A 101284-nucleotide genomic window follows, 5' to 3' on the forward strand; every position below is an offset into this window, starting at 1 on the left:
TTAATCAATCGATCTATGAATAAGTGCCGAATCAGTGTGATGAATCAACTAAGAACTTCAGATAACGAAGACATGAAAAAGTACCGTCGATTGAAGCGTTACTGGAAGCTAATTCTCAAAAAGAAATCGGCTCTCTCTAGCGTTGAATACAAATATTATTCGCTATTCGGACAACGTCTTGAAACAAGCATCGTTGAAGAAATTTTAGCGTATGATCCAGTGCTAAAAGCGAATTATGAGCTTTATCAAGCCCTTTTGAAAGCAATGGAAGAGAAGGACTTTAAAATGTTAGAATCTTGTTTAATAAATCCTGTTCATCCTTTAATCTCTAGCTATATGAAGACTAGTATAAAAACGTTGAAAGAGCATCTTCCGTATATACATAACAGCTTTAATTATCCTTATAACAACGGCAAAATTGAAGGGATTAACAATAAAATTAAAGTATTAAATCGTGTAGCTTATGGATATAGAAATTTTATGAATTACAAAAAGCGAATTATTTTACACTTCAAACTCAAAACAACAGAACAAAAACAACCACGCTCCCAAACAGCCTAAAGCTAGTTAAGAGCATGGTAATAATCGATTAATATCCTTCACCAACGTTATTTGACAAAGAACCTTTTTAATTTATAAAAATAAAAAGTATAATATCTTTAAATAATGTCTAGCGCAAGCCCAAGTCACCCACCTCCTCAAGGTCGCGGTCTACCCTTAGTCGAAAGTTAAAAAAATGCTTTCGATTGAGGGACATCCGTCGCACAAGGATGTGCAGGTGGCGACAATGCCACTCGATATGGCGTTTTTGTCGGCGAGTGCTTGAGGCCCACACGACGAGAGTTATGCATTTGACGATTCGCTTTCGATGCAGATAAATTTTAGACGTTGCTAGAGGACGTGGTGTTCTCGCCGACGCGGTGCTAAGCAAAAGCCTTTTTTCAAACGAGTAACCTCATGAGCAGGGCGCTTGTTCTTTTCTTAGTATGATTGACATAAGTGAACGTAAACAATAAGTTTATAAAGAGGTGAATTTATGGAATGGTTTAATGTAGGCAGAATCGTTAATACTCATGGTATTCGCGGAGAAGTTCGCGTATTATCCTCAACTGACTTTGAAGAAGTCCGGTTTGCACCAGGAAGCAAATTAGCGGTATTCAAGAAAGATGATAAAAAACCAATTTGGGTAACTGTAGAAAGTGTACGTCGACATAAAAACTTCATTTTATTAACATTCGAAGGATACAATAACATTAATTTAGTTGAATCATTTAAGGAAGGCTTATTAAAAGTAACAAAAGATCAATTAGCTGATGACGAGCTTGAAGAAAATGAATATTATCATTTTGAAATCATCGGATGTGAAGTGTTCTCTGAAGAAGGCGAAAAAATTGGTACAGTTACGGAGATTTTAGAAACCGGTGCAAATGATGTTTGGGAAATCAAGGCTACTAACGGAAAGAAACATTATATCCCGTATATTGAGGATGTAGTAAAAGAAATCGACGTAGAAGAAAAGAAAATTATTATTCACGTTATGGAAGGATTATTGTAATGAATATCCATGTCTTAAGTCTATTTCCTGATATGTTTACAGGTGTATTTGGCTCTTCTATCTTAAAAAAGGCTCAAGAAAAAGAGGCAGTATCATTAACAGTTTCAGATATACGAGAATATAGCGACAATAAACATAAACAAGTTGATGATTATCCTTACGGCGGCGGTGCTGGAATGGTGCTAAAACCTGAACCAATGTTTCAAGCAGTCGAAACAATTGCAGAGGGTAGACAACCGAGAATCATTCTAATGTGCCCTCAAGGTGAACGCTTTACTCAAAAAAAAGCAGAGGAGCTTTCAAAAGAACAGGACCTTGTATTTTTATGTGGACACTATGAAGGATATGATGAACGCATTCGACAATATCTTGTAACGGATGAAATTTCAATAGGAGACTTTGTTTTAACTGGTGGTGAATTGCCAGCAATGACTGTTATTGATGCAGTGGTAAGACTTTTACCTGGTGTTTTAGGACAAGAAGATTCACATATACATGATTCGTTTTCAACAGGCTTGCTTGAGCATCCACATTATACTCGTCCAGCTGAATTCCGTGGAATGAAAGTACCAGATGTATTATTATCGGGAAATCATGCGAAAATTGATAAATGGCGTGAGGAACAATCGTTAAAACGAACTTTCGAAAGACGCCCTGACCTGCTGGAGGAAATGCAATTAACACCAGAGCAAATCTCATATATTGAAAAGTTAAAGAACGAAAAATAATAGTTAAACGACTTGCAAAAATAAATAAAAATGTGGTATTATTCATTTTGTGCTTCTATGTGAAGTACTGAATTACGGTGTTCCGCTGTGGCCAACAGAGGACTGCATGAGCATCTGTCTAAGGAGAGAAAACTATGTCAAACATTATTGCAGAAATTACAAAAGAACAGCTTCGCACTGATCTTCCTACTTTCCGTCCTGGTGACACTGTACGTGTACACGTGAAAGTAATCGAGGGTACTCGTGAACGTATCCAAGTGTTTGAAGGTGTTGTAATTAAACGTCGTGGTGGCGGAATTAGCGAAACTTTCACAGTTCGCAAAATTTCTTACGGTGTTGGTGTTGAACGTACATTCCCTGTACACACTCCAAAAATCGCTAAATTAGAAGTTATCCGTCGTGGTAAAGTACGTCGTGCTAAACTTTACTATTTACGTAACCTACGTGGTAAAGCAGCTCGTATTAAAGAAATTCGATAATTTATTTAGAATGGGGGCTTGGTTGGCAAGCTCCCTTTCTTTTTGCTTGTACAACATTATTCATTTGCTATAAAATAGTAATAGATGGGGGGACATCTCTCGTGGAAAAAACTAAAAAAGAAAAAAATGAAATTTGGGAATGGGCAAAAGCACTTATAATAGCCTTTGCAATTGCAGTACTTATTCGGTACTTTTTATTTACACCAATTGTAGTTGATGGTGAATCTATGATGCCGACTCTTGAAGATGGCGACCGGATGATAGTAAATAAAATGGGAGAGCTTGATCGTTTCGATATCGTTGTATTCCATGCCCCAGAAGGAAAAGATTATATTAAACGTGTAATTGGGCTGCCGGGCGACTATATTGAGTATAAAGACGATCAATTATATATAAACGGAGAACCGATTGATGAGCCGTATTTAGATGAATATAAATCCCAGCTAACAGAAGGCACATTGACTCAGGATTTTACATTACAAGACATTGATCCAACACTTGAAGTTATTCCAGAAGGCTATGTTTTTGTAATGGGTGATAATCGTCGATATAGTAAAGATAGCCGACATATTGGCATCGTTAGTGAAGAAAAAATTATTGGAAAAACAAATATTGTATTTTGGCCATTAAATGAAATTCAGATAGTAGATTAATACGTATGTTACTAAAAGGAGGTTCACTTGAAATCTCCTTTTCTTTTTGGCAATTAGGGAAAAATAGTTATTGTAAATCACATAATAAAAACATTAACTTGTACAAATTTCGTTCAAGCAATACATATAGGAGGATGACAACATGACAATTCAATGGTTTCCAGGGCATATGGCAAAAGCAAGACGTGAAGTATCTGAAAAATTAAAGCTTGTAGATATTGTTTTTGAATTAATTGATGCACGCTTGCCTCTATCTTCAAGAAATCCAATGATTGATCAAGTAATTAATCAGAAACCACGTCTACTAATTTTAAATAAAGCTGATATGGCAGACGATTCACAAACACATAAATGGGTACAATACTTTGCAGACCGTGGACATATGGCTGTTGCTATTAATTCATTAGATGGTAAAGGTCTACAGCGTGTAACAAAAGCTGCCCAAGAAATACTAGCTGATAAATGGGCACGTATGAAAGCAAAAGGCATGAAACCAAGAGCTATACGTGCGATGATTGTAGGGATACCGAATGTTGGGAAATCTACATTAATTAATCGTTTAGCTAAAAAGAATATCGCAAAAACGGGAAATACACCTGGGGTAACAAAGGCGCAGCAATGGATTAAGGTTGGCAAAGATTTGGAACTTTTAGATACGCCAGGGATTTTATGGCCGAAATTTGAAGATCAAGAAGTAGGATTAAAACTAGCTTTAACAGGAGCGATAAAAGATACCATTATAAACATGGAGGATTTAGCGGTATATGGATTGCGTTTTCTTTCAATCCATTATCCTAACCGAATGGAAGAACGCTACGGAATAACATTTGTACATGAAGATTTAGTTGAAACATTCGACCATATTGGAAAGCTAAGAAAAGTGTTTGGACCAGGCGGCGAAATTGATTATGATCAAGTATCTGAAATTATTGTACGAGACATTCGTAATCAAAATCTAGGAAATTTAACATTTGATATTGTTGAGGAACAACTGGAGAAAGAGGCATCGACAGAAGAGTAACTTGAATTTGACAAACACTTTTATAGTACATTGTAATAATTGGGAGCTTGCAGTTAGAGTAAAATGTCTGGCAAGAGGTTTAAAAAAGTCTAACTAGCTAGAAATAACAGGGTATAGATAAGTCAATTAAGACTTTCTATACCCTTTTAATTTTAAATGCCATTCGTACGTTGGGTACTGATTACGCAAGGGGTGAATGGCAGATTTTTTTAGTAATTTGATGATGTTTTTTTATGCAGGGATTTCTGTTGGAGTTGGTTCTGCATAACCTTCTGCGTATTTTGAATCGATTGCCTCGCGAATTTCTTTTAACGTTTTCCCTTCCTTATACATTTGAACAGATTCAACTGCAATTTCTAAACAAACAAGACACCTTGTACCGTGGTCATCCCAAACTATTGAACCATCGTCCCGGGATTCAGCAATAAAACAGTTTAAATTACTTCGATGTCCTGCAGTTTCACCACATCCGCAATAACAAGGTATCCATTTTAAAATGTCTGTTGCTTGTCCAGCAACTTCATAAACTAAACGAATATCCTCCGGTTGTGAATCTAAAAATTCTGGTAGTTCGTGTGCAGATGCAGTTAATTCTTGAAGATCTCCTGATAAATGATTATGTGAAATAGTTGATGATTCCATTCCTTCCTCAGCATCTAAATGCTCTTCTTTACTATGTGTGTTTTCTGAAGAACTGCTGCATGCAGAGAGAATAAGTACTAGTGCAGCAAAGAGAGGGAGTATTTTTTTCATAGGTTTCTCCTCCAAAAATTATAGTCTTTTTAATTATATTCTTATTGATTGATCGAATACAGTGACAGCTATGTTACATTAAAAGTAGTACATATAATGAAAGCTAAAATTTTTACTTTTATGAACAAGTAAAGATGCCGATAAAATAGTATAGAGACTGTAGGGAAGTGTAGTGTTATGGGGAAAACAATAAAAGAAATAACAATCGCATTAAATGAAGCGAAGCAATATGAGCAATGGATGGATGAAATTCAGCAAGATGAGCGAATAGGTGTACAAAAGGTGTGGAAACAATGGGAAAACCGGATGAAAAAACAGCAACTAATAGTTGATGAGCATGAACGGAAAGTTCGTTTCGATGCTTCATTTATGCCTTTTGAAAATGCGTATATAGCAGGAATTGATGAAGCAGGTAGAGGCCCCTTGGCTGGTCCAGTTGTGACAGCGGCTGTCATTTTACCATATAACTGTGAGCGTTTTATAGGGATTAATGATTCAAAACAGCTTTCAAAAAAAGCTAGAGAGGATTTTGCACAAATCATTAAAGAGCACGCATTAGCATACTCTATTCATTTTCAAAGTGTTGATATGATAGACCAATTAAATATATATGAAGCAACAAAACATTCAATGAAAGAAAGCGTCGAGAATCTAACAATTTGTCCACATTTCTGTATTGTAGATGCTATGACATTGCCGATATCAATACCCCAAAAATCGGTCGTAAAAGGGGATGCCAAAAGCTTAGCAATTGCGGCAGCTTCAATTCTAGCGAAAAATGCACGTGATGAATATATGGAGAAGCTGCACGAAAAATATCCGGCCTATGGATTTGATCAGAATGCAGGCTATGGAACGAAACAACATTTAGAAGCGCTTGAACAGTTTGGGCCAACAATTGAGCACCGAAAAAGTTTTGAACCGATTAAATCAATGGTTGAAAGTAAGGAGCGATTATTTTTATGACATCCGCATCATTTAACCCAATTCAAATTGACAGGGCGGCAATTCAGCAAAGCCAATCCCTGTCATTAAAACAAGGACAAGTTTTTCACGGGACTATTAAAAAGCTTTACCCCGACCAGATGGCAGAGATACAAATTGGCAACCAAAAACTTTTTGCGAAGCTAGAAACGCCGTTAAAAGCAGGAGATTCTCATTTTTTTCAGGTAACAAGTATAAACCCCGAAGCACAACTAAAGGTAGTTACAGGGCCAATGCAGCCTTCTCAGACAATGGCACAGCAAATGACGCAATTGCTTGACTCAATGAACCTGCCAAAAACAGCAGAACTGCAGCAAATACTAGCCCACTTTATAAAAAATCAACTACCAATATCAAAAGATCAACTAATTCAGGCAGAAAACTGGTTAAATAATTTACCTGAAGGGACATTGAAAAATGAGGCTATCCAAGTAATACACAGAATGATTGAATTAAAGCTTCCTTTTACTGACGAAATTTTCAAAGGATTGTTATATGGGGCTAAAACAACAGGGATAGCAGAGGCAATTGAAAACTTTGCAAACGTTTTGTCAAAAGAAAATAATAATGTATCTCAACAAATAAAGCTGAATTTGCTTCAACAATTACAAGCCATTTCAAAACCATTTGCAGTAGAAACTGGCGGCATTCTATTATCAAAAGCTGTGCAAACCTTACTTAGTTCAGAAACTTCCGCCAATAATCTACAGGCATTAAATTTTTTGAAAGAAGCAGAGATTCTACCTAAAAATTCGACGATTCCAAATTGGTTATCACAAAGCTTTCAACAAATTACATCAAAGTTATTACCAAATACCGAGATACAGAATTCATCAGCTGGCCAGCTAGTTCAAACAATTGCAGCTGCAAATGCAGCAGATGTACAAAATATGATCGCTCAAGTGAAAGAATGGTTAACGAATCAACAATTATTAACTTCAGAACAAAAGTCGCAGCTTCAACAACTTATTATTCGATTTGAAGCTTTACCCAAAAATGCACAAACAATTGAATTGTTAGCAAAGCAGCTGCACGAACAGCTTATAAAGTCATTTTCAGAAAATGCAATAAGTCGTTTATTCACGCAAGATGAAAATGGTGACTCTGCTAAAAATCAATTATTATCATTGATGAAATACGACGCTACTAACAACTCGCAAGCAATATTTTCCAATATTTTAAAAGTTGCTAATGATTCAGCTGATCCGTTTATACAAAATGCTGTTACACAAGCGGATGCGCAAGTCCTTGCTTCAATTGACAGCAGAGCGATGGAACAAGCATTAAAAACAATTTTTAAATCTCTAGGAATGAGCTACGAAGCATCTTTAAATAGTAAGGGTGGTGATATTTCAGAAATCGCACAATCGCTAAAACCGCAACTTATATCTTTACTGCAAGATGCTCAAACATCACAGCCGTTAAAAGAGAGTGCTGATATTATTTTATCAAGGTTAAATGGAATGCAATTATTCTCTGGAGAAAGTGGTCCACAGCATCAACTTATCATGCAAGTTCCTTTACAATTTTTGGGGAAACATGCCGATGCAACAATTCAATGGAATGGCCGAATGAAAGAAAACGGTAAAATCGATGCTAATTATGCAAGGGTTTTATTTTATCTAAATATGGAGGCATTGCAAGAAACGGTAGTCGATATGCAAGTGCAAAATCGAATTATTACTATTCACCTTTATAATGATCACCCTCATCTTGAAATACTCGCAGAACCGTTAAAACAATCTCTTAAAACAGGATTGTTAGAAAAAGATTATCAGCTTTCTGGATTATTCATAAAAAAATTTGAGAATACGAAATCTCAAATAATCAATGAAAATGTAATTCAAAAAAATGATTCAAAGTTTCAAAATGGGGTAGATATAAGAATATGAACGACAAAAAGTTAATAAGAAAAGAAGCGATTGCCCTTTCATATAATCCGGATAACGGCAATAGTCCAACAGTTGTTGCAAAGGGAAAGGGAAAAATTGCAGATAATATATTAGAACAAGCTTCTATCCATAATGTCCCAATTTATGAGGATCCAAATCTTGTTGAATTGCTAGGCAAGCTAGATTTAAATGATTCAATACCAGAACAGCTCTATCAGGCAGTAGCAGAAGTTTTTGCATTTATTTACCGATTAGATCGAAATTATGACTCGTTAACAAAGGGAAAATAGTATAGTAAAACAATATGAAGCCAATTGTTTGTTAGATTGATATAGAAAATTGTGTAATAAGACATTGAAAAATATACAAATAATACAATAATAGACTTTGTCAGAATATTTGTATAGAATAGAATATGTTAAGAAAATAATTTTCAAAAGGCTGATTGGAGGATGTATCATGAATATCCATGAATACCAAGGGAAAGAAATCCTGAGAAAATATGGTGTGGCTGTACCAAACGGTAAAGTTGCATTTTCACCAGAAGAGGCAGTGAAGGTTGCAAAAGAACTTGGTTCCAATGTAATCGTTGTAAAAGCACAAATTCACGCTGGTGGTCGTGGAAAAGCTGGGGGTGTAAAAATCGCGAAGAACTTGGATGAAGTCCGTACTTACGCGAAAGAATTATTAGGAAAAATTTTAGTAACACATCAAACAGGTCCAGAGGGTAAAGAAGTAAAACGACTTTACATCGAAGAAGGATCTGATATAAAAAAAGAATATTATTTAAGCTTCGTTTTAGATAGATCAACTTCTAGAGTTACTCTAATGGGTTCTGAAGAGGGTGGAATGGACATCGAAGAGGTAGCTGAGGAAACCCCTGAAAAAATCTTTAAAGAAGTCATCGATCCTGTAACAGGTCTATTACCTTTTCAGGCGCGCCGTATGGCATTTAATATGAATATTCCGCCGAAGCTCGTTAATAAAGCTGCTAAGTTGATGTTGGGCTTATATGATGCATTTGTTGATAAAGACGCATCAATCCTTGAAATTAATCCCCTTGTCGTAACAGGTGGAGACGAAGTAATGGCACTTGATGCAAAATTTAATTTTGATTCAAATGCACTTTACCGACATAAGGATATTGTCGAGTTAAGAGATTTTGATGAAGAAAATCCAAAGGAAATTGAAGCATCAAAATATGATTTAAGCTATATCTCGCTCGATGGTAATATCGGCTGTATGGTTAATGGTGCGGGCCTCGCGATGGCAACGATGGATACTATTAGCTACTACGGCGGTCAACCTGCCAATTTCCTTGATGTTGGTGGTGGTGCAACAACTGAAAAAGTAACTGAGGCATTTAAAATTATTTTGTCAGATCCTAACGTAAAAGGCATTTTTGTTAATATTTTTGGCGGTATTATGAAATGTGACATAATAGCTGAAGGTGTTATTGCTGCTGCTAAGCAATTAGGGTTAAAAGTGCCGTTAGTAGTTCGATTAGAAGGGACAAATGTCGAACGAGGCAAAGAATTATTAAATGCATCTGGATTGAACATTGTTGCAGCAGATTCTATGGCTGACGGCGCAGAAAAAATTGTAGAGCTTGTAGGTTAATGGGAGGCAGGGAGATTTCATGAGTGTTTATATTAATGCAGATACAAAGGTAATTGTTCAAGGTATTACAGGGGAAACAGCCCTTTTCCATACGAAACAAATGCTGGAATATGGTACAAAAATTGTAGCAGGGGTAACGCCTGGTAAAGGTGGGCAAGTAATAGAAGGAGTACCTGTATTTGATACTGTTCAGGAAGCAGTGAAACAAACAGGTGCAAATGTTTCAGTAATTTATGTACCAGCTCCATTTGCAGCAGATGCTATAATGGAGGCAGTAGACGCTGAATTAGATTTAACGATTTGCATTACGGAACATATTCCTGTGTTGGATATGGTGAAAGTAAAACGTTATATGGAAGGAAAGAAAACACGTTTAGTAGGTCCAAACTGTCCAGGTGTTATTAGTGCTGATGAATGTAAAATCGGAATTATGCCAGGCTACATTCATAAAAAAGGTCACGTTGGTGTCGTTTCTCGCTCAGGCACACTTACTTATGAAGCAGTGCATCAACTAACACAGGCTGGAATTGGTCAATCAACAGCTGTTGGTATCGGAGGAGACCCGGTAAATGGCACTAACTTTATCGATGTTCTATCTGAATTTAATAATGACCCAGAAACATATGCGGTTGTTATGATTGGTGAAATCGGCGGAACTGCAGAAGAAGAAGCTGCTGCATGGATTAAAGAAAATATGACAAAACCTGTTGTAGGCTTCATTGGTGGTCAAACTGCACCTCCTGGGAAACGCATGGGACATGCAGGAGCAATTATTTCTGGCGGCAAAGGGACGGCTAAAGAAAAAATTAAGGCAATGAATGAGGCTGGGATAGAAGTAGCTGCAACGCCATCTGTTATAGGGGAAACATTGATTAAAGTAATAAAAGAAAAAGGTCTATACGAAAAATGTAAAACACATTAAAATAAAAGGTGTAGCCAATGAGCTACACCTTCTTTTTTTGCGGTCACGTCTTCTTTCATCAGATTATTTATCTAAAAGAGGAGTGATTTTATTGAATTCTTTACACGATCTTATTGCTCTACACTACGTTTATCCTCTCACTTTAAATAAACTCCAAAAACTATTAGAATCTAGTCTCTCAATTCAAAATATAAAAAATTTGTCGTCCTCTAATTTCTCTAAAATCCTATCAATTTCGACAAAAAACGCTGATAATATTTTACTAAATTACCATCGAATGTTAAAAATAAATTTATTAGATGCATATAATTCTGCTAATATAAATGTTATTCCTTTTAATAGTGAATATTATCCCGGGAAATTGATGGAGTTAGTTGATCCGCCAACAATCCTTTATGCAAAAGGGGATATTTCACTATTAAAAAATCCTAATAAAATAGCTATTGTTGGTTCAAGAAAAGCAACGAATTATTCTGAGTTGGCCATGGAAATGATTGTACCGCCCCTTATTCAGGGGAATTTTATTATCGTAAGTGGACTAGCTAAAGGCGTTGACAGTTTAGCACACAGTGCAGCCATTAAATATGGTGGAAAAACTATTGCTGTTTTAGGTCACGGATTATTTCATCTATATCCAAAAGAAAATAAAAAACTTGCAGATGAATTGGAAGGAAATCATTTACTATTAACAGAATATCCTCCATATGTTGGGGTTCAGAAATGGCATTTTCCGATGAGAAATCGTATTATAAGCGGTATTAGCAATGCAATAGTCGTAACAGAAGCAGCATTAAAGAGCGGTTCCCTTATTACAACTGAACACGCACTCGAGCATGGAAAAGATGTATTTGTAGTACCAGGACCTATAGACTCTGAACAGTCAAAAGGAACGAATAGTTTATTAAGAGAAGGGGCAATTCCTATATGGAGCGGCCACCAAATATTAGAGGAATTAAAATTGTTTTTAAGGTAAATATTGAAAAAAAGTTGCATTATCATAAAAACTGTTATACATTTTGCAACAGGTATTCATTTTAACTTTGCTTCAAGGGAGAGCTTCCTGGAAAAAAGAAGAAAGTTGAACACCGCTGTAATGATGCGATTTAGGTAATGGATGTGTATTATTTAAGTCCTAAAAAATTAATCGTCAAATTACATGGTGGATTTGATTAATAACAATTTACCTCTACAAGGGGGAAGTATAGATGGCAGATTATTTAGTGATTGTAGAATCACCAGCAAAAGCAAAAACAATTGAAAGATACTTAGGCAAAAAATATAAAGTAAAGGCTTCCATTGGTCATGTTATTGATTTGCCAAAAAGCCAAACAGGTATTGATACGGAAAATAATTATAAACCGAAATACATTACCATTCGAGGAAAAGGCCCAGTACTCCAGGAATTAAAGTCAGCAGCGAAAAAAGCAAAAAAAGTTTATCTCGCAGCCGACCCTGACCGCGAAGGGGAAGCAATTGCATGGCATTTAGCATCAGCTCTTAATATTGATATGAATTCGGAGTGTCGCGTTGTTTTCAACGAAATTACAAAAGATGCAATTTTAGACTCTTTTAAACATCCCCGTGCTATTAACATGGATTTAGTTGATGCTCAGCAAGCTAGACGTATTTTAGATCGTCTAGTTGGATATAACATTAGTCCAATCCTTTGGAAAAAAGTTAAAAAGGGATTATCAGCAGGACGTGTTCAATCTGTTGCACTTCGATTAATAATTGATCGAGAAGAAGAGATTAAGAATTTTGTTCCAGAAGAATACTGGACTATTGAAGGTAATTTCGAAAAAGGAAAAAAACAGTTTGACGCACTTTACTATGGCAATGAAAAAGTAAGAATTAAGCTTACAAACGAGGAACAAGTCAAGGCTGTTTTAAGTGGTTTAAAAGGCGATGAATTCCGAGTAACAAATGTCGTTAAGAAAGAACGAAAACGTAATGCAGCACCTGCCTTCACGACATCATCTTTACAACAAGAAGCAGCGAGAAAGCTAAATTTCCGAGCGAAGAAAACAATGATGTTGGCTCAGCAACTATACGAAGGTATTGATATAGGCAAAAAAGAAGGTACTGTCGGGTTAATTACATACATGAGAACTGACTCAACAAGAATTTCAGACAGTGCTAAAGCTGAAGCTACGAATTTTATAAACGAAAAATATGGCAAAGATTATATTATCGGAGAGCAGAAACAAGCAAAAAAATCTTCCAATGCTCAAGATGCCCATGAAGCAATCCGTCCAACTAGTGTAATGAGAACACCTGAAGAATTGAAGGAAGTATTAAGTCGGGATCAATTGCGTCTTTATCGACTTATTTGGGAACGTTTTATTGCAAGTCAAATGGCACCGGCGATTTTAGACACAGTAACTGTTGATTTAGTTAATCAAGATGTACAATTCCGTGCAAACGGTTCCCATGTGAAATTTCCTGGTTTTATGAAACTTTATATTGAAGGAACTGATGATAATTCTGAAGAAACAACAAAGCTGCTGCCTGAAATGGAAGTTGGCGATACAGTAAAATCGTTAGAAATTGAGCCAAAGCAGCACTTTACACAACCACCACCACGTTTTACCGAGGCACGTCTTGTAAAAGAACTTGAAGAGCTTGGAATCGGACGTCCTTCGACATATGCACCTACGTTAGATGTAATTCAAAAGCGCGGCTATGTTCAGTTAGATGCTAAACGATTTGTACCTACAGAACTTGGTGAAATTGTCCATCAGTTTATGATAGAATTTTTCCCTGAAATTATTAATATCGAGTTTACTGCGAAAATGGAAGAAGACCTCGATAAAATTGAAGAAGGGCAAACAAACTGGGTAAAAATTATTGATGAATTTTATAAAGACTTTGAGAAAAATGTCAAGCATGCAGATGAAGTGATGGAAAAAATCGAAATAAAAGATGAGCCAGCTGGGGAAGATTGTGAAAACTGTGGTTCGCCTATGGTCTATAAATTAGGGCGATATGGAAAATTTATGGCTTGTTCAAATTTCCCAGAATGTAGAAATACTAAGGCGATTATCAAGCCTATTGGAGTGAAATGTCCAAATTGTGATACTGGAGAAATTGTAGAAAGAAAAAGTAAAACAAAACGTCTATTCTACGGTTGCAACACGTATCCAGAATGTGATTTTGTCTCCTGGGATAAGCCAATTAGTAGACCTTGCCCGAAATGTAGTTCATTGTTAGTTGAGAAGAAAATAAAAAAAGGTATTCAAATTCAATGTACAAAATGTGACTACGAAGAAGAACCGACTCAATAGTTATGATATTTCTAAATTTTATGAATTATCAAACAATATAATTGCTTTATGCCTCATTAAATTGTTATAATTTATGAGGCATTTTCTTTTGCTTGTGTTCTGTGCCTCCAGCTTAGTTCTTATCAAAAGGTCTTAAAGTTGTAAGGATTAGACTTGAGAACCATGTTGGCTTAGACATTCTAAGGCATTATAGATGTCATAGCGCAATCGGGGTGCTTTAAGACAATAAAAATCGGTTATTTTATTACTAAATTGTTAATGCTTCACTCAAAATTTACAATTTTTATTTACTTAATACTTGATATATTTCCAATATAGGTATAGTGTCATTATGGATGTTTTTAAATGAAATAAAATTTTAGTTATAGCGCCACAATCATTAATGCAATCTTCTGTAAAATCTTACAAATACGATGCGAGACTTGAGTGAAAATAGTTGGAAGGGAGGTTTCTTGAATTGGGTATCGAATCGAAAGATGCATTGGATCAATTTCTCCGTTATATTCAATTGGAAAAAAACTTCTCAGTACATACTGTTAGGGAATATGAGATTGATTTAAAGGACTTTCTGGCCTTTTTACAATCCGAAGGTGTCACTCAGCTAAATGATGTTGAATACTTGCATGCTAGAATTTATGTTACAAAGTTATACGACGAAAAAAAAGCAAGAACATCAATATCTCGTAAAATTTCATCTATTCGATCATTTTTTAAATTTTTAAATCGAGAATATGATTTAGATGATGCACCATTTCGTTCACTTTATCATCCTAAAAAAGAAAAGCGCTTACCAAACTTCTTTTATGAAGAGGAACTTTCACAATTATTCGAACGCAACTACGGTACAGATCCCAAGTCTCTACGTAATATTGCTTTGCTTGAATTGCTTTATGCAACAGGTATTCGAGTCAGCGAATGTACTTCAATAGATCTTGAGGATATAGATTTTCATTATTCAATTATTCGAGTAATGGGGAAGGGGCGTAAGGAAAGAATAATTCCATTCGGACAGTATGCCCACGAAGCTTTAGTTAAATATATTGAAGAAGTTCGTCCGGTTCTTATGAAAAAGACAAAACATAATCGACTTTTTGTAAATATGCGTGGAGAAGAACTTACTCCGCGTGGTGTACGTTATATATTAGAGGAAATGATTAAAAATGCTTCAATGCATACTAAAATTTATCCACATATGTTAAGGCATTCATTTGCGACACATTTATTAAATCATGGTGCGGATTTAAGAACAGTTCAAGAATTATTAGGCCATGCCAATCTATCATCAACTCAAGTATATACGCATGTAACGAAAGAACATCTTCGAAAAACTTATATGAGTACGCATCCACGAGCATAATGTGAGGAGGAAGATAAATGGAACAATTTCACGCAACAACCATTTTTGCAATCCATCATAATGGTGGCTGTGCAATGGCTGGGGATGGGCAAGTAACACTAGGTAATTCAGTTGTAATGAAACATACTGCCAAAAAAGTAAGAAGACTATTTAACGGTAAAGTATTAGCTGGGTTTGCCGGGTCTGTTGCTGATGCATTCACTTTATTTGAAATGTTTGAAGCAAAGCTTAATGAATATGGAGGCAACTTACAGCGTGCAGCGGTAGAGGTTGCAAAACAATGGCGCGGTGATAAAATGCTTCGTCAACTAGAAGCGCTGCTTTTAGTAATGGACAATTCGACATTGCTTCTTATTTCAGGTACTGGTGAAGTTATTGAACCGGATGATGGTATTTTAGCGATTGGATCTGGAGGAAATTATGCATTAGCTGCTGGACGTGCGCTAAAGCAAAATGCCAGCAATTTATCTGCTAAAGAAATTGCGAAGGCAGCATTAACGATCGCTGCGGATATTTGTGTTTATACAAACCATAACATTATCGTGGAGGCGCTGGAAGAATGACACAACAAAATTTAACGCCAAGACAAATTACAGAACAGCTAAACCGTTATATTGTTGGGCAAAATAATGCAAAGCGCGCTGTTGCCATAGCCCTTCGAAATAGATATCGCCGATCATTATTAAATGAGGATTTAAAAAATGAAATTATTCCAAAAAACATTTTAATGATTGGGCCTACTGGTGTAGGGAAAACAGAAATTGCTCGAAGAATTGCAAAGCTTACAAATGCACCCTTTATAAAAGTTGAGGCAACGAAATTTACGGAAGTAGGTTATGTTGGACGCGATGTAGAATCGATGGTACGTGATTTGGTTGAAGCTTCAAGAAGGCTTGTTAAAGATGAAATGATGGAAAATGTAAAAGATCTGGCAGAACAAAATGCAAATGAAGCAATTGCTAAATTGTTAGTACCATCAAAATTAAAAGCGAAGATGGCTCAAAACCCATTAGAAATGCTTTTTGGACAGAAAACTGAAAAGCCTGTTGAGGATACGAGCGTCGAGGAAGTTGAAATCCGCTCGAAACGCTCGCAAGTTTTAGAAGACTTAAAAGCGGGCAAATTAGAAGAAGAATGGGTAACTGTTGAGGTAACTGAACAAAATACTCCATTTTTCGAATTAATGCCTGGAATGGGAATGGACATGGGTTCGTCAGGAATGCAGGACATGCTATCAAATTTGATGCCAAAAAAAGTTAAAAAGCGTAAGATGATGGTCAAAGATGCTAGACGCGTTTTAATTATTGAAGAGGCGAATAAATTAATTGATAGTGATGAATTAGCAGGGGAATCGATACGACGAGCAGAGCAATCTGGAATTATTTTTATTGACGAAATTGATAAAATTGCAAGTCGCGGATCTTCTTCAGCAGATGTATCTCGAGAAGGTGTACAGCGTGACATATTACCGATTGTTGAGGGCTCGACTGTAACAACAAAATATGGACCAGTAAAAACTGACTTTATGTTGTTTATTGCAGCTGGTGCTTTCCATATGTCTAAGCCAAGTGATTTGATCCCCGAATTGCAAGGCCGATTCCCGATTCGTGTTGAACTTGATAAGTTAACTAAGGAAGATTTTATTCGCATTTTAAAAGAACCAGATCAATCCCTTATATTGCAGTATAAAGCTCTTTTGGAAACAGAAGGTGTAACAATTAGTTTTACAGACGAAGCGATAGATAGAATTGCTGAGATCGCAACAGAGGTTAACCAAGAAACGGATAATATTGGGGCGAGAAGACTTCACACGATTATGGAACGATTATTAGAAGAATTATCATTTGAAGCATCTGAAATAGCACCAGCACATATTGAAATTACCCCTTCATATGTCGATAAAAAGCTCGAGAAAATATCTAAAAACAAAGATTTGTCACAATTTATCTTATAATTCGAGTTTAATTAGTTACAATAAATTTTATAAACCTTTAGAATATTAAGTGAATTATTAAATGTAAACCTTTAGGAGGATTTATTTAAATGAATTTATTAGAAAAAACACGTAAAATCAATTCAATGCTGCAAGCGTCAGCCGGCAAACCTGTTAACTTTAAAGAGATGGCAGAAACACTTGGTGATATTATAGATAGCAATGTATTTATTGTAAGCCGAAAAGGGAAGCTTTTAGGTATTTCAATTCACCAATTAATTGAGAATGAAAGAATGAAAAAAATGTTTGAAGCTCGTCAATTCCCTGAAGACTATACACAGCATTTATTTGAAATAACAGAGACTTCTCCTAACATTGACATTGACAGTGAACATACTGTTTTCCCAATAGAAAATCGCGATTTATTCAAAAACGGGTTAACAACAATTGTTCCTATTATTGGTGGGGGAGAACGTCTAGGTACTTTAATTTTAGGACGCCTGACTGAAAGCTTTGAAGACGATGATTTAATATTAGCTGAGTATGGTGCTACTGTAGTTGGAATGGAAATTTTACGAGAAAAATCAGAAGAGATTGAAGAAGAGGCACGTAGTAAAGCGGTTGTACAAATGGCAATCAACTCATTATCATACAGTGAATTGGAAGCTATTGAACATATTTTTGAAGAACTTGACGGTAATGAAGGTTTACTTGTAGCTTCAAAAATTGCAGATCGTGTAGGAATTACTCGTTCTGTAATCGTAAATGCATTACGTAAATTAGAATCTGCTGGTGTTATTGAATCTCGTTCTTTAGGAATGAAAGGTACGTATATAAAAGTATTGAATGATAAGTTTTTAATTGCATTAGCTGAAATTAAAATGAAATAATTGAAATATGTTTCATCTGCTAAAGGTGAAACCACATCAGAGTGTAGATAAAGTTAATTATGACTTTGTCTACACTCTTTTATTATTTTATAAAAACATTTTAACAACCTGCCAACGCTTGTCAGACAGGATATTCTTGATCAAAAGTACAGCTATAAGTACAACCAGTATAAAAGCGTTTTCAATCGTTTGAAAATTTTTCTGTTATAGATAAAAGGCTATTTATTATGTTGTACATTTTTACCATAGTCCTTTTTTCTTAATGGTTGATTTTGTGTGAGGTTTATCCTTATAATCTCTATCACTTCATGTCGAATTCAGTATTAAATGTGCAAATTGTGAATTCTATAAATAGAAATTCCTTGAAAATTAGTACGTATAGCCTATTAAAAATCGACAAAATGCGATAGACACTTTGTCGTAACATACTTTAAAATTAAGTTATTGATTTGAAACAAAATGTTAAATAAATTTAATATATTGAGGTGAATGGTTTGAACTTGTTTGGTGGAACTATAAGTAGCCTAGAGTATGGACTTAATTATGCATCTTTGAAAAATAAAACTATTGCTCAAAACATTGCGAATGTCGATACACCGAATTATAAAGCGAAAGATGTCAGTTTTAAGAAAATGCTGTCAGATGCCCAAAATTCAACAATAGAAGCAAATCGAACAGATGTTAGACATTTTGATTTTAAAATTAAACAATCAACTCCAGGAGTTTTTAGCTATGAAAATTACAAGTATCGCAGCAATGGAAATGGTGTTGATATGGATGCAGAACAAGCGAGTTTAGCAGAAAACACTATTTACTATAATGCTTTAGTTGAGCGGATTTCTGGTAAATTTAATACGTTGAATACTGTCATCAAAGGAGGTAAATAAAGATGTCCATATTTGCTAGTATGAATTCAACTGCGTCTGCTCTTACTGCTCAACGTTTAAGAATGGATGTTATTTCTTCAAATATCGCAAATGTTGATACAACACGTGCGAGACAAGTAAATGGAGAATGGGAGCCATATAGAAGAAAGTCAGTTACATTGGCTGAGAATCAGGGGCAATTTTCTAATTTTTTAAATGCTGCAATAGGTGGAAAGGATTATTCTGGAAATGGTGTTAAAGTAGTATCAATTAATGAAGACAATGAGAAACCTTTTAAATTAGTTTATAACCCAACACATCCTGATGCGAACGAGGAAGGGTATGTTGAAATGCCTAATGTTGATTTATTAACAGAGATGGTTGATTTAATTTCTGCAACTCGTTCTTATGAAGCGAATGTTACGGTTTTTAATGCAAGTAAGTCGATGCTAACAAAAGCGCTGGAAATAGGAAAGTAAAAGGGAAAGGATGAATCAACTTGGCGATAAATTCAGTATCATCAATGCTGCCAACTCAATCAGCAACTGAAACGAAATTAACTCCGACGACGCCATATGAGGCCCAACAGTCTTTCGCAAACACATTAAAAGATGCAATCAAATCAGTAAACGAGCAACAGATTACGTCTGATAAATTAACTGAAAGATTAATAAATGGAGAAGATGTAGACCTGCATGAAGTAATGATAGCTTCTCAAAAGGCGGGCGTTACATTAAATGCAACAATTGAAGTAAGAAATAAGGCAATTGAAGCCTACCAAGAAATTATGCGAATGTCTGTTTAATTAATTTTATAACAATAAACGACGATAAATTGTTGGTGTATTCACTATAATCGGAGGACACACAATGAATGAACGATTGACAAGAGTGAAAACTGACTCCTCTAGATTTTGGAAGAGTCGAACGAAAAATCAGAAGGGTGCGATAATAGGAACTTTAATTGGTGTTATTGCATTAGCTGGTATTATTACATATTTTTCTACTAGAACAACTATGGTGCCGCTTTTTACTGAATTATCTACTACCGAAGCTGGTGAAATTGCAGAAGTATTAAGTGCACAAGGTATTACATATGAAATCGCCCCAGGGGGTACAAATATTTTAGTTCCAGAGGATCAAGTGGATACATTAAAAGTATCACTTGCATCCCAAGGTTATCCTAATTCAGGTGAAATCAATAATTCATTTTTCACTTCTAATGCCGGATTTGGGATGACGGATAATGAATTTAATGTAATCAAGCTTGCTGCCACTCAAACTGAGTTGGCAAACCTAATTAAAACAATTGACGGTGTTAAAGATGCCAATGTCATGATTACAATGCCTGAACAAGGGGTATTTTTAAATGATGCTAGTCAACAAGCAAGTGCATCAATTGTTTTGGATACAGAACCAGGACATCAATTTAGCAATGAGCAAATTGAAACACTATACAATTTGGTATCTAAAAGTATTCCAAATTTAAGTACTGATAATATTGTTATTACAAATCAATATTCTGAGTATTTCGATTTAGAATCAGCAACAAATGGTTCTAATTCAATCGATTCAATTGAAGGTCAAATGCAAGTGAAAAAGACCATTGAACGTGATCTTCAACGTCAAGTTCAACAAATGCTAGGAACGTTGATGGGGAATGATAAAGTGGTTGTCTCTGTAACGACTGACATCGATTTTAAACAAGAAAATCGCCAAGAAAATCTTGTCGAACCTGTAGATGAAGAGAATATGGCAGGTATTGAAGTCAGTGCCCAACGTATAACAGAAACATATACAGGCGGCAATGCTGCAATAGGTACTCCTGAAGCTGAAAATGTTACTGATAATTTTATTGATTATCAAGCGGGTGCTTATGGAGATGGAGACTATGAACGTGTCGAAGAAACCATCAATAATGATGTGAATCGAATTACAAGAGATATTCAAGAAAGTCCATATAAAATTCGCGACATTGGTATTCAAGTTATGCTCGAACCACCAGTGGCAAATGACACAGCATCTTTACCAGAAGAGGTAAGAGCAGACGTTGAACAAATTTTGTCGACGATTGTTCGAACAACAATTGATAAAGAGGCAGCGGGACAACTTACTGACGAACAGGTCGATGAAAAAATTGTAGTATCTGTTCAACAGTTCCATGGAAATGAAGCTGCTGCAGCTGAAGAAACGCCGACAATTCCTTGGTGGATTTGGGTAATAGGTGGAATATTACTAGCTGTTATCTTACTTCTTGTATTCTTTATCTTGCGTTCGAAAAAACAAAAACAAAAAGAAGAAGAGTTAAATATTATCAATGAACAAGAAGATTTATTTGTTGATGATATTAATGATGAAAAAGAAACAGAGAGTACAATTCGACGTAAACAACTTGAAAAAATGGCGAAAGAAAAACCGGAAGACTTTGCAAAGCTTTTGCGAAGTTGGATTACTGAAGATTAATGGGGGGACGTGCTGTGTCCAAGAAAGATAAAGAATTAACAGGGAAACAAAAAGCTGCTTTACTGTTGATTTCTCTAGGACCTGAAGTTTCTGCTTCTGTTTATAAGCATTTAAATGAAGAAGAAATCGAACGTCTTACGTTGGAAATTTCAAGCGTGAAAAAAGTTGAACCAGGTATTAAAGAAGAAATAATTGAAGAATTTCATAATATCGCATTAGCGCAAGATTACATTTCTCAAGGAGGGATTGGCTACGCAAAAACTGTTTTAGAAAAGGCGTTAGGTCAAGATCAGGCGCAAGCAATAATTAATCGACTTACTTCTTCACTACAAGTTCGACCTTTTGATTTTGCTAGAAAAGCTGATCCTGGACAAATTTTCAACTTTATTCAAAATGAGCATCCGCAAACAATTGCCCTCATTTTGTCATATTTAGATCCAGGACAGGCAGGGGTCATCTTATCATCACTGCCACAAGAGGTTCAGGCTGATATTGCAAAGCGTATAGCAGTAATGGATTCAACTTCGCCAGAGGTTATTAGTGAAATTGAATCAGTATTAGAAAGAAAACTGTCCTCAACTGTTACGCAGGATTATACTGAAACAGGTGGCGTAGACGCAGTTGTTGAAGTATTGAATGGTGTAGATAGACAGACGGAAAAAACAATTCTCGATGCGCTTGAAATTCAAGATCCAGAGCTTGCTGAAGAAATTAAAAAGCGCATGTTTGTATTCGAGGATATTGTTACGTTGGACAACCGTTCGATTCAACGAGTTATTCGCGACTGTGAAAATGAAGATTTATTACTTTCTATGAAGGTAAGTAGCGAGGAAGTAAAAGATATTATCTTCCGCAATATGTCACAGCGTATGGCTGATTCATTTAAAGAAGAAATGGAAATTATGGGACCTGTTCGTCTTCGTGATGTAGAGGAAGCTCAATCAAGAATAGTAGCAGTTATCCGTCGCTTAGAGGATGCAGGAGAGATTATTATTGCACGCGGTGGAGGAGATGACGTCATTGTCTAGAATCATCCGTTCAGCCAACGCAATGCAAAAAAAAGAAAAAAAAGTAGAGATCCAGCTTCGCAACTTGTTTACTGAAAACTTTGATCAAGACGATTTAGAACAAGAACCTAAGCTATCTGTCGCAGAAATAACAGCAATACGTGACCAATTGCTTTCAGATGCACAATATCAAATAGACTTACAAAAAGAAGAATTCGAAAAGTATCGTCATAAACAACTTGAAGCTATAGAGCAGTTAAAGCATATGTGGGAAGAAGAAAAACTCATTCTAGAGCAGCAGGCGTATGATCAAGGCTTTCAGCAAGGTTATGAAGAGGGAATAAATAAAGCGAGTGCAGATATGGCAGAGGCTTTAAAAGTAGCGAACGAAACAATCGAAACTGCTCGCTTAAATGCACAAAAATATATTGAAGACCAAGAACAGGTAATTCTAGATATAGCTTTAGCTTCAGCTGAACGCATTATCGGAAGTTCATTGGATCGTGATGATGAAATATATCTTTCAATTATTAAACGAGGGTTAAAAGAAGCTCGTGAAATGAAAGAAATTAAAATTTATGTATCACCTCTTTACCATAAAATCGTTTCAGATAATCGTGATGAATTAGCTGAAATGTTTCCGACAGATGTACCATTACTGATTTTTGTTAATGAAGACCTGACCGATACTGAAAGCTATATCGAAACAAACCATGGCCGAATTGTTGTATCAATTGATGAACAATTACATGAACTTAGATTGAAGCTTAATGAAATTTTAAGTAGTAAGGACTGATAGGATGAAAGCGGCTCAATTAATAGAGAAAATCCCTAATATTAATACATTTAAAAAATTTGGGAAAGTAAATCGTGTAGTCGGATTAATGATTGAGTCACAGGGACCTGAAAGTTCAATCGGTGATGTTTGCAAAATTCATGTAAACTCACCGAAAAATGGTCATCAAATTATTTTAGCAGAGGTTGTTGGGTTTAATAATGAGTATGTTGTTCTTATGCCATATACGTCTGTTCGTGAAATCTCAATTGGTTGTTTAGTAGAAGGTACTGGGAAACCTCTTGAAATAAAGGTGGGCCCTGAGCTTATTGGAAAAGTGTTAGATTCAATGGGGAATCCTTTTGATGGATCTTCGCTTCCTAAAGGATTGGTAACTGTTCCAACAGATAAAGAACCACCGAATCCTTTAAAACGGCCTCCAATCAATAAACAGTTGGAAGTTGGGGTGAAAGCCATTGATGGCATGCTAACAGTTGGCAGTGGACAACGTGTTGGTATATTTGCAGGTTCTGGTGTAGGGAAAAGTACATTGCTCGGTATGATTGCACGTAATACACAAGCAGACTTAAACGTCATTGCTTTAATAGGTGAACGTGGTCGAGAAGTGAGGGAATTCATAGAACGTGATTTAGGTGAAGAAGGATTAAGCCGTTCTATTGTCGTTGCTGCAACAGGCGATCAACCAGCACTTATGCGGATAAAAGGAGCTTTCACAGCAACTGCCATAGCAGAATACTTTAGAGATCGAGGATTAAATGTCATGTTAATGATGGATTCCGTCACTCGTGTTGCAATGGCACAGCGGGAAATAGGGCTTGCAACTGGTGAACCACCTGCTCAAAAAGGTTATACCCCGTCAGTTTTCTCGATATTACCAAAGCTATTAGAACGTACAGGAACAAACTTGAAAGGTACTATTACAGCTTTCTATACAGTTTTAGTAGATGGTGATGATATGAATGAACCGATTGCAGATACAGTCCGTGGTATATTAGATGGTCATATTGTATTGGACCGCACTTTAGCAAACAAGGGGCAATATCCAGCCATTAATGTATTAAAAAGTGTCAGCCGTTTGATGAATCATATATCGAGCCCGGAACACGTTAAAGCAGCTGAAAGACTAAGAGAGCTTTACTATACGTATTCGAAATCAGAAGATTTAATTAATATCGGTGCTTATAAAAGGGGCACATCGAAAGAAATAGATGATGCGATTCATTATGAACCGCTTATTACATCATTTTTAAAACAAGGTTATAAAGAAAAAGTAACATTGGAACATACAATAAATGAGCTTGTCGCATTATCAAATGGTGGTGGAAAATAATGCTTCAATATACATATCGATTCGAAAAAGTACTATCGATTCGTGAGCAAGAAAAGCAACAATCAGAAATTGCTTATAAAGAATCTGTACGATCATTTGAAGAAGTGGCTACAAAATTATATGAATTTTTGAAGAAAAAAGAAGATTTAATAACATATCAAAATGAGCGATTAAAAACAGGTGCTACTATTGATGAAATTCACCATTTCACAACATTCATTGATAGCCTAGAGCATACAATCGCTGACTTACAAAACAAAGTTATGCAAGCACGTGCAAAAATGAATTGGCATGAACAAAAATTATTAGAAAAAAACTTGGAAGTACGTAAGTTTGAGAAAATGAGAGAAATGGATTACGAATCTTTTAAAAAGCAGCAAGATCATATAGAAATGCTGCAACTGGACGAGCTCTCCTCGCTTATGTATTACAAGAAGGAAATCAGGTGATTTCATGGCTAAAGGGAAAGTACAAAATGCAAATAGTATAGACCAAATTGAAGAGGAAAAATCCCCAGGTATTTTTCAAAAATTATTTTATTTAGTCTTGATTCCATTACTATTTGTCATAGCGGTTTTATTAGTTATTGCTACAGTCACAGACTTTAATGTTTTTGAAAAGGCCTCTAAATTAACAGGTTTTTCCTCTGAGGAATCAGCTGAAGAATCTTCAGTCGATTATAATAAAAAAATTGTTGAGCTTGAGGCACAGGTAAAAGAAAAAGAAGCTGAAATTGCGCAGCTGCAATCTAAATTGGATAGTGCATTGGCAGAAAATAAAGACAATGTTGCTATTCAGGAACAATTACAAAGCAAAATTGAAAGTTTACAACAAACCGAAAATGAAGCAAAGAAAGAGTTTGAAGATATTTTATCTACATTTGAACAAATGTCAGCAAAAAGTGCTGCTCCGATCATTGCTGAGATGAGTGATGAAGAAGCATTAAAAATATTATCCAATATGCAGCCTGAAACATTGTCTGCCATATTCGAAAAAATGGATCCGGCTGAAGCAGCAAGATATTCTGAACTTCTATCACAGTAGAAACATTTATATGGTTGATTGGAAGGAGGTGAAATAATGAATATCGGTATAATGCAACTTGGCAATTTCAATACTATATCGGCAAAACAGTCTGTAAAAGCGCCAACTAATACTATGAATACAAAGGGTAATAATTTTGGCGACGTATTTAGCAATGTTGTTTCATCTTCAACAAAAGACAATGATATTAACAATGAAGCTGCTAAAGAAGGGTTGACGGATTTAGAAGAGTTGACTGAACTATTAAATTCAGATTCAATCGAAGAAATTCTTGATTTATTAGGAATTTCACATGATGAAGGGCTATTAATGGTTGGCACTGACAATGGACAGGCTGTAGCAATTGATGAATTAATGAATTTAGAGGATTTGCTATCAGTACTTAATATTGACCAAGAACAATTATTAGAAACTGTTCAGCAGCTTCTAGGTGATGACAGCATTGAAGTAAACAATATTTGGGATTTTATACAAATCGTAAATGAGCAAGCGTCAACATTAATCCCTCAAATTACTACTGCACTTCAAGGAGAGCATAAAGCAACACCAAAAGAAGTGGAGCAATTATTGCAATTTTTAAAGCTGGCATATTCAACTGGCAAAAATTCTGATTTGTTGAATGAACAAGCAGCTAAATTAACACAGCTGCAAGAATCTTTGCAAGCAGTATCAAAACAGCTGGAAGCAAATTATCAAGGTGCTCAATCTAAAACTGTCGAAACTTCTTCCTCAGTGAAAGTATCACTGCAAGGATTTCAACAATTAGTTGAACAAACCATCAAGAAGAGCGAGACGAATGAACCATCTTCAACACTTGGAACTGCAACTACTACAGTCTCTACTAAAACAGTGACAATTACTTTGCCAACTGAAAAGCCAGCACAGTCAGAGGCGTTGCTAAAAGAAATTCAAAACTTGCTTAATCGCAGTCAATTGTCCGGTAATCAAGGTTCAATGAAATTATTATTGAAGCTTTATCCTGAAAATCTTGGTTCTATTCGAATTGAGTTAATGCAGCAAGATGGTGTATTAACTGCTAGATTACTAACATCAACTTCTTTAGGAAAAGAACTGTTAGATAGCCAACTTCAACAATTGAAAGCTGCATTTGCACAGCAAAACATCCAAATAGATCGGATTGATATTGCGCAAACGCTGCAGGAAACTGATCGCAATATGCGAGACCAAAATCCATTTAGCAACTTATTCAAGCAGCAACAATCAGAACAAGAGGATGACAATGATCAAACTGACGAAGAGGAAGAGAAGATTTCCTTTAGTGAGTATTTGATAAATGAGGGGGTGTAGTAAATGGCTAGTACATCTGGAATATCAAAAGATTTTTATTTACCATCTGCCAACACACCGAAATATGCAAAAGAAGGTGACAATAGCAGTTTAGGTAAAGATGCTTTTTTACAAATCTTAATTACACAATTGCAAAATCAAGACCCGACTGACCCTATGGATGATAAAGAGTTTATTGCACAAATGGCGCAGTTTTCTTCATTAGAGCAAATGCAAAATATGACTACAGCGATGGAAAACTTACTTATATCACAACAAGAAAGCCAATTAATGAATTATACGATGTTCGTTGGGAAAGAAGTTAAATGGGTTGAGATAACAGAAGAACTGGATGAAGAAGGAAAAAACATCATCAAAGAGGGTACAGGTGTTATAAAAGAAATGAAATTTGTTGATGGCGCACCTGTATTCATCTTGGAAGATGGAAAGGAAATTTCTCCAGGCAATATTTCATCGGTTTTAAGTGGAACGTCATCATCTAATAGCCCGACTGAGGAAAATCCACTTGTAGCTGCAAGTCAATTAATTGGACAAACGGTGCAGTATGAATCTAACGGAGAAATGGTTCAAGCAGTTATAGAGGCAGTTTCAACAAATAATAAAATAATTGAATATATTTTATCCAATGGTACCCGTTTACAGAAAGATCAATTTGAGTTAGTGAATGAATAAGGTTGGTGAAAACACATGCATCGATTTGGAATACAGCGCGTGCCGTTGCAACCGACCATTCAATCAAACTCACAATTAAAATCTAAAACAATAGCCAGGACAGAGCAATCTTTCCGTGACCATTTGCGAAGTGCAGCGACCGATAGTCAAGAATTAAAAATTAGCAAACATGCAAATGAGCGTATACAAGAACGTAATATTCATATATCCGATCAAGAATGGCAAGTTGTGACGGATAAAGTGTTTGAAGCTCGTTCGAAAGGTGTCAACCAACCGCTCGTTTTGATGGACCAAGCAGCTTTAATTGTAAGTGCTAAAAATGCAACAGTGATAACTGCGATGGAACGCACTGAAGCAAAAAATCAATTATTTACAAATATTGATGGCACGATTGTGTTATAAGGTAGGACCTATAAAATTATTCAGTAGGCTTAGCCTATAAATAATTTTAAGCCTTTTGGTGAAGGGCAGTAATTTTGTAGTAGATTTATCGCTCAAGAACGATTAATAATTTTGACGCAATTTCATCAAGGCAAATTTGATTAGGATACCTCGTGTTGTTGATCGATTGATGCAACACAAAATATAAGTAAATTTGAAAAATGAAGGGAGAACGATAACGATGTTACGTTCCATGTATTCAGGTATTTCCGGGTTGAAAAACCATCAAACAAAACTAGACGTTATTGGTAATAATATTGCAAACGTAAATACTTACGGATTTAAGAAAAGTCGTGTTGTATTTAAAGATTTAATTTCACAATCAGTATCAGGTGCTTCAGGATTCACTGCTACTAGAGGTGGTGTTAATCCAATGCAAGTTGGATTAGGTACCCAAATGGCAGCAATTGACGTAATTCATGGTACCGGTTCATTGCAAACAACTGGAAGAACTCTTGATTTAGCGATTTCCGGAGATGGATTCTTTATGGTTGGAGATTCAACGGTTGCACCGGATGAGGACGGAATTATTGAGGCAGATTCTGGATTTAGCAATGTTGTTTATACTCGTGCAGGTAATTTCTATATGGATGAGAACGGTTATTTAGTTAATTCAGAGGGTAAATACTTAGTAGGTGTTGCGAATGATACATTATACGAAGACGTTGTTGAGGATCCGGTAAGTAATGCGGATGCAGAGAAAGGGGAGGCAGCAACTGCTATTGGTACTGATAGCCTTTACGTAGATGGTGCGATTGATGTAGAAGGCTATGGCCCTATCAAAATCCCAACAAATGCACAATCTATGAATATTGGACAAGATGGGTCAATAACTTATGTCGATGTTAATGGACAACTACAATTTGCTGGTCAACTATTACTTGCAAAATTCCCTAACCCAGGTGGTCTAGAGAAAAACGGCAATAACTATTACCAAGTAACATCGAACTCAGGAGATCCAACAGTACAAGTGGCAACACAACAAGGTATCGGGAAAGTTGTACCAGGTACTTTAGAAATGTCGAACGTTGACCTTTCAGAGGAATTTACGGAAATGATCGTAGCACAACGTGGTTTCCAAGCAAACTCTCGTATTATTACAACATCAGATGAAATTTTACAAGAGCTTGTTAATTTAAAACGTTAATCTATTAGTAACATAATATTTTCATAGATTCATTGCAAAGGAGGGTCGGGCCGGCTCTCGCCAATGCGACCCGGCCCTATTTCAATGATTGAACTTACACGTTTAAATGGTAAACCATTTTCATTAAACGCTATATACATAGAGTCAGTCGAAGCCTTTCCAGATACAACGATAACGCTGACGACTGGGCGGAAATTTATCGTTCTTGAAAGTGAAGAAGAGGTTCGTAATCGAGTAGCTCTCTTTTATAGAAGTATACAAATATTATCAAACCCGCATCTACGAGGTGATGAAAATGAAGAAGAATAAATTATTAACGATTATGCTCATCATTTTAATTACGATAACACTGATTGGTGTCGTCATCTTCGTGTTATTGACACAATTTAACAAGCAGCAAGCAGCTCCTCCAGAACCAACTATCGATGAAATATTAGAAGCATCTGTTGATGTGCCGGAGCTAACAACGAATCTAGCAGATAACAGTATTGTTCGTTTAACGCTTAAGTTACAAACTGACAGTAAAGAGGCTGCAGAAGAATTAGTAAAGCGTGATTTCCAAACTAACAATATCATCATTGAAGAGCTTGCTGAAATGACGAAAAAAGATTTAGACGGAAAACAAGGAAAAGTAATGTTTGAATCAACAATCAAATCGAAAATAAATGAATTGATGCAAGAGGGTGAGGTACAACAAGTTTATATAACCTCCTACATCATTCAGTAAATGAAACATCTTGAAATGGAGGTGGGCAAATGGCAGGAGATGTATTATCCCAATCCGAAATTGATGCGCTGCTTTCGGCGATATCAACGGGGGAAATGTCAGCAGATGACATGAAAAAAGAAGAAGAAACAAAAAAGATAAAAGTTTATGACTTTAAACGTGCTCTTCGTTTTTCGAAGGATCAAATCCGAAGTTTGACCCGTATACATGAAAACTTTGCGCGGTTACTGACAACTTTCTTCTCAGCACAGTTACGAACTTATGTTCAAATTACTGTTGCTTCTGTCGATCAAATTCCGTTTGAGGAATTTGTACGATCAATACCGAATATGACATTAATAAATGTATTTGAAGTACCACCTTTAGATGGTAATATCTTAATGGAGATTAATCCAAATATCGCCTACTCCATGTTGGACCGTTTAATGGGAGGTAGCGGTGCAAGCTATAGTAATGTAGACAACTTAACGGAAATTGAACAAAAAATAATGACAAATTTATTCGAAAGGTCATTCGATAATTTACGTGAAGCATGGGATTCTGTCGCAGAAATCGATCCAATGCTTGTAGAGCTGGAAGTAAACCCTCAATTTTTACAAATGATTTCACCAAATGAAACAGTTGTTGTTATCTCGTTAAATACAATAATTGGTGAGACAACAGGTATGATAAATATTTGTATACCCCATGTCGTGTTGGAACCAATCATTCACAATTTATCTGTTCAGTATTGGATGCAATCTAATACGAAGGAAGCAACTCCGGAACAGGCTGATATGTTAGAAAAACGAGTAAAACAAGCAGAATTACCTTTAATAGCTGAACTTGGTACGACAGATATAACGATTGAAGATTTTCTATATATGAATGTTGGAGATGTTATTCAGTTGGATCAAAAAATTGATAACCCGCTTATTTTAAAGGTTGGTGGTTTACCAAAATTCACAGTACAGCCAGGTAAACGTAATAAAAAAATGGCAGTCCAGATTATCGACCCTTTGAAAGGAGGAGACGAAAATGAGTAATGAAATGCTCTCCCAAGAAGAAATTGAAGCTCTATTAAGGGGCGAAACGTTAGCAGAAAAAAACAACGAGTTAGAAACTAATAATGATGGAAAAACACTTCGTGTAGAAGATTACCTTAGTTCAATGGAACAGGATGCTTTAGGTGAAGTAGGAAATATTTCATTTGGAAGTTCAGCAACTGCGTTATCCGCTCTTTTAGGACAAAAGGTGGACATTACAACTCCAGTAGTCTCATTGATTGATCGCCAACGGTTAGAAGAGGAATTTCCTCATCCGTATGTTGCGATACAAGTGGAATATACAACTGGTTTAAGTGGAATGAACCTATTAGTGATTGAACAATCAGATGCTGTAATTATTGCTGATCTAATGCTAGGTGGAGACGGATTAAACCCAAATCCAGATTTAGGCGAAATCCAATTAAGTGCAGTACAAGAAGCAATGAATCAAATGATGGGTTCAGCTGCAACATCCATGTCTACTGTATTTAATAAAAAGGTAGATATTTCACCACCTTCAATTGATTTGTTAAATTTCTCAAAAAATGAAGGTAAAGAAAGTATACCGGATGAAGATTTATTAGTGAAAGTTTCATTCAGATTAAAAATTGGTGAATTAATAGATTCAAATTTAATGCAATTATTACCATTAGATTTTGGAAAGAAAATAGTTAAATCACTGCTTGGGGAAGACGAAGCACCTGTTCAGCAGGAGCCGGTTGTACAACAACCTATGCAAACACCACCTGCTGCTCCGGCGCAGCCTGCAGTTCCACAGCAGCAGGTTCAGCCAAACCCGACTCCACAGCAACAAGTTTATCAGCAGCAGGCAGCGACAATGTATGCAGAGCCACCAGCTTATGCAATGCCGCAATATCAAGCACCTGTCCAACCAGTAAATGTACAGCAGGCTCAATTTGCGACATTTGAAAATGCAAATATTTCAAAGGATGAAGCTCGCAACTTAAATATGTTACTAGACATTCCTTTGCAAGTAACCGTTGAGCTTGGTCGTACGAAGCATAGTGTAAAGGAAATTTTACAGCTTGCATCTGGCTCTATTATTGAATTGGACAAGCTTGCAGGAGAACCTGTCGATATTTTAGTAAATAGCCGTCTTATTGCAAAAGGAGAAGTCGTTGTAATCGATGAGAACTTTGGTGTTCGTATTACAGATATTTTAAGTCAAGCAGATCGTTTAAATAATCTAAAATAGTGTTTATTGGAGGAATTCTAAATGTCAAAAAAAATATTAATAGTTGACGATGCTGCATTTATGCGCATGATGATAAAGGATATTTTAACAAAAAATGGATTTGAAGTAGTTGGAGAAGCAGCTGATGGCCTACAGGCTGTAGAAAAGTATAATGAATTACGTCCAGATCTAGTAACAATGGATATTACGATGCCAGAGATGGATGGAATTGCTGCATTAAAAGCAATCAAATCTACAGATCCAAGCGCTACTATTATTATGTGTTCAGCAATGGGGCAACAAGCGATGGTAATTGATGCAATTCAAGCTGGTGCAAAAGATTTTATTGTAAAACCATTCCAAGCAGATCGCGTTATTGAAGCAATTCAAAAAGCACTAGGGTAATAAAATGAAGTTTAAACTATTTGTAACAATTCGGCTTGTCATTGCGTTATTATTTACATTTTTAATGATGACACCTACAGATACAACGTTAGCAAGTCAGAAAAGTCCAATGGTTTCGGATGAATGTTTGAAAAATCCAGATTCATGTCCGGAAACTCTACCAGCTGCCGACCAAGAGAAATCTGATTCGGCAGCTGTAGGATTAGGACCATGGGATTATATTAAAATGTTATTTGCCCTTATTTTTGTGCTAGCTTTGTTGTTGTTTGTTTTAAAATTTATTAATAAAAAAAGTATGAATTATCAACAAAATAGTCTAGTACGAAATATTGGCGGAATATCTGTTGGCGCTCAAAAATCAATCCAATTGCTTCATATTGGGGATAAATTATATATCGTGGGCGTTGGAGATAATGTGCAATTAATTAAAGAAATTAATGATCCGGATGAAGTTCAACAATTAGTAGCTTTTTACAATGAAAAGCAATCATTCGGTGCAACAACTCCTTATATTTTAGAACTATTAAAGAAATTAAAGCCAAATCAAATAGAATCTGAGAGTAAACAAGATGATTCAAATTTTGGCGATATATTTAATAAGAGGTTGTTGGATATAAAAAAAGAGAGACAGCACGAGCTGGAAAAATGGAAAGAAAAGGAGAAGGATAAATAATGGAAGATTTTATCTCATTCTTTTCTGAAAGTGATCCTACAAACGTTTCAACATCTGTAAAGTTATTGCTTGTATTAACAGTGCTTTCACTAGCACCAAGTATTTTAATATTAATGACCTCTTTTGCTCGGATAGTGATTGTTCTTTCTTTTACTCGTACAGCACTTGCTACTTCAACAATACCACCTAATCAGGTAATTATTGGACTGGCTTTATTTTTAACGTTTTTTATAATGGCACCAACGTTTCAAGAAGTAAACGAACAGGCATTACAGCCATTGTTTAATGAAGAGATTGGAATAGAGGAAGCATATGACCGTGCAACAACTCCTTTTAAAGAGTTTATGTCAAAGCATACAAGGCAAAAAGATTTAGAATTATTTATTAACTACAATCAAGCAGAACGTCCACAATCGGTTGAAGAAATTCCTTTGTCGATTTTAGTGCCTGCTTTTGTATTAAGTGAATTAAAAACTGCCTTTCAAATTGGATTTATGATTTTTATTCCTTTTTTAGTAATTGATATGGTTGTGGCAAGCGTACTCATGTCCATGGGTATGATGATGCTCCCTCCGGTGATGATTTCACTACCATTTAAAATCTTGCTATTTATTTTAGTTGATGGATGGTATTTAGTCATCAAATCTCTACTTCAAAGTTTTTAGGGGATGATACTATATGACAGAAGAAATGGTCATTGCAATTGCAGAAAGAGCTGTATGGATTGTCCTCATTGTTTCAGGACCCTTATTACTGATAGCACTCGTAACAGGGTTGATTGTTAGTATATTCCAGGCGACAACATCCATTCAAGAACAAACGATGTCTTTCGTACCGAAAATCGTTGCTGTATTAGTTGCGCTTATATTTTTTGGACCATGGATGATTTCTCAAATGACAGATTATTTTTACGATATTCTTAATAACTTAACTCGGTATATCGGGTGATTAAATGACAGAAATTATTCCAAAATTATCGGTCTTGCTTTTAATAATTGTTAGAGTTTCTGCTTTCTTTGTATCAGTCCCTTTTTTTTCATATCGTACAATTCCTGCACAATTGAAAATAGCTTTAGCAGTATTATTTTCTTGGATGATTTATTATACGATGAATATTGAAGCTATTCCAATTGATGGAGATTACATATTACTAGTTTTAAAAGAAGCAATTATTGGTTTAGTACTTGGTTTAACGGCATATCTGATTACAACTGCTGTACAAATGGCAGGTGGATTTATTGATTTTGAAATGGGCTTTGCTATGGCGAATGTAATTGATCCACAAACCGGAGTAAATACTCCATTAATGGGGCAATTCTTTAATTTTTTACTATTGTTTGTTTTGCTTGCAATAAACGGTCATCATCTCATTTTAGACGGCATTTATTATAGCTATCAATTTATGCCGATTAATCAACTATTCCCCAACTTTGGAGATGTTGATTTTGCTGAGTTTGTAATGAAATTGATAGTTACTGTCTTTGCAATTGCATTCCAAATGTCAGCCCCAATAGTTGCAACTTTATTTTTAGTCACTATTGCATTAGGTATAACGGCGAAAACAGTTCCCCAGCTTAATATTTTTGTAATTGGGTTTGCTGTTAAAATTGCAGTAGGTTTGCTTGTATTAATCGTATCGATGGGTGTCTTGATTGAAGTGATGGAAAAATTAATTGAAATTATGATACTATCCATGCGTGATTTAATGCGATTATTAGGTGGTGCTTAATTTGAAGTTGCTGCTCACATTAGATTTACAATTTTTTGCTGGGGAAAAGACGGAAAAAGCAACGCCAAAAAAGAGACAGGATGCAAGGAAAAAAGGTCAAATTTTAAAAAGCCAAGATGTAACTGCAGCCTTTGTACTGCTAATTCTCTTTTTATTCTTGTATATAACAGCTCCAAAAATGCTGGAAAGTCTGTTTTCTTTTTTACATCAAGCTTTTGAAAAAAATATGCTCATTGAATCGTTAACGGCCGATACAGTAATGAAAATTTACGTAGATACATTAAAGGAAATGGCAATGGTTCTATTACCTTTTATGGTTATCGCACTAGTTGCAGGTATTGGATCTAACTATTTACAATTTGGATTTCTTTTTACAATGGAAACAATGAAATTTGATTTAAAAAAAATAGATCCAATTAAAGGTATTAAGAGAATCATTTCCGTCCGTGCCATTGTAAATTTATTGAAATCGCTATTAAAAATTTCATTTATCGGAGCAGTTACTTCAATTATTATTTGGATAAACCTTGAAGAAGTACTTTCGTTATCATTCCAAAGCACTTGGGATACTTTAACAACTGTCGCCAAGTTAACTGGGATGATGGGAATTGCTGCTTCAATTACGCTAGTGTTTATCGCGTTATTAGATTACATATATGAAAAATACGAGTACGAAAAACAATTGAAAATGTCAAAACAAGACATTAAAGATGAATATAAAAATGCTGAAGGGGACCCTAAGATCAAAGCAAAAATAAAGCAACGCCAGCGTGAAATGGCGATGCGGCGCATGATGCAGGAAATACCTCAAGCAGATGTAGTTATTACAAACCCAACTCACTATGCTATCGCATTAAAATACGATGAAAGTATGGACGCACCAACAGTGGTCGCTAAGGGTACCGACTTTGTAGCACAAAAAATTAAATTAATTGCTAAAGAAAATGATGTAGTTATGGTTGAAAATCGTCCGTTAGCACGTGCAATGTATGACCAAGTAGAAATCGGACAACAAGTGCCAGAAGAGTTTTTTAAAGCAGTAGCAGAAATACTAGCATATGTTTATCGAATTAAACGTAAAATTTAGACCATTTTGTAGGAGGGACAAACATGAAATTTCGCGACTTAGGGGTTTTAGCTGCAGTTGTTTTAATAGTAGCGATGCTCGTCATCCCTCTACCGACATGGTTATTGAGCTTTTTAATCATCATTAACATCACGCTTTCTTTACTTATATTATTAACAGCGATGAATATGAAAGAAGCGTTGGATTTTGCAATCTTTCCTTCAATCATATTATTACTAACGTTATTCCGACTGGGTTTGAGTGTATCAACAACCCGTGCAATTTTAGCAAATGGTGATGCTGGAGATGTAGTAGAGACATTTGGTGAATTTGTAACTGGTGGTAATATACTAGTCGGTTTAGTAATTTTCATGTTATTGGTGATTATTAACTTTATTGTTATTACTAAGGGGTCTGAACGTGTAGCTGAAGTAGCAGCTCGCTTTACATTAGACGCGATGCCTGGTAAACAAATGAGCATCGATGCTGATTTAAATGCAGGCATTATCTCAGAAAAAGAAGCCAGAGAACGTCGTGAGAAAGTATCAAGAGAATCGGATTTTTATGGTGCGATGGATGGTGCAACCAAATTTGTTAAAGGTGACGCTATCGCTTCTATTATAATGGTTTTTATTAACTTAATATTCGGGATTATAATCGGGATGCTACAGCTTGATTATGAATTGGCAGATGCGGCTTCGCATTTTTCTAAGTTAACTGTCGGTGATGGACTTGTAGCTCAAATACCAGCATTACTAATTTCAACAGCTACTGGTATTGTTGTAACACGTGCAGCATCAGATGGCAATTTAGGAGAAGATATTACAAAGCAATTATTCGCTCAATCAAAGCTGTTATATATTGCTGGCGGTACAATTTTCTTAATGGGACTTTTCACGCCGATTCCCGAGTGGATTACAATTCCGATTGCGATTATTCTGATCGTCGGCGCATATTTGATTGATCATAAGAAACCAGAGGATCCTGAAGAGTTATTAGAAATTGAGGAAGAAGTGGCTGCTGATACAATGAAAAGCCCTGAAAACGTAGTGAATCTATTAAATGTCGATCCAATAGAATTCGAGTTTGGCTATGGCTTAATTCCATTAGTTGATGCTGCTCAAGGCGGAGATTTATTAGATAGGGTAGTAATGATTCGTCGACAGCTTGCTTTAGAGTTAGGGATTGTTATACCGATTGTCCGAATACGAGATAATATCCAGCTTCAACCAAATGAATACAGAATTAAAATCAAAGGGAATGAAATGGCCCGTGGTGAACTCCTTCTTGATCATTATTTAGCTATGAGTCCTGGAGATGATAATTCTATTGATGGTATCGACACAATTGAGCCTTCATTTGGCTTACCTGCTAAGTGGATTACAGAAAAAACAAAAGAGGAAGCAGAAATGCTTGGTTATACTGTGGTTGACCCACCTAGCGTCGTTTCAACACATTTAACAGAAATGATTCGTGCAAATGCTCATGAATTACTTGGTCGTCAAGAAACAAAACAACTAATTGATCATTTACACGAAAGTTACCCAATCTTAGTTGATGAACTTACACCAACACCTTTATCAATAGGAGAAATTCAAAAGGTTTTAGCGAAGTTATTAAGAGAAAATGTATCGATTCGAAACTTGCCAATCATATTTGAAACATTGGCAGATTATTCAAAGTTAACTAGCGACCCAGATATACTTACAGAATATGTACGTCAATCACTAGCTAGACAAATTACTGCTCAATATGTTTCTGCTGGACAAGATTCATTAAAAGTAATTACGATACCTGGAAAATTGGAAAAATTAATTGCAGATAGTATACAACAAACAGACCATGGCAATTATTTAGCAATGAATCCGCAAGAATCACAGCAAGTACTTGAGGCAATTGCAAAAGAAGTAGAGAGGGTTTCATTTATGGAACAGTCACCAATTATTCTCTGCTCACCTGGCATTCGAATGTATTTAAGACAATTAACGGAGCGCTATTTCCCGCAAATACCAATTTTATCCTACAATGAATTGGACGCAAATGTTGAAATCCAAAGTGTTGGGGTGGTGAATGTAGAATGAAAATGAAAAAATATACTGCACCTTCAATTGCAGAAGCGATGAAATTAGTCCGTAGCGAGCTTGGAGATGATGCAGTTATCATCAATTCCAAAGTAGTCGTGACCAAAAAATTATTTGGTTTAGTAAGACATAAAAACTTTGAAGTGCTTGCAGGGGTGGACCGTGTAGATGCGAAGCCTACTCCGCGTTTCCCTGACCTGCAAATAAATGCTGAGTCAATCATGAAACCAACAGAAATACCTCAACAAACGAAAGTACATATAGACGATTCGTTTACACATGAGTTAAAAAGCGAAATTTCGGATTTAAAATTAATGCTGCAGTCTATGCAAAGAGATGCAAGACTATCCGAATTGCCAGAGGAAATATTGCCTTTTATTGATTTTTTAAAACGTCAAGAGCTTGACGATGAGCTCATCACCGTAATTAGTGATGAGCTTTTTGTACATCATCAAAATTCAGAGTCCCCATTGAATAACCAAACGATGAAAAAAATTGCAAAGGGAGTTATGAGAAAAAAGTTGGCAGAACTTCCTTTGGGCGGACTTTCATATAGAAAAAAGTATATTAATGTACTCGGACCTACTGGGGTTGGTAAGACAACTACTATAGCTAAAATGGCAGCTCGTTGTGTGTTAGAAAAAAAGAAGAAAATTGGGTTTATTACAACTGACACATATAGAATTGCGGCTATCGAGCAATTAAAAACATATGCAAATCTTTTACAGGCACCTGTTGAAATTGTCTATAATGCCAGTGACTACCAACAGGCAATTGAAAAATTTGCAAATCTTGATTTAGTTTTTATTGATACTGCTGGTAGAAATTATAAAGAAGCAAAATATGTTAATGATTTGAAAAAAATTATTGATTTTAATGAAGAGGTAGAATCCTTTCTAGTTTTATCCTTAACTTCTAAAGAAAGTGATATGGAAGCGATAATAAGACAATTCGATGGATTTCAAATAGGAAAATTTATCTTTACTAAGGTAGATGAAACAAATTCTATTGGCACTATGTATAATTTAATGATTAAATATAATAAAGGACTTGCTTACTATACGAATGGACAAGAAGTACCAGAAGATATCGAAGAAGCAAACCTAGATAGTTTGCTTGAATTGTTCTTTCAAGGAGAATTCAAATGAGAGATCAAGCTGAAAAATTAAGAATGAAAGTGCTAGAAAGTCAAGGAGCATTGGGTAGGTCTATTGCAGTAGTTAGCGGTAAAGGTGGAGTAGGAAAAAGCAATTTTTCAACTAACTTTGCAATTGAGTTAGCTAAGCTAGGAAAAAAGGTTGTAGTACTTGACATGGATATCGGTATGGGAAATGTCCATATTTTAATAGGTAAAACGGCCCGATTTAGCTTAATGGATTATCTTGAAGGTAGCGTTTCTTTGGAAGAAGCGATGTATGAGGGACCTTACAACTTGCAGTATATTTCAGGTGGCTCAGGCTTGTCCTCAGTTGTAGAATGGTCGAAAGAAATGTTCGATTTATTGATTGATGCATTTGAAGAGCTTCAAAAATCATATGATTATGTTCTGTTTGATATGGGGGCAGGAGCTGCGAATTGGTCGATTGATCTATTGACTTCTATTGATGAAATTATTGTTATATCAACTGCTGAACCAACTTCTATTACAGATGCCTACTCAATGATGAAATATATTCATTTAAAGGATCAATATAAAACATTTTATTTATTATGTAATAGAGCTTACTCAAAAGAAGAGGGGCAAGAAACGTTAATTCGCTTGAAAAATACGATGCAACGATTTTTATCAAAGAATGTGAATTTATTAGGATCTTTACCTGAAGATCCGGTAGTAAGAAAAGCTGTTCGAGAACAAGTGCCTTTTTCAATATCCTATCCTAATGCATCTATTTCTAAAACATTACATGAGATTGTAAATCACTTTGTTCTTCATCAAACAAAAGAAATTCATGCTCGAAATACATTTTTATCTAAACTAAAAAGTATTTTTTCGAAAGGGAGTGATTAATTGGAATTTTCGAATAAAAGCAAGCTATTAATTGTTGATGATTCTGCTTTTATGAGAAAGCTAATTAGTGACTTTTTTGAAGGGAATTCAAAGGTTGAAGTCATCGGTATAGCTCGCAATGGCAAAGATGCCATAAAGAAAATACAACAATTAAAGCCTGATGTTGTAACAATGGATGTTGAAATGCCTGAAATGAATGGTCTTGATGCATTAAAAGAGATTATGGAAGTTTCCCCAGTCCCTGTGATTATGTTATCAAGTACAACAGTAAGTGGGGCAGAAAATACTTTAAGTGCAATTGAAAATGGTGCAGTCGATTTTGTAGCAAAACCTAGTGGGACAATTTCCCTTGATCTTCACAAGATAAAAGAAGAACTTGTACATAAAGTGGAGCAAGCAGCTCATGTTCCAGTTGCAAAGTTGAAAAAACCTATTGGAAACAAAAAAACAGTTTTAGATGTTGCCAGTACAAACAATAAAAGTGAGTCTACTCCTTTAAACAAAACAATATTACAGCAAAGAACTAACAAAGGAACTGCAAATATAATTAAACAAAAAAGTACGTGGAGCAATACTTCTAAAAAAATTGTATTAATTGGGACATCGACTGGTGGACCAAGGGCCTTGCAAGAAGTGATTACAAAATTGCCTGAAACAATAAATGCTCCAATTTTAATTGTTCAACATATGCCAGCAGGATTTACAAAATCTTTAGCGGAAAGGTTAAATAACCTTAGCAAAATAACAGTAAAAGAGGCTGAGCATGGAGACAGATTGCAAAATGGTGTAGCTTATATTGCTCCAGGCGGATGGCATTTAAAGCTTCAAAAAATTGGGACAAATTTTGAAATACAATTAGATCAACAAGAACCGCCTCGTTACGGACATCGACCTGCTGTAGATGTAATGTTCGAAAATGTTAGTAAATTTAATGACTTTGATAAGATTGCTGTCATTATGACTGGTATGGGGTATGACGGTTCCAAAGGACTAATTGATTTAAAACAAAATGGTAATGTAACTGCAATTGCCGAGTCAGCTGATACATGTATTGTTTATGGAATGCCGAAAGCTGCTGTTGAAACTCAACTAGTAGACGAAGTAGTAGCTGTTGACGAGATTGCGCAAATGATTATGAAATATTTGCCATAAAAGGAGTGTTATCGTATGGAAGTCAATCAATATTTAGAAATGTTCATTGAAGAAAGTAAAGAACATTTACAATCTTGTAGCGATAATTTGTTAGAGCTTGAAAAAAATCCTGATGACTTAGCGATTGTAAATGAAATATTCCGTTCCGCTCATACTTTAAAAGGTATGTCTGCGACAATGGGATATGAAGATTTGGCAGATTTAACACATAAAATGGAAAATGTTTTAGATGCAATTCGCAATGAAAAAATTCATGTAACACCAGAAATTCTTGATGTTGTTTTTGAATCAGTTGATCATCTTGAAGAAATGGTAATGGATATTGCAAATGGCGGTGATGGAAAACGAAATGTTTCTGATACGGTTGCAAAACTAAAACGTATTGAATCAGGTGAAACGAGTGATACAACTAGTGAATCGCCTGCAAGTGTTGCTGATGCTGCATTAGCTGAGGTGGCTGCAACAGCAGCTGCAGAAACATCTCCAAAATTAGACTATGATGATTTTGAAAAAACAATAATACTGCAATCAACTGACCAGGGCTTCAATGCATTTGAAATTTCTGTTGCTTTACGTGAAGACTGCTTATTAAAAGCAGCCCGAGTTTATATGGTATTTGATATTTTAGAGAAAAATGGAGATGTGGTTAAATCATCACCAACTGTTGATAAATTAGAAGAGGAACAATTTGATCAACATTTCCAAGTAGCATTTATTTCTAAAAATTCAGCTGAAGAATTAAAAAGCAAAATTATGAAAGTATCAGAGGTTGACACTGTTACGGTGACTCCACTTTCTAAAGAGTTCTTTATACAATCTACTACTGAAGAAACGTTTAAAGCTGCAGTGCAAAATGAATCTCCTGCAATTATTGTACCAAAAACACCGGAGGCTAATAATAATCAGAGGTCACAGGCTCCTGCTAAAAATGGTCATGCTGCAAGTAAAACAATTCGAGTTAGTATTGAACGTTTAGATATTTTAATGAACTTATTTGAAGAGCTAGTAATTGATAGAGGGCGACTACAATCAATAGCTACAGAAGTAAATCATTCAGAATTAAATGAAACGGTTGAAAGAATGAGCCGCACAATGGGTGATTTGCAAAATATCGTATTAACGATGCGTATGATTCCAATCGATACAGTATTTAATCGATTCCCTAAAATGGTTCGTACATTGTCGCGTGATTTAAAGAAAAAAATTAATCTTGAAATTCTTGGGGCAGAAACTGAGCTTGATAGAACGGTTATCGATGAAATTGGTGATCCACTAGTTCACCTTATTCGAAACTCAGTTGATCATGGTATAGAAAGTCCTGAGGTACGTCGTGCAAAAGGAAAACCGGAAGAAGGTAATGTTGTTTTAAGAGCATATCATAGTGGAAACTATGTTTTTATCGAAATAGAAGACGATGGTGCTGGTATAAACCGAGAAAAAGTATTATCAAAGGCTATTTCAAAAGGAATTATAACAAAAGAAGCTGCACTTAACTTATCGGATAAACAAATTAATGAATTAATTTTAGCTTCTGGGTTCTCTACTGCAGATGTAGTTTCTGATATTTCAGGACGCGGTGTTGGTCTAGATGTTGTTAAAACAACAATTGAATCTTTAGGCGGCAGTATTTCTATTGAATCAACAGAAAACGTTGGATCCATTTTCTCTATTCAATTACCATTAACTTTAACAATTATTTCAGTTATGTTAGTAGAAATTGAACAAGAGATTTATGCTATTCCTTTATCATCAATTATAGAAACTTCTATTATTAAAAATTCAGATATTTTAAATGCGCATAATCAAAAAGTTATTGATTTCCGTGGGAAAGTAGTTCCGCTTATCTTCTTAGAAGAAATTTTTGAGGTTCCAAGAAAAGAACAAAGAGCAGATGAATATCACTCTGTTGTAATTGTTCGAAAAGGTGAAAAACTAGCTGGTTTAGTAGTAGATTCATTTATTGGACAACAAGAAATTGTTCTTAAATCTTTAGGTAACTACTTAACTAATATTTTTGCTATTTCTGGCGCAACAATTTTAGGAAACGGTAAAGTTGCATTAATTATAGATTGTAATGCATTAATGAAGTAACTAACGAAGATAAATGAGAGGTGTAGCAGATGAATGCTCTTGAACAGGAATATTTAAAAGTTATAGTTTTTCAGTTAGCGGATAAAGAGTATGCTATTCCAGTATCGAATGTTCAAGGAATAGAAAAGCTAATGCATATTACTCGTGTTCCAAAAACTGCGAAATATGTAAAAGGTGTTATTAATTTGCGCGGGGTAGTAACGCCAATTATAGATTTACGTGAACGCTTTAACATACCTGCAACTGACAGTGAAGATACAGCTAGAATTATTATTATTACACTTGATGAAATGGAAGTTGGTTTTGTCGTTGATTCAGCAAATGATGTAATTGATATACCGGTTAGCTCAATTGAGCAACAACCGGAAGTTGTTGGTTCACATGAGGAAGAGTTTATATCAGGTGTAGCGAAAATTGAAAATCGCTTACTAATTTTATTACATTTAGATAAAGTTTTAAATCCAGTAGACTAAAATTTTCGATCGATTAGCATATCTTTTGCTAATCGATTGGGAATGATTGAAGTGGGGATAAACATATGAACCATAGTCAAAAAATAACTTCAATGCATTTAGATGTTCTTAAGGAAATAGGGAATATTGGTGCAGCACATGCAGCAACAGCATTATCTGATTTATTAGGCAAAAAAATTGATATGCGTGTACCGAAAGTTGAAATGGTAACTTTTAATGACATGATGGAGCTGGCTGGGGGAGCCGAGAAGGTTGTCGTTGGAATTTTTCTTCGTATTGAAGGGGATGTAGAGGGCAGCATGTTTTTTATCTTGCCAATTCAACAAGCCAATCGCTTTATTCAGCATTTAATTAATGATAAGAATTTTGATTTTAGTAGTAACCCAATCCCAGAACTAGGACTATCTGCGATGCAGGAAATGGGCAATATTTTATCCGGGTCTTATTTATCTGCACTTTCAGATTTTACTAGGTTGAAGATTTATCCTACAGTTCCAGGCTTAAGTGTAGATATGTTTGGTGCAATTATAAGCATCGGACTTATTGAAATTTCAGAAGTTAGTGATAATGTTATTGTCATTAATACATCCATTTTTGAAGAAGGTTTCGACAATTCTAAAGAAGTCCGTGGGCATTTTTTCTTGTTACCTGATCCAGAGTCATTTGAGTCTATTTTTAAAGCTTTAGGAGTATCCTAGAAATGATTTCTTCTAGTAGCAGTCAAGTTATTAAAGTTGGAATTGCCCAAATGGATGTCGTAAAAATACCAAATACAATAAGAACTTCAGGATTAGGATCATGTGTAGGTGTTGTGTTATATGATGAAACAAAAAAAATAGCTGGATTGGTACATATTATGTTGCCTGAGTCAAGTCTAGGCAGAACGGAAACAATAAATGTCGCAAAGTTTGCTGATTCAGGAATCCAAGCACTTATCGCAATGTTAAAATTGGAAGGTGTGCAGCCATTTCGTTTGAAGGCTAAAATAGCTGGTGGAGCTCAAATGTTTAAATTCACCTCTGATAAAGATACGATGCGCATTGGTCCCCGTAATGTTGAGGCAGTAAAAAGGGAGCTTAAGAAAAATGGCATTCCTATTGTTGCTGAAGATACGGGTGGCAATAGTGGAAGAACTATTGAGTTCAACCCGGCTACTTGCATGCTGAGCATAAGGACAGTGAATCAAGGAGTGAGTGAAATATAATGTACGGTTCGATATTTTACAATTGTTGGGCTGCTTTATTAGCTTTTACGATTTACTTTTTTATAACATTATCTCAATCACAAGCACCTGCTCAAATTTTAATTGGTTCCTTTGTCACTGCCGCTGTTGCATTTTTCGTTACCTTTGCTGTCCGTTACTTGTTGGCATATGTGCTGTATACACCTGATCAACAACTGTTTGAGGAAGTTGCAGAGCAAAATGAGACAGATATAGAAACGTTAAATCACGATCCATATCTAGATAAAGAAATGCCTACAACATCAAATTATTCTACTGTTGAATATAATGATGAAAGCCCAGAGGAAATAGCACAAGTGGTGCGTACAATGCTAAGTCAAGATGACACCGCTACAAATAATTCTTAAAGGATTAAGAACAGGAAAGAGTCTTAGTTTTTGCTTCTTGCGTTGTTATGCCTTCCTTTAAAAAGAACTTTCTCCTTAATGGAAAGTTAGTGCTTCGAATCGGTGGAACTTTAATAAATTCAATATAAGTTATATTAACTAATTTAAGCGAAAAGAGTCGAAAAACGGCTCTTTTTTCATATGATCATTCCAAAAAATATAGTTGCTAAGTAATATAATAGTCTTATAGAAGCGTGTGTTTTTTTACTATGATTTGATATAATTGTTAGTAGAAAATAAACGTCTAAATGTGAGGTGGATACGGGTGGTACAACTAACGCTAGATAATGAACAAAAACTTTGGAATAGCTGGATAAATAATCGAGATCCTCATGCGGGTGATTTACTCTTAAAAAAGTATAAACCACTAGTCTCTTATCATGTTCAACGTATTGGCGCTGGTGTGCCTAAAAATGTTTCAAGGGATGATTTAATGAGTCTTGGCATGATGGGACTTTTTGATGCATTAAATAAATTTGACATAAATAGGGATTTGAAATTTGATACATATGCTTCTTTCAGGGTGCGTGGTGCTATAATTGACGGATTAAGAAAAGAAGATTGGCTGCCCCGCTCTGCAAGGGAAAAAGCAAAGAAAATGGAAGCACAAATTGAAAAATTGGAACAAAAGCTTATGAGGCATGCAACACCTGAGGAACTTGCCGAATATATGGATTTGCCTGTCGAGGAAGTATATCAGACTGTTCAAGAACATTTCTTTTCTAATGTACTTTCCATAAATGATCAGCAGGATCAAGATGATGCAGAAGGAAAAGCTTTTGCCATTCGAGACGATTATACAAAAACGCCTGAGCAAGAAGTTGTTTTTTCAGAGTTGATTTCTGATCTCGAGGAAAATATTAAAAAGCTAAATGAAAAGGAACAGCTAGTGCTAAGCTTGTTCTACACAGAAGAAATGACACTCACAGAAATTGGTGAATTACTAGAACTTTCAACATCTCGTATATCACAAATCCATTCAAAGGCTTTATTCAAGCTTAGGAAACTTCTTTCTACTGAAATGCTTAATTTATAGGGAGGAATTTTATGAGTCTACGAAATATAGAACTTCAGATTGCAATTCCGAAAACATATGAAGCAGGTAAAGCAGTAGAACAGCATCAACAAAATGTAATTCAACAACAAATAAATGCGCATGAAGCACTAAAAAAGGATATTGAAAAAAAGCAGTTTACAGTTATGGATACAGAAAAAACAGACAAAGTTTCTGAAGATGAAGATAACAGTAGTAATGAACAGAATATGTCTAAGAGAGAAAAACAGCAAAAGAAGAAACAACAAGAAGCACAGCATCCTTTTAAAGGGAATTTTATAGATTTTAGTGGATAGGAGAACATAATGGTCTCAGTTTTAATCGTTATACTAATCGTTTCACAACTGATTTGTTTTTACTTTATTCTTCTTTTAAATACGAAACTATCTAAATTTAAAGATTTAGAAATACGCCAAGATAAACTTATTCGTGAAATGGACGATGCAATAAGCGTATATTTATTGGAAATGCGTGAAGAAAACGATCGTTTAATAAAAGAGTTGTCTAATGTTAAAACGGCAGAAGTAAATAAAGGGGCAATAGATAAAAAAAATGAGGCAATGATAGAAACAGCTTCTTCTTTAATTCAAAAAGAAAGCAATACAGAAGATTTTGTAATAGAATCAAAGCCAGTTGTTCCTAAAAATATAGTGAAGAACGCGTACAGTCAACATAAAAATATAAATAGTGCTTCAACTCTGAATGTCCAAAAGGAGCCTATTGAAAAAACTGAACTGCCGACTTTTGAACAACAAGTATTAAAGCTGCATCAACAGGGAAAATCTATTGATGAAATAGCAAAAATTACTCAAAAGGGAAAAACGGAAATTGAGTTATTCATTAAGTTTCATGCATAAAATGTTGCAGTACGAAATCTAGTGTGATATATTATCAATTGGTGTTATTATTACACACGCATTTTGATGTAGTAAGTGGTGCTTTTTGAATAAAAAGTTGCTTGGTGCAAATGAAAAATGCGGAGGAACAAAACCAAAATTTAGGAGGAAAATATTTATGTCAGTAATTTCAATGAAACAATTACTTGAAGCTGGTGTACATTTCGGACACCAAACACGCCGTTGGAACCCAAAAATGAAAAAATACATTTTTGTAGAACGTAACGGTATTTATATTATCGATTTACAAAAAACAGTTAAAAAATTAGAAGAAGCTTACGACTTCATGCGTCAAGTTGGCCAAGACGGTGGTAAAGTACTTTTCGTTGGTACTAAAAAACAAGCGCAAGAAGCGATTAAAGAAGAAGCTGAACGTTCAGGTAACTACTACATCAACCAACGTTGGTTAGGTGGTACTTTAACAAACTTCGGTACAATTCAAAAACGTGTTGCTCGTATGAAAGCTATCGAAAAAATGGAAGAAGACGGTACTTTTGACGTGCTTCCTAAAAAAGAAGTTATCCAACTTAAAAAAGAACACGAACGTCTTGTGAAATTCTTAGGCGGTATTCGTGATATGGCAGATATTCCAGATGTAATGTTCGTGGTTGATCCACGTAAAGAGCGTATTGCTGTTGCAGAAGCTCGTAAATTAAATATTCCTATCGTAGGTATTGTTGATACAAACTGTGATCCAGATGAAATCGACTACGTAATCCCTGCAAACGACGATGCTATCCGCGCTGTTAAATTATTAACTGCAAAAATGGCTGATGCTCTAATTGAGTCAAAACAAGGTGAATCTGAAGCTCCAGCTGAAGAAGTAGTAGTTGCTGAGTAATTCACTGTTAGAATACTTGGCTTATCGCCACTCTATCTAGTGATGAGCCTTAGTTGCACTTAAGCAGCTAAGGAAGTGCTGCACTTCTAGCTGCCTACAAAAGGTGATAAGTGGATGAAACCTCTTATCACCTTTTTTTAGAAAGAAAAGTGGAGGCGGTTCGCTAAAGCTCCAACTTTAATGAGCTAACCGCTGGAACGGGACATTTTTGTAAAGTGTCACTTTGTTTCATATATAAGAACTTATAAAAAATTTAATATTTATATAACTCAAGGAGGAAACTTCAAATGGCAATTACTGCACAATTAGTAAAAGAACTTCGTGAAAAAACTGGCGCAGGTATGATGGACTGCAAAAAAGCACTAGTAGAAACTGATGGTAACATTGAAGCTGCTATCGACTTCTTACGTGAAAAAGGTCTTTCATCTGCTGCAAAAAAAGCAGACCGCATTGCTGCAGAAGGAACTACTTATATTTTAGCTGAAGGCAATGAAGCTGTTATTTTAGAAGTAAACGCAGAAACTGACTTTGTAGCTAAAAATGAAAAATTCCAAGTATTAGTAGCTGAATTAGCGAAACAAATTTTAGCTGAAAAACCTGAATCAGTAGAAGCTGCTTTAGAAGTTACAAATGCAGAAGGTGTTAAAATTGCTGATCAAATCTCAACTGCAGTAGCTACTATTGGTGAAAAAATCACTCTTCGTCGTTTTGAAGTTAAAACAAAAACTGATAGCGATGCTTTCGGTTCTTACTTACACATGGGTGGACGCATTGGTGTATTAGTAGTGCTTGAAGGTTCTACTGATGAAGATGCTGCTAAAGATGTTGCTATGCACATTGCTGCTATTAACCCAAAATATGTATCTCGTGATGAAGTTTCTGAGGAAGAAGTTGCTCATGAACGTAAAATTTTAACAGAACAAGCACTAAACGAAGGTAAACCTGAAAATATCGTTGCAAAAATGGTTGAAGGTCGTCTTGGAAAATACTTCGAAGAAATCTGTTTATTAGACCAAACTTTTGTTAAAAATTCAGACCAAAAAGTTCGTGACTTTGTAAAAGCTACAGGTGGAAATGTAACATCATTTGTACGTTTTGCAGTTGGTGAAGGTATTGAAAAACGTGAAGATAACTTCGCTGAAGAAGTAATGAACCAAGTTAAAGGTAACTAATCAATTCAAATAATAAATTGTGTGATGAACACAATTGATGGAAGATAGGGAGCACAATTTGCGTGTTCCCTATTTTTCAAGATATTGCATATATAGATGGTTGAATTTTAATAATGAGTAACGGAGGTTTACTATGAGTGTGCCACAATATAAACGAGTAGTAATAAAATTAAGCGGCGAAGCGTTGGCAGGTGAGGCAGGTTTCGGTTTATCACCAAAAATCATCAAATCTGTTGCTGAAGATATTAAAGAAGTAGTAGAGCTTGGTGTTGAGGTAGCGGTAGTTGTTGGCGGTGGAAACATTTGGCGTGGAAAAGTCGGCAGTGAAATGGGAATGGATCGCGCCTCAGCAGACTACATGGGAATGCTAGCAACAGTGATGAACTCGTTAGCTTTACAAGATGCGTTAGAAAAATTAGAAATTGAAACTCGTGTACAATCTTCAATTGTGATGACACAAGTGGCGGAGCCTTACATACGTCGAAAAGCAGTTCGTCATCTCGAGAAAAAACGTGTTGTTATTTTTGCAGCAGGTACAGGGAATCCATTTTTCTCAACAGATACAACAGCTGCATTACGGGCTGCTGAAATTGATGCAGATGCAATTTTAATGGCAAAAAATAATGTTGATGGTGTATATTCTGCAGATCCAAAAGTTGATGAAAATGCAGTAAAATATGACACACTCACATATTTAGAGGTAATTCAACAAGGATTGCAAGTTATGGATTCGACAGCTTCCACTTTATGTATGGACAACGACATACCATTAATAGTATTCTCTATAATGGATAAAGGAAATATTAAACGCGCCGTACTCGGTGATAAAATTGGAACAGTCGTTAGGAGGAATGTTTAATGCCTAAGCAAGTATTAGAACAAGCAAAAGACAAAATGAATAAAACAATTTCTGCATTTACACGAGAACTAGCTTCAATTCGTGCAGGACGTGCCAACGCATCACTGTTGGATAGAATTACAGTTGATTACTATGGTGCACCTACTCCAATCAACCAACTAGCAGGTGTTTCAGTACCAGAAGCACGATTGCTTGTGATTACACCTTATGATAAAACGATTTTAGGTGAAATTGAAAAAGCAATTATGAAATCTGATATTGGGATTACACCAACAAATGATGGAAATGTTATTCGTTTAACAATTCCTGCTTTAACAGAAGAACGTCGTAAAGATCTTGTTAAAGTTGTGAAGAAAGAAGCGGAGGATGCAAAGATTGCAATCCGTAATGTACGCCGTGATGCCAACGATGATTTGAAAAAATTAGAGAAAAATGGCGATATTACTGAAGACGATCTACGTGGTTATAGTGACGATATTCAAAAACTAACTGATGAATATATTGTCAAAGTAGATGAAGTTGCAAAAGATAAAGAAAAAGAAATTTTATCTATTTAAAAAGGCGTTTGCAGTTAGAGAATGATAAATACAGTTTTTAAGGCAAGGGACGCCGGAACTTTTAAAAATTTATAGTGAACAAAAAGTGGATTAGGACGTCCTTTTTAATAGGACGTCTTTTTCTCTTAATAAGAGAGGAAAAACTTTTGATATGAATAGCTGCAACCTTGTCCACTACGGCTCGGCTAAAGCGCTGCACTTTTCTTAAAAGAGATAGGTTTTTTATACATAAAAACAAATAAGTGGCTTAATATGAAAATGTTTATAAAGAAAAAAAGGACACAAACATTCGTTTTTGATATGATAATTAAGAATACGTCCAAAATGTTGTCAGGTGGAGGAATAAGATGTTCAAAGGAATATTTGGAAAGTCAAAAAAAGAAAAGAAATCGTTGGTGGAAAATGGTAATCTTTCAATCAATGACTATATACCTTCCCATATTGCAATCATTATGGACGGCAACGGACGGTGGGCTAAAAAAAGAGCAATGCCAAGAATAGCTGGTCATCATGAAGGAATGAAAACGGTTCGAAAAATTGCACGTATTGCAGATGATTTAGGGATAAATGTATTAACACTGTATGCATTTTCAACCGAAAATTGGAAAAGACCGAAAACTGAGGTAGATTATTTAATGGGTTTACCTGAAAAGTTTTTAAATTCCTTTTTGCCAGAGATTATGGAACGCAATATTCGAGTGCAAATGATAGGTGATAAAGACGCTTTACCAGCTAATACGCAGACTGCATTAGAGGAAGCAATGGAAAAAACAAAAAATAATACTGGATTGATATTAAATTTTGCTATGAATTATGGAAGTCGGTCTGAAATTGTTAAAGCATTCAAGGATATAATGATAGAAGTAAGTAATGGCAATTTAACAATCGACTCAATCGATGAAAATACAGTGAATCAATATTTAATGACATCGCAGCTACCAGAACCAGATCTACTCATACGCACTAGTGGAGAAGTTCGTTTAAGTAATTTTATGTTGTGGCAACTCGCCTATACGGAGTTTTGGTTTACTGATACGCTTTGGCCTGATTTTGATGAACAAATATTTATGGAAGCTATTCAGGCTTATCAAAAGCGGAATCGGCGCTACGGTGGGTTGAAAGGGGAAGAAATTCGTTGAAGCAAAGAATTATTACGGGGGTAATTGCTGCTGCATTATTTATCCCATTTGTTTTAATTGGCGACCTGCCATTTACACTTTTGGTATATCTAGTAGCAGCAATTGGGTTGTTTGAAATCCTCCGAATGAAAGGTATATCAATTTTTTCTATACCGGGATTAATTGGTGCCTTGACAGTGTTCGCGCTTTTAATTCCGAATTTATGGGCGGACAAAATTATTGAAAGGTTTAATTATACAAAATTAGAGTTCGTTATTATTGCTATCATCCTATTATTAGTTTATTCCGTTATTGTAAAAAATCGATTTACTTTCGATCATGTAGCATTTGTATTGTTAAGCTCATTTTATGTTGGCATTGGCTTCCACTATTTAATTGAAACGCGTGAAGCCGGATTACAATTCATTATTTATGCTTTACTTGTTGTTTGGGCTACGGACTCAGGTGCCTATTTTACAGGAAGGAAAATAGGGAAAAATAAACTTTGGCCTGAAATTTCACCAAATAAAACAGTAGAAGGCTTTATTGGTGGTATTGTAATTGCTGTTACATTCGCATGTTTAATGCAAGTTATTTATCCATTTAATATTTCCTGGGCTGCGTTAATCATCATCACAATTGTATGTTCAATTTTTGGCCAAATGGGAGATTTAGTTGAATCAGCCATTAAAAGACATTATGATGTAAAAGATTCAGGAACAATTTTACCAGGGCATGGTGGAATACTGGATCGTTTTGATAGTTTATTATTTGTATTACCATTATTAAATTTACTGCATTTTGTAGGATAACAGGACAAGCTTCACAAGTTTAAAAAGGATAAACGTGATGCAGGAAATTTGTTATTTGAAGGGAAGTAATTTTTTGAAAAAAATAAGTTTATTAGGGGCAACTGGTTCTATTGGATGGCAAACGGTTGACATTTTGTTAAACCATCCTGAAAGCTTTAAGCTTGTTGCTTTTTCAGTAGGTAAAAATATTGAAAAAACTCGTGAAATTATTGACCATCTACAGCCAGAGCTTGTATCAGTTCAAGATGAGAGCGATGCATTGGCATTGCAAAAGGATTACCCCCATGTCCAATTTGCCTTTGGTGCTCAGGGGTTAATCGATGTTGCTACTCATCCAGAATCAACGGTTCTAGTAAATGCTGTACTAGGTAGTGTAGGTTTAGAATCAACACTCGCAGCTATTCGTATGGGCAAAACGATTGCCATTGCGAACAAGGAGACATTGGTAACTGCCGGACATTTAGTAATGTCTGAGGCAAAAAAATATAATGTACCTATTTTACCTGTTGATAGTGAGCATTCTGCTATTTTTCAATCAATGAATGGTGAAAATCCGAAGCAAATAGAGAGACTTATTTTAACTGCATCAGGTGGATCGTTCCGTGATAAAACACGTGAACAATTAAAAAATGTAACAGTAAAAGATGCTTTGAATCACCCGAATTGGTCAATGGGAGCAAAGATTACAATTGACTCAGCTACAATGATGAATAAAGGTTTAGAAGTGATTGAAGCGCACGTTTTGTTTAATATGCCTTATGAAAAAATTGATGTTTTATTGCATAGAGAAAGTATTATTCACTCATTAGTTGAGTATCATGATACAAGTGTCATTGCTCAGTTAGGTACACCTGATATGCGTGTGCCAATCCAATACGCACTAAGTTATCCAGATCGATTGCCACTTAAAGGCGGTCAACGCTTAAATTTAGCACAAATTGGACAACTTCATTTTAAAGAAGTAGACTTTGACCGCTATCGTGCTCTCAAGCTTGCTTATGATGCAGGAAGAGCAGGAGGTACGATTTTAACGGCAATGAATGCAGCAAACGAAGCAGCAGTTGCACTATTTTTACAAGAAAAAATTACATTTTTACAAATCGAAGAAATTATTGAACAAGTAATGATAAATCATAACAATACTTTAATACCAGATTTAGAAACAATACTACATGTAGATAAAGAAACAAGAAAAACAGTAGTAAGCATGGTAAAATAGATAGAGTGAGCATAGACTAACAAAACTTGCTCTTAAAGGTGGGATTTTATGCAAACTGTTCTTGCGTTTATTATTGTTTTCGGTTCCCTTGTGTTTTTCCATGAACTTGGACATTTTATTTTTGCTAAGCGTGCAGGGATTCTAGTTCGCGAATTCGCAATTGGTATGGGTCCGAAAATTTTCGGAATGACAAAAGGTGAAACGTTATATACAATCCGATTATTACCACTTGGTGGATATGTCCGTATGGCTGGAGAAGATACTGACACGGTTGAATTACAGCCTGGGTATAGAGTCGGACTAATTTTAAACAGAGATAACGTCGCCGAAAAAATTTATTTAAACCAAAAAGTCCAAAATCCAAATGTACTTTTTATGGAGGTTGAGCGTGCCGACCTAGAAAAAGGGTTATGGATTGAAGGATATGATGAAGATGATCAATTTGTCCGAATTAAAGTATCTAGAAAAGCTACAATAGTTGAAAACGGAAATGAAACAATTATTGCACCATTTGATCGACAATTTAATTCGAAAAAAGTTGGTCAACGTGCTATGACTATTTTTGCGGGTCCGTTATTTAATTTTATTTTAGCATTCGTTGTTTTTGTTTTTATCGCTTTAATGCAAGGAGTGCCAACTAATGAACCGGTTATTTATGATGTGGTTGATGATGGTCCAGCTCAAGCAGCAGGGATGGAAGCAGGAGACCTTGTAAAGGAAATTGATGGAGTTGCTATTGAAGATTGGAATTCACTATCAGGCACTGTGCAAGAGAACCCTGGACAACCATTAAAATTCTTAGTTGAACGAGATGGACAAGAACTAGAATTAACGTTAACCCCTCAATCAGTTGAAAAAAGCGGAAAAGAAGTTGGACAAATTGGTGTTATGTATCAAAGTCCTGTTGAAAAAAATCCTTTAAAAGCAGTTGTCTTTGGTGCTCAGCAAACATGGGATTATACGGTGCTAATTCTTGATCTATTGGGCAAGCTTGTTACAGGTCAATTTACAATCGATGTACTTTCTGGTCCAGTAGGAATTTATAAAGCAACAGAAACTGTTGCACAATATGGTGTTTATAATTTAATGAATTGGGCAGCAGTGTTAAGTATTAACCTAGGTATCATGAACTTATTGCCGCTACCAGCTTTAGATGGTGGACGACTATTATTCTTCGGAATTGAGGCATTGCGAGGAAAGCCAGTCGATCGGCAAAAAGAAGGGTTGGTTCATTTTGTAGGAATAGTCCTTTTAATGATTTTAATGGTCGTGGTTACTTGGAACGATATCCAAAGATTTTTCTTTTAATATGAAAAGGGAAAGCGACCTGCTTAGCCTTTCTAAATTAAAGAAAACATATCCTTTTAATATATGATTGAATTTTTAGTTAACCTTATTCGTTTATGGTAAAATCCAAAATGAATAAGGTTAAATCTTTTTTTGCTCCATTTACTGTAAAAAATTGCTTATACGCATATAGAAGATTAGTATGCTATGCTAAACTTAGTAAGTTTTGAAAAGAAAAGGTGAGCACTTATGAAACAAAGTTTAACTTTAATTCCAACAATGCGTGAAGTGCCTTCTGAAGTTGAAGCTCGCTCTCATAAAATGCTGCTTCGTGCCGGTTTTATACGACAAAGTACAAGTGGTGTTTATTCATATTTACCATTAGCAAAACGTGTATTAACAAAAATAGAAAAAATGATTCAACAAGAAATGGAATCGTTAGGCGCAATTGAAATTTATTTACCTATTATTCAACCTGTTGAAATATGGGAACAATCTAATCGATATGAAAATTTCGGTAAAGAATTAATGCATTTTAATGATCGAAGCGGTCGACATTTGCTGCTTTCTCCAGCACATGAGGAAGCTGTAACGATGTTAGTCCAAGAGGGAATCAAATCTTATAAAAAACTGCCTCTAATATTATTTCAAATTCAGACGAAGTTTCGCGACGAAATCCGACCTCGCTATGGCCTACTCCGTAGTCGGGAATTTATAATGAAGGATGCTTATTCTTTTCATGCGAATAATGAGTGCTTAGAGAATACATATAATAAGATGGTTCAGGCCTATTCCTCCATTTTATATCGTGTCGGAATAAATTACCGAATTGTTCAAGCGGATTCAGGTATAATAGGAGGGGCTTCTGCAGAGGAATTCATCGTCCCTTCAGAAGAAGGAGAAGCAATTATTGCGTTTTCAGATCAATCCAACTATGCAGCAAATATTGAAGTTGCAGAAGTGGTAGATCAAGGTGTTATCTCTGATGAACATTTAAAGTCTTTAGAAAAAATTGCTACTCCAGATGTCGAAACAATGGAAGACGTATGTGCATTTTTAAACATGCAACCTTCAAACTGCATTAAATCACTATTATTTAAAGCTGATGATAAGTATGTAGTTGTATTGGTTCGTGGTAATCATAAAATCAATGAAATAAAATTAAGAAAAGTATTGCATGCAAAATCTCTTTGTTTAGCAAATGAAAAAGAGATTCAGCAGCTGTTAGGGTGCTCTGCTGGATCGATTGGTCCGATTAAGCTTCCAGTAGACGTTAAAGTTATCGCTGATTTAGCGATTCAATCAGTACGCAACAGTGTTGCAGGAGCAAATGAGGATGGATATCATTATATTCATGTTAACCCTGAAAGGGACTTTGCTATCAATTCGTATGAAGACATTCGCTATATTCAAGAGGGTGATCCTTCACCTGATGGAAACGGATCTATTCGCTTTGAAAAGGGAATTGAAGTAGGGCATATTTTTAAGCAAGGTACAACATTTTCAGAAACATTTAATGCAAACTTTGTTGATGACAATGGTGAATCAAAACCTATCATAATGGGAAGCTACGGTTTTGGCATTACGAGATTATTAGCAGTAGTTGCAGATAAGTATCAAGATGAACATGGTTTTATTTGGCCAAAACAATTAGCCCCTTATGATATTCATTTAATGCCTACTAATTCTGATGATGATGTTCAATTAAGTCTAGCAAATGAGCTTTATAATATTTTAACGTTCTATCGCTTTGAAGTATTGTTTGATGACCGAAATGAAAGTGCTGGAGTTAAATTTGCTGATGCAGATCTAATTGGCTTGCCTGTTCGTGTAACGATAGGGAAAAAAGCAAGTGAAGGAATTGTTGAAGTAAAAATACGAAGTACAGGTGAAACTTTCGAATGGGCAAAAGAAGAGCTTGTCGATCATTTAAATGAGTTTTTTAGAAGTAATTAATAAATTTCTATATAAAGGTTGTCCAAAAAATTTCTTCTTGAGATAATAAGTACGAGTAAGAATTTAAGAAATTTATTTTAGGCATATACTTGTTGGTTTTCGTTTTAGGCTGCGCTCCGGGGAAAGCTTCCGCATGCCCCCTACGATACTCGTCACAAATACATTTGGAGCGGAAATCAACAATTTAGAAAGTACAACTCAGTATAAAGTTGAGTTGTACTCCTTTTACTTTTCGGACAACATTATAAAAATAAATTAAGTAGGTGGTGAGTTGAATGTTAGACAATCAAGAAGCAAGAGAAAGATTTTTAACCTTATTACAACAATTGCAATTGACTGAAGATGTCTACATGTCATTTTTTGAACAAGGAGAACTCACACGGCTGACAGTTCATAAGAAAAATCGTGTATGGTGTTTTGCAATTAAATTAAAAAATATTTTGCCTTTTCAAGTCTATCAACTGTTTCGTACTAGAATGGCTGAACAGTTTAATCATATTGCACAAGCTACATTTACCATTGAGGCAAGCAATCCAGAAGTAACAGAACAACTTGTGACAGATTATTGGTTAACAGCTGTTGAACAATTAGATGCTTCTCCACCATTGAAAAATAGATTAATCAATCAAATGCCAAAGTGGAATGGGAATAAATTAACAGCTTGTTGTATGTCAGAAATTGAACAGTTAACATTAAAATCTAAATATGCACAAAAAATCGTAGAAGCTTACGGCTCATTAGGTTTTCCGCCATTTTCAGTAGATTTTCAGCTACTTGAAGAAACGGATGAAATGAGAGAGGCACAGCTTTTATATATAGAACAGCGTCAAATGGAGGAAGCTGAACTTGCTAGACAAGCAATGGAAGATTTCCAAAAACGTGAAAAGGCTAAAAGTGAAAATCCAGCAGCAGTTGCGAACAGCGGTCCTTTCCAACTGGGAGTTCAAATTAAAGAGACAGAAACGATGGAAATTCGCCGTATTTTAGAGGAAGAACGCCGCATCGTAATTGAAGGATACGTATTTGCAGTTGACATTAAAGAGCTGAAAAGTGGGCGTTCTTTATTAGAGTTGAAAATTACTGACTATACGGACTCAATCTTAGTAAAAATGTTCTCTCGAGACAAAGAAGATGCGGAAATGATGACCCAATTGAAAAAAGGAATGTGGGTGAAAGTTCGCGGTTCTGTTCAAAACGATACATTCGTTCGAGACTTAGTTGTTATGGCTCAAGATATTAATGAGGTATATAAAGAGCCGCGAAAGGATACAGCACCTGAGGGGGAAAAACGAGTAGAACTCCACCTTCACACGCCAATGAGTCAGATGGATGCCGTGACACCAATTGATCAGTTAGTCGCACAAGCAGCAAAATGGGGGCATCCTGCGATTGCCATTACAGACCATGCAGTTGCACAAGCTTTTCCAGAGGCATATGCTGCAGGGAAAAAGCATGGAATAAAAATTATATATGGAGTTGAAGCAAACATAGTAGATGATGGCTCCCCGATTGCATATGCAGAGCAGCATATTGCTTTAGATGATGCAACATTTGTTGTATTTGACGTGGAAACAACGGGTCTTTCTACTGCTTACGATACTATTATTGAACTTGCCGCTGTAAAAATTAAAGAAGGTAAGGTAATCGATAAATTCGAACGGTTTGCAAATCCGCATAAGCCTTTAACTGCAAAAATTATCGAGTTAACTCATATTACTGATGATATGCTGCAGGATGCACCTGAAGTCGACCAAGTAGTGTCAGAGTTCAAGGAGTTTATTGGAGATGCCATTGTAGTAGCACATAATGCTTCATTCGATATTGGCTTCCTTTATACTGCCTATGAAAAAGCTGGGATACACGGAGTAATACATCCTGTTATTGATACATTGGAATTATCACGTTTCTTAAACCCGACGTTAAAAAGCCATCGTTTAAATACGCTATGTAAACGATATGGTATTGAATTAACACAGCATCACCGTGCGATTTATGATACAGAGGCAACAGGAGAATTAATGCTTCATCTATTAAAAGAAGCGAAGGAGCAAGGCATCAATTATCATGATGAATTTAATAAGTATATAGACAAAAATGAAAGCTATAAGCAATCTCGCCCATATCACTGTACAATTTTAGCAATTGATAATGAAGGGCTAAAAAATTTATTTAAACTTATTTCGATTGCCCATACACAAACCTTTTACCGAGTTCCTCGAATACGCCGTTCTGACTTAGTAAAATTGCGCAAAGGTTTATTAGTTGGCTCTGGATGCAGTAAAGGCGAGTTGTTTGAAACGATGATGAACAAATCGACTGAGGAAGCCGAAAAGGTTGCCAAGTTTTATGATTATATTGAAGTTCAACCAAAACCAGTCTATTCACAACTAATTGAAGATGGTGCAATTCATGATGAGTGGAATCTAGAGGATATTATCCGCAAGCTTGTAAAACTAGGGAAGAGATTAGATAAGCCAGTTGTTGCAACAGGAAACGTTCATTACCTCCATCAAACAGATGCTATATTTAGACAGATTTTAGTTGGTTCTCAAGGGGGAGCAAACCCATTAAACCGCTACAAATTGCCTGAGGTTCATTTCCGTACTACAAATGAAATGCTTGAGGAGTTTGATTTCTTAGGTCCAGATTTAGCTAAAGAGATTGTAGTAACAAATTCTCAGAAAGTAGCAGATATGATTGGTGATGTTAAACCGATTAAGGATGAATTGTATACACCTAAAATTGAAGGCTCTGACGATGAGGTAACAAATTTAACATATGAAATGGCGCATAAAATTTATGGTGAGGACTTGCCCGAGATAGTAAAGGCGCGTATTGAGAAAGAATTAAAATCGATTTTAGGGAACGGATTCGGCGTTATTTACTTAATCTCTGCTAAGCTTGTTAAAAAATCACTATCTGACGGTTATTTAGTTGGTTCGCGTGGTTCTGTTGGATCATCGCTTGTTGCGACTTTTATGGAAATAACAGAGGTTAATCCATTGCCGCCGCACTATGTTTGCCCGAACTGTAAAAATGTTGAATTCTTTGATGACGGTTCTGTAGGTAGTGGTTTTGACTTGCCGAATAAAGACTGTCCGAAATGCGGAACACGTTATAAAAAAGATGGACAGGATATCCCGTTTGAAACGTTTCTTGGCTTTAAAGGAGACAAAGTACCCGATATCGACTTAAACTTCTCTGGAGAATATCAGCCACACGCACACAATTATACGAAAGTGCTTTTTGGAGAAGACTATGTTTACCGTGCAGGAACGATCGGTACTGTTGCTGAAAAAACTGCATACGGCTATGTAAGGGGTTATTCAAATGACCATAATATAACCTTCCGTGGGGCAGAAGTTGATCGTCTTGTACAAGGATGTACAGGGGTAAAAAGAACAACTGGCCAGCACCCAGGCGGGATTATTGTTGTACCTGATTATATGGATATATACGATTTTACGCCTGTTCAATACCCTGCTGATGCCCAAGATGCAGAATGGAGAACGACGCATTTTGACTTCCACTCCATACATGATAATGTTCTGAAGCTCGATATACTAGGGCACGATGATCCGACAGTAATTCGGATGCTGCAAGATTTATCTGGGATCGATCCGAAAACAATTCCAACCGATGATCCGGTAGTTATGAAAATATTTTCAAGTCCAGAATCACTTGGTGTTACAGAAGAACAAATTGGCTGTAAAACAGGTACACTTGGTATTCCTGAATTCGGAACACGTTTTGTTCGTCAAATGTTAGAGGATACGAAACCTTCAACATTTAGTGAACTTGTTCAAATCTCAGGATTATCACATGGAACTGACGTATGGTTAGGAAATGCACAAGAGCTTATTCAAAACGGTACATGTGTCCTGTCAGAAGTAATTGGTTGTCGTGATGATATTATGGTTTATTTAATCTATCAAGGGTTAGAGCCAAGTTTTGCTTTTAAAATTATGGAGTCTGTTCGTAAAGGAAAAGGTTTAACTGAAGAAATGGAAGCAGAAATGCGCGCACAAAATGTACCGGAATGGTATATCGATTCTTGTAAAAAAATAAAATATATGTTCCCTAAAGCCCATGCAGCTGCATATGTTTTAATGGCTGTGCGTATAGCATGGTTTAAAGTGCATCATCCTATCTTATATTACGCTGCTTACTTTACAGTACGTGCAAGTGATTTCGATTTAATAGCGATGACGCAAGGGTCTGCAATGATCCGCACACGAATCGATGAAATTAATGCAAAAGGTTTAGATGCATCTAAAAAGGAAAAAGATTTATTAACGGTTCTTGAATTGGCGTTAGAAATGTGTGAACGCGGCATGAGTTTCAAAAAAGTTGACTTATATCGTTCACAAGCAAGTGAATTTGTCATTGATGGCAATTCTTTAATACCTCCTTTTGATGCGATTCCTGGTCTTGGAACAAACGTTGCGAAAGCAATTGTTGCTGCACGAGAAGAAGGAGAATTCTTATCAAAAGAAGATTTGCAACAACGTGGACGTGTTTCAAAAACGTTAATTGAGTATATGGATAGCCTCGGCTGTCTAGATGGGCTGCCAGATGCCAACCAGCTTTCATTATTCTAGAAATGCAAATTCTAATTACCATTAGAGTGACACATTTACGTAAATTTGCATTAAGTAAGATTTTGTGCTATTGTAAAGGTAATAATTTGTTGATAGTTTTGCAGCAAAAGAGTGGGGCCTTCCCGCTCTTTTCTGTTGTTATGCTAATCCAAATTTAATTACCATTGAACGAACACCTTGTTCTGACGTTAATTTCACCAACTTAGGTGGAATTTCTATTTTTCTAAACAACAAAGCATACAATTTTAAAATTGCGACTATAGTAAGCCGCAGACTTATTATCTGTGTTTTCCTTTAATAAAGGAAAAGCATGAACTTGTTTGGATTTTTAGTACTCCAAACACAATGTAAGTAATGTCGGCTTTTCGCAAAAAAGAGTTAGGACGCCTACGCTTTACTTTAAGCAACAACTAGTTATATTAATAAGCAAAAAACAATTACGTTTAGGAGGATACTATGAGCAAAGTAACGTCAGTAATTGAAGAGCTTGTTACACCAATTTTAGAAGACTTAAATCTTGAACTAGTCGATATAGAGTTTTTAAAGGAGGGCCGCGATTGGTTTCTTCGCGTCTATATAGATACACCTGAAGGCGGAATCGATATTGACCAGTGCGCTCAAGTTAGTGAGCGTCTAAGTGTAGTTCTGGATGAAAAAGATCCAATCGAGCAAAACTATTATTTAGAAGTTTCTTCACCTGGAGCCGAGCGTCCTTTGAAGAAAGAAGCAGATTTCGAAAAAGCAGTAGGCAAATTTATTTATGTGAAAACATATGAGCCAATAAAAGATATGAAAGAATTTCAAGGTTATTTGAAGGCATATACTGAACAAGGTTTAGAGCTTGAAGTTCGGATTAAAACTCGTAAAATTAACATTTTTATTGAAAAAGAAAAAATCGCAAAAGCACGGCTTGCAATTGATTTTTCATCAAACTAGCTATTTAGGAGTGAAAATAGAATGAGTAGTGATTTATTAGATGCTTTAACTGCTCTGGAACAGCAAAAAGGCATTTCAAGAGACGTTTTAATTGAAGCAATTGAGGCGGCATTAGTAACTGCATATAAACGTAACTTTAATCAAGCACAAAATGTTCGTGTTGATTTAAATTTAGAAAATGGTTCAATGGTTGTTTACTCACGTAAGGATGTAGTAGAAGAAGTAGAAGATGATCGTCTTCAAATTTCTCTTGAAGAAGCGAAAAAAATCAACCCTGCTTATGAAATTGGTGATGTGTTAGAACAAGAAGTAACGCCGCGTAATTTCGGCCGTATTGCTGCTCAAACGGCTAAACAAGTTGTAACGCAGCGAGTTCGCGAAGCTGAACGTGGATTAATCTATGAAGAATTTGTTGACCGCACAGACGATATTGTTAATGGTACAATTGAACGTCAAGATGCACGCAACATTTATATTAGCTTAGGTAAAGTTGAAGCTGCATTGCCAGTAAATGAACAAATTCAAGGTGAAGTTTATAAACCTCAGTCAAGAATTCGCGTTTATATTACAAAGGTTGAACGTACAACACGCGGACCACAAGTAATTGTTTCTCGCACACATCCAGGATTACTTCGAAGACTTTTCGAAATGGAAGTTCCAGAAATTTATGAAGGCATTGTAGAAATTAAATCAATTGCTCGTGAAGCAGGAGATCGTTCGAAGATTTCTGTTTATGCACATAACGAAGAAGTCGATGCAGTAGGGGCTTGCGTTGGTGGGAAGGGTGCACGCGTACAAAATATCGTAAATGAGTTGAATGGTGAAAAAATCGATATTGTAGAGTGGTCAGAAGATCCAGTTGTATTCGTAGCAAATGCACTTAGCCCATCTAAAGTACTAGATGTTATTGTGAATGAAGAAGAAAAATCAACTACAGTTGTTGTACCTGATTACCAATTATCACTTGCTATCGGTAAACGTGGTCAAAATGCTCGACTTGCAGCAAAACTAACAGGGTGGAAAATTGATATTAAAAGTGAATCAGATGCCCGCGAGTTAGGTATTTACCCTAATGAATCAAGCCGATTTATCCAAGATGATGAAGATATTGATACTTCAAACGATGAAATCGAATACGATCTTTATCAAGATAACGAAGAATAAACATAACACGCTATATGCATAATTAATGAATATTTTTCGTTTTAAGGGAAGGTGAAGTTCTCATGTCGACTAAAAAAAAGGTACCATTACGCAAATGTGTTGTAACTGGCGAGATGCTTCCTAAAAAATCAATGATACGCATCGTTCGTTCAAAAGAAGGAGAAGTATCTGTAGATATTACAGGAAAAAAATCAGGACGTGGCGCATATATATCAAAGTCTGAAGAGGCAGTTGACATTGCGCGGAAGAAAAATATATTAGAGCGTCAATTAGAAGTGAAAATCCCTGATGAAGTCTTCGATGAACTAATCAAATTAATTCGCAGGGAGTCTATTTTATGAGTGTACAATTCCTTCAACTATTAGGACTAGCCGCAAGAGCAAGGAAAGTAGTTTCAGGCGAAGAGTTAGTAGTAAAGGAAATAAGGAATAACAACGCAAAGCTGGTAATATTAGCATCTGATGCGTCAAATAATTCTAGTAAAAAAATTCAAGATAAATGTACGTATTACAACGTTGAGTATCATGTGTTTGGTGATCGCTACCAGCTAGGGACTGCAATTGGTAAAGAAGCACGTGTCGCACTCGCTATAACAGATAGTGGATTTGCGAAGAAGATGTCTAGTCTACTCAACGAAAAATAATCGGGGGTGAGCAGATGACCAAATTAAGAGTTCATGAATATGCAAAAAAAGTAAATAAATCAAGTAAAGAAGTAATCGAACAACTAAACAAACTAAACATTACTGTTTCAAATCATATGTCGATGCTTGAAAGTGAAGCTGTAACTAAATTAGATTCTGTTTTTAATCAAGGAAATTCAGCGAATCAAACTTCTAAACAAAAAGTAATGAGCGATACGAAAAAATCTGCACCAAAAGCTCAAAATAAACAATCAGAACAACAGCCTATTAAACCACAGAAAAAAGCTGGTAATGAACATAAACAAACGCCTAATGGAGCTGGCGAAAAACATAAAAGTAAGGGTAACCATAACAAAAACATGGAACAACAACAAAACAACAACAAAAATAAAGGCGGATTTAACCAACGTAAGAAACCAGGAATTCATGGTGGGAAACGTCGCCAACCAAAACATCATCAACCTCAAGCAACTGTAACACCAAAAGAACTGCCAGAAAAAATTACTTTCTATGAATCTTTATCTGTTGCAGAACTTGCGAAAAAATTACACCGTGAACCATCAGAAATTATTAAAAAATTATTTATGCTTGGAGTAATGGCAACAATTAACCAAGAGTTAGATAAAGATGCAATTGAATTAATTTGCGCTGACTATGGTGTAGAAGTAGAAGAAGAAGTACGTGTTGATATTACGGATTTAGAAGTATATTTCGAGCAAACTGAAGTAAATGAAGATGAATTAAAGGAACGACCACCAGTTGTAACGATTATGGGACACGTTGACCATGGTAAAACAACATTGCTGGATTCAATTCGTAATACAAAAGTGACTGCTGGCGAAGCAGGTGGAATTACACAACATATAGGTGCATACCAAGTTGTAGTAAATGATAAAAAAATTACATTCCTTGATACACCAGGTCACGCTGCATTTACAACAATGCGTGCGCGCGGAGCAAAAATTACTGATTTAGCAATTATTGTTGTAGCTGCAGATGATGGTGTAATGCCACAAACTGTTGAAGCGATTAACCACGCAAAAGCGGCAGAAGTTCCAATTATTGTTGCAGTGAATAAAATGGATAAACCTTCTGCAAATCCTGACCGAGTAATGCAGGAATTAACTGAACATGGTCTAGTTCCTGAAGACTGGGGCGGTGACACAATATTTGTTCCAATATCTGCCCTAAAAGGTGAAGGTATTGATACGCTTTTAGAGATGATACTATTAGTATCTGAAGTAGCAGAACTAAAAGCAAATCCTAATCGTTCAGCAATCGGTACAGTAATTGAAGCTCAATTAGATAAAGGTAGAGGTTCTGTTGCTACATTATTAGTTCAAGATGGTACATTGCGTATCGGGGACCCAATCGTTGTAGGTCATGCTTATGGACGTGTACGTGCAATGGTAAACGATCTAGGACGCCGTGTAAAAGAAGCTGGACCAGCAACTCCAGTAGAAATTACGGGAATAAATGAAGTTCCACAAGCAGGAGATCGTTTTGTTGTATTTGAAGACGAAAAAACTGCTCGCCAAGTTGGAGAATCTCGTGCAATGACTGCAATTCAAGCAAGTCGTTCAGAAAAACAACGCGTGACATTAGACAATTTATTTGAACAAATGTCTCAAGGCGAAGTAAAAGAATTAAATATTATCGTGAAAGCAGACGTTCAAGGTACTGTTGAAGCAATGGCTGCATCATTAATGAAAATTGATGTAGAAGGCGTTAATGTGAAAATTATTCATACTGGTGCAGGTGCTATTACGGAATCAGATATTTCACTTGCTGCAGCTTCAAATGCCATTGTCATTGGTTTCAACGTACGTCCAGATGCAAATGCAAAACGTGCTGCTGAAGAAGAAGGAGTAGACATTCGATTACACCGAATCATTTATAAAGTGATTGAAGAAATCGAAGCTGCGATGAAAGGTATGCTTGACCCAGAATTTGAAGAAAAAATTATTGGTCAAGCGGAAGTACGTCAAACAATTAAAGTTTCAAAAGTTGGTACAATCGCTGGTTCTTATGTAACGGATGGTAAAGTAACTCGTGATTCTGGCGTTCGTGTAATTCGTGATGGCATCGTAGTTTATGAAGGTGAACTCGATTCGTTAAAACGATTTAAAGATGACGCGAAAGAAGTTGCGAAAGGTTACGAATGCGGTATGACAATTAAAAACTTCAACGACATTAAAGAAGGCGATATAATTGAAGCCTTCATTATGGAAGAAATTAAACGATAGTGATTGTCTACGTGGAAGTGGAATTTATGATTCCAACTGCCCATTCGTTAAAAGAAAAGAGAGCAGTTCTCCAGCGAATGATTACTCGTACAAAGCAAAAGTTCAATGTTTCGATAGCAGAAATTGACCATCAAGATGTGTGGCAACGGACAAGATTAGCTTTAGTGTCCGTTTCCTCATCGAAGGCAAGTGCAGAGCGTGAAATCAACCACGCACTGCATTTTCTTCAATCAAATCCTGCATGGGAACAGCTTGAGGTTTGGCGAGATTATTTATAACTAGACTAAATTTTAAGGGTGATGGCTAGGTATAATATCAATATATAAATACCTTATAAAAAAACATCCCTTTAATAAAGAGGTGGCACATCTTATGTCATTACGTTCAAATCGTATAGCTGAGCAAATGAAAAAAGAGCTTGGCGATATTATTACTCGTAAATTAAAAGACCCGCGTGTTGGATTTGTAACCATAACGGATGTAGACGTTACTGGTGATCTTCAACAAGCAACTGTCTATATTTCTTCTCTAGGAAACGATCGTGAGCGTGAAGAAACATTAAAAGCTTTAGTAAAAGCTTCTGGTTTCATTCGTACTGAAATTGGGAATCGAATTCGTTTGCGTCGAACACCTGAAATAACATTTGAATTTGATTCATCGATTGAATACGGAAACAAAATTGATGCGCTGTTACGTTCTCTCCATGAAGAGTAAATTCTAAAGGGAACTATAAAGTTGAACTTTAGTCAGTAGAGGTCTTCATCCCCTACTGATTGTTAGTGGAACTTATTAGGAGAAGTTGATCACCACCTACCATTACTCGACTCTTCTAAAGTTGAAATAGTAGGATTTCTACTTCTCGTCAATGCGGGACAAAAATTTAAAGAGTATAGGTCTACATCTGCATAATGTTGTGCAATGTAGACTTTTCTTTTTATCGAGTTCAGAATTTTTGTATGATAAATTTCATTTATCTCATAGCTAATATTAAAGGAGAACTACAATGAACGGCATTATAGCGCTATGGAAAGAGCGAGGCATGACTAGCCATGATTGTGTTTTTAAATTGCGCAAAATCTTAAAAACGAAAAAAATTGGTCATACGGGAACATTAGATCCAGCAGTTGAAGGAGTCCTGCCTATTTGCATTGGGCAGGCGACAAGAATTGCAGAATATCTAACTGATGCTGGCAAAACATATGAGGCGATTGTTAGTATTGGCAAATCAACTACAACAGAGGATGCTGAAGGGGAAACAGTCGAAGCAGATGAAACTTATAAAAAGATTTCAAGACAGCAGCTATTAGAAGTATTAGAATCTTTAACAGGTCGGATAGAACAAACTCCGCCAATGTTCTCTGCTGTAAAAGTAAATGGTAAAAGACTTTACGAATACGCTCGTAAAGGTGAAGTTGTAGAACGCCCAACAAGAACTGTAACGATCTATTCGATGCAATTGCTTGATGATTCAACAGTTTTCGAGGGGGAAGAAATAACATTTCGTTTAAGAATTGCGTGCAGTAAAGGAACGTATATCCGTACACTTGCTGTACAAATTGGGGAAAAATTAGGTTTTCCTGCACATATGTTATCTTTAATCCGTACTGCCTCTGGAACATTTACTAAGGAGAATTGTGTCACAATAGAACAAGTGGAAAACATCATGAATGAAGGAAATATTCAAAATATCATTCTTCCTGTAGAATATGCATTAGCTAATTATCCATTTGTTGAAATTGATTCATCAAATGATAAACAAATTATAAATGGACAAGTGCTTCCGATACATGCCTTTTTAAGAGAAAGTGATAAAATTGTGTTTAGTAAGCAAGGAAAGGCTTTAGCCGTTTATATAGCACATCCAACAAAAGAAGGATTCATGAAGCCTGAAAAAATGTTCCCAAATTTAATATAGGAGGCAAAATCCACAATGAATATTATTCATTTGAAATATCCACATCAGTTAAATCAACTAGATCAAACGGCTGCATATTCATTAGCAGTCGGATTTTTTGATGGTGTACATAAAGGTCATCAAGCTGTCATAAAAACTGCAATCGACAAAGCGCAAGAGTTAAAGATTGAGAGTGCAGTTATGACATTTGATCCCCACCCATCTATCGTATTAGGTGGGCGAAAGGAAAAAGTATTTTACATAACACCATTACAACAAAAGCTGGACATATTAAATGATCTGGGTGTAGATAATGTTTTTGTTGTTCAATTTACATCAGATTTTGCTAAGCTTTCTCCAGAAGATTTTATTCAATACTTTATTCGGGATTTAAATGTTAAACATGTCACTGCAGGATTTGATTTCTCATTCGGAAATTTTGGCAAGGGCAATATGGAAACGATGAAAGAATTAAGCAATGGAGATTATGGTGTAACGATTGTGGATAAACTAAGTGATGATGCAGAAAAAATAAGCTCTACAAGAATACGTCAATATCTACAAGATGGAGATATGGAAAGTGCAGCGAAATTATTAGGACGAGCATTTGAAGTGCCAGGTATAGTCGTTCATGGGGATAAGAGAGGGCGTACAATTGGTTTCCCAACTGCAAATATTCAAGCGATAGAAGGTAGTTTTATTCCTGCAACCGGTGTATATGCTGTGAGAATTTTAGTTCAAAACAAATGGTATGATGGTGTTTGTAATGTGGGATATAAACCAACGTTTAAAAACCCTGATGACCGACAATTATCAATTGAAGTGCATATTTTAGATTTTAATAAAAATATTTATGGAGAAGAAGTACAAGTTGGTTGGTATAAACGTCTTCGAAGTGAACAAAAATTTGACGGCATCGATGCATTAAAGGCTCAAATTGAAAAAGATAAAGAGGAAGCAATTCTTTACTTCAAGCACCTATCATAATATTTGCTTGTAAATCTAAAGTATGGTACACTTCTTTAAGTGTATTACGCACTAAACCTTAGCTCGGCTTTTCGATTCTCCAACGACTGCTGTGCTATTGGTGTTAAATTATTATTTAGGAGGTCCATAAGACTATGGCAATCACAAAAGAACGCAAAAATGAAATTATCGCTGAGTACCGCACTCACGAAGGAGATACTGGTTCTCCAGAAGTACAAATCGCAGTATTAACTGCAGAAATCAATGCTTTAAACGATCACTTACGTACTCATAAAAAAGACTTCCACTCAGAACGTGGTCTTCTTAAAAAAGTTGGTCGTCGTCGTCACTTATTAAAATACTTACGTGAAACAGACGTACAACGTTACCGTGAATTAATCCAACGTCTTGGATTACGTCGATAATAAAGAAAAGCGAAAGCGCCCTGCATCTGCCGCTATCACTTTCGATGCAGAATAAATTTTGCACACGTGGGAAGTAGGGGCTGGGCGCTGCAGCTAGACAGTAAAAAGCATGACCAACATAGCGTTGGCCAAAAAAGCGGGAATATTCCCGCTTTTTATTTATGTAAAATCTTTTTTTAAATAAAAAAGAAATAAATGATATTCTCCTAAATAAATTGTAAAAAATATACGAAATAGCCATAATTAAATTGAAAATATTTAGCATAGAAATTGCTTTTTTGATACACTTACTATGATATATATTCGTAACGTAGTGTGTTTCATTAAGAAAGGGGTTCATTAAATGACCGAAAAAAAAGTCTATTCATATGAATGGGCTGGCCGCCAACTAGTAGTTGAGGTAGGACAGCTAGCAAAACAAGCAAATGGTGCAACATTAGTACGCTATGGTGAATCAGCAGTACTTGCAACAGCCACGATGTCAAAAACTCCAAAGGCATTAGATTTCTTCCCACTAACGGTGAACTATGAAGAACGTCTTTATGCAGCTGGTAAAATTCCCGGTGGATTTATTAAGCGTGAAGGTCGACCATCAGAGCATGCGATTTTAGTTTCACGTTTAATTGACCGTCCAATTCGACCAATGTTCCCAGACGGATTCCGTAATGAAGTACAAGTTATTTCAATGGTAATGTCTTCTGATCCTGATTGTCCTACTGATGTGGCGGCAATGTTTGGTTCATCATTGGCATTAGCTATTTCAGATATTCCATTCAATGGACCAATTGCTGGAGTACATGTTGGTTACATTGATGGTGAATTTGTTATCAATCCGACTGTTGAACAAGTAGAAAAAAGTACTATTCACCTATCTGTGGCAGGAAATAAAGATGCCATTAATATGGTTGAAGCAGGTGCATTAGAAGTACCTGAAGAAATTATGCTTGAAGCTATTATGTTCGGTCATGAAGAAATTAAGAAATTAATTGCATTCCAAGAACAAATTGTTGCTGAAGTTGGAAAAGAAAAAATTGCAGTTGAACTATTTGAAATTAACGAAGAACTTTCTGCTCAAGTTAAAAAACTTTGTGAAGAAGATATGATTGCTGCAATTCAAACAGTAGAAAAGCATGCGCGTGAGGAAGCTATAACAGCTGTTAGGGAACGTGTTATTGCAGGCTACGAAGAACAAGAAGCAGACGAAGAAACATTAAAACAAGTAAAAACAATTTTAGATAAAATGGTTAAAGATGAGGTTCGCCGTTTAATTACAGAAGAAAAAATTCGTCCTGATGGTCGTAAGGTTGATGAAATTCGACCACTTTCTTCTGAAGTTGGCTTATTACAACGTGCACATGGCTCAGGCTTGTTCACACGTGGACAAACTCAAGCGCTATCAATTTGTACATTAGGACCATTGGGTGACGTGCAAATTATAGACGGTCTTGGTTTAGAAGAGTCAAAACGCTTTATGCACCACTATAACTTCCCGCAATTCTCAGTTGGTGAAACAGGACCAATGCGTGGACCTGGACGACGTGAAATAGGACATGGGGCATTAGGTGAACGTGCATTACTCGCAGTTATTCCTGACGAATCTGAATTCCCATATGCAATTCGTTGTGTATCTGAAGTTTTAGAATCAAATGGTTCAACTTCACAAGCATCAATCTGTGCTTCAACACTTGCGATGATGGATGCGGGTGTACCAATTAAAGCTCCTGTAGCTGGTATTGCAATGGGTCTTGTTAAAAAAGGCGAACATTATACTATTTTAACGGATATTCAAGGAATGGAAGACCACCTTGGAGATATGGACTTTAAAGTAGCAGGTACAGCAAAAGGTGTAACTGCACTTCAAATGGATATTAAAATTGACGGGTTATCTCGAAACATTTTAGAAGAAGCACTGCAACAAGCAAAAGCTGGTCGTATGATTATATTAGAATCAATGCTTGCTACACTTGCTGAGCCGCGTACTCACTTATCTAAATATGCTCCAAAAATTGAAGTGGTTCATATCAATCCAGATAAAATCCGTGATGTAATTGGTTCTGGTGGTAAAACAATTAACAAAATTATCGATGAAACTGGCGTAAAAATTGATACTGAACAAGACGGTACAATTTATATTTCTTCTGCTAATGAGGAAATGAACAAACGTGCTAAAGAAATCATCGAATCTATTGTACGTGAAGCAAAAGTGGGCGAGTACTATATGGCAACAGTAAAACGTATCGAGAAATTCGGCGCATTCTGTGAAATTTTCCCAGGAAAAGACGGCTTGCTACACATTTCAGAAATTCAAGAAGAACGTACAAACAAAGTAGAAGATGTATTAAAAATTGGTGATCAACTACTAGTGAAATGTATTGAGATTGATAACCAAGGGCGTGTAAACTTATCGCGTAAAGTGGTAATTAAAGAAGAAAAAGAACGTGCTGAACAAGCCTAATTAATGAATAAGCTAGAACTTATCGGATAACTATAGCCTCGCTTCATTTGATGAAGCAGGCTAATTTAAGGAAGGTGCCCATGATTTTAAACTAGGGTGGCCTTTTTTTATTGTCCGGGAAAACAAATTAGCCCTTGCGCTTTTCTAACTGGCTCTTTTTATATGAATATTGTATTGTATGAAGAAGATATATTTTCTTATGAATTTAGCTAAAAGAAAGACAAAAAGAAAAAGAGAGGTAAGAAATTGGTTACTGTTTATACATGTCATAATGGCGTTCGCATCGTATCAGAACATATTCCACATGTCCGTTCAATCTCTGTAGGGATATGGGTAGGGGTTGGATCGCGATCTGAATTGCCTGAAGAAAATGGAATTACACATTTTATTGAGCATATGCTCTTTAAGGGGACGAAAACGAGAACAGCTCGCCAAATTGCAGAAGAATTTGATCGAATTGGCGGTGAAATTAATGCGTTTACTTCAAAAGAAAATACTTGTTATTATGCAAAAGTGTTAGATCATCATGGTGAACTGGCAATTTCTATACTTGCAGATATGTTTTTTAATTCAGAGTTTGCAAAGGTGGAATTGGAAAAAGAGCGCCAGGTTGTTTTAGAAGAAATTTTAATGAGCGAGGATGCACCTGATGATGATGTTCATGAACAATTATGGCGCGTTATGTACCCGACCGACGCTCTAGGTCTACCGATTTTAGGTACAAGCGAAACATTACAGACATTCACAAAAGACACAATCCTTCAATATATGGATAAACATTATTACCCAGAAAATATTGTCATCTCAGTTGCTGGTAATATAACTAAGGACTTGCTACTTCACATAGAAAAGTTGTTTAGTCGTTTTGAGCATTCCCCTAAGGCTGTAGAAACGACACTTACTTTCCCAACATTTCATTCTGGCAAATATGTCAAACAACGTGATGTAGAGCAGTCCCATATTGCTATTTCATATCCAGCAATAGGAGTAAAACACCCAGATTTAAATAGCTTTATTGTTTTAAATAATATAATTGGCGGCAACACATCCTCAAGACTATTCCAAGAGGTAAGGGAAGATCGTGGACTCGCTTATACAATTTTTTCCTATCAGTCATGCTATGAGGATGTCGGAGCATTGACAATATATAGCAGTACAACAAATCAACAGCTACCATTATTACAGCAAACAATTGATAAAACTTTAAATACAGTTCGTTCTTCAAGGGTTACAAAAACAGAATTGGAAAATGCAAAAGAGCATTTAAAAGGCAGCTTCGTTTTAGATTTAGAGGGTACCAGTGCAAGAATGAGCCGCAATGGAAAAAATGAACTTGTTCATGGCCGCCATAAAACAATCGATGAAACTATCTCAGAAATCGATTCGGTATCGATGGACAAAATAGATGAACTTATTGACACTATATTAGGTGCAGAACCTGCTGTTGCGATTATTGGTCAAGGAGTTAATGAAAAAGTTGTTTCCTAAAAAGGAGACAACTTTTTTATATTTTTCTAAATAAAATCGTCTCTTAAAGAATAAAAGTAATATAAACTAACGATTTATATTTTCGTTAATTTTTTATAACATTCAGAACTTGAGTTGAAGGGGCACCTTCATTTCTTAGGTTGCATATAGTAACAATAAGCTCATGGAGGAGGGAGATAATGCTGCTATCGGAGCTTGCAGAGAAAGAATTGATTGAAATGGAAAATGGAGTTCGATACGGATATTTATCTGAAACGGAATGCGTATTTGATCCAAAGACAGGTAAGATTTTTGGCTTTGAACTCGGTGAACAATCAACGAAATTGCCATTTCAAAAAAAGAAAACAACTTCACCTTTATTTATTCCTTGGGAGGAAATTCACCTAATTGGTGAAGATAGAATTTTGTTCCGTAAAACATATACACAAAGAGGGAAGTTTGATTTATGAATGAAGAGAAATGGCTTATTGTTGGTACAGATTCACGAATGAAGGTTTTAGCAAAAAATTTGAGCGATGGTAATAGAACCGTATTTTATAAAAATTTATCGGTGTGGGATGAAGAGCTAAACAAAACAGTTCTTGAGTTTCATCCTCACTTTGTTGTGCTGCCAATTCATCCATTACCGATTGAAGTGCCAATTGTATATGGACTATCACGAGCAGTCATTTTTGCTGGCAAATTAAATGACCAATGGAAAGAACTATTACAGCAAAATGAAGTTCATTATTATTTAGAAGATGAGGCATTTATTTGGCACAATGCTTCTTTAACAGCGGAAGCGTTTGTATCAACCTTCTATAATACAAAACGAGCAATTAGAGGAAAAAAGTTTATCGTAACCGGCTTTGGTCGAGTAGCAAAAATGGTTGCGCATATTTTAAGAAGTATGGGCGCACATGTTTGTGTAGCTGTCAGATCGAATATACAGCTAAATGAAGCAAAAGCATTGCGCTATGAAGCTGTTTACTTGGAAGAAGTAGGTGACATCAAAGGAGACTTCTTTATTAATACAATTCCAGCAAAATGGCTTGATGAACAATTTAACGATAAAATTTCTATTCCAATATTTGATTTAGCCTCCTATCCAGGGTGTTTACAAGATGGAATTAGTAGAAAGCAGTATGAACTGTTGCCAGCGCTGCCTGGAAAGTTTTTCCCTGAAGATGCTGGAAACGTATTATATGAATCGATTGTCGAACAATTAAGGAGGAGAGATCCTTGCTCGAAGGAAAAAGAATAGGGCTAGGCATAACAGCGTCACATTGTACCTATGAGGAAGTTGTTCCAAGAATTATGGATTTCCGCAATGCTGGTGCTACAGTAGTACCTATTATTACACATTCCGTGTTAACTGCTGCAACACGCTTTGGAACTGGAGAAGAATGGATTGAAAAAATAGAGTCTTTAGCTGGAGAGAAAGTTGTATCGTCCATTGTAGAAGCAGAGCCTTTTGGTCCGAAAAATCCACTAGATTGTATGGTTATTGCCCCTATGACTGGTAATTCAATTAGCAAGTTTGCAAATGCTTCAACAGATAGTCCTGTATTAATGGCTGCAAAAGCAACACTCCGAAACGGTTCCCCGGTTGTATTAGGAATTTCTACAAATGATGCCCTAGGATTAAATGGGGTAAATATTATGAAATTGTTGAACTCAAAAAATATATATTTTATTCCTTTCGGTCAAGATGATCCATTTAATAAACCGAACTCATTAATTGCAGATTTTACAAAGATGCTCGAAACTGTCGAGCATGCTCTCATTCATAAAAAACAGCTACAACCCTTATTTATCCAATATTTGAAATAATCCAATTTTCTAACACATTTCAAACTTTTTGTGATACAATTTACAACATTATGTTACTAGTTTTTGAGGAGAGATGAGTAAATGTCTAAGGAATTAACAGTTGCAATTGTAGGTGCTACAGGTGCAGTAGGAACTAAAATGAAAGAACAGCTATTAAAACGTAATTTTCCGATTAAACATATAAAATTTTTAGCTTCTGCTAGATCAGCTGGCAAAGAAGTTGAGTTTGGCGGAAAAACTTACACAATTGAAGAAGCTACGCCAGAAGCTTTTGAAGGTGTAGATGTTGCGTTATTCTCAGCTGGCGGTTCTGTTTCTGCGAAATTAGCGCCAGAAGCAGCAAAACGTGGTGCTGTTGTAATTGATAATACAAGTCATTTCCGTATGCACCCAGAAGTGCCCTTAGTTGTGCCAGAAGTAAATAGAGAAGATTTAGCTCGTCATAATGGAATTATTGCAAATCCAAACTGTTCAACGATCCAAATGGTTGCTGCACTTCAACCAATTCGTGAGGCATTTGGTTTAACAAAAGTAATTGTTTCCACTTACCAAGCTGTATCTGGTTCAGGTGTTTCAGCAATTGAAGAACTGCGTCAACAAAGCGCACAGTGGGAAGCTGGCAAAGATGTTGAGGCAAATATTCTACCTTGTAAATCAGATAAAAAGCATTATCCGATTGCGCGTAATGTCATTCCGCAAATCGATGTATTTACGGACAATGGCTTTACATATGAAGAAATGAAAATGATAAATGAAACGAAAAAAATTATGCATATGCCTGAACTTTCAGTAGCTGCAACGTGTGTTCGTGTACCAGTTGTCTCTGGACACTCTGAATCTGTTTATATAGAAGTTGAAAAAGACGCTTCTGTTCAAAATATTTTTGATGTGTTGAAAAATGCTCCTGGTATTGTATTACAAGATGATATATCTAACCAAGAATATCCAATGCCATTATATGTTGAAGGTGAAGATCCAGTTTATGTTGGACGTATTCGCCAAGACCTATCGAACAAAAAAGGATTCCATTTATGGATTGTTTCAGATAATTTATTAAAAGGCGCTGCTTTAAACTCCATTCAAATTGCAGAAGCGATGTTAGAGGATAATTTACTCTAAGGGGTGTTAATAGTGGATTTAGGTCGAATTGCTACTGCCATGATTACCCCATTTGATGACAATGGAAAAATTAATTATGAAGTAGCAGAGCGAGTAATAGAGCACTTAATTCTAAATTGTACAGATGCAATCATAGTTTGTGGGACGACGGGTGAAACCCCAACATTAACTATTCCAGAAAAAAGAGAGTTTATTGATTTTACGATAAAAAAAGTAAATAAACGAATTCCAGTAATTGCTGGTGTTGGTTATAATGATACTTCGTACACAATCGAAGCAACAAAAGTGGTGGAGGCTTTTGGTGCTGATGGCATAATGGTCGTTGCACCTTTTTATAACAAGCCAAACCAAAGAGGAATTTATGCACATTTTGAGGCTGTTGCGAATATTACAAACTTGCCGATTGTTGTTTATAATGTTCCAGGACGTACTGGGGTTAATATTTCTGCACAAACGACAATCGAGTTAAGTAAAATTCCCAATATCCGCATTATAAAAGAGGCTAGTGGAAGTCTGGATCAAATGACTGAAATACTAGCAAACGTTTCGGATGATACATTTGTATACAGCGGAGATGATGCCTTGACACTGCCTCTTATTTCGATAGGAGGGAGAGGGGTCATTTCGGTTGCCTCTCATGTTATTGGAAATGAAATGCAGGCAATGATTAAAGCATTTGAAAAAGGGCGACATGAAGTTGCTGCAAAATACCATCAAGCAATGTTACCACTTATTAAAAAATTATTCGAAAACCCAAATCCAGTCCCTGTAAAATATGCAATGAGTAAAGTTGGTTTTAATGTTGAAAAAGTAAGACTTCCATTAGTTGAACTATTGGAAGAAGAAAGAATTAGGTTTGATGAAGTTTGGGAGCAATTCCAAGAAAAAGTAGCAAAATTAAATACTGTCTCTTAAGTTATGGAGTATTGAAAGGCAAACATTTCGGTGTTTGCTTTTTTTTAAAGTTAGGAAGTCATAGGTAGTGGTTCTCTTGATTTTATTACCATCTAGGTGAGTATGGACAACGATTGTGTCCCCCTGCATATACGAGGAGGTGCGAGTGTCGACAGTGCAACAGAATGTTACGCTTTTGTGGGCCAGCGCATGGGCTCACACGATGTGAGTCATGCATCTGACGCTTCGCTTTCGGTGCAGAAAAATTGTCGGCGATGCCACAGGATGTGGCGCTTTCGCCGACGCGAGCCTAAGCGAGCCGCCTTCGCTTTTAAAGATATCCAGCTACGGCGGCTAGGCTCTCGTGTCGCTTCAACTTCCTTCTACGCGTGCAAGCACGCTTGGCGGAAGTCTCCAGCGCATGTCGAGCCTAAGCGAGCCGCCTTCGCTTTTAAAGATATCCAGCTGCGGCGGCTAGGCTCTCGTGTCACTTCAACTTCCTTCTACGCGTGCAAGCACGCTTGGCGGAAGTCTCCAGCGCATGTCGAGCCTAAGCGAGCCGCCTTCGCTTTTAAAGATATCCAGCTGCGGCGGCTAGGCTCTCGTGTCACTTCAACTTCCTTCTGCGCGTGCAAGCACGCTTGGCGGAAGTCTCCAGTGCATGTCGAGCCTAAACGAGCCGCCTCCGCTTTTAAAATTAAAATTTTCGCTTTTTTATTTGTGCTTCCTGCATGGACACCGTATAATGATTTATAAGTGGTTGTGCGTTCGGGATATTTTTAGGAGGAAATCAAGTGACGAAAACAAAAAACGAAGTAATCCGAGTAATCCCTCTTGGCGGAGTAGGAGAAATCGGAAAATCTATGTACGTAATCGAAATCGATGACGAACTATTCATTGTAGATAGTGGGTTAATGTTTCCAGAAGATGAAATGCTTGGAATAGATATCGTCATCCCTGACATTACTTACTTAGAAGAAAATAAAGAACGAGTAAAAGGAATTTTCTTAACACATGGTCACGAGGATGCGATTGGTTCAATCTCCTACGTACTACAAAAGATAAAAGCTCCTGTTTACGGGTCAAAATTAACAATTGCTTTAGCGAAGGAACATATAAAAGATTTGCCGGTTCCTCAGCCAGTTAAATTTTTCGAAGTAACAAATAAAAGCCGTATGAACTTTAATTCTACTTATGTGACTTTTTTCCATACGACACATAGCATCCCTGATTCATTAGGAATTGTTTTCCATACTTCTGAAGGTGCAATTGTTCATACAGGAGAATTTAAGTTTGATCAATCTGCTAAAGGGAAATATAAACCAGACATTGCTAAAATGGCCCAACTTGGTGAAGAGGGCGTATTCATTTTACTTTCAGAATCAACAGAAGCTGAACGACCAGGACATACAACGAGTGAAACAGTTATTGAAGAAAGATTGGCAAAATATTTCTATTCAGCGCCTGCTCGCATCATTGTAGCAGTTTATGCGTCAAACTTTATTCGAATTCAGCAAATATTCAACCAAGCACAGGATTCCAATAGAAAAGTTGCAGTCATTGGAAAAAGCCTAGAAAAAGTAATTGATATTGGTGTTAATCTTGGCTATCTAACGATTGATGAGAATACACTCATCCCAGTAAGTGATATTCAAAAATATGAAGATGAAGAATTAATTATCATCGTTACTAGCAACCAAGGTGAACCTTTAGAAGCGCTAGATAAAATAGTTCGTAAACAGCATCGTGACATAAGAATTAAAGAAACCGATACAGTTCTTATTACCTTTACGCCATCACCAGGGATGGAAATTCAAATGGGCAGTGCAATGAACAGTTTGGCAAAAGCTGGCGCAACTGTTCTAACAGCTGATAAAAAAGTCCACGTTTCTGGTCATGGTAGTCAAGAAGATTTGAAAATGATGCTAAATTTAATGAAGCCAAAATATTTTATCCCGATACAAGGCGAATACCGAATGTTAATTGCACATTCAAAATTAGCACAGGCAACTGGAATGCAAAAATCACAAATCTTTATTGCTGATAAAGGTGATATTGTAGAATATAAAAATGGCAAAATGCGAATGAGTGGACGTGTACAAGCAGGCAATGTTCTTATCGATGGAATCGGTGTGGGAGACGTAGGAAATATCGTGTTGCGAGACCGTAAGCTACTTTCACAAGATGGAATATTCATCGTTGTTGTAACGTTGAACAGAGCGCAAAAACGAATTGCATCAGGTCCTGAAATATTATCGCGCGGATTTGTTTATGTGCGTGAGTCAGAGGAGTTAATTTTAGAAGCTACTGAACTTGCACGATCTGTTATTGAAAAGTATGTGAATAAAGATACGTTTGAATGGACAAACATAAAACAAGAAATCCGTGATACGCTAAACGCTTATTTATTCCAAAAAACAAAGCGCCGCCCAATGATTATCCCAATTATTATGGAATACTAAGCAACTCGTAATTATTACGGTTGTAGACAGGTAAATAATAATTCTTCCTGCAAGAATTTGTCCACAACCAAGAAGGATTTTCTTAGCCGATATCGGTTCAAGGAAATCCTTTTTTTCTCTTAAAAATTAAATATTATCGTTAAAGATAAGTAGGTGAAGAAATGACTGAAAAGAAAAAAACAAGCACGAAAGCAAAATCTGGATTACATCCTCTTGCCTATGAAATTATTGGCTTATTATTAATCGCCTTTGCCATTATTGTATTTTTTGAGTATGGTGTTGTCGGACGTACCATTCAGACAATCTCCATGTTCCTTTTTGGAAACTTGCATATTGTAGTTCCTTTTTTCGCAGTTTTAGTAGCAATACTTCTAATGGTAAAAAGAAAGAGTGTATCCTTTAAAGATCGAATTGTACAAGGATCGATTTTAATCGTAATTAGTTTATCCATTTTTAGTCATAGTGTATTATTTGAAGAATTATATAATAGTAATAAATTACTTTCTAATTCGGTATTACGGGAAACATGGCGACTTTTAATCGAAATGGATGGGATTGAAAACCGCAGCAGCGCTCTAGGTGGAGGAATAATTGGGGCTCTATTTTTTAGTATGTTCCATATTTTATTCGATGCTAAAGGAGCAAAGGTGGCTGCGTGGTTTATTTTATTTATCGGAATCATTTTAATTACAGGTAAAGCCCTTGTACCAATTCTTATCGAGAAAGCGCCGAAAATTAAAAAGAAATTCCCTAGAAAAAGAAGAAGTAAAAAATCTGTAATAAAGGATGAAAAACGTCCAAAACGTTCAAGGTCAAAAGATGACTCGGTTTCAAATGAAATTGCAGCAACTACTGAGGAGCCAGTACGCAAAAAACAGACGGAATACTTAGTTGAAGATAAAGATGAAGAGGTAGATGAAGAACCAATTATTTCTGCTTTTACCCAACAATATAAAATTGAGCAGCCCCATATTACAATTGCTGAGGAACCGATAGAAGAAGATCATGTAAATATTGAAGATGCAATACAACATGCAGTTGAAAGTAATGTGGAAAATATTGATTATCGACTACCTTCCATGAATTTGTTACAACTCCCTCCAACACATGATCAAAGCGGTGAATATTCTATAATTCAAGCGAATGCAAAAAAACTAGAACAAACGTTTTTAAGTTTTGGTGTTAAGGCAAGAGTGACTCAAGTCCACCTTGGACCAGCTGTAACAAAATATGAAGTCATGCCAGATGTCGGTGTTAAAGTAAGCAAAATTGTTAGTTTGCAAGACGATTTAGCTTTAGCTCTTGCAGCGAAGGATATTCGAATGGAGGCCCCGATTCCAGGTAAATCAGCAATTGGTATTGAAGTGCCAAATAGTGAGGTAGCAATCGTAACTTTAAGAGAAGTGCTTGAGTCAAAGGAAAATAATAAACCAGATTCAAAGCTGCTCATTGGATTTGGTCGGGATATTGCTGGACAAGCAATATTGGCAGAACTTAATAAAATGCCACATTTATTAGTTGCAGGTTCTACAGGAAGCGGGAAAAGTGTTTGTATTAATGGCATCATTGTTTCAATTTTAATGCGAGCTGCGCCCCATGAAGTGAAAATGATGTTAATTGATCCAAAAATGGTTGAGTTAAATATGTATAATGGCATTCCCCATTTATTGGCACCAGTTGTAACAGATGCAAGAAAAGCATCGCAAGCATTACAAAAAGTGGTATCTGAGATGGAACGCCGCTATGATTTATTTTCTCACTCTGGTACACGAAATATTAAAGGTTACAATCAGCATGTTGAACAATTTAATAGGGAACATGATGAAAAACATCCGAAGCTGCCTTATATCGTTGTTATAATCGATGAGTTGGCGGATTTAATGATGGTTGCGTCACATGATGTTGAGGATTCCATTACACGTTTAGCACAAATGGCGCGTGCTGCAGGTATTCATTTAATCATCGCAACGCAAAGACCTTCAGTGGATGTTATTACAGGTGTTATTAAAGCAAACATTCCATCGCGTATTGCTTTTGCAGTATCATCTGCTGTTGACTCGCGAACGATATTAGATATGGGTGGTGCAGAACGATTGCTGGGAAGAGGTGATATGTTATTTTTACCAGCCGGATCATCTAAGCCAATCCGAGTACAAGGAGCGTTCTTATCTGATTCCGAAGTAGAGGCAGTAGTTGATTTTGTTATAGAACAACAAAAAGCACAATATGATGAATCAATGATACCAACAGATGAACCTGAAAAATCATTCCAGGAAGAAACAGATGATTTATATGATGAGGCAGTTCAGTTAGTTGTAGAAATGCAAACGGCATCTGTTTCCATGCTTCAAAGACGCTTTAGAATAGGCTACTCTAGAGCTGCACGCATCGTAGACCAAATGGAAATGAGAGGGGTAGTTGGTCCGCCAGATGGAAGTAGGCCAAGACAAGTATTAGTAAATAAAACGAATGTAGAAAATGGATAGAACTATTAATGTTACATGATATTGTAAAAAAAGAATAGAAACTTTATATCTATTACACAACAGATTTTTGTAAATGTATTTTCATTATTCGAGAAAAATGGTATATTATGAACGATTAGTAGGAATGTTCAACATCAGATGTCTGATCTTTGTTATGGTGGTGATGAAATTGTCAATAAAAGCTGATCATCGTCATTTATATCTTCAAGTAATTGATCGAATAAAATCGGATATCGATAAGGGAGTTTATCAAGAAAATGAAAAATTGCCTTCTGAATTCGAGTTATCGAAAGAACTTGGAGTAAGTCGTGCAACCCTACGTGAAGCGCTGCGATTATTAGAAGAGGAAAATATTATTGTTCGTCGTCATGGAGTAGGTACTTTTGTAAATCCAAAACCGGTTTTTACATCGGGTATTGAACAGTTATCCAGCATCTCTTCTATGATAGAAAATGCTGGAATGACTCCAGGAACAATATTTATTAATGCAGCTCAAGATGTGCCATCAGAGGATGATATGCATCGCTTTCAATGTTGCACGAATGACCAAGTGATTACAATTGAACGAGTAAGAACTGCAGATGGAGAACCGGTAGTATACTGTGTTGATAAAGTTTTAGCAAAATACTTGCCATCTGATTATGTTCAAAAAAAGGAAGTATCCATTTTCTCATCGCTGGAACAATCTGGTGACATTCATGTAGCTTATGCTGTTACATATATTGATCCAGTAGGGTTTCATGAGCAAGTATCACCAATATTAAATTGCGGACGAGAAACTGCATTGCTCGTACTAAAACAACTTCATTATGATGATAATGATCGTGTTGTTCTTTATTCAAAGAACTATTTCAGAGCTGATAAATTCAGCTTCCATGTAATTCGAAAACGGGTGTAGAACATTTCTTGGGAAATTCCTGCTAATTACTAAATCTCGGGGGGTCAAAAGAATGAAGAAACGTAAATTTGCATTTGCTCTTTCTGGATTGCTTGCACTTGGAACAATCCTTGGTGCTTGTGGCGGAAAAGAGGAAACAGAAGAAACTGGTACAACAACTGATACTGAAACTACAGAAGAAACGTTTTCAGTAGCAATGGTAACTGATACAGGTGGTGTAGATGACAAATCATTCAACCAATCTACTTGGGAAGGTATCCAAGCTTTCGGTGAAGAAAATGGATTAGAAAAAGGCGATGGTGGTTTTGACTACCTACAATCTGCTTCTGAATCAGATTATGTATCAAACTTAACTCGCTTAATTCGTCGTGATTTTGATTTAGTATATGCAGTAGGATATCTTATGCATGATGCTGTAGTAGAAGTTGCAGATCAACAACCAGATGCAAAAATTGCAATTATTGATGAAGTGATTGAAGGTAAAGATAACGTAGCTTCAATCATGTTCCGTGCAAACGAAGCTTCTTTCCTTGCTGGTGTTGCAGCAGCTCTTGAATCTAAATCAGGTAAAATTGGTTTCATTGGCGGTATGGAAGGTCCAATTATCGGTGGATTCCAAGCTGGTTTTGAAGCTGGTGTAGCAGCTGTAAATCCTGATATTAAAGTAGATGTTGAATACGCGGCTAGCTTCAGTGACGCTGCAAAAGGTCAACAAATTGCAAAAAGAATGTATGATTCTGGCGTAGATATTATTTTCCATGCTGCTGGTGGTGTTGGTAGCGGATTATTCACAGAAGCAAAAGAACGTAAACAAAAAGATCCAAATGCAAATGTTTGGGCTATTGGTGTAGACCGTGACCAATATGATGAAGGACAAGTTGATGCTGATACGAATATCGTATTAACTTCTGTTTTAAAACGTGTTGATGTTGCAGCTCAAGAAGTTGCAAAATTAGCGCAAGAAGGAAAATTCCCTGGTGGCGAAACAATCACTTACGGTTTAGCTGACCAAGGTGTTGACTTAGCTGATTCTCGTGGTGCAATTTCTGAAGAAACTTTAGCCAAAGTAGAAGAATTTAAACAACAAATTATCGATGGAACAATCAAAGTTCCAGAACAACCTGGGGAATAATCTTTAGGAATATGAAGGCTAGCTATTGCTAGTCTTCATGTTTTGTTCAGAAATAAAATTATAAATATTCGAACAACTATAATTTTCTGAAAATTCATTTTTGCCTGGGAGTTTAATTAATAGATGAAAGGTTTTAAGTTTATAAAAATTTTTACATAATACACCTTCTTAAATTAAAACCTTTCTTGTGTTAATTTAAATACAAGTCTATTAAACTACTATTACGAAAATAGTGTCCAAGGGAGTGAACACATTGGAATATGTAATTGAAATGCTTGGAATCCGCAAACAATTTGGGGATTTTGTAGCCAATGATAACATCACCCTTCAACTAAAAAAAGGCGAGATACATGCACTTCTTGGTGAAAATGGTGCAGGGAAATCTACGTTAATGAATGTGCTCTTTGGGTTATACCAGCCTGAAGCAGGGACAATTCGGGTTCATGGTAAAGACGTAAAAATTACTGACCCGAATGTTGCAAATAAACTTGGGATTGGTATGGTACACCAGCACTTTATGTTAGTTGAAAATTTTACGGTGACTGAAAACATTATACTTGGTAGTGAGCCGACAAAAATGGGGACGATCAATATCAAGGACGCATCGAAAAGAGTTCAAGAGCTGTCTGAAAAATATAGTTTGAATGTTGATGCAAATGCAAAAATTGAAGATATTTCTGTTGGTATGCAGCAGCGTGTTGAAATTTTAAAAACGCTATACCGTGGTGCGGAAATTTTAATTTTCGATGAACCGACAGCGTCACTTACCCCTCAAGAGATAACAGAGCTAATTCAAATTATGAAGCGCCTTATCGAAGAAGGGAAATCTATTATTTTAATTACCCATAAGTTAAAGGAGATTATGGAAGTTTCGGATCGAGTAACAGTTATACGAAAAGGACAAGGAATCGGCACTGTTATCACATCAGAAACAAATCCGACAGAACTTGCTGAACTAATGGTAGGCCGACAAGTTGTCTTTAAAACAGAAAAGAAAGATCCTAACCCTACAGATACAGTACTGCAAATTGAATCTTTAACTGTTGCAGATAATCGTGATGTAGATAAAGTTAAGGGCTTAAATTTAACGGTTCGTGCTGGTGAGATTGTTGGCATTGCTGGTATTGATGGAAATGGACAATCTGAATTGATTGAAGCAATTACAGGCCTCCGTAAAGTAAAAAGTGGGAAGATTTCTTTGAATGGAAAAGATATTACAGGACTAAAACCAAGAAAGATTACAGAATCGGGTGTTGGTCATATTCCTCAGGACCGCCACAAACACGGACTTGTATTAGATTTTCCTATTGGACACAATATTGCTCTACAAACATACTACAAAGCGCCAATTTCTAAATCTGGTGTTATCGATTATAAAAAAGTAAATGAAATTGCACGTAAAATTATCGAGGAATATGATGTTCGTTCAGGCGAGGGTGAAATGTCTATAGCCAGGTCTTTATCTGGTGGTAATCAACAAAAGGCAATTATTGGACGTGAAATTAATCGAAATCCGGATTTACTAATTGCTGCATTGCCAACACGAGGTCTTGATGTTGGGGCAATCGAATTTATTCATAAGCGTCTAATCGAACAACGTGATAAAGGTAAAGCTGTATTACTAATATCATTTGAATTGGATGAAGTAATGAATGTTTCAGACCGTATAGCAGTAATTCATGATGGTACAATCATTGATACTGTAAAACCTCAGGAAACAACAGAGCAGGAATTAGGGTTATTAATGGCGGGACAATCGCTGCATGGAAAGGAAAAGGTAGGTGGCGAAAATGAGTAAGAGATTAGTTAATATACTTGTTCCACTTATCTCGATTTTACTTGGTTTAATTATTGGTGCGATCGTAATGGCAATCAGCGGTTTCAGTCCTGTTGAAGGATATGTTGCATTGTGGAACGGTATCTTTATGGATACGTATACAATGGGTGAAACAGTACGCCAGATTACGCCATATGTATTTGCTGGTTTGGCTGTTGCTTTTGCTTTCCGTACAGGTCTATTCAATATCGGTGTAGAAGGACAGCTTATTATGGGTTGGTTAGCTGCCGCATATGTTGGGTTTAAGTTTGATTTACCAACAGTAATTCATCTTCCGTTAGCGCTAATCGCTGCAGCAGTTGCGGGTGCATTATGGGCATTTATACCTGGTCTTTTGAAAGCCAAGCTGCAAGTGCATGAAGTTATTGTAACAATTATGATGAACTATACGGCATTACATGTAGCCAATTCTTTAATAGGAACTTTATCAGGCGGTGATGAAAGAACGCCGAAAGTACAGGAAACTGCTTCATTACGCTCTAGTTTTTTTGAGTCGTTAACTGATTATTCTCGTATGCACTGGGGATTTGTTGTTGCATTAATTGCTGTTTTAGTAATGTGGTTCATTCTTGAAAAAACAACGCGTGGCTATGAATTAAAAGCAGTAGGATTTAATAAACATGCTTCCCAGTATGCGGGAATGAATGTTAATAAAAATATTATTCTAGCAATGGTAATTTCAGGTGCATTTGCCGGACTTGGCGGTGCGATGGAAGCATTAGGAACATTCGAAAACATGTCTAAGCTGCATGGTTTTACAGGAATTGGATTTGATGGTATTGCCGTTGCGTTACTTGGGGCAAATCAACCATTTGGTGTACTTTTAGGTGCTATTTTATTTGGATCATTAAAAAATGGTGGATTGAATATGCCAAGTGAAGCTGGAGTGCCAACTGAAATCGTTAACATTGTCATTGCTTTAATTATTTTCTTTGTAGCTTCAGGCTATATTATTCGAGTTGTACTAGAACGTTTTGGCAAGCAAAGAAAGGAGGAAAAATAATATGAGCTTTTTAGATGTGCTATATTTTATTATTCCTTCTGCAATTTTTTATGCTGCACCATTAATTTTGACAGCAATTGGTGGAGTATTTACTGAAAGATCAGGGGTAGTAAATATTGGTCTTGAAGGAATTATGATTGTAGGTGCAGCAAGTAGTATTATATTTAATTTAATGTTTGCTGATCAATTAGGTAAACTTACGCCTTGGGTTGGCTTAATTGTTGCTATGATTTTTGGTATTGTTTTGTCATTAATTTTAGCAGTAGCTGCTGTGTCATTAAGAGCGGATCAAACAGTTTCAGGTGTAGCTCTTAATTTGCTAGGTCTTGCAGTGGCAGTATTTACAGTGAAAATGATTTACGATAAAGGTCAAACAGATTCTATTGCTGAACGTTTTTCTCGTTTCGATATCCCTGTTTTAAGTGATATTCCGTTAATCGGAAAGATGTTTTTCGTTGACGTTTATGCTACTTCTATTTTGGCGTTTGTAGTTGCTATTGTTGCATGGTTTGTAATTTATAAAACTCCATTTGGTTTAAGACTTAGAGCTGTAGGGGAGCATCCTCTAGCAGCGGATACAATGGGTGTTAGCGTTACAAAAATGCGCTATATTGCGGTTATGATTTCAGGTGCATTAGGTGGTATTGGCGGTGCAATTTATGCCCAAGCAATTGCTGGTAACTTTGGAGCTTCAACAATTAGCGGACAAGGTTTCATGGCGATTGCGGCTATGATTTTTGGTAAGTGGCATCCACTTGGTGCATTAGGTGCTGCGCTTTTCTTTGGGTTTGCACAAGCACTAAGTGTCGTTGGTTCATCAATTCCTTATATTCAAGATGTACCAGCTGTTTATTTACACATCCTACCTTATGTGTTAACAATTTTAGCTTTAGCTGGATTTATCGGTAAAGCAAACGCTCCAAAAGCAAGTGGAGTACCTTATATTAAAGGAAAACGATAATAGTTTTATTTTTTCATATGCTAAATTTAGATAACGTTAGGGAGAGACGTCTCAAATTGAGATGTCTCTTTTTTCTATGATTATAAATTCAGAAAGTGAAGAATTTAGTTCACACTATTTTGTGCAAGTTATGTTTTCAAATGAATTAAAAGGTATGAGTAGGGCAAAATTAATTATGACAATAAAATTATTAAAATTTGTTTATAAACAAATTGGATTATTTTTGCATAAAACCCAATGGTACATGTATAGTAGTGATAGTGACTGTAATGAATTAAGTCAGGAGGAATTTTTTTGTTTTTATCGACAAAACTAGCAGAAGGGGTTACTCTTCATATTCGACAAACAACACAATTCAAAACTGTGAATTTTTCAATAAAATGGAGAAGACCATTAACAATGAAAGATGCAGCAGAACGTGCCGTATTGTCAAATGTTTTACAGCATAGTAATGGGAAATTCAAAAAATCAGCAGAATTTCGAAGCTATTTAGATGACCTTTTTGGTACTGTATTATATTTTGATGCGTCAAAGCGCGGCAGCGAGCATACAGTGGTATTAAATGTAGAGACAGTAAACGATCAATATTTAGCGCAAAATAAAGTATTTAATGAAGTTCTCGATTTATTAAATACTGTTATTTTTCAACCGAACTTCGAAAACGATAAATTCGTTTCATCGATTGTTGAACGTGAAAAAGAAATGGTTATTCAACGTATTCACTCAATATTTGATGATAAAACTCGTTATGCACAGCATCGATTAACACAAATTATACGACCAAATCATCCAGCTTCTATTTCTGCAAATGGAACAATTGATACTGTAAAAGCGGTGACAATTGATTCATTAACAGAAGCTTATCATTCCATGATTAATGAGGACAAAATTGATATTTACGTTGTTGGTGATATAGATGTTGAAGCAGTTCAGAAAAAATTAACAGAAGCACTTCCATTTAAAGATCGTGCTCCTAAAAAAGTTGAAAGGAACAATGTCGATTCTAAACCAGAAAAAGAATATACAAAAGAACAACAGGAAATGAAGCAAGGTAAACTTCATATTGGATACAGTACACCTGTGTTTTTTGGTGACGAGGATTTCCCTAAAATGCAAATATTTAATGGTGTATTTGGGGGCTATGCTCACTCTAAATTGTTTATGAATGTTCGTGAACGTGAAAGTTTAGCATATTATGCATCAAGTTCATATTCTTCATATTATGGTTTAGTATTTGTTGTTTCAGGAATAGAACCAGCAAATGAAAAGAAAGCTACGGATGTAATAGCTGAGCAATTAGAAGCGATAAAAAATGGAGAAATATCTGACCTTGAGTTAAATCAAACTAAAGCGATGCTGACAAACCAACTGAAAGAAGCACTTGATCTTGCTCGTGGACAAATTGACATTTATGATCAATATAAAGATCTAGACGACCAATTCTCAGTTGAACTTTGGAAAGAGCGCTGGGATAAGGTAACAAAAGAAGATGTGCAAAAAATGGCTTCTCAGGTTAAACTTGAAGCAATTTATTTTTTATCTGGTAAGGAGGCCTAAAACGACATGCAAACAATTGAGTTTAAACAGCTAGACGAAACTTTATATTACAAAAAATTGTCCAATGGACTTGATGTATACATTTTACCGAAAAAAGGTTTTTCTAAAACATTTGTTACTTTTACAACGAAGTATGGTTCCATTGATCGTACATTTGTCCCAATTGGAGAATCTGAAACGATTACAGTTCCAGATGGCATTGCACACTTCTTAGAACATAAAATGTTTGAAAAAGAACATGGAGATGTTTTTCAAGAATTCAGCGAAGCAGGTGCATCAGCAAACGCATTTACTTCCTTTACAAGAACAGCATATTTATTTTCCGCAACAGACAATATTTATAAAAGCACAGAGACTTTATTAAATTTTGTTCAAGAACCATATTTTACTGAACAAACTGTAAATAAAGAAAAGGGCATTATTGGTCAAGAAATCACAATGTATGATGACCAGCCAGATTGGCGACTTTATTTTGGGGCAATCGAAAATATGTTTCATAAGCACCCTGTCAAAATCGACATTGCAGGTACAATTGAATCGATTGATAAAATTACAGCAGAGCATTTGTACACTTGCTACAATACATTTTATCATCCTTCAAATATGTTATTGTTTGTTGTTGGTGGAATTGATCCAACTGAAATGATGGCTTTTATTGAAAAAAATCAAAATAAAAAACAATTCCCAGAACCAACACCAATCGAACGCCATTGTGAAGATGAGCCTAAAGAAGTAGCCATTCAGGAACGCGAATTAAAAATGGATGTTCAAAAGCCAAAAGTTTATGTTGGTCTAAAAGCATTAGAAACAAATTTAAGTGGAGAAGAAATGCTGAAACATGAGCTGTCAGTTCAAATTGGTTTAGAATGTTTATTTGGTCGTGCATCCAACTTCTATACAGAAGTTTATGAAAATGGATTAATCGATGAATCATTTGCATACGACTTTTCACTTGAAAAAGGATATGGTTTTGCGTTAATTGGATCTGATTCAAGCCAACCTGATAAATTAGCAGAACTAATCAAAACTCAAATTAATAATGCTGAGTCAACTTTTACCGAAGAAAAAGTTGAACGTGTAAAACGCAAGAAAATAGGTTTCTTCTTAAGAGCATTAAACTCAATGGAATTTATTGCAAATCAATTTACTCGATATGAGTTTAATGACATGAATTTATTTGATGCTGTACCAGTAATCGAAAAACTTACGCTGAAAGATATAGTTGAAGCATTTAAAACAATTCAAGGCGAGTCACAACAAACAGTATTTAAAATTTTACCTTCAAGTGAGAGAAAAGAATAAATGAAACATTTTGCACTCGTAATCGGTGCTTCTGGTGCGATAGGTAGTGCAATAGCAAAGCGGCTGGCTAAAGATGGTTGGTCGCTCTATTTGCATTTTAATAACGGCAGATTAAAAGTGGATAATTTGGTTAGAGAGTTGTCTTCTACTTACCCAGAACAAGAATTCATAGCTGTTCAAGCAGACTTTACTGAAGACGATGGAGCAGAACGACTTGCAGGTCAGATTTTTTCCATAAAAGCAATTGTAGTTGCCAGCGGACATGCTTACTATGGTCTAATTGAAGAAACACCTGTGTCTGAAATGAATCGACTTTGGAAAGTTCATGTTCAAAACCCAATTCATTTATTAGCCTTACTATCAAGTAAGCTTAGAGCAAATGATGTGAGCTATATCATGTTTATTGGTTCTATTTGGGGCGAAACTGGTGCTGCTTTTGAATCTGTTTATAGTGCAGTAAAGGGTGCTCAGCATGCATTTGTAAAAGCCTATGCAAAAGAAGTTGCCTTTAATCATATACTTGTTAATGCAATTGCTCCAGGATTAATTGATACCTCTATGAATCAACATTTAAATAATGAAGAAAAACAACAACTTTATGAAGAAATTCCATTAGGAAGAGCAGGTACAACGAGAGATGTCGCGAATTTAGTTGCTTTCTATTTAAGTGGGCAGGCTGATTATGTAACAGGACAAATTATTCGATTAAATGGTGGTTGGTACATATAATTTCTGATTTTGTACATAATAAAGTACAAAGGAGGAGATTACAATGGCGCTATTAGAAAACTGGGAAAGATGGACGTCATTTTTAGGTCAACAAGTTGACGATGCTAAACAACAAGGTATGCCTAAAAAAGTGATTGAAAAAACAGCTGTACAAATTGGCGATTATTTAGCGAAAAATGTTGATCCTAAAAACGAACAAGAGCGCGTACTATCCGATTTATGGGGAGTAGCATCTGATGACGAAAAACATGCCCTTGCAAACTGTGTAATCAAACTAGTGCAAAACAACCGCGTTCAATAATAATATTGAACTGTTCATTTAGTATGTCTAAATAACTAGAAATCAAAGAAATTAATCACACTTAACCACTTCTCTTATTAAGGAGGCTAGTCCTCCTTTTTCTTCTATTATTTTTAAATAAATTTCGTGTAAAGAACTCCAAAATCGCTTTTTTAAAATGAAATGATATAAAAATAATAATTTTTTATAATTTGGTAGAAAAATCGACAGTTTCGAACTTTTCAATACATATAAAATCCGCTATGATGAAACTTATAAAGAAAAAATTTCGTTTCGTTAGTGGGGGGACGATTTTAATGGGTGAATGGTATTTTGAATATGAGATTCAAGTAAATCGTCCAGGTTTATTAGGTGATATTGCATCACTTCTCGGTATGTTGCGAGTAAATATTGTATCAATTAATGGTGTAGATGAGGAACGACGGGGCATGTTATTAAAAGCGGAGAATGAAGATTCAATTGAACGCTTTAGATCTATTGTATCTACAATGGAAAATATTCATGTTACAAAGTTTCGCCAACCAAAAGTACGCGACCGGCTTGCAGTTAGACATGGACATTATATTGAACGAGACGCAGACGAAAGGAATACGTTTAGATTCGTAAGGGACGAACTCGGTATATTAGTTGATTTTATGGCTGAGCTTTTTAAAAAAGAAGGGCATAAACTTATTGGAATTCGTGGTATGCCTCGTGTAGGCAAAACTGAATCCGTTGTTGCTGCAAGTGTTTGTGCTAATAAAAAATGGATTTTCTTATCATCAACTATGATTAAACAAACTATACGAAATTCGTTAATTGGTGATGAATTTAGTGCAAATAATTTATTTATTCTTGACGGTGCTGTTACCCGTCGCTCTTCGGATGAGCGGCATCAGCAGCTAGTTCGAGAAATAATGCGAATCCCATCCACTAAAGTAATAGAACATCCTGACATTTTTGTACAGCATTCAGAATATAAAATTGAGGATTTCGATTACATTATTGAACTTCGCCATCATCCAGAAGAAGTGATTACTTATGAATTAATTGAAAAAAATGAGATGATGTCACAAAATGACCATTTCGGTGGTTTTGGAGGATTTTAGTTAATCTTCATTTAGAAATTTGTTTAGTGTGGCGAAAACGAGTCAGCCACGGAAGAATCTGATGTATGGTTAGGGGATGAGAAACTGCTCTTTAATGGGTATATGCACCCCCCACATAAATTAGATAAACTCAGGCATAACATTGCCATGTTCTGTGGTAATGCTTTAGTGGCCAACATTGTATTTGCTCCCGACGTGTGTCATAGATTTTGTATATTCAAAATCTGAAAGACAATTTCGTCGTGGCGAAATTGATTAAAAAAGTAGGTGTTATTGTTGACAGAACTCGGAACTCGCCTTAAAGAAGCGAGATTATCTAAAGGTTATAGTTTGGATGATCTACAAGAAATTACAAAAATTCAAAAGCGTTATCTTGTAGGCATCGAAGAAGGAAATTATTCGATTATGCCTGGATCGTTTTATGTTCGGGCATTTATAAAACAATATGCAGAGGCTGTTGGATTAGATTCAGAAGAAATCTTACAGGAATTTAAGGGTGATATTCCAACTCAGCCAACAGAAGAGGTTGCCCAGTCTCTTTCCCAAAGTCCGACTCGACGAAAACTTAATGCTCGTTCAACGAATCGTTTATTAGAAACAATGCCTAAAATTATCGTCGCATTATTTATTATTGTTATTATTGTTGCAATCTGGTTTTTATATCAGAAAAAGGTTTCAAATATTCCAGAAGATGAAGAGGCAACTCCACAATTTGAATATACGCAAACTCCTATAGAACCAATTGAAGACAATGCAAATAAGCCAGAAACAGATTCACCAGAGGATACAGAAGAGGAACCAGTCGTAGAAGAACCAACTGTTACTCAAACAATTTCCCCAGGTGTGGTTGATGGCGAAACAACAACTTATGAATTATCTGGTACAGATACGATGAATATTCGTATTGAAGTTTCTGGAGACACATGGGTAGGAGTTCGTGATACTAATGGAAACGAACAAATAGAAGCTCGTGTATACACAGCTGGTGAGGTCGTGGAACACGATTCTACTTCAAATGGCTTTGCGCGTATTAGACTTGGCAACTCACAAAATGCTAAAGTGTTTGTAAATGATGTTGAAGTTCAGTATGCACAAGACATTATGACACAAAATATTATTATTACATTACAACAAGAACAGTAGTCATCTAAAAGGATGGCTATTTTCTTTCGAATGAAAGGTGTTATAAAAAATGAATATTCCGAATAAGATTACAGTCTCAAGAATTTGTCTAATCCCGTTATTTGTGATTGTAATACTATTTGACTTCGGTTGGGGAACAATCGAGCTATTTGGTGCAGAAATGCCTGTAAATCATTTTGTAGGAGCATTAATCTTTATCATTGCTTCAACAACTGACTGGATTGATGGTTATTATGCACGAAAATATAATTTAGTTACAACATTAGGGAAATTTTTAGATCCATTAGCGGATAAATTATTGGTTTCTGCAGCATTTATTATTCTAGTTGAACTTTGGATGGCACCTTCTTGGGTTATCATTATTATTTTGAGCCGTGAATTTGCGGTGACAGGCTTGCGTGCAATTTTGGCAGGTCAAGGAGAAGTTGTAGCAGCCAGCCAGTTAGGAAAGATTAAAACATGGGCACAAATCGTTGCAATTGCTTCGCTGTTATTACACAATACTATCTTTACACTAATCGGCATACCATTTGATATCATTGCTCTTTATGTTGCGTTAATCTTTACCATTTGGTCAGGATGGGAATATTTTTATTTAAACCGTCATGTATTTGTAAACTCTAAATAAGTGAGGTTAGAAAATGAATGCGGAAATTATAGCGGTTGGGTCCGAATTATTGCTCGGTCAAATTGCAAATACCAATGCAAAATTTATTTCAACTCAATTATCTGAACTTGGCATCAATGTTTTTTATCATACAGCTGTTGGAGATAATGCTGGACGTTTAAAAGATGTAATTGAGATTGCAGAATCACGCTCAGATTTAATTATATTCTCTGGTGGGCTTGGACCAACTAAAGATGATTTAACAAAGGAAACAATTGCAAATCATCTTGGTGTACCACTAGTCTTTGATAATGTAGCGTTAACTTATATTGAAGAATACTTCGCCCAACGTGGACGGGAGATGACAGAAAATAACCGCAAGCAAGCACTAGTGCTTGAAGGAAGCAAAGTGCTTGCTAATCATCATGGCATGGCACCTGGAATGATTTTAGAACAGAATGGCCGCACATACATATTACTTCCAGGGCCGCCAAAAGAAATAGAACCAATGTTTCAGTTTGAAGTTAAGCCTAAACTTGCTGCGCTTCTAAATGATGGCGGTGTTATTGTTTCTCATGTTTTACGTTTTTATGGTATTGGTGAAGCCGAGCTTGAAGTACAGGTACAGGATATTTTAGATAATCAATCAAATCCAACTGTTGCACCCTTAGCTTCTGATGGTGAGGTAACATTGCGTATTACAGCTAAAGCGAATTCAGAAAATGAAGCTTGGGATTTGATAAAAGCTAAAGAAGGTGAAATTTTAAACATTGTTGGTGAATACCATTACGGGAATAATGACGATTCATTAGCCTCAAAAACAGTCGAAATGCTACTCCATAATAAATTAACAATTTCTGCGGCAGAAAGTTTAACAGCAGGATTGTTTCAATCGGAGCTTGCTGAAATTCCAGGTGTAAGCAGTATACTAGTTGGTGGAGTCGTAACATATACTGAACAGGCGAAAGTAACTCAGCTTGGTATTGAAAAGTCATTTTTAGATGAGTTCGGTATTGTTAGCAGCGAATGTGCAGCCGCTATGGCTTCTAAAGTACGTCAAAAGTTTGGAACAGATATTGGTATCGGCTTAACTGGCGCTGCTGGACCAGAACCACATGACGGCCAAGCTGCAGGAACAATTTGGATTGGATTTAGTATTGGAGATTCTGATCCAATTACTCGCAAGCTTCAGCTTTCAGGCATGCGCAATACAAACCGAATACGCGCCGTTAAACTAGCATTCAGCTACTTGATGAGATTGTTACATGAAAAAGGTTATGAAAAAGTATAAGAATAGCTACTTTAAGCTGGACATCGGCAACACTTAGGAGCATGCTTAGCCGACTTGTCTCATATCTTGTAGGAGAGGTATGCAAATTATATCGAGGGGCTAGACATCCCAATAATTTTTATGCTTTTTTAATTATGTAAAAAAGAAATTTGGGCTATTTTTGTAGCTCAAATTTTTATTTTGCACAAAAAAACGAAAATATGTTCGCTTTTTCCTTGAAAGTTGTCTCAAAAAGAAGTATAGTAGAGACATAAGAAAGAGACAAACTTAATTCAATTGATATATAGGGAGGAAATATTTTGAGCGATCGTAAAGCTGCCTTAGATATGGCATTAAAACAAATTGAAAAGCAATTCGGTAAAGGTTCTATTATGAAGCTTGGTGAACAATCAGACCGCCAAATCTCAACATCACCTAGTGGTTCTTTGGCGCTTGATGCAGCACTTGGAGTAGGGGGCTATCCTCGCGGCCGTATTATTGAAATTTACGGTCCAGAATCATCTGGTAAAACGACTGTTGCCCTGCACGCAATTGCTGAAATTCAAGCAAATGGCGGACAAGCTGCGTTCATCGATGCAGAGCACGCATTAGATCCAGTGTACGCGCAAAAATTAGGTGTTAATATTGATGAATTATTACTTTCTCAACCAGATACTGGTGAGCAAGCATTAGAAATAGCTGAAGCATTAGTACGTAGTGGTGCGATTGATATTATCGTTATCGACTCAGTTGCTGCCCTAGTACCAAAAGCAGAAATTGAAGGTGAGATGGGTGACTCTCATATGGGTCTGCAAGCTCGTTTAATGTCTCAAGCACTTCGTAAACTTTCTGGTATTATTAACAAATCAAACACATTGGCTATCTTTATCAACCAAGTTCGTGAAAAAATTGGCGTTATGTTCGGCAACCCAGAAACAACTACTGGTGGACGTGCCCTTAAATTTTATGCGTCAATTCGTCTTGAAGTTCGCCGTGCTGAACAAATTAAACAAGGTACAGAAATGATAGGGAACAAAACGAAGATCAAAGTTGTAAAGAATAAAGTTGCTCCTCCATTCCGTACTGCAGAAGTAGATATTATGTATGGTGAAGGTATTTCCAAAGAAGGAGAAATTGTTGACCTTGGTGCAGAGTTAGACATTATTCAAAAAAGCGGTTCATGGTATGCATATGGTGATGAGCGCATAGGTCAAGGTCGTGAAAACGCAAAACAATACTTAAAAGCAAATCCAGCAATCCGCGATGAGATAGCTAACAAAATTCGTGAATCCTATGGAATTGCTTCGTCATCATATACAATTGGTGCACATGATGAAGAGGAAGAAATGGATGAAGAGTTAGCATTATTATTAGACGAAGAATAGGATATTTTATAGCACTGTCCTAAAATCTGAGAACAGTTGAATATTGATTTATAAATCTCAAATTATTCTCTAGTAAAATCTGCTCATTTATTTTTAAATGAGTAGATTTTTTAATACAATCAGAAATTCCCGAAGATTTTGTGAAGTGCCTTTTCAGGGTGATTAATAGTAGGTCTACTTGAAGTATTATTAAGGACATAAACATAATACGCCTTGTTATGAATAAACTGTCTTGTAATAATCATCCTTCTTTCAAAAAAAGAGGAATATGCCAAAGAACGGTAAAAATAATTAAGTAAAGGATTATTTACTTAATTTGGAATAAATCTACTCAGAAAACTTCTTTGAATAAAATATCAAATTTTGACTAAAATAATAAGAAATTCTATTTTATGTAAAAAATAAGCATAAATTTTATTAAAGAGTTCTAGCTTAATTTTCAAATCCTTTTAAGATTAATTTTTAATACAAGTGGATAAAGTCATATTCGAAGTCTTTATCAAAATATATGCTTATATTATTATCGCGTAATAGTGGGAATCCTTGACAGACCTAGTATTGAGCTATACAATTAAATATGTATAATTTCTTAATTTTGAAATGAAATAGGCAGTATGTTGAACTTACTCAATATATGAGCCGACTGAAAATGACACGAATATAGCAAGAGGAGGTGTTCGAATGCCGGACAACATTATCTCCGCTTTGCTTGGACTCATCGTCGGTGCCGCTGTTATCTATTTCTATATGAAAAAAGTGAATGAATCAAAAGTAAATGGTGCGAAAAACTCGGCTGAGCTTATCATTGATGAAGCTAAGCGAGAAGCGGAAGCGCTTAAAAAAGAAGCACTACTTGAAGCAAAAGATGAAACTCACAAAATTCGAACTGAAGCAGAAAAAGACATCCGTGAACGCCGGTACGAGCTTCAGAAACAAGAAAACCGGTTATTGCAAAGAGAAGAAAATCTTGATCGCAAGGATGATGCTCTGAATAAGAGAGAAACAGGCTTAGAGCGAAAAGAAGAAGCTCTTGCCGAAAGACAACAGCATATTGAACAGATGGAAAGTAAAGTGGAAGAGCTAGTACGCGAACAGAAGTCAGAGCTTGAACGCATCGCAGCTTTAACACGTGAAGAAGCGAAGGATATCATTTTGAAACAGGTTGAAAACGAGCTTTCAACAGATATTTCAATTATGACGAAGGAAGCTGAAACACGTGCAAAGGAAGAATCTGACAAAAAAGCTCGTGAAATATTATCACTTGCACTACAACGTTTTGCAGCTGATCACGTTGCAGAAACAACTGTATCGGTTGTAAACCTACCGAATGACGAAATGAAAGGCCGTATTATTGGTCGTGAAGGTCGCAATATTCGAACACTTGAAACACTAACTGGTATTGATTTAATTATTGATGATACACCAGAGGCAGTTATTTTATCAGGATTTGATCCGATTCGCCGTGAAACAGCTCGTCTTGCACTTGAAAAATTAGTACAAGATGGTCGAATTCACCCAGCTCGAATTGAAGAAATGGTGGAAAAATCACGTCGAGAAATGGACGAGCAAATTCGCGAAACAGGTGAACAAACGATTTTCGAGGTAGGTATTCACAACTTGCATCCTGACTTGATGAAAATTCTAGGTCGTATGAAATATCGTACAAGCTATGGCCAAAATGTGTTAAAACATTCAATCGAGGTAGCACATTTAGCTGGTTTACTGGCAGCAGAGCTAGGGGAAGATGTAACTTTAGCAAAACGCGCAGGATTGCTTCACGATATTGGGAAAGCAATTGACCATGAAGTTGAAGGAAGTCACGTTGAAATTGGTGTAGAGCTTGCAACGAAATATAAAGAACATCCTATTGTAATTAACAGTATTGCATCTCACCATGGTGACACTGAACCAACATCTGTTATTTCAGTAATTGTAGCTGCTGCAGATGCACTATCAGCAGCAAGACCGGGTGCTCGTAGTGAAACACTGGAAAACTACATTCGCCGTCTAGAGAAGCTAGAAGAAATTTCTGAAAGCTATGATGGGGTAGAAAAATCATATGCAATCCAAGCTGGTCGTGAAATTCGAATTATTGTACAACCAGATAAGATTGATGATTTAGCTTCACATCGCTTAGCAAGAGATATTAGAAAACGTATCGAAGAAGAGCTCGACTATCCAGGCCATATAAAAGTAACTGTAATTCGTGAAACACGTGCAGTTGAATACGCGAAATAAATGGAAAACCATTATTAACTTTTAGTTGATAGTGGTTTTTTTCTATGAAATCATATTTTCCATGTACTAATTTAAAGTCTTTTATATTATGTTTTTAATAACAATAGTTAATTGGTGTGTAATGGCAAAAGGAGGATACGTATTGATCGATATACATAGTCATTTACTATGGAATGAAGATGACGGGCCAGCAACAATGCAGCAAACAATTAACATGTTACAAAAGGCAGTAGATGAAGGGATTTCTGACATTATTACAACATCACATTTCCAACATCCTTTATATTCAGTAAATTTTAATCAAGTTCAGAATAAAGTTAATCTTCTTCAAATGGAGCTTTTGAAATATAACATTCCCTTAAAAATATATACAGGACACGAAGCTAGGCTATCCCCCAATTTAGCTCAACTAGTTAAAACATTCGAAGTACATACTTTAGCAAATTCAAAATATTTATTACTTGAACTGCCATCATATTCAGTACCTTTATATACGTTTCACATTGTTCAAGAATTATTAAAGGATGGAATAACGCCAATTGTATTTTGCAAGATAAAAATGCAGAGAATTGCAATGAAAAATACAGAGTGTTGCCACCCAATATTTTTACTGTTTTCTCGACAACGCATTGGCTAAACGGAAGCTCTGTCCCGTATAAGAAATAATATGGGCATGGTGAATCAAACGATCCACCAGAGCTGCCGTTAAACGTGAATCTGAAAAAATACGATTCCACTGACTAAATTCTAAATTTGACGTGATAATCAAACTCTTCTGTTCGTAAAATTCAGAAATGATTTGAAAAAGTAACTCCGCTCCTTCTTTACCAAATGGAAGATAACCCATTTCATCCAATATCATTAAATCAATTTTCTCTAATTTATTTCGAAATTGCTTTAATTTCCCCACATGTAAAGCCTGTTCCAATTCTTCTACTAAATGCGAAACTCGATAAAAACGTACTTCAAAACCTTGCTCACAAGCTTTTCTACCCAGTGCTGAAGCTAAATGTGTTTTACCAGTTCCAGGCGCCCCTACTAGAATTACATTCTCTTTTCTTCGAATAAAATCG

At 35.9% G+C, this 101284-nt stretch carries 99 protein-coding genes; 97 read left to right on the top strand and 2 right to left on the bottom strand.

Annotation, left to right across the window (positions count from 1 at the left end; genetic code table 11):
* The 6 genes from EKG35_RS03495 to ylqF form a co-directional block, all read left to right on the top strand.
* Nucleotides 1-561 (top strand): transposase (locus EKG35_RS03495; protein WP_148103497.1); only part of this gene is annotated, 561 nt, incomplete at its 5' end.
* A 475-nt stretch (nt 562-1036) separates the two neighbouring features.
* Nucleotides 1037-1555, top strand: coding sequence for a ribosome maturation factor RimM (gene rimM, locus EKG35_RS03500; protein WP_126292937.1), 519 nt, complete (start codon nt 1037-1039; stop codon nt 1553-1555).
* The gene (gene trmD / locus EKG35_RS03505) at nt 1555-2283 is read left to right on the top strand and encodes a tRNA (guanosine(37)-N1)-methyltransferase TrmD (protein WP_126292938.1); all 729 of its coding nucleotides are present in this window, start codon (nt 1555-1557) and stop codon (nt 2281-2283) included. Before rimM ends, trmD begins: the two co-directional genes overlap by 1 nt.
* A gap of 134 nt (nt 2284-2417) precedes the next feature.
* Nucleotides 2418-2762, top strand: coding sequence for a 50S ribosomal protein L19 (gene rplS / locus EKG35_RS03510; protein WP_126292939.1), 345 nt, complete (start codon nt 2418-2420; stop codon nt 2760-2762).
* 101 nt (nt 2763-2863) lie between these two features.
* Nucleotides 2864-3415: a signal peptidase I gene (lepB, locus tag EKG35_RS03515; protein ID WP_126292940.1), complete on the top strand. Its 552-nt coding sequence runs from the start codon at nt 2864-2866 to the stop codon at nt 3413-3415.
* Between the two features lie 142 nt (nt 3416-3557).
* A complete protein-coding gene (ylqF, locus tag EKG35_RS03520) occupies nt 3558-4436 on the top strand; it encodes a ribosome biogenesis GTPase YlqF (RefSeq protein ID WP_126292941.1) in 879 nt (292 codons plus the stop codon).
* A gap of 231 nt (nt 4437-4667) precedes the next feature.
* Here the strand turns inward: ylqF and EKG35_RS03525 are convergent, their stop codons facing one another.
* A complete protein-coding gene (locus EKG35_RS03525; protein ID WP_126292942.1) occupies nt 4668-5189 on the bottom strand; it encodes a PCYCGC motif-containing (lipo)protein in 522 nt (173 codons plus the stop codon).
* 177 nt (nt 5190-5366) lie between these two features.
* Between EKG35_RS03525 and EKG35_RS03530 the strand changes: the two genes are divergently transcribed.
* From EKG35_RS03530 to EKG35_RS03980, 91 genes are all read left to right on the top strand, one after another.
* On the top strand, nt 5367-6155 hold the full coding sequence (locus tag EKG35_RS03530) for a ribonuclease HII (protein WP_126292943.1): 789 nt from the start codon (nt 5367-5369) through the stop codon (nt 6153-6155).
* Nucleotides 6152-8065, top strand: coding sequence for a hypothetical protein (locus EKG35_RS03535; RefSeq protein ID WP_126292944.1), 1914 nt, complete (start codon nt 6152-6154; stop codon nt 8063-8065). The genes EKG35_RS03530 and EKG35_RS03535 overlap by 4 nt, the downstream gene beginning before the upstream one ends.
* A complete protein-coding gene (locus EKG35_RS03540) occupies nt 8062-8355 on the top strand; it encodes an EscU/YscU/HrcU family type III secretion system export apparatus switch protein (protein WP_126292945.1) in 294 nt (97 codons plus the stop codon). Before EKG35_RS03535 ends, EKG35_RS03540 begins: the two co-directional genes overlap by 4 nt.
* Nucleotides 8356-8524: 169 nt before the next feature.
* Entirely contained in the window at nt 8525-9685 is a 1161-nt protein-coding gene (sucC, locus tag EKG35_RS03545; protein ID WP_126292946.1) for an ADP-forming succinate--CoA ligase subunit beta, read from the top strand.
* A gap of 19 nt (nt 9686-9704) precedes the next feature.
* Nucleotides 9705-10607 (top strand): succinate--CoA ligase subunit alpha, encoded by a 903-nt coding sequence (gene sucD / locus EKG35_RS03550; protein ID WP_126292947.1) that lies wholly within the window; start codon nt 9705-9707, stop codon nt 10605-10607.
* Nucleotides 10608-10884: 277 nt separating this feature from the next.
* Complete coding sequence (dprA, locus tag EKG35_RS03555; protein WP_342774100.1) at nt 10885-11580, top strand: DNA-processing protein DprA; 696 nt, start codon at nt 10885-10887, stop codon at nt 11578-11580.
* A 232-nt stretch (nt 11581-11812) separates the two neighbouring features.
* A complete protein-coding gene (gene topA / locus EKG35_RS03560; RefSeq protein WP_126292948.1) occupies nt 11813-13891 on the top strand; it encodes a type I DNA topoisomerase in 2079 nt (692 codons plus the stop codon).
* A gap of 457 nt (nt 13892-14348) precedes the next feature.
* Complete coding sequence (gene xerC, locus EKG35_RS03565; RefSeq protein WP_185807629.1) at nt 14349-15248, top strand: tyrosine recombinase XerC; 900 nt, start codon at nt 14349-14351, stop codon at nt 15246-15248.
* Nucleotides 15249-15265: 17 nt separating this feature from the next.
* The gene (gene hslV, locus EKG35_RS03570; protein WP_126292949.1) at nt 15266-15811 is read left to right on the top strand and encodes an ATP-dependent protease subunit HslV; all 546 of its coding nucleotides are present in this window, start codon (nt 15266-15268) and stop codon (nt 15809-15811) included.
* Nucleotides 15808-17202 carry an ATP-dependent protease ATPase subunit HslU gene (gene hslU, locus EKG35_RS03575; RefSeq protein WP_126292950.1) on the top strand — a complete coding sequence of 465 codons (1395 nt, stop codon included), beginning with the start codon at nt 15808-15810 and terminating at the stop codon, nt 17200-17202. The genes hslV and hslU overlap by 4 nt, the downstream gene beginning before the upstream one ends.
* A gap of 89 nt (nt 17203-17291) precedes the next feature.
* Entirely contained in the window at nt 17292-18071 is a 780-nt protein-coding gene (codY, locus tag EKG35_RS03580) for a GTP-sensing pleiotropic transcriptional regulator CodY (RefSeq protein ID WP_126292951.1), read from the top strand.
* Between the two features lie 494 nt (nt 18072-18565).
* Nucleotides 18566-18958, top strand: coding sequence for a flagellar basal body rod protein FlgB (flgB, locus tag EKG35_RS03585; RefSeq protein WP_126292952.1), 393 nt, complete (start codon nt 18566-18568; stop codon nt 18956-18958).
* A 2-nt stretch (nt 18959-18960) separates the two neighbouring features.
* A complete protein-coding gene (gene flgC / locus EKG35_RS03590; protein WP_126292953.1) occupies nt 18961-19416 on the top strand; it encodes a flagellar basal body rod protein FlgC in 456 nt (151 codons plus the stop codon).
* A gap of 20 nt (nt 19417-19436) precedes the next feature.
* A complete protein-coding gene (gene fliE, locus EKG35_RS03595) occupies nt 19437-19742 on the top strand; it encodes a flagellar hook-basal body complex protein FliE (RefSeq protein WP_126292954.1) in 306 nt (101 codons plus the stop codon).
* 64 nt (nt 19743-19806) lie between these two features.
* Nucleotides 19807-21399 (top strand): flagellar basal-body MS-ring/collar protein FliF, encoded by a 1593-nt coding sequence (fliF, locus tag EKG35_RS03600; RefSeq protein ID WP_126292955.1) that lies wholly within the window; start codon nt 19807-19809, stop codon nt 21397-21399.
* A gap of 14 nt (nt 21400-21413) precedes the next feature.
* Complete coding sequence (gene fliG, locus EKG35_RS03605; protein ID WP_126292956.1) at nt 21414-22427, top strand: flagellar motor switch protein FliG; 1014 nt, start codon at nt 21414-21416, stop codon at nt 22425-22427.
* Nucleotides 22411-23202 (top strand): flagellar assembly protein FliH, encoded by a 792-nt coding sequence (gene fliH / locus EKG35_RS03610; RefSeq protein ID WP_185807630.1) that lies wholly within the window; start codon nt 22411-22413, stop codon nt 23200-23202. The genes fliG and fliH overlap by 17 nt, the downstream gene beginning before the upstream one ends.
* 4 nt (nt 23203-23206) lie before the next feature.
* Entirely contained in the window at nt 23207-24532 is a 1326-nt protein-coding gene (gene fliI / locus EKG35_RS03615) for a flagellar protein export ATPase FliI (RefSeq protein WP_126292958.1), read from the top strand.
* Nucleotides 24532-24981: a flagellar export protein FliJ gene (gene fliJ, locus EKG35_RS03620; RefSeq protein ID WP_126292959.1), complete on the top strand. Its 450-nt coding sequence runs from the start codon at nt 24532-24534 to the stop codon at nt 24979-24981. Before fliI ends, fliJ begins: the two co-directional genes overlap by 1 nt.
* Before the next feature lie 4 nt (nt 24982-24985).
* On the top strand, nt 24986-25576 hold the full coding sequence (locus tag EKG35_RS03625) for a MotE family protein (RefSeq protein ID WP_126292960.1): 591 nt from the start codon (nt 24986-24988) through the stop codon (nt 25574-25576).
* A 36-nt stretch (nt 25577-25612) separates the two neighbouring features.
* A complete protein-coding gene (locus EKG35_RS03630; RefSeq protein WP_126292961.1) occupies nt 25613-26884 on the top strand; it encodes a flagellar hook-length control protein FliK in 1272 nt (423 codons plus the stop codon).
* Nucleotides 26885-26887: 3 nt separating this feature from the next.
* The gene (gene flgD, locus EKG35_RS03635; RefSeq protein ID WP_126292962.1) at nt 26888-27556 is read left to right on the top strand and encodes a flagellar hook assembly protein FlgD; all 669 of its coding nucleotides are present in this window, start codon (nt 26888-26890) and stop codon (nt 27554-27556) included.
* Nucleotides 27557-27571: 15 nt separating this feature from the next.
* Nucleotides 27572-27958, top strand: a complete 387-nt coding sequence (locus EKG35_RS03640) for a TIGR02530 family flagellar biosynthesis protein (protein WP_126292963.1) — start codon at nt 27572-27574, stop codon at nt 27956-27958.
* Between the two features lie 220 nt (nt 27959-28178).
* Nucleotides 28179-29144 (top strand): flagellar basal body rod protein FlgG, encoded by a 966-nt coding sequence (gene flgG, locus EKG35_RS03645; RefSeq protein WP_126292964.1) that lies wholly within the window; start codon nt 28179-28181, stop codon nt 29142-29144.
* A gap of 84 nt (nt 29145-29228) precedes the next feature.
* The gene (locus tag EKG35_RS03650) at nt 29229-29453 is read left to right on the top strand and encodes a flagellar FlbD family protein (protein ID WP_126292965.1); all 225 of its coding nucleotides are present in this window, start codon (nt 29229-29231) and stop codon (nt 29451-29453) included.
* Entirely contained in the window at nt 29440-29871 is a 432-nt protein-coding gene (gene fliL, locus EKG35_RS03655; RefSeq protein WP_126292966.1) for a flagellar basal body-associated protein FliL, read from the top strand. Before EKG35_RS03650 ends, fliL begins: the two co-directional genes overlap by 14 nt.
* A 29-nt stretch (nt 29872-29900) precedes the next feature.
* Nucleotides 29901-30896, top strand: a complete 996-nt coding sequence (gene fliM, locus EKG35_RS03660) for a flagellar motor switch protein FliM (protein WP_126292967.1) — start codon at nt 29901-29903, stop codon at nt 30894-30896.
* Nucleotides 30889-32112 carry a flagellar motor switch phosphatase FliY gene (fliY, locus tag EKG35_RS03665; RefSeq protein ID WP_126292968.1) on the top strand — a complete coding sequence of 408 codons (1224 nt, stop codon included), beginning with the start codon at nt 30889-30891 and terminating at the stop codon, nt 32110-32112. The genes fliM and fliY overlap by 8 nt, the downstream gene beginning before the upstream one ends.
* A gap of 21 nt (nt 32113-32133) precedes the next feature.
* A complete protein-coding gene (locus EKG35_RS03670; RefSeq protein ID WP_126292969.1) occupies nt 32134-32496 on the top strand; it encodes a response regulator in 363 nt (120 codons plus the stop codon).
* 4 nt (nt 32497-32500) lie between these two features.
* Complete coding sequence (locus tag EKG35_RS03675; protein ID WP_126292970.1) at nt 32501-33169, top strand: flagellar biosynthetic protein FliO; 669 nt, start codon at nt 32501-32503, stop codon at nt 33167-33169.
* Nucleotides 33169-33834, top strand: coding sequence for a flagellar type III secretion system pore protein FliP (gene fliP, locus EKG35_RS03680; protein WP_126292971.1), 666 nt, complete (start codon nt 33169-33171; stop codon nt 33832-33834). Before EKG35_RS03675 ends, fliP begins: the two co-directional genes overlap by 1 nt.
* 13 nt (nt 33835-33847) lie before the next feature.
* On the top strand, nt 33848-34117 hold the full coding sequence (gene fliQ / locus EKG35_RS03685) for a flagellar biosynthesis protein FliQ (protein ID WP_126292972.1): 270 nt from the start codon (nt 33848-33850) through the stop codon (nt 34115-34117).
* A gap of 4 nt (nt 34118-34121) precedes the next feature.
* A complete protein-coding gene (gene fliR, locus EKG35_RS03690; protein ID WP_126292973.1) occupies nt 34122-34898 on the top strand; it encodes a flagellar biosynthetic protein FliR in 777 nt (258 codons plus the stop codon).
* A gap of 1 nt (nt 34899) precedes the next feature.
* Entirely contained in the window at nt 34900-35985 is a 1086-nt protein-coding gene (gene flhB / locus EKG35_RS03695) for a flagellar biosynthesis protein FlhB (protein ID WP_126292974.1), read from the top strand.
* Between the two features lie 23 nt (nt 35986-36008).
* The gene (gene flhA / locus EKG35_RS03700) at nt 36009-38045 is read left to right on the top strand and encodes a flagellar biosynthesis protein FlhA (RefSeq protein WP_126292975.1); all 2037 of its coding nucleotides are present in this window, start codon (nt 36009-36011) and stop codon (nt 38043-38045) included.
* Nucleotides 38042-39193, top strand: a complete 1152-nt coding sequence (flhF, locus tag EKG35_RS03705; RefSeq protein ID WP_126292976.1) for a flagellar biosynthesis GTPase FlhF — start codon at nt 38042-38044, stop codon at nt 39191-39193. Before flhA ends, flhF begins: the two co-directional genes overlap by 4 nt.
* Nucleotides 39190-40053, top strand: coding sequence for a MinD/ParA family protein (locus EKG35_RS03710; protein WP_126292977.1), 864 nt, complete (start codon nt 39190-39192; stop codon nt 40051-40053). The genes flhF and EKG35_RS03710 overlap by 4 nt, the downstream gene beginning before the upstream one ends.
* Nucleotides 40054-41205 (top strand): protein-glutamate methylesterase/protein-glutamine glutaminase, encoded by a 1152-nt coding sequence (locus tag EKG35_RS03715; protein ID WP_126292978.1) that lies wholly within the window; start codon nt 40054-40056, stop codon nt 41203-41205. It abuts the gene before it with no gap.
* A 15-nt stretch (nt 41206-41220) separates the two neighbouring features.
* On the top strand, nt 41221-43296 hold the full coding sequence (locus EKG35_RS03720) for a chemotaxis protein CheA (protein ID WP_126292979.1): 2076 nt from the start codon (nt 41221-41223) through the stop codon (nt 43294-43296).
* Nucleotides 43297-43325: 29 nt separating this feature from the next.
* Complete coding sequence (locus tag EKG35_RS03725; RefSeq protein WP_126292980.1) at nt 43326-43769, top strand: chemotaxis protein CheW; 444 nt, start codon at nt 43326-43328, stop codon at nt 43767-43769.
* 65 nt (nt 43770-43834) lie between these two features.
* Nucleotides 43835-44467: a chemotaxis protein CheC gene (locus EKG35_RS03730; protein ID WP_126292981.1), complete on the top strand. Its 633-nt coding sequence runs from the start codon at nt 43835-43837 to the stop codon at nt 44465-44467.
* A gap of 2 nt (nt 44468-44469) precedes the next feature.
* Nucleotides 44470-44973 (top strand): chemotaxis protein CheD, encoded by a 504-nt coding sequence (locus tag EKG35_RS03735; RefSeq protein ID WP_126292982.1) that lies wholly within the window; start codon nt 44470-44472, stop codon nt 44971-44973.
* Nucleotides 44973-45359 carry a hypothetical protein gene (locus EKG35_RS03740; protein WP_126292983.1) on the top strand — a complete coding sequence of 129 codons (387 nt, stop codon included), beginning with the start codon at nt 44973-44975 and terminating at the stop codon, nt 45357-45359. The genes EKG35_RS03735 and EKG35_RS03740 overlap by 1 nt, the downstream gene beginning before the upstream one ends.
* 304 nt (nt 45360-45663) lie before the next feature.
* On the top strand, nt 45664-46434 hold the full coding sequence (locus tag EKG35_RS03745) for a FliA/WhiG family RNA polymerase sigma factor (RefSeq protein WP_126292984.1): 771 nt from the start codon (nt 45664-45666) through the stop codon (nt 46432-46434).
* 11 nt (nt 46435-46445) lie between these two features.
* Entirely contained in the window at nt 46446-46748 is a 303-nt protein-coding gene (locus tag EKG35_RS03750; RefSeq protein ID WP_126292985.1) for an RNA polymerase subunit sigma, read from the top strand.
* Nucleotides 46749-46757: 9 nt separating this feature from the next.
* On the top strand, nt 46758-47309 hold the full coding sequence (locus EKG35_RS03755; protein WP_126292986.1) for a hypothetical protein: 552 nt from the start codon (nt 46758-46760) through the stop codon (nt 47307-47309).
* Between the two features lie 157 nt (nt 47310-47466).
* The gene (gene rpsB, locus EKG35_RS03760; protein ID WP_126292987.1) at nt 47467-48189 is read left to right on the top strand and encodes a 30S ribosomal protein S2; all 723 of its coding nucleotides are present in this window, start codon (nt 47467-47469) and stop codon (nt 48187-48189) included.
* A 287-nt stretch (nt 48190-48476) separates the two neighbouring features.
* Nucleotides 48477-49361 (top strand): translation elongation factor Ts, encoded by an 885-nt coding sequence (tsf, locus tag EKG35_RS03765; protein WP_126292988.1) that lies wholly within the window; start codon nt 48477-48479, stop codon nt 49359-49361.
* Nucleotides 49362-49494: 133 nt separating this feature from the next.
* Complete coding sequence (gene pyrH / locus EKG35_RS03770) at nt 49495-50220, top strand: UMP kinase (RefSeq protein ID WP_126292989.1); 726 nt, start codon at nt 49495-49497, stop codon at nt 50218-50220.
* On the top strand, nt 50220-50777 hold the full coding sequence (gene frr / locus EKG35_RS03775; RefSeq protein WP_126292990.1) for a ribosome recycling factor: 558 nt from the start codon (nt 50220-50222) through the stop codon (nt 50775-50777). Before pyrH ends, frr begins: the two co-directional genes overlap by 1 nt.
* Before the next feature lie 347 nt (nt 50778-51124).
* Nucleotides 51125-51916, top strand: a complete 792-nt coding sequence (locus EKG35_RS03780) for an undecaprenyl pyrophosphate synthase (protein WP_126292991.1) — start codon at nt 51125-51127, stop codon at nt 51914-51916.
* Nucleotides 51913-52707 (top strand): phosphatidate cytidylyltransferase, encoded by a 795-nt coding sequence (locus tag EKG35_RS03785; RefSeq protein ID WP_126292992.1) that lies wholly within the window; start codon nt 51913-51915, stop codon nt 52705-52707. Before EKG35_RS03780 ends, EKG35_RS03785 begins: the two co-directional genes overlap by 4 nt.
* Before the next feature lie 73 nt (nt 52708-52780).
* Complete coding sequence (gene dxr, locus EKG35_RS03790) at nt 52781-53926, top strand: 1-deoxy-D-xylulose-5-phosphate reductoisomerase (protein ID WP_126292993.1); 1146 nt, start codon at nt 52781-52783, stop codon at nt 53924-53926.
* Nucleotides 53927-53974: 48 nt separating this feature from the next.
* The gene (rseP, locus tag EKG35_RS03795) at nt 53975-55234 is read left to right on the top strand and encodes an RIP metalloprotease RseP (protein ID WP_126292994.1); all 1260 of its coding nucleotides are present in this window, start codon (nt 53975-53977) and stop codon (nt 55232-55234) included.
* Between the two features lie 228 nt (nt 55235-55462).
* Nucleotides 55463-57169 (top strand): proline--tRNA ligase, encoded by a 1707-nt coding sequence (locus EKG35_RS03800; RefSeq protein ID WP_126292995.1) that lies wholly within the window; start codon nt 55463-55465, stop codon nt 57167-57169.
* Between the two features lie 275 nt (nt 57170-57444).
* Nucleotides 57445-61770 carry a PolC-type DNA polymerase III gene (locus EKG35_RS03805; RefSeq protein WP_126292996.1) on the top strand — a complete coding sequence of 1442 codons (4326 nt, stop codon included), beginning with the start codon at nt 57445-57447 and terminating at the stop codon, nt 61768-61770.
* 456 nt (nt 61771-62226) lie between these two features.
* Entirely contained in the window at nt 62227-62706 is a 480-nt protein-coding gene (rimP, locus tag EKG35_RS03810) for a ribosome maturation factor RimP (RefSeq protein WP_126292997.1), read from the top strand.
* A 21-nt stretch (nt 62707-62727) separates the two neighbouring features.
* The gene (nusA, locus tag EKG35_RS03815; protein ID WP_126292998.1) at nt 62728-63870 is read left to right on the top strand and encodes a transcription termination factor NusA; all 1143 of its coding nucleotides are present in this window, start codon (nt 62728-62730) and stop codon (nt 63868-63870) included.
* A 62-nt stretch (nt 63871-63932) separates the two neighbouring features.
* Entirely contained in the window at nt 63933-64211 is a 279-nt protein-coding gene (gene rnpM, locus EKG35_RS03820) for an RNase P modulator RnpM (protein WP_126292999.1), read from the top strand.
* The gene (locus EKG35_RS03825) at nt 64208-64513 is read left to right on the top strand and encodes a YlxQ family RNA-binding protein (protein WP_126293000.1); all 306 of its coding nucleotides are present in this window, start codon (nt 64208-64210) and stop codon (nt 64511-64513) included. The genes rnpM and EKG35_RS03825 overlap by 4 nt, the downstream gene beginning before the upstream one ends.
* Before the next feature lie 14 nt (nt 64514-64527).
* Nucleotides 64528-66759: a translation initiation factor IF-2 gene (gene infB, locus EKG35_RS03830; protein ID WP_126293001.1), complete on the top strand. Its 2232-nt coding sequence runs from the start codon at nt 64528-64530 to the stop codon at nt 66757-66759.
* Complete coding sequence (locus EKG35_RS03835; RefSeq protein WP_126293002.1) at nt 66759-67037, top strand: DUF503 domain-containing protein; 279 nt, start codon at nt 66759-66761, stop codon at nt 67035-67037. The genes infB and EKG35_RS03835 overlap by 1 nt, the downstream gene beginning before the upstream one ends.
* Before the next feature lie 94 nt (nt 67038-67131).
* Nucleotides 67132-67473, top strand: a complete 342-nt coding sequence (gene rbfA / locus EKG35_RS03840; RefSeq protein WP_126293003.1) for a 30S ribosome-binding factor RbfA — start codon at nt 67132-67134, stop codon at nt 67471-67473.
* A 289-nt stretch (nt 67474-67762) separates the two neighbouring features.
* Nucleotides 67763-68674 (top strand): tRNA pseudouridine(55) synthase TruB, encoded by a 912-nt coding sequence (gene truB / locus EKG35_RS03845; protein ID WP_126293004.1) that lies wholly within the window; start codon nt 67763-67765, stop codon nt 68672-68674.
* A gap of 15 nt (nt 68675-68689) precedes the next feature.
* Nucleotides 68690-69640 carry a riboflavin biosynthesis protein RibF gene (gene ribF, locus EKG35_RS03850; RefSeq protein ID WP_126293005.1) on the top strand — a complete coding sequence of 317 codons (951 nt, stop codon included), beginning with the start codon at nt 68690-68692 and terminating at the stop codon, nt 69638-69640.
* 134 nt (nt 69641-69774) lie between these two features.
* A complete protein-coding gene (gene rpsO / locus EKG35_RS03855; RefSeq protein WP_126293006.1) occupies nt 69775-70044 on the top strand; it encodes a 30S ribosomal protein S15 in 270 nt (89 codons plus the stop codon).
* Nucleotides 70045-70387: 343 nt separating this feature from the next.
* Nucleotides 70388-72499, top strand: coding sequence for a polyribonucleotide nucleotidyltransferase (gene pnp, locus EKG35_RS03860; protein ID WP_126293007.1), 2112 nt, complete (start codon nt 70388-70390; stop codon nt 72497-72499).
* A 246-nt stretch (nt 72500-72745) separates the two neighbouring features.
* Nucleotides 72746-73987: a M16 family metallopeptidase gene (locus EKG35_RS03865; RefSeq protein ID WP_126293008.1), complete on the top strand. Its 1242-nt coding sequence runs from the start codon at nt 72746-72748 to the stop codon at nt 73985-73987.
* Between the two features lie 179 nt (nt 73988-74166).
* Nucleotides 74167-74436 carry a YlmC/YmxH family sporulation protein gene (locus tag EKG35_RS03870; RefSeq protein ID WP_126293009.1) on the top strand — a complete coding sequence of 90 codons (270 nt, stop codon included), beginning with the start codon at nt 74167-74169 and terminating at the stop codon, nt 74434-74436.
* Complete coding sequence (locus EKG35_RS03875; RefSeq protein ID WP_126293010.1) at nt 74433-75230, top strand: NAD(P)-dependent oxidoreductase; 798 nt, start codon at nt 74433-74435, stop codon at nt 75228-75230. Before EKG35_RS03870 ends, EKG35_RS03875 begins: the two co-directional genes overlap by 4 nt.
* Nucleotides 75209-75799 (top strand): dipicolinate synthase subunit B, encoded by a 591-nt coding sequence (locus tag EKG35_RS03880; protein ID WP_126293011.1) that lies wholly within the window; start codon nt 75209-75211, stop codon nt 75797-75799. Before EKG35_RS03875 ends, EKG35_RS03880 begins: the two co-directional genes overlap by 22 nt.
* Nucleotides 75800-75880: 81 nt before the next feature.
* Nucleotides 75881-76918: an aspartate-semialdehyde dehydrogenase gene (locus EKG35_RS03885; protein WP_126293012.1), complete on the top strand. Its 1038-nt coding sequence runs from the start codon at nt 75881-75883 to the stop codon at nt 76916-76918.
* Nucleotides 76919-76930: 12 nt separating this feature from the next.
* Nucleotides 76931-77833, top strand: a complete 903-nt coding sequence (gene dapA, locus EKG35_RS03890) for a 4-hydroxy-tetrahydrodipicolinate synthase (protein WP_126293013.1) — start codon at nt 76931-76933, stop codon at nt 77831-77833.
* A 773-nt stretch (nt 77834-78606) separates the two neighbouring features.
* Nucleotides 78607-80274 (top strand): ribonuclease J, encoded by a 1668-nt coding sequence (locus tag EKG35_RS03895; protein ID WP_126293014.1) that lies wholly within the window; start codon nt 78607-78609, stop codon nt 80272-80274.
* 161 nt (nt 80275-80435) lie between these two features.
* Entirely contained in the window at nt 80436-82760 is a 2325-nt protein-coding gene (locus EKG35_RS03900) for a DNA translocase FtsK (RefSeq protein ID WP_126293015.1), read from the top strand.
* 169 nt (nt 82761-82929) lie between these two features.
* The gene (locus EKG35_RS03905; RefSeq protein WP_126293016.1) at nt 82930-83658 is read left to right on the top strand and encodes a GntR family transcriptional regulator; all 729 of its coding nucleotides are present in this window, start codon (nt 82930-82932) and stop codon (nt 83656-83658) included.
* A 52-nt stretch (nt 83659-83710) separates the two neighbouring features.
* Complete coding sequence (locus tag EKG35_RS03910) at nt 83711-84790, top strand: BMP family lipoprotein (protein ID WP_126293017.1); 1080 nt, start codon at nt 83711-83713, stop codon at nt 84788-84790.
* Between the two features lie 253 nt (nt 84791-85043).
* The gene (locus tag EKG35_RS03915; RefSeq protein ID WP_126293018.1) at nt 85044-86588 is read left to right on the top strand and encodes an ABC transporter ATP-binding protein; all 1545 of its coding nucleotides are present in this window, start codon (nt 85044-85046) and stop codon (nt 86586-86588) included.
* Nucleotides 86581-87630 (top strand): ABC transporter permease, encoded by a 1050-nt coding sequence (locus EKG35_RS03920; RefSeq protein ID WP_126293019.1) that lies wholly within the window; start codon nt 86581-86583, stop codon nt 87628-87630. The genes EKG35_RS03915 and EKG35_RS03920 overlap by 8 nt, the downstream gene beginning before the upstream one ends.
* Nucleotide 87631: 1 nt before the next feature.
* Nucleotides 87632-88591: an ABC transporter permease gene (locus tag EKG35_RS03925; protein ID WP_126293020.1), complete on the top strand. Its 960-nt coding sequence runs from the start codon at nt 87632-87634 to the stop codon at nt 88589-88591.
* A gap of 294 nt (nt 88592-88885) precedes the next feature.
* Nucleotides 88886-90148 carry an EF-P 5-aminopentanol modification-associated protein YfmF gene (yfmF, locus tag EKG35_RS03930; RefSeq protein WP_126293021.1) on the top strand — a complete coding sequence of 421 codons (1263 nt, stop codon included), beginning with the start codon at nt 88886-88888 and terminating at the stop codon, nt 90146-90148.
* A 6-nt stretch (nt 90149-90154) separates the two neighbouring features.
* Nucleotides 90155-91450: an EF-P 5-aminopentanol modification-associated protein YfmH gene (yfmH, locus tag EKG35_RS03935; RefSeq protein ID WP_126293022.1), complete on the top strand. Its 1296-nt coding sequence runs from the start codon at nt 90155-90157 to the stop codon at nt 91448-91450.
* Complete coding sequence (gene ymfI, locus EKG35_RS03940) at nt 91451-92179, top strand: elongation factor P 5-aminopentanone reductase (RefSeq protein WP_126293023.1); 729 nt, start codon at nt 91451-91453, stop codon at nt 92177-92179.
* A 43-nt stretch (nt 92180-92222) separates the two neighbouring features.
* Nucleotides 92223-92480 carry a DUF3243 domain-containing protein gene (locus tag EKG35_RS03945; RefSeq protein ID WP_126293024.1) on the top strand — a complete coding sequence of 86 codons (258 nt, stop codon included), beginning with the start codon at nt 92223-92225 and terminating at the stop codon, nt 92478-92480.
* 296 nt (nt 92481-92776) lie between these two features.
* The gene (locus EKG35_RS03950) at nt 92777-93568 is read left to right on the top strand and encodes a DUF3388 domain-containing protein (protein WP_126293025.1); all 792 of its coding nucleotides are present in this window, start codon (nt 92777-92779) and stop codon (nt 93566-93568) included.
* Nucleotides 93569-93844: 276 nt separating this feature from the next.
* Entirely contained in the window at nt 93845-94711 is an 867-nt protein-coding gene (locus tag EKG35_RS03955; RefSeq protein WP_126293026.1) for a helix-turn-helix domain-containing protein, read from the top strand.
* 49 nt (nt 94712-94760) lie between these two features.
* The gene (gene pgsA, locus EKG35_RS03960; RefSeq protein WP_126293027.1) at nt 94761-95339 is read left to right on the top strand and encodes a CDP-diacylglycerol--glycerol-3-phosphate 3-phosphatidyltransferase; all 579 of its coding nucleotides are present in this window, start codon (nt 94761-94763) and stop codon (nt 95337-95339) included.
* Nucleotides 95340-95352: 13 nt separating this feature from the next.
* Nucleotides 95353-96609: a competence/damage-inducible protein A gene (locus EKG35_RS03965; protein WP_126293028.1), complete on the top strand. Its 1257-nt coding sequence runs from the start codon at nt 95353-95355 to the stop codon at nt 96607-96609.
* Between the two features lie 299 nt (nt 96610-96908).
* Nucleotides 96909-97973, top strand: coding sequence for a recombinase RecA (gene recA, locus EKG35_RS03970; protein WP_126293029.1), 1065 nt, complete (start codon nt 96909-96911; stop codon nt 97971-97973).
* Nucleotides 97974-98654: 681 nt separating this feature from the next.
* Nucleotides 98655-100211: a ribonuclease Y gene (rny, locus tag EKG35_RS03975; protein ID WP_126293030.1), complete on the top strand. Its 1557-nt coding sequence runs from the start codon at nt 98655-98657 to the stop codon at nt 100209-100211.
* A gap of 142 nt (nt 100212-100353) precedes the next feature.
* Nucleotides 100354-100848 (top strand): CpsB/CapC family capsule biosynthesis tyrosine phosphatase, encoded by a 495-nt coding sequence (locus EKG35_RS03980; protein WP_126293031.1) that lies wholly within the window; start codon nt 100354-100356, stop codon nt 100846-100848.
* Here the strand turns inward: EKG35_RS03980 and istB are convergent.
* The coding region (gene istB / locus EKG35_RS03985) for an IS21-like element helper ATPase IstB (RefSeq protein WP_126293032.1) at nt 100819-101284 on the bottom strand (466 nt) is incomplete at its 5' end. The two genes, EKG35_RS03980 and istB, sit on opposite strands and share 30 nt — an antisense overlap.

It is taken from the genome of Lysinibacillus telephonicus (assembly GCF_003966145.1).
Lineage (GTDB): Bacteria > Bacillota > Bacilli > Bacillales_A > Planococcaceae > Ureibacillus > Ureibacillus telephonicus.

Bases quoted from the DNA above. Each gene is read 5' to 3' on its own strand.
- rimM (WP_126292937.1), top strand. From the start codon at position 1,037: ATGGAATGGTTTAATGTAGGCAGAATCGTTAATACTCATGGTATTCGC.
- trmD (WP_126292938.1), top strand. From the start codon at position 1,555: ATGAATATCCATGTCTTAAGTCTATTTCCTGATATGTTTACAGGTGTA.
- rplS (WP_126292939.1), top strand. From the start codon at position 2,418: ATGTCAAACATTATTGCAGAAATTACAAAAGAACAGCTTCGCACTGAT.
- ylqF (WP_126292941.1), top strand. From the start codon at position 3,558: ATGACAATTCAATGGTTTCCAGGGCATATGGCAAAAGCAAGACGTGAA.
- EKG35_RS03525 (WP_126292942.1), bottom strand. From the start codon at position 5,189: ATGAAAAAAATACTCCCTCTCTTTGCTGCACTAGTACTTATTCTCTCT.
- EKG35_RS03530 (WP_126292943.1), top strand. From the start codon at position 5,367: ATGGGGAAAACAATAAAAGAAATAACAATCGCATTAAATGAAGCGAAG.
- EKG35_RS03535 (WP_126292944.1), top strand. From the start codon at position 6,152: ATGACATCCGCATCATTTAACCCAATTCAAATTGACAGGGCGGCAATT.
- EKG35_RS03540 (WP_126292945.1), top strand. From the start codon at position 8,062: ATGAACGACAAAAAGTTAATAAGAAAAGAAGCGATTGCCCTTTCATAT.
- sucC (WP_126292946.1), top strand. From the start codon at position 8,525: ATGAATATCCATGAATACCAAGGGAAAGAAATCCTGAGAAAATATGGT.
- sucD (WP_126292947.1), top strand. From the start codon at position 9,705: ATGAGTGTTTATATTAATGCAGATACAAAGGTAATTGTTCAAGGTATT.
- dprA (WP_342774100.1), top strand. From the start codon at position 10,885: ATGTTAAAAATAAATTTATTAGATGCATATAATTCTGCTAATATAAAT.
- topA (WP_126292948.1), top strand. From the start codon at position 11,813: ATGGCAGATTATTTAGTGATTGTAGAATCACCAGCAAAAGCAAAAACA.
- hslV (WP_126292949.1), top strand. From the start codon at position 15,266: ATGGAACAATTTCACGCAACAACCATTTTTGCAATCCATCATAATGGT.
- hslU (WP_126292950.1), top strand. From the start codon at position 15,808: ATGACACAACAAAATTTAACGCCAAGACAAATTACAGAACAGCTAAAC.
- codY (WP_126292951.1), top strand. From the start codon at position 17,292: ATGAATTTATTAGAAAAAACACGTAAAATCAATTCAATGCTGCAAGCG.
- flgC (WP_126292953.1), top strand. From the start codon at position 18,961: ATGTCCATATTTGCTAGTATGAATTCAACTGCGTCTGCTCTTACTGCT.
- fliF (WP_126292955.1), top strand. From the start codon at position 19,807: ATGAATGAACGATTGACAAGAGTGAAAACTGACTCCTCTAGATTTTGG.
- fliH (WP_185807630.1), top strand. From the start codon at position 22,411: ATGACGTCATTGTCTAGAATCATCCGTTCAGCCAACGCAATGCAAAAA.
- fliI (WP_126292958.1), top strand. From the start codon at position 23,207: ATGAAAGCGGCTCAATTAATAGAGAAAATCCCTAATATTAATACATTT.
- fliJ (WP_126292959.1), top strand. From the start codon at position 24,532: ATGCTTCAATATACATATCGATTCGAAAAAGTACTATCGATTCGTGAG.
- EKG35_RS03625 (WP_126292960.1), top strand. From the start codon at position 24,986: ATGGCTAAAGGGAAAGTACAAAATGCAAATAGTATAGACCAAATTGAA.
- EKG35_RS03630 (WP_126292961.1), top strand. From the start codon at position 25,613: ATGAATATCGGTATAATGCAACTTGGCAATTTCAATACTATATCGGCA.
- flgD (WP_126292962.1), top strand. From the start codon at position 26,888: ATGGCTAGTACATCTGGAATATCAAAAGATTTTTATTTACCATCTGCC.
- EKG35_RS03640 (WP_126292963.1), top strand. From the start codon at position 27,572: ATGCATCGATTTGGAATACAGCGCGTGCCGTTGCAACCGACCATTCAA.
- flgG (WP_126292964.1), top strand. From the start codon at position 28,179: ATGTTACGTTCCATGTATTCAGGTATTTCCGGGTTGAAAAACCATCAA.
- EKG35_RS03650 (WP_126292965.1), top strand. From the start codon at position 29,229: ATGATTGAACTTACACGTTTAAATGGTAAACCATTTTCATTAAACGCT.
- fliL (WP_126292966.1), top strand. From the start codon at position 29,440: ATGAAGAAGAATAAATTATTAACGATTATGCTCATCATTTTAATTACG.
- fliM (WP_126292967.1), top strand. From the start codon at position 29,901: ATGGCAGGAGATGTATTATCCCAATCCGAAATTGATGCGCTGCTTTCG.
- fliY (WP_126292968.1), top strand. From the start codon at position 30,889: ATGAGTAATGAAATGCTCTCCCAAGAAGAAATTGAAGCTCTATTAAGG.
- EKG35_RS03670 (WP_126292969.1), top strand. From the start codon at position 32,134: ATGTCAAAAAAAATATTAATAGTTGACGATGCTGCATTTATGCGCATG.
- EKG35_RS03675 (WP_126292970.1), top strand. From the start codon at position 32,501: ATGAAGTTTAAACTATTTGTAACAATTCGGCTTGTCATTGCGTTATTA.
- fliP (WP_126292971.1), top strand. From the start codon at position 33,169: ATGGAAGATTTTATCTCATTCTTTTCTGAAAGTGATCCTACAAACGTT.
- fliQ (WP_126292972.1), top strand. From the start codon at position 33,848: ATGACAGAAGAAATGGTCATTGCAATTGCAGAAAGAGCTGTATGGATT.
- fliR (WP_126292973.1), top strand. From the start codon at position 34,122: ATGACAGAAATTATTCCAAAATTATCGGTCTTGCTTTTAATAATTGTT.
- flhA (WP_126292975.1), top strand. From the start codon at position 36,009: ATGAAATTTCGCGACTTAGGGGTTTTAGCTGCAGTTGTTTTAATAGTA.
- flhF (WP_126292976.1), top strand. From the start codon at position 38,042: ATGAAAATGAAAAAATATACTGCACCTTCAATTGCAGAAGCGATGAAA.
- EKG35_RS03710 (WP_126292977.1), top strand. From the start codon at position 39,190: ATGAGAGATCAAGCTGAAAAATTAAGAATGAAAGTGCTAGAAAGTCAA.
- EKG35_RS03720 (WP_126292979.1), top strand. From the start codon at position 41,221: ATGGAAGTCAATCAATATTTAGAAATGTTCATTGAAGAAAGTAAAGAA.
- EKG35_RS03725 (WP_126292980.1), top strand. From the start codon at position 43,326: ATGAATGCTCTTGAACAGGAATATTTAAAAGTTATAGTTTTTCAGTTA.
- EKG35_RS03730 (WP_126292981.1), top strand. From the start codon at position 43,835: ATGAACCATAGTCAAAAAATAACTTCAATGCATTTAGATGTTCTTAAG.
- EKG35_RS03735 (WP_126292982.1), top strand. From the start codon at position 44,470: ATGATTTCTTCTAGTAGCAGTCAAGTTATTAAAGTTGGAATTGCCCAA.
- EKG35_RS03740 (WP_126292983.1), top strand. From the start codon at position 44,973: ATGTACGGTTCGATATTTTACAATTGTTGGGCTGCTTTATTAGCTTTT.
- EKG35_RS03750 (WP_126292985.1), top strand. From the start codon at position 46,446: ATGAGTCTACGAAATATAGAACTTCAGATTGCAATTCCGAAAACATAT.
- EKG35_RS03755 (WP_126292986.1), top strand. From the start codon at position 46,758: ATGGTCTCAGTTTTAATCGTTATACTAATCGTTTCACAACTGATTTGT.
- rpsB (WP_126292987.1), top strand. From the start codon at position 47,467: ATGTCAGTAATTTCAATGAAACAATTACTTGAAGCTGGTGTACATTTC.
- tsf (WP_126292988.1), top strand. From the start codon at position 48,477: ATGGCAATTACTGCACAATTAGTAAAAGAACTTCGTGAAAAAACTGGC.
- pyrH (WP_126292989.1), top strand. From the start codon at position 49,495: ATGAGTGTGCCACAATATAAACGAGTAGTAATAAAATTAAGCGGCGAA.
- frr (WP_126292990.1), top strand. From the start codon at position 50,220: ATGCCTAAGCAAGTATTAGAACAAGCAAAAGACAAAATGAATAAAACA.
- EKG35_RS03780 (WP_126292991.1), top strand. From the start codon at position 51,125: ATGTTCAAAGGAATATTTGGAAAGTCAAAAAAAGAAAAGAAATCGTTG.
- rseP (WP_126292994.1), top strand. From the start codon at position 53,975: ATGCAAACTGTTCTTGCGTTTATTATTGTTTTCGGTTCCCTTGTGTTT.
- EKG35_RS03800 (WP_126292995.1), top strand. From the start codon at position 55,463: ATGAAACAAAGTTTAACTTTAATTCCAACAATGCGTGAAGTGCCTTCT.
- EKG35_RS03805 (WP_126292996.1), top strand. From the start codon at position 57,445: ATGTTAGACAATCAAGAAGCAAGAGAAAGATTTTTAACCTTATTACAA.
- rimP (WP_126292997.1), top strand. From the start codon at position 62,227: ATGAGCAAAGTAACGTCAGTAATTGAAGAGCTTGTTACACCAATTTTA.
- nusA (WP_126292998.1), top strand. From the start codon at position 62,728: ATGAGTAGTGATTTATTAGATGCTTTAACTGCTCTGGAACAGCAAAAA.
- rnpM (WP_126292999.1), top strand. From the start codon at position 63,933: ATGTCGACTAAAAAAAAGGTACCATTACGCAAATGTGTTGTAACTGGC.
- EKG35_RS03825 (WP_126293000.1), top strand. From the start codon at position 64,208: ATGAGTGTACAATTCCTTCAACTATTAGGACTAGCCGCAAGAGCAAGG.
- infB (WP_126293001.1), top strand. From the start codon at position 64,528: ATGACCAAATTAAGAGTTCATGAATATGCAAAAAAAGTAAATAAATCA.
- rbfA (WP_126293003.1), top strand. From the start codon at position 67,132: ATGTCATTACGTTCAAATCGTATAGCTGAGCAAATGAAAAAAGAGCTT.
- truB (WP_126293004.1), top strand. From the start codon at position 67,763: ATGAACGGCATTATAGCGCTATGGAAAGAGCGAGGCATGACTAGCCAT.
- ribF (WP_126293005.1), top strand. From the start codon at position 68,690: ATGAATATTATTCATTTGAAATATCCACATCAGTTAAATCAACTAGAT.
- rpsO (WP_126293006.1), top strand. From the start codon at position 69,775: ATGGCAATCACAAAAGAACGCAAAAATGAAATTATCGCTGAGTACCGC.
- pnp (WP_126293007.1), top strand. From the start codon at position 70,388: ATGACCGAAAAAAAAGTCTATTCATATGAATGGGCTGGCCGCCAACTA.
- EKG35_RS03870 (WP_126293009.1), top strand. From the start codon at position 74,167: ATGCTGCTATCGGAGCTTGCAGAGAAAGAATTGATTGAAATGGAAAAT.
- EKG35_RS03875 (WP_126293010.1), top strand. From the start codon at position 74,433: ATGAATGAAGAGAAATGGCTTATTGTTGGTACAGATTCACGAATGAAG.
- EKG35_RS03885 (WP_126293012.1), top strand. From the start codon at position 75,881: ATGTCTAAGGAATTAACAGTTGCAATTGTAGGTGCTACAGGTGCAGTA.
- EKG35_RS03900 (WP_126293015.1), top strand. From the start codon at position 80,436: ATGACTGAAAAGAAAAAAACAAGCACGAAAGCAAAATCTGGATTACAT.
- EKG35_RS03910 (WP_126293017.1), top strand. From the start codon at position 83,711: ATGAAGAAACGTAAATTTGCATTTGCTCTTTCTGGATTGCTTGCACTT.
- EKG35_RS03920 (WP_126293019.1), top strand. From the start codon at position 86,581: ATGAGTAAGAGATTAGTTAATATACTTGTTCCACTTATCTCGATTTTA.
- EKG35_RS03925 (WP_126293020.1), top strand. From the start codon at position 87,632: ATGAGCTTTTTAGATGTGCTATATTTTATTATTCCTTCTGCAATTTTT.
- yfmH (WP_126293022.1), top strand. From the start codon at position 90,155: ATGCAAACAATTGAGTTTAAACAGCTAGACGAAACTTTATATTACAAA.
- ymfI (WP_126293023.1), top strand. From the start codon at position 91,451: ATGAAACATTTTGCACTCGTAATCGGTGCTTCTGGTGCGATAGGTAGT.
- EKG35_RS03945 (WP_126293024.1), top strand. From the start codon at position 92,223: ATGGCGCTATTAGAAAACTGGGAAAGATGGACGTCATTTTTAGGTCAA.
- EKG35_RS03950 (WP_126293025.1), top strand. From the start codon at position 92,777: ATGGGTGAATGGTATTTTGAATATGAGATTCAAGTAAATCGTCCAGGT.
- pgsA (WP_126293027.1), top strand. From the start codon at position 94,761: ATGAATATTCCGAATAAGATTACAGTCTCAAGAATTTGTCTAATCCCG.
- EKG35_RS03965 (WP_126293028.1), top strand. From the start codon at position 95,353: ATGAATGCGGAAATTATAGCGGTTGGGTCCGAATTATTGCTCGGTCAA.
- rny (WP_126293030.1), top strand. From the start codon at position 98,655: ATGCCGGACAACATTATCTCCGCTTTGCTTGGACTCATCGTCGGTGCC.